This is a genomic window from Pseudomonas mucoides (genome assembly GCF_015461845.1).
GTDB classification, from domain to species: domain Bacteria; phylum Pseudomonadota; class Gammaproteobacteria; order Pseudomonadales; family Pseudomonadaceae; genus Aquipseudomonas; species Aquipseudomonas mucoides.
This window is the reverse complement of the sequence record NZ_JACOPW010000004.1, coordinates 344,131-458,248: the sequence shown is the minus strand read 5'-3', so window position 1 is coordinate 458,248 and position 114,118 is coordinate 344,131. Positions and strand designations below refer to the sequence as shown.

The 114,118-nt window shown below is 59.8% G+C and carries 104 protein-coding genes, 1 tRNA gene, 1 other RNA gene, 1 pseudogene and 1 riboswitch (2 of these 108 running past the window's edge); of the genes and pseudogenes, 59 read left to right on the top strand and 48 right to left on the bottom strand.

Going from position 1 to position 114,118, the window contains the following annotated elements:
* The 5 genes from H8F22_RS20850 to H8F22_RS20830 form a co-directional block, all read right to left on the bottom strand.
* Positions 1–518, bottom strand: the 5' portion of a protein-coding gene (locus tag H8F22_RS20850) for a ribose-phosphate pyrophosphokinase (RefSeq protein WP_003208392.1). It extends 424 nt beyond the left edge of the window; 518 of the gene's 942 nt are visible here — the first part of the coding sequence; it begins with the start codon at positions 516–518; the stop codon falls past the left edge of the window.
* 46 nt (positions 519–564) lie between these two features.
* A tRNA-Gln gene (locus tag H8F22_RS20845) sits at positions 565–639 on the bottom strand.
* A 36-nt stretch (positions 640–675) separates the two neighbouring features.
* On the bottom strand, positions 676–1,527 hold the full coding sequence (gene ispE / locus H8F22_RS20840; protein ID WP_194940637.1) for a 4-(cytidine 5'-diphospho)-2-C-methyl-D-erythritol kinase: 852 nt from the start codon (positions 1,525–1,527) through the stop codon (positions 676–678).
* Between the two features lie 2 nt (positions 1,528–1,529).
* Positions 1,530–2,147: a lipoprotein insertase outer membrane protein LolB gene (lolB, locus tag H8F22_RS20835; protein ID WP_027925950.1), complete on the bottom strand. Its 618-nt coding sequence runs from the start codon at positions 2,145–2,147 to the stop codon at positions 1,530–1,532.
* Positions 2,148–2,151: 4 nt separating this feature from the next.
* Complete coding sequence (locus H8F22_RS20830; protein WP_027925951.1) at positions 2,152–3,876, bottom strand: tetratricopeptide repeat protein; 1,725 nt, start codon at positions 3,874–3,876, stop codon at positions 2,152–2,154.
* Positions 3,877–4,058: 182 nt separating this feature from the next.
* Between H8F22_RS20830 and hemA the strand changes: the two genes are divergently transcribed.
* The 6 genes from hemA to H8F22_RS20800 all read left to right on the top strand — a co-directional run bounded on the left by hemA (position 4,059) and on the right by H8F22_RS20800 (position 9,424).
* Positions 4,059–5,348 carry a glutamyl-tRNA reductase gene (gene hemA, locus H8F22_RS20825; RefSeq protein ID WP_027925952.1) on the top strand — a complete coding sequence of 430 codons (1,290 nt, stop codon included), beginning with the start codon at positions 4,059–4,061 and terminating at the stop codon, positions 5,346–5,348.
* Positions 5,345–6,427: a peptide chain release factor 1 gene (gene prfA, locus H8F22_RS20820; protein WP_027925953.1), complete on the top strand. Its 1,083-nt coding sequence runs from the start codon at positions 5,345–5,347 to the stop codon at positions 6,425–6,427. The genes hemA and prfA overlap by 4 nt, the downstream gene beginning before the upstream one ends.
* On the top strand, positions 6,428–7,258 hold the full coding sequence (prmC, locus tag H8F22_RS20815; protein WP_194940624.1) for a peptide chain release factor N(5)-glutamine methyltransferase: 831 nt from the start codon (positions 6,428–6,430) through the stop codon (positions 7,256–7,258).
* Positions 7,252–8,007 carry a molybdopterin-synthase adenylyltransferase MoeB gene (locus H8F22_RS20810; protein ID WP_027925955.1) on the top strand — a complete coding sequence of 252 codons (756 nt, stop codon included), beginning with the start codon at positions 7,252–7,254 and terminating at the stop codon, positions 8,005–8,007. Before prmC ends, H8F22_RS20810 begins: the two co-directional genes overlap by 7 nt.
* Positions 8,000–8,791 carry a glutamate racemase gene (murI, locus tag H8F22_RS20805; RefSeq protein WP_194940623.1) on the top strand — a complete coding sequence of 264 codons (792 nt, stop codon included), beginning with the start codon at positions 8,000–8,002 and terminating at the stop codon, positions 8,789–8,791. Before H8F22_RS20810 ends, murI begins: the two co-directional genes overlap by 8 nt.
* Positions 8,792–8,905: 114 nt before the next feature.
* Positions 8,906–9,424: an acyloxyacyl hydrolase gene (locus H8F22_RS20800; protein WP_027925957.1), complete on the top strand. Its 519-nt coding sequence runs from the start codon at positions 8,906–8,908 to the stop codon at positions 9,422–9,424.
* 104 nt (positions 9,425–9,528) lie between these two features.
* Here the strand turns inward: H8F22_RS20800 and H8F22_RS20795 are convergent, their stop codons facing one another.
* From H8F22_RS20795 to H8F22_RS20740, 12 genes are all read right to left on the bottom strand, one after another.
* Positions 9,529–9,834 carry a YkgJ family cysteine cluster protein gene (locus H8F22_RS20795; RefSeq protein WP_007942663.1) on the bottom strand — a complete coding sequence of 102 codons (306 nt, stop codon included), beginning with the start codon at positions 9,832–9,834 and terminating at the stop codon, positions 9,529–9,531.
* Positions 9,835–9,887: 53 nt separating this feature from the next.
* Positions 9,888–10,391, bottom strand: a complete 504-nt coding sequence (locus H8F22_RS20790; RefSeq protein ID WP_027925958.1) for a DUF2878 domain-containing protein — start codon at positions 10,389–10,391, stop codon at positions 9,888–9,890.
* On the bottom strand, positions 10,384–11,655 hold the full coding sequence (locus H8F22_RS20785; RefSeq protein WP_027925959.1) for an SAM-dependent methyltransferase: 1,272 nt from the start codon (positions 11,653–11,655) through the stop codon (positions 10,384–10,386). Before H8F22_RS20785 ends, H8F22_RS20790 begins: the two co-directional genes overlap by 8 nt.
* Entirely contained in the window at positions 11,642–12,457 is an 816-nt protein-coding gene (locus H8F22_RS20780; RefSeq protein ID WP_194940622.1) for a DUF1365 domain-containing protein, read from the bottom strand. The genes H8F22_RS20785 and H8F22_RS20780 overlap by 14 nt, the downstream gene beginning before the upstream one ends.
* The gene (locus tag H8F22_RS20775; protein WP_027925961.1) at positions 12,454–13,701 is read right to left on the bottom strand and encodes an NAD(P)/FAD-dependent oxidoreductase; all 1,248 of its coding nucleotides are present in this window, start codon (positions 13,699–13,701) and stop codon (positions 12,454–12,456) included. The genes H8F22_RS20780 and H8F22_RS20775 overlap by 4 nt, the downstream gene beginning before the upstream one ends.
* Positions 13,698–14,480, bottom strand: coding sequence for an SDR family NAD(P)-dependent oxidoreductase (locus tag H8F22_RS20770; protein ID WP_027925962.1), 783 nt, complete (start codon positions 14,478–14,480; stop codon positions 13,698–13,700). Before H8F22_RS20770 ends, H8F22_RS20775 begins: the two co-directional genes overlap by 4 nt.
* Complete coding sequence (locus H8F22_RS20765) at positions 14,477–14,899, bottom strand: nuclear transport factor 2 family protein (RefSeq protein ID WP_027925963.1); 423 nt, start codon at positions 14,897–14,899, stop codon at positions 14,477–14,479. Before H8F22_RS20765 ends, H8F22_RS20770 begins: the two co-directional genes overlap by 4 nt.
* Entirely contained in the window at positions 14,892–16,337 is a 1,446-nt protein-coding gene (gene phrB, locus H8F22_RS20760; protein ID WP_059182165.1) for a deoxyribodipyrimidine photo-lyase, read from the bottom strand. Before phrB ends, H8F22_RS20765 begins: the two co-directional genes overlap by 8 nt.
* 20 nt (positions 16,338–16,357) lie before the next feature.
* On the bottom strand, positions 16,358–17,299 hold the full coding sequence (locus H8F22_RS20755) for a MerR family transcriptional regulator (RefSeq protein ID WP_027925965.1): 942 nt from the start codon (positions 17,297–17,299) through the stop codon (positions 16,358–16,360).
* A complete protein-coding gene (locus tag H8F22_RS20750; RefSeq protein ID WP_059182166.1) occupies positions 17,299–18,261 on the bottom strand; it encodes a YbgA family protein in 963 nt (320 codons plus the stop codon). Before H8F22_RS20750 ends, H8F22_RS20755 begins: the two co-directional genes overlap by 1 nt.
* Positions 18,262–18,412: 151 nt before the next feature.
* A complete protein-coding gene (locus tag H8F22_RS20745; RefSeq protein WP_059182167.1) occupies positions 18,413–18,628 on the bottom strand; it encodes a TIGR02450 family Trp-rich protein in 216 nt (71 codons plus the stop codon).
* The gene (locus H8F22_RS20740) at positions 18,625–19,611 is read right to left on the bottom strand and encodes an NAD(P)/FAD-dependent oxidoreductase (RefSeq protein ID WP_027925968.1); all 987 of its coding nucleotides are present in this window, start codon (positions 19,609–19,611) and stop codon (positions 18,625–18,627) included. The genes H8F22_RS20745 and H8F22_RS20740 overlap by 4 nt, the downstream gene beginning before the upstream one ends.
* 196 nt (positions 19,612–19,807) lie before the next feature.
* On the opposite strand from H8F22_RS20740, the gene H8F22_RS20735 reads away from it, so the two are divergent.
* Together H8F22_RS20735 and hemH are read left to right on the top strand one after the other, a co-directional pair.
* Positions 19,808–20,710 carry a TIGR01777 family oxidoreductase gene (locus H8F22_RS20735; protein WP_194940621.1) on the top strand — a complete coding sequence of 301 codons (903 nt, stop codon included), beginning with the start codon at positions 19,808–19,810 and terminating at the stop codon, positions 20,708–20,710.
* A gap of 13 nt (positions 20,711–20,723) precedes the next feature.
* Positions 20,724–21,749, top strand: a complete 1,026-nt coding sequence (hemH, locus tag H8F22_RS20730; RefSeq protein WP_194940620.1) for a ferrochelatase — start codon at positions 20,724–20,726, stop codon at positions 21,747–21,749.
* A 132-nt stretch (positions 21,750–21,881) separates the two neighbouring features.
* Here hemH and H8F22_RS20725 read toward each other — a convergent pair whose 3' ends face one another.
* Entirely contained in the window at positions 21,882–23,156 is a 1,275-nt protein-coding gene (locus H8F22_RS20725; RefSeq protein WP_027925971.1) for a uracil-xanthine permease family protein, read from the bottom strand.
* Between the two features lie 2 nt (positions 23,157–23,158).
* Positions 23,159–23,797 (bottom strand): uracil phosphoribosyltransferase, encoded by a 639-nt coding sequence (gene upp / locus H8F22_RS20720; RefSeq protein ID WP_027925972.1) that lies wholly within the window; start codon positions 23,795–23,797, stop codon positions 23,159–23,161.
* A 164-nt stretch (positions 23,798–23,961) separates the two neighbouring features.
* Between upp and H8F22_RS20715 the strand changes: the two genes are divergently transcribed.
* On the top strand, positions 23,962–24,519 hold the full coding sequence (locus H8F22_RS20715) for a hypoxanthine-guanine phosphoribosyltransferase (RefSeq protein ID WP_027925973.1): 558 nt from the start codon (positions 23,962–23,964) through the stop codon (positions 24,517–24,519).
* A 3-nt stretch (positions 24,520–24,522) separates the two neighbouring features.
* A complete protein-coding gene (locus H8F22_RS20710; RefSeq protein ID WP_027925974.1) occupies positions 24,523–24,996 on the top strand; it encodes a WbuC family cupin fold metalloprotein in 474 nt (157 codons plus the stop codon).
* 9 nt (positions 24,997–25,005) lie between these two features.
* Here H8F22_RS20710 and dauA read toward each other — a convergent pair whose 3' ends face one another.
* Entirely contained in the window at positions 25,006–26,727 is a 1,722-nt protein-coding gene (gene dauA, locus H8F22_RS20705; RefSeq protein WP_027925975.1) for a C4-dicarboxylic acid transporter DauA, read from the bottom strand.
* Positions 26,728–26,878: 151 nt separating this feature from the next.
* Between dauA and H8F22_RS20700 the strand changes: the two genes are divergently transcribed.
* Together H8F22_RS20700 and H8F22_RS20695 are read left to right on the top strand one after the other, a co-directional pair.
* Positions 26,879–27,364 carry a hypothetical protein gene (locus tag H8F22_RS20700; RefSeq protein WP_027925976.1) on the top strand — a complete coding sequence of 162 codons (486 nt, stop codon included), beginning with the start codon at positions 26,879–26,881 and terminating at the stop codon, positions 27,362–27,364.
* Positions 27,365–27,427: 63 nt separating this feature from the next.
* On the top strand, positions 27,428–27,715 hold the full coding sequence (locus H8F22_RS20695; RefSeq protein ID WP_194940619.1) for a PA4642 family protein: 288 nt from the start codon (positions 27,428–27,430) through the stop codon (positions 27,713–27,715).
* Between the two features lie 94 nt (positions 27,716–27,809).
* On the opposite strand, the gene mqo is transcribed toward H8F22_RS20695, so the two are convergent.
* Both mqo and H8F22_RS20685 read right to left on the bottom strand, forming a co-directional pair.
* The gene (gene mqo / locus H8F22_RS20690) at positions 27,810–29,318 is read right to left on the bottom strand and encodes a malate dehydrogenase (quinone) (RefSeq protein WP_027925978.1); all 1,509 of its coding nucleotides are present in this window, start codon (positions 29,316–29,318) and stop codon (positions 27,810–27,812) included.
* Between the two features lie 738 nt (positions 29,319–30,056).
* Positions 30,057–30,290: a hypothetical protein gene (locus tag H8F22_RS20685; protein ID WP_027925979.1), complete on the bottom strand. Its 234-nt coding sequence runs from the start codon at positions 30,288–30,290 to the stop codon at positions 30,057–30,059.
* A gap of 204 nt (positions 30,291–30,494) precedes the next feature.
* On the opposite strand from H8F22_RS20685, the gene H8F22_RS20680 reads away from it, so the two are divergent.
* Positions 30,495–31,079, top strand: a complete 585-nt coding sequence (locus H8F22_RS20680) for a YajG family lipoprotein (RefSeq protein ID WP_027925980.1) — start codon at positions 30,495–30,497, stop codon at positions 31,077–31,079.
* A gap of 178 nt (positions 31,080–31,257) precedes the next feature.
* Here the strand turns inward: H8F22_RS20680 and H8F22_RS20675 are convergent, their stop codons facing one another.
* Positions 31,258–31,464: a hypothetical protein gene (locus tag H8F22_RS20675; protein ID WP_027925981.1), complete on the bottom strand. Its 207-nt coding sequence runs from the start codon at positions 31,462–31,464 to the stop codon at positions 31,258–31,260.
* 194 nt (positions 31,465–31,658) lie between these two features.
* On the opposite strand from H8F22_RS20675, the gene H8F22_RS20670 reads away from it, so the two are divergent.
* Positions 31,659–31,937 (top strand): hypothetical protein, encoded by a 279-nt coding sequence (locus H8F22_RS20670; RefSeq protein ID WP_027925982.1) that lies wholly within the window; start codon positions 31,659–31,661, stop codon positions 31,935–31,937.
* 64 nt (positions 31,938–32,001) lie between these two features.
* Here H8F22_RS20670 and H8F22_RS20665 read toward each other — a convergent pair whose 3' ends face one another.
* Complete coding sequence (locus H8F22_RS20665; RefSeq protein WP_172825929.1) at positions 32,002–33,165, bottom strand: 1-acyl-sn-glycerol-3-phosphate acyltransferase; 1,164 nt, start codon at positions 33,163–33,165, stop codon at positions 32,002–32,004.
* 142 nt (positions 33,166–33,307) lie between these two features.
* On the opposite strand from H8F22_RS20665, the gene H8F22_RS20660 reads away from it, so the two are divergent.
* Genes H8F22_RS20660 through H8F22_RS20650 form a run of 3 tightly spaced genes read left to right on the top strand, consistent with a single transcriptional unit; the run spans position 33,308 to position 34,419 of the window.
* Positions 33,308–33,490, top strand: a complete 183-nt coding sequence (locus H8F22_RS20660) for a CPXCG motif-containing cysteine-rich protein (protein ID WP_020799766.1) — start codon at positions 33,308–33,310, stop codon at positions 33,488–33,490.
* A 9-nt stretch (positions 33,491–33,499) separates the two neighbouring features.
* The gene (locus H8F22_RS20655) at positions 33,500–33,760 is read left to right on the top strand and encodes a putative signal transducing protein (protein ID WP_027925984.1); all 261 of its coding nucleotides are present in this window, start codon (positions 33,500–33,502) and stop codon (positions 33,758–33,760) included.
* A gap of 35 nt (positions 33,761–33,795) precedes the next feature.
* Positions 33,796–34,419, top strand: a complete 624-nt coding sequence (locus H8F22_RS20650; protein ID WP_027925985.1) for an SOS response-associated peptidase — start codon at positions 33,796–33,798, stop codon at positions 34,417–34,419.
* Between the two features lie 41 nt (positions 34,420–34,460).
* On the opposite strand, the gene H8F22_RS33100 is transcribed toward H8F22_RS20650, so the two are convergent.
* A complete protein-coding gene (locus H8F22_RS33100; RefSeq protein WP_370693218.1) occupies positions 34,461–35,204 on the bottom strand; it encodes a methyl-accepting chemotaxis protein in 744 nt (247 codons plus the stop codon).
* A gap of 111 nt (positions 35,205–35,315) precedes the next feature.
* Positions 35,316–35,513: pseudogene (locus tag H8F22_RS33095) on the bottom strand (HAMP domain-containing protein); the annotation flags it as partial.
* Positions 35,514–36,815: 1,302 nt separating this feature from the next.
* Between H8F22_RS33095 and H8F22_RS20640 the strand changes: the two are divergent.
* Positions 36,816–37,631 (top strand): M48 family metallopeptidase, encoded by an 816-nt coding sequence (locus H8F22_RS20640; protein WP_194940617.1) that lies wholly within the window; start codon positions 36,816–36,818, stop codon positions 37,629–37,631.
* A 146-nt stretch (positions 37,632–37,777) separates the two neighbouring features.
* Here the strand turns inward: H8F22_RS20640 and H8F22_RS20635 are convergent, their stop codons facing one another.
* The 3 genes from H8F22_RS20635 to H8F22_RS20625 form a co-directional block, all read right to left on the bottom strand.
* Positions 37,778–38,359 carry a TMEM165/GDT1 family protein gene (locus tag H8F22_RS20635; RefSeq protein ID WP_027925988.1) on the bottom strand — a complete coding sequence of 194 codons (582 nt, stop codon included), beginning with the start codon at positions 38,357–38,359 and terminating at the stop codon, positions 37,778–37,780.
* Positions 38,360–38,451: 92 nt separating this feature from the next.
* Positions 38,452–38,576: riboswitch (yybP-ykoY riboswitch) on the bottom strand.
* Between the two features lie 40 nt (positions 38,577–38,616).
* Positions 38,617–39,615, bottom strand: coding sequence for a class I SAM-dependent methyltransferase (locus H8F22_RS20630; RefSeq protein ID WP_027925989.1), 999 nt, complete (start codon positions 39,613–39,615; stop codon positions 38,617–38,619).
* A gap of 33 nt (positions 39,616–39,648) precedes the next feature.
* Positions 39,649–40,614 (bottom strand): 2-hydroxyacid dehydrogenase, encoded by a 966-nt coding sequence (locus tag H8F22_RS20625; RefSeq protein WP_027925990.1) that lies wholly within the window; start codon positions 40,612–40,614, stop codon positions 39,649–39,651.
* Positions 40,615–40,927: 313 nt separating this feature from the next.
* On the opposite strand from H8F22_RS20625, the gene H8F22_RS20620 reads away from it, so the two are divergent.
* From H8F22_RS20620 to H8F22_RS20600, 5 genes are all read left to right on the top strand, one after another.
* Complete coding sequence (locus H8F22_RS20620) at positions 40,928–41,557, top strand: LysE family translocator (protein WP_027925991.1); 630 nt, start codon at positions 40,928–40,930, stop codon at positions 41,555–41,557.
* Between the two features lie 153 nt (positions 41,558–41,710).
* A complete protein-coding gene (locus H8F22_RS20615) occupies positions 41,711–43,393 on the top strand; it encodes a fatty acid--CoA ligase (protein WP_027925992.1) in 1,683 nt (560 codons plus the stop codon).
* A 337-nt stretch (positions 43,394–43,730) separates the two neighbouring features.
* Positions 43,731–45,632, top strand: coding sequence for a DUF1302 domain-containing protein (locus H8F22_RS20610; RefSeq protein ID WP_059182170.1), 1,902 nt, complete (start codon positions 43,731–43,733; stop codon positions 45,630–45,632).
* A 28-nt stretch (positions 45,633–45,660) separates the two neighbouring features.
* Entirely contained in the window at positions 45,661–47,025 is a 1,365-nt protein-coding gene (locus H8F22_RS20605; RefSeq protein ID WP_027925994.1) for a DUF1329 domain-containing protein, read from the top strand.
* A gap of 220 nt (positions 47,026–47,245) precedes the next feature.
* Positions 47,246–49,984 carry a LuxR C-terminal-related transcriptional regulator gene (locus H8F22_RS20600; protein ID WP_027925995.1) on the top strand — a complete coding sequence of 913 codons (2,739 nt, stop codon included), beginning with the start codon at positions 47,246–47,248 and terminating at the stop codon, positions 49,982–49,984.
* Between the two features lie 78 nt (positions 49,985–50,062).
* Here H8F22_RS20600 and H8F22_RS20595 read toward each other — a convergent pair whose 3' ends face one another.
* Entirely contained in the window at positions 50,063–58,696 is an 8,634-nt protein-coding gene (locus H8F22_RS20595; RefSeq protein WP_194940616.1) for a M10 family metallopeptidase C-terminal domain-containing protein, read from the bottom strand.
* A 211-nt stretch (positions 58,697–58,907) separates the two neighbouring features.
* On the opposite strand from H8F22_RS20595, the gene H8F22_RS20590 reads away from it, so the two are divergent.
* Complete coding sequence (locus H8F22_RS20590) at positions 58,908–59,552, top strand: MBL fold metallo-hydrolase (RefSeq protein WP_027922666.1); 645 nt, start codon at positions 58,908–58,910, stop codon at positions 59,550–59,552.
* Positions 59,553–59,655: 103 nt separating this feature from the next.
* Positions 59,656–60,360 carry an OmpA family protein gene (locus tag H8F22_RS20585; RefSeq protein WP_059182174.1) on the top strand — a complete coding sequence of 235 codons (705 nt, stop codon included), beginning with the start codon at positions 59,656–59,658 and terminating at the stop codon, positions 60,358–60,360.
* 196 nt (positions 60,361–60,556) lie between these two features.
* Here the strand turns inward: H8F22_RS20585 and H8F22_RS20580 are convergent, their stop codons facing one another.
* Positions 60,557–60,991: a YhcB family protein gene (locus tag H8F22_RS20580; RefSeq protein WP_027922668.1), complete on the bottom strand. Its 435-nt coding sequence runs from the start codon at positions 60,989–60,991 to the stop codon at positions 60,557–60,559.
* A 144-nt stretch (positions 60,992–61,135) separates the two neighbouring features.
* On the opposite strand from H8F22_RS20580, the gene H8F22_RS20575 reads away from it, so the two are divergent.
* The 3 genes from H8F22_RS20575 (at position 61,136) to zapE (ending at position 64,331) form a co-directional block, all read left to right on the top strand.
* Entirely contained in the window at positions 61,136–61,765 is a 630-nt protein-coding gene (locus H8F22_RS20575; RefSeq protein WP_027922669.1) for an alpha/beta hydrolase, read from the top strand.
* Positions 61,766–61,789: 24 nt separating this feature from the next.
* Entirely contained in the window at positions 61,790–63,145 is a 1,356-nt protein-coding gene (locus H8F22_RS20570) for a tryptophan--tRNA ligase (protein ID WP_059182176.1), read from the top strand.
* A 91-nt stretch (positions 63,146–63,236) separates the two neighbouring features.
* Positions 63,237–64,331, top strand: a complete 1,095-nt coding sequence (gene zapE, locus H8F22_RS20565) for a cell division protein ZapE (protein ID WP_027922671.1) — start codon at positions 63,237–63,239, stop codon at positions 64,329–64,331.
* 196 nt (positions 64,332–64,527) lie between these two features.
* Here the strand turns inward: zapE and H8F22_RS20560 are convergent, their stop codons facing one another.
* Positions 64,528–65,424 (bottom strand): GlxA family transcriptional regulator, encoded by an 897-nt coding sequence (locus H8F22_RS20560; RefSeq protein WP_172825971.1) that lies wholly within the window; start codon positions 65,422–65,424, stop codon positions 64,528–64,530.
* 243 nt (positions 65,425–65,667) lie between these two features.
* On the opposite strand from H8F22_RS20560, the gene H8F22_RS20555 reads away from it, so the two are divergent.
* Positions 65,668–66,804 (top strand): acyl-CoA dehydrogenase family protein, encoded by a 1,137-nt coding sequence (locus H8F22_RS20555; protein WP_059182177.1) that lies wholly within the window; start codon positions 65,668–65,670, stop codon positions 66,802–66,804.
* Positions 66,805–66,907: 103 nt separating this feature from the next.
* On the opposite strand, the gene H8F22_RS20550 is transcribed toward H8F22_RS20555, so the two are convergent.
* Positions 66,908–67,948: an NADP(H)-dependent aldo-keto reductase gene (locus H8F22_RS20550; protein WP_027922674.1), complete on the bottom strand. Its 1,041-nt coding sequence runs from the start codon at positions 67,946–67,948 to the stop codon at positions 66,908–66,910.
* A 245-nt stretch (positions 67,949–68,193) separates the two neighbouring features.
* Here H8F22_RS20550 and rplM point away from each other — a divergent pair, with 245 nt between their 5' ends.
* The 7 genes from rplM (at position 68,194) to H8F22_RS20515 (ending at position 73,083) form a co-directional block, all read left to right on the top strand.
* The gene (gene rplM, locus H8F22_RS20545; protein WP_007905295.1) at positions 68,194–68,622 is read left to right on the top strand and encodes a 50S ribosomal protein L13; all 429 of its coding nucleotides are present in this window, start codon (positions 68,194–68,196) and stop codon (positions 68,620–68,622) included.
* A 14-nt stretch (positions 68,623–68,636) separates the two neighbouring features.
* A complete protein-coding gene (gene rpsI / locus H8F22_RS20540) occupies positions 68,637–69,029 on the top strand; it encodes a 30S ribosomal protein S9 (RefSeq protein ID WP_002555064.1) in 393 nt (130 codons plus the stop codon).
* Positions 69,030–69,298: 269 nt separating this feature from the next.
* Positions 69,299–69,892, top strand: a complete 594-nt coding sequence (gene petA / locus H8F22_RS20535; protein ID WP_123435083.1) for a ubiquinol-cytochrome c reductase iron-sulfur subunit — start codon at positions 69,299–69,301, stop codon at positions 69,890–69,892.
* On the top strand, positions 69,892–71,103 hold the full coding sequence (locus tag H8F22_RS20530; RefSeq protein WP_027922676.1) for a cytochrome b: 1,212 nt from the start codon (positions 69,892–69,894) through the stop codon (positions 71,101–71,103). Before petA ends, H8F22_RS20530 begins: the two co-directional genes overlap by 1 nt.
* The gene (locus tag H8F22_RS20525; RefSeq protein ID WP_027922677.1) at positions 71,103–71,885 is read left to right on the top strand and encodes a cytochrome c1; all 783 of its coding nucleotides are present in this window, start codon (positions 71,103–71,105) and stop codon (positions 71,883–71,885) included. The genes H8F22_RS20530 and H8F22_RS20525 overlap by 1 nt, the downstream gene beginning before the upstream one ends.
* 150 nt (positions 71,886–72,035) lie before the next feature.
* Positions 72,036–72,653: a glutathione S-transferase N-terminal domain-containing protein gene (locus tag H8F22_RS20520; RefSeq protein WP_027922678.1), complete on the top strand. Its 618-nt coding sequence runs from the start codon at positions 72,036–72,038 to the stop codon at positions 72,651–72,653.
* 16 nt (positions 72,654–72,669) lie between these two features.
* Positions 72,670–73,083, top strand: coding sequence for a ClpXP protease specificity-enhancing factor (locus H8F22_RS20515; protein WP_007943725.1), 414 nt, complete (start codon positions 72,670–72,672; stop codon positions 73,081–73,083).
* A gap of 116 nt (positions 73,084–73,199) precedes the next feature.
* Here the strand turns inward: H8F22_RS20515 and H8F22_RS20510 are convergent, their stop codons facing one another.
* The 4 genes from H8F22_RS20510 to H8F22_RS20495 form a co-directional block, all read right to left on the bottom strand.
* On the bottom strand, positions 73,200–73,781 hold the full coding sequence (locus H8F22_RS20510; protein WP_027922679.1) for a BON domain-containing protein: 582 nt from the start codon (positions 73,779–73,781) through the stop codon (positions 73,200–73,202).
* Positions 73,778–74,371: a phosphoheptose isomerase gene (locus tag H8F22_RS20505; protein ID WP_008025961.1), complete on the bottom strand. Its 594-nt coding sequence runs from the start codon at positions 74,369–74,371 to the stop codon at positions 73,778–73,780. The genes H8F22_RS20510 and H8F22_RS20505 overlap by 4 nt, the downstream gene beginning before the upstream one ends.
* Positions 74,372–74,475: 104 nt before the next feature.
* On the bottom strand, positions 74,476–74,838 hold the full coding sequence (locus tag H8F22_RS20500) for a YraN family protein (RefSeq protein ID WP_194940615.1): 363 nt from the start codon (positions 74,836–74,838) through the stop codon (positions 74,476–74,478).
* Positions 74,838–76,649, bottom strand: coding sequence for a penicillin-binding protein activator (locus H8F22_RS20495; protein WP_027922681.1), 1,812 nt, complete (start codon positions 76,647–76,649; stop codon positions 74,838–74,840). The genes H8F22_RS20500 and H8F22_RS20495 overlap by 1 nt, the downstream gene beginning before the upstream one ends.
* 176 nt (positions 76,650–76,825) lie before the next feature.
* Between H8F22_RS20495 and rsmI the strand changes: the two genes are divergently transcribed.
* From rsmI to lpxC, 18 genes are all read left to right on the top strand, one after another.
* Positions 76,826–77,731, top strand: coding sequence for a 16S rRNA (cytidine(1402)-2'-O)-methyltransferase (gene rsmI / locus H8F22_RS20490; protein ID WP_170219129.1), 906 nt, complete (start codon positions 76,826–76,828; stop codon positions 77,729–77,731).
* Positions 77,732–77,806: 75 nt separating this feature from the next.
* An RNA gene (rnpB, locus tag H8F22_RS20485) (RNase P RNA component class A) lies at positions 77,807–78,160 on the top strand.
* Between the two features lie 355 nt (positions 78,161–78,515).
* Entirely contained in the window at positions 78,516–78,971 is a 456-nt protein-coding gene (gene mraZ, locus H8F22_RS20480; protein WP_008147486.1) for a division/cell wall cluster transcriptional repressor MraZ, read from the top strand.
* Complete coding sequence (gene rsmH, locus H8F22_RS20475) at positions 78,968–79,915, top strand: 16S rRNA (cytosine(1402)-N(4))-methyltransferase RsmH (RefSeq protein ID WP_027922683.1); 948 nt, start codon at positions 78,968–78,970, stop codon at positions 79,913–79,915. The genes mraZ and rsmH overlap by 4 nt, the downstream gene beginning before the upstream one ends.
* Positions 79,912–80,205: a cell division protein FtsL gene (gene ftsL, locus H8F22_RS20470; protein WP_027922684.1), complete on the top strand. Its 294-nt coding sequence runs from the start codon at positions 79,912–79,914 to the stop codon at positions 80,203–80,205. Before rsmH ends, ftsL begins: the two co-directional genes overlap by 4 nt.
* On the top strand, positions 80,205–81,944 hold the full coding sequence (locus H8F22_RS20465) for a peptidoglycan D,D-transpeptidase FtsI family protein (RefSeq protein ID WP_172825972.1): 1,740 nt from the start codon (positions 80,205–80,207) through the stop codon (positions 81,942–81,944). Before ftsL ends, H8F22_RS20465 begins: the two co-directional genes overlap by 1 nt.
* A complete protein-coding gene (locus H8F22_RS20460) occupies positions 81,944–83,407 on the top strand; it encodes a UDP-N-acetylmuramoyl-L-alanyl-D-glutamate--2,6-diaminopimelate ligase (RefSeq protein ID WP_194940614.1) in 1,464 nt (487 codons plus the stop codon). The genes H8F22_RS20465 and H8F22_RS20460 overlap by 1 nt, the downstream gene beginning before the upstream one ends.
* Complete coding sequence (locus tag H8F22_RS20455; RefSeq protein WP_194940613.1) at positions 83,400–84,767, top strand: UDP-N-acetylmuramoyl-tripeptide--D-alanyl-D-alanine ligase; 1,368 nt, start codon at positions 83,400–83,402, stop codon at positions 84,765–84,767. The genes H8F22_RS20460 and H8F22_RS20455 overlap by 8 nt, the downstream gene beginning before the upstream one ends.
* Entirely contained in the window at positions 84,767–85,849 is a 1,083-nt protein-coding gene (gene mraY / locus H8F22_RS20450; RefSeq protein WP_027922688.1) for a phospho-N-acetylmuramoyl-pentapeptide-transferase, read from the top strand. The genes H8F22_RS20455 and mraY overlap by 1 nt, the downstream gene beginning before the upstream one ends.
* Positions 85,850–85,855: 6 nt before the next feature.
* On the top strand, positions 85,856–87,202 hold the full coding sequence (gene murD, locus H8F22_RS20445; RefSeq protein WP_027922689.1) for a UDP-N-acetylmuramoyl-L-alanine--D-glutamate ligase: 1,347 nt from the start codon (positions 85,856–85,858) through the stop codon (positions 87,200–87,202).
* A complete protein-coding gene (ftsW, locus tag H8F22_RS20440) occupies positions 87,199–88,416 on the top strand; it encodes a putative lipid II flippase FtsW (RefSeq protein WP_027922690.1) in 1,218 nt (405 codons plus the stop codon). Before murD ends, ftsW begins: the two co-directional genes overlap by 4 nt.
* On the top strand, positions 88,406–89,476 hold the full coding sequence (gene murG, locus H8F22_RS20435; protein WP_027922691.1) for an undecaprenyldiphospho-muramoylpentapeptide beta-N-acetylglucosaminyltransferase: 1,071 nt from the start codon (positions 88,406–88,408) through the stop codon (positions 89,474–89,476). Before ftsW ends, murG begins: the two co-directional genes overlap by 11 nt.
* Positions 89,469–90,929 (top strand): UDP-N-acetylmuramate--L-alanine ligase, encoded by a 1,461-nt coding sequence (murC, locus tag H8F22_RS20430; protein ID WP_027922692.1) that lies wholly within the window; start codon positions 89,469–89,471, stop codon positions 90,927–90,929. Before murG ends, murC begins: the two co-directional genes overlap by 8 nt.
* Positions 90,926–91,894: a D-alanine--D-alanine ligase gene (locus H8F22_RS20425; RefSeq protein WP_194940612.1), complete on the top strand. Its 969-nt coding sequence runs from the start codon at positions 90,926–90,928 to the stop codon at positions 91,892–91,894. Before murC ends, H8F22_RS20425 begins: the two co-directional genes overlap by 4 nt.
* 4 nt (positions 91,895–91,898) lie before the next feature.
* A complete protein-coding gene (locus H8F22_RS20420) occupies positions 91,899–92,768 on the top strand; it encodes a cell division protein FtsQ/DivIB (protein ID WP_027922694.1) in 870 nt (289 codons plus the stop codon).
* 15 nt (positions 92,769–92,783) lie between these two features.
* Positions 92,784–94,043, top strand: coding sequence for a cell division protein FtsA (gene ftsA, locus H8F22_RS20415; protein ID WP_027922695.1), 1,260 nt, complete (start codon positions 92,784–92,786; stop codon positions 94,041–94,043).
* Positions 94,044–94,114: 71 nt separating this feature from the next.
* Complete coding sequence (ftsZ, locus tag H8F22_RS20410; protein ID WP_007943486.1) at positions 94,115–95,308, top strand: cell division protein FtsZ; 1,194 nt, start codon at positions 94,115–94,117, stop codon at positions 95,306–95,308.
* Between the two features lie 112 nt (positions 95,309–95,420).
* On the top strand, positions 95,421–96,332 hold the full coding sequence (lpxC, locus tag H8F22_RS20405; protein WP_008060300.1) for a UDP-3-O-acyl-N-acetylglucosamine deacetylase: 912 nt from the start codon (positions 95,421–95,423) through the stop codon (positions 96,330–96,332).
* Between the two features lie 205 nt (positions 96,333–96,537).
* Here lpxC and H8F22_RS20400 read toward each other — a convergent pair whose 3' ends face one another.
* The 6 genes from H8F22_RS20400 to H8F22_RS20375 all read right to left on the bottom strand — a co-directional run bounded on the left by H8F22_RS20400 (position 96,538) and on the right by H8F22_RS20375 (position 104,924).
* A complete protein-coding gene (locus H8F22_RS20400) occupies positions 96,538–97,986 on the bottom strand; it encodes a sensor domain-containing diguanylate cyclase (protein WP_177327597.1) in 1,449 nt (482 codons plus the stop codon).
* A gap of 257 nt (positions 97,987–98,243) precedes the next feature.
* Positions 98,244–98,462 carry a hypothetical protein gene (locus tag H8F22_RS20395; protein WP_059182184.1) on the bottom strand — a complete coding sequence of 73 codons (219 nt, stop codon included), beginning with the start codon at positions 98,460–98,462 and terminating at the stop codon, positions 98,244–98,246.
* Between the two features lie 162 nt (positions 98,463–98,624).
* Positions 98,625–99,989 (bottom strand): heavy metal sensor histidine kinase, encoded by a 1,365-nt coding sequence (locus H8F22_RS20390; RefSeq protein WP_194940611.1) that lies wholly within the window; start codon positions 99,987–99,989, stop codon positions 98,625–98,627.
* Positions 99,979–100,656 (bottom strand): heavy metal response regulator transcription factor, encoded by a 678-nt coding sequence (locus tag H8F22_RS20385; RefSeq protein WP_007943491.1) that lies wholly within the window; start codon positions 100,654–100,656, stop codon positions 99,979–99,981. The genes H8F22_RS20390 and H8F22_RS20385 overlap by 11 nt, the downstream gene beginning before the upstream one ends.
* 9 nt (positions 100,657–100,665) lie before the next feature.
* A complete protein-coding gene (locus H8F22_RS20380) occupies positions 100,666–103,767 on the bottom strand; it encodes a multidrug efflux RND transporter permease subunit (protein ID WP_027922699.1) in 3,102 nt (1,033 codons plus the stop codon).
* Positions 103,764–104,924, bottom strand: coding sequence for an efflux RND transporter periplasmic adaptor subunit (locus H8F22_RS20375; RefSeq protein ID WP_027922700.1), 1,161 nt, complete (start codon positions 104,922–104,924; stop codon positions 103,764–103,766). Before H8F22_RS20375 ends, H8F22_RS20380 begins: the two co-directional genes overlap by 4 nt.
* A gap of 263 nt (positions 104,925–105,187) precedes the next feature.
* Between H8F22_RS20375 and H8F22_RS20370 the strand changes: the two genes are divergently transcribed.
* Entirely contained in the window at positions 105,188–105,445 is a 258-nt protein-coding gene (locus tag H8F22_RS20370) for a hypothetical protein (protein ID WP_027922701.1), read from the top strand.
* Positions 105,446–105,598: 153 nt separating this feature from the next.
* Here the strand turns inward: H8F22_RS20370 and H8F22_RS20365 are convergent, their stop codons facing one another.
* The 5 genes from H8F22_RS20365 to norR form a co-directional block, all read right to left on the bottom strand.
* Positions 105,599–106,348, bottom strand: a complete 750-nt coding sequence (locus tag H8F22_RS20365) for a YkgJ family cysteine cluster protein (protein ID WP_027922702.1) — start codon at positions 106,346–106,348, stop codon at positions 105,599–105,601.
* Between the two features lie 83 nt (positions 106,349–106,431).
* On the bottom strand, positions 106,432–106,758 hold the full coding sequence (locus H8F22_RS20360) for a hypothetical protein (RefSeq protein WP_027922703.1): 327 nt from the start codon (positions 106,756–106,758) through the stop codon (positions 106,432–106,434).
* Between the two features lie 59 nt (positions 106,759–106,817).
* A complete protein-coding gene (locus H8F22_RS20355; RefSeq protein WP_027922704.1) occupies positions 106,818–107,276 on the bottom strand; it encodes a GNAT family N-acetyltransferase in 459 nt (152 codons plus the stop codon).
* A gap of 27 nt (positions 107,277–107,303) precedes the next feature.
* The gene (locus H8F22_RS20350) at positions 107,304–108,206 is read right to left on the bottom strand and encodes a chemotaxis protein CheV (protein ID WP_194940610.1); all 903 of its coding nucleotides are present in this window, start codon (positions 108,204–108,206) and stop codon (positions 107,304–107,306) included.
* 266 nt (positions 108,207–108,472) lie between these two features.
* A complete protein-coding gene (gene norR / locus H8F22_RS20345; protein WP_194940609.1) occupies positions 108,473–110,023 on the bottom strand; it encodes a nitric oxide reductase transcriptional regulator NorR in 1,551 nt (516 codons plus the stop codon).
* Positions 110,024–110,171: 148 nt separating this feature from the next.
* On the opposite strand from norR, the gene hmpA reads away from it, so the two are divergent.
* The 4 genes from hmpA to cyoB form a co-directional block, all read left to right on the top strand.
* The gene (gene hmpA, locus H8F22_RS20340) at positions 110,172–111,353 is read left to right on the top strand and encodes an NO-inducible flavohemoprotein (protein WP_059182187.1); all 1,182 of its coding nucleotides are present in this window, start codon (positions 110,172–110,174) and stop codon (positions 111,351–111,353) included.
* A gap of 206 nt (positions 111,354–111,559) precedes the next feature.
* Positions 111,560–112,069, top strand: coding sequence for a disulfide bond formation protein B (locus H8F22_RS20335; RefSeq protein ID WP_027922708.1), 510 nt, complete (start codon positions 111,560–111,562; stop codon positions 112,067–112,069).
* An 817-nt stretch (positions 112,070–112,886) separates the two neighbouring features.
* Positions 112,887–113,831, top strand: a complete 945-nt coding sequence (cyoA, locus tag H8F22_RS20330) for a ubiquinol oxidase subunit II (RefSeq protein ID WP_027922709.1) — start codon at positions 112,887–112,889, stop codon at positions 113,829–113,831.
* A gap of 3 nt (positions 113,832–113,834) precedes the next feature.
* Positions 113,835–114,118: the 5' portion of a cytochrome o ubiquinol oxidase subunit I gene (gene cyoB, locus H8F22_RS20325; RefSeq protein WP_027922710.1), read on the top strand. 1,747 nt of this gene lie beyond the right edge of the window; 284 of the gene's 2,031 nt are visible here — the first part of the coding sequence; its start codon is at positions 113,835–113,837; the stop codon falls past the right edge of the window.

Genomic DNA, 114,118 nt, shown 5'->3' with positions numbered 1-114,118 from the left:
CCACCAATGTCCGGGGACACAATCATCAGGTTTTCGAAGCGCTGATCTTCAATGTCATCCACCAATACAGGGGAGCCGTAGATGTTATCTACCGGAATATCGAAGAAACCCTGGATTTGGTCAGCATGCAGATCAACCGTGAGAACACGGTCGATGCCGACTACGGTAAGCATGTCAGCAACGACTTTCGCGCTGATAGCCACACGTGCGGAACGCGGACGGCGATCCTGACGGGCATAACCAAAGTAAGGAATAACAGCAGTGATACGAGTAGCTGAGGAGCGGCGGAAGGCATCAGCCATCACTACCAGTTCCATCAGGTTATCGTTGGTCGGAGCGCAAGTCGGCTGAATAATGAAGACATCTTTACCGCGGACGTTTTCATTGATCTCGGCTGTAATTTCGCCGTCGGAAAATTTACCGACAGAGATGTCACCGAGAGGGATATGCAGCTGACGTACGACACGTCGAGCCAGATCGGGGTTGGCGTTCCCCGTAAAGACCATCATCTTGGACACGCGCAGTACCTGAAGGCTGAGGGTAACCTGGATGAGTATAGGAAAATGGCAGGGGCGGCTGGATTCGAACCAACGCATGGCAGGATCAAAACCTGCTGCCTTACCGCTTGGCGACGCCCCTGTATCTGTTGCAACGATTACCCAGTAATCGGTTCCTTTAGAGCAGACTTTGCAGCTTGCGATGCAACATCGAAACGTTGCTTCCTTTTGCTACAAACCCTGTAAGGGTCTCTGTAAGAAGGGCCGAGACTTTATCAGCTTCAGCTTTGCTTGGGAAGCCCCCAAACACACAACTTCCAGTGCCAGTGAGTTTTGCTTCGGTAAATTTACCTAACAAATTCAATGCGTTACGTACCTCTGGATAACGCCTTGCTACTACTGGCAAGCAGTCATTACGACTGTTTCCCTTGGGAACGGGGCGCACTTTAATGGGAGGAGAGTTACGTGTCAACAGCGGATCGGAAAAAATTTCTGCTGTACTTACAGATACTTGCGGTACCAGCACGACATACCACGGTTCTTCGGGGGTTACGGGGGTCAGTTTCTCCCCTACGCCTTCGGCAAAAGCGGCGTGGCCACGCACGAAAACCGGAACGTCAGCGCCCAGCTTCAGGCCCAGCGCGGCCAGTCGATCCTCGTCCCAGCCCAATTGCCAGAGATGATTCAGACCCAGCAATGTGGTCGCGGCATTGGAGCTGCCGCCGCCGATGCCGCCGCCCATGGGCAGGACTTTTTCGATCCAGATATCAATGCCGAGTGCGCAACCGGATTGCGCCTGCAGTTGCTTCGCAGCCTTGACGATCAGATTGCTGTCGTGCGGAACGCCGTCGAATTCGGTGTGCAACTGGATCACGCCGTCGTCACGCACGGCGAAGGTGATTTCATCGCCGTAATCGAGGAACTGAAAAATCGTCTGCAACTCGTGGTAGCCGTCTTCACGGCGACCGAGGATGTGCAGCATCAGATTGAGTTTGGCCGGCGAGGGCAGCGTCAAGCGGGGAGCCGTCATGTTCACTGCCCCAGCTTGCGTGGTTGCCATTCCTTGATCACCAGCGTGACATCAAGGTCGGTGCCATGCAGCTTGATCTTTTCAGGCAGCCAGAAACCGTTTTGTTGTGTGTAACTGGTGTATTCGACCTGCCAGCCGTCTTGTTCGAGGCTGGCCAGGCGGCTGTCGGCATCCAGGTTCAGCTTGCTTTTGCTGTCTGGCGCCGGGAGCCCGCGGACCCACCAGGCCAGATTCGATACTGGCAATTTCCAGCCCAGTTGCTCTTCGAGCAGGATTTCCGGGTTCGGTGCGTCAAAGCGTCCCTGATTGGCCACTTCCAGCGAAACCTTGCCAGGTCGGCCGGTCAGGCGTGCGGCGCCGCGACCCAGCGGGCCGGACAGGCGGATATCGTAGTAATCCTGACGTTGCAGCCAGAACAACGTACCGCTGCCCGAATCCTTGGGCGCGCGGATGCCGATCTTGCCGTTGATCTGCCAGCCGTCGAGGGCGGTCAATTGCTGCTTGTGTTCACGCCATTGGGCCGGGTTGCCGTGGCCTTCGACGGATTCGCGAGCGCCGAAGCCCGCGCAACCGGCGAGCAGGGCGATAAAACTGAAAACAATGAAGTGGCGCAAAAACATAATCTTAAAGAGTCTCTGATCCGGTCAGGCGCTTGATGGTGCCGCGCAGGGTGGGGCTGTCAGGTTGTTCCTTGAGGAATTTGCCCCAGACTTGTTTGGCTTCGCGCTGTTTGCCATTGGCCCACAGCACTTCACCCAAGTGGGCGGCCACTTCCTGGTCGGGGAAGCGCTCCAGTGCCTGGCGCAGATAGCGCTCGGCTTCATCGAGGTTACCCAGGCGGAAGTTCACCCAGCCGAGGCTGTCGAGTACCGCCGGGTCTTCCGGATTGATCTGGTGAGCCTGTTCGATCAAAGCCTTGGCTTCGACATAGCGCGTGGTGCGGTCAGACAGCGTGTAGCCAAGCGCGTTGAGTGCCATGGCGTTGTCCGGGTCGCGCTTGATGATCAGGCGCAGGTCTTTTTCCATCTGCGCCAGGTCGTTGCGTTTTTCCGCTTGCATGGCGCGGGTGTACAGCAGGTTCAGATCGTCCGGGTACTGCTGCAAGGCTTTGTCCAGGACAGCCCAGGCCTTGTCGCCCTGATTATTGGCGGACAGGGTTTCGGCTTCGATCAGGTACAGCTGAATCGCGTAATCCGGCTGCTCGTCGCGCTCGGCGGCCAAGCGGCGTTGGGCTTCGGCGGTCTTGCCGTTGTTGATCAGAATGTCGGTCTGACGCAGTTGGGCCGGCAGGTAGTCGTTACCCGGCCCGACTTTGGCGTACTCGATCAGCGCACCTTGAGGATCGTTGCGCTCTTCGGCGATGCGGCCGAGGTTCAGGTGAGCCGAGTCAACGTGGCTTTCACGGGCGATCAGGTCTTCAAGCAGGCTCTTGGCCTCGTCCCAGTCCTTGGCTTCCAGGCAGACCAGTGCCAGCGAGTAGCGCAGCTCGTCGTCTTCCGGGTATTGCTGAACCAGGCTGGCAAACTCGGCTTTGGCGTCTGTTATGCGGTCCTGCTCAACCAGCATCCGCGCGTAAGTCAGGCGCAGGCGCTTGTCGTCCGGGTACTTCTTGATGCTTTTTTGCAGCAGCGGCAAGGCTTCGTCGCCACGGTTGAGCACTTGCAGCAGGCGCGCGCGCAACAGGATCGGGGCGATTTCGCCTTCGTCTGGCGGATTGTCTTCCAGCAGGGTCAGCGCACCTTTGGCGTCGCCGTCCTGTTGCATCAACAGGGCCTTGCCAAAAATCAGCTGGCTGTTTTTCGGATGGCGCTGCAACAAGCGGTCGAAACTTTTCATCAAACCGTTGCGCGTGTCCTGATCGGTATCGGCGGCGGACAGGGCAAGGAAGTCGAAATGCGTGTCGCCTTTGCCTTGCAGGACTTTTTCCATGTAGACCATGGAGTCGTCATAACGACCGGCGCGAGCCAGTTGCACGGCCGCTGCGCGTTGCGCTTCGAGGTCGTTCGGGGCGTTTTTTGCCCAGATCAGCGCGGTGTCCAGGGCGGCCTGATCGGCGCCCAGGTACTCGGCAATGCGAAATGCCCGCTCGGAGATGCCCGGATCCTGGGTGTTGATGGCCTGGGTCACGTAGTTGTCCAGCGCAATGTCGAAACGATTGCGTTGGCCAGCCAGTTCGGCACTCAACAGGCTGAAGATGGTTTCTTCGCTGAATGAGCTGTAAACCTTGGGCTTTTCAGGGGCCGGAGTGCTGTCTTCAACCGGCGACGTACCGTCCGGCGACGAGGGGGCCAAGGCCTGGCAGCCGCTGAGGAAGACAAAAGCGAGGAGCAACGCGGAAGATCTATTCATATAGGAAGAGGACGACTAACCTGCGGTCGGATCATCATGACACAAGCCTTCGGCCAAACATAACCGAGTCTCAATCGAGGCCTTTATAGAGGCAGGACATTGGGACAATAGTCAGCGGTAGTTGTTCTGTCTGTGGCGAAGTAGGACAATTGCCGGCTTCACGTCACCATCAGCGACCTTGAATGGCCTTCCTTGCACTCGGTATCAACCACAAGACTGCGTCAGTAGACGTCCGCGAGCGCGTGGCCTTTACCCCTGAGCAGCTGGTGGAGGCCTTGCAGCAGCTCTGCCGCCTCACCGACAGCCGCGAAGCTGCGATCCTCTCCACCTGCAATCGCAGTGAGCTCTATATAGAACAGGATCACCTTTCGGCGGACATCGTGTTGCGCTGGCTGGCCGATTATCACCATTTGAGCCTCGAAGAGCTGCGTGCGAGCAGTTATGTGCACGAAGATGATGCGGCAGTTCGTCACATGATGCGGGTCGCCTCCGGGCTCGATTCGCTGGTGTTGGGCGAACCGCAGATCCTCGGCCAGATGAAATCCGCTTACGCCGTGGCGCGTGAGGCCGGCACCATCGGTCCATTGCTCGGGCGTTTGTTTCAGGCGACGTTCAACGCGGCCAAGCAGGTGCGCACCGACACCGCCATCGGCGAAAACCCGGTGTCCGTGGCGTTTGCCGCGGTCAGCCTCGCCAAACAGATTTTCAGCGACCTGCAACGCAGCCAGGCCCTGTTGATTGGGGCCGGTGAAACCATCACCCTGGTCGCCCGTCATTTGCATGAATTGGGTGTGAAGCGCATCGTCGTCGCCAACCGCACCCTGGAACGGGCGAGTATTCTGGCCGAGCAGTTCGGGGCTCACGCTGTGTTGCTCTCGGACATCCCGGCCGAACTGGTGCGCAGCGACATCGTCATCAGCTCCACTGCCAGCCAGTTGCCGATCCTTGGCAAAGGCGCGGTGGAAAGTGCGCTGAAGCTGCGCAAGCACAAGCCGATCTTCATGGTGGACATCGCCGTCCCGCGCGATATCGAGCCGGAAGTCGGCGAACTCGACGACGTTTACCTGTACAGCGTCGACGATCTGCACGAAGTGGTCGCCGAGAACCTCAAAAGTCGTCAGGGCGCAGCCCAGGCGGCGGAAGAGATGGTCTCGGTCGGCGCCGAAGATTTCATGGTGCGCCTGCGCGAACTGGCGGCGGTGGATGTGCTCAAGGCCTATCGTCAGCAAAGCGAGCGCATGCGTGACGAAGAATTACAGAAGGCCCAGCGTCAGCTGGCCAACGGCACCAGCGCCGAAGACGTGCTGGTGCAACTGGCGCGCGGCCTGACCAACAAACTGTTGCATGCGCCCAGCGTGCAATTGAAAAAGCTCTCTGCCGAAGGCCGCCTCGATGCGCTGGCCATGGCTCAAGAGCTCTTTGCCCTGAATGAGGGCTCATCGGATAGCTTTTCGGATAAAAAACCGCAATGAAAGCGTCACTGCTCAATAAGCTGGACATCCTCCAGGACCGTTTCGAGGAATTGACCGCCTTGCTTGGCGATGGCGAAGTCATTTCCGATCAGAACAAATTCCGCACCTACTCCAAGGAATACGCGGAGGTCGAGCCCATCGTCGGGACCTATAAGCAGTTGCTCAAAGTGCAAGGCGACCTCGAAGGCGCCCAGGCACTGCTCAAGGACAGCGACCCGGACATGCGTGAAATGGCCGTGGAAGAAGTCCGCGAAGCCAAGGAGCAACTGATCGAACTCGAAGCCAGCCTGCAACGCATGCTGCTGCCCAAAGACCCGAACGACGGGCGCAACGTGTTCCTCGAAATTCGTGCCGGCACCGGCGGCGACGAGGCCGCAATTTTCTCCGGCGACCTGTTCCGCATGTATTCGCGTTACGCCGAGCGTCGCGGCTGGCGGGTGGAAATCCTCTCCGAGAACGAGGGCGAACACGGTGGCTATAAAGAAGTCATTGCCCGGGTCGAAGGCGACAACGTTTACGGCAAACTGAAATTCGAATCCGGCGCGCATCGCGTGCAACGGGTGCCGGCCACCGAGTCCCAGGGCCGAATCCACACCTCGGCCTGCACCGTGGCGGTGTTGCCTGAGCCGGACGAGCAGGAAGCGATCGAAATCAACCCGGCGGACCTGCGGGTCGATACCTATCGCTCCTCCGGTGCCGGTGGTCAGCACGTCAACAAGACCGACTCGGCCATCCGCATCACGCACTTGCCATCCGGCATTGTCGTGGAGTGCCAGGAAGAACGTTCCCAGCACAAGAACCGCGCCCGGGCGATGTCCTGGCTGTCGGCCAAACTCAACGATCAGCAGACCAGCGCCGCGGCCAATGCCATCGCCAGCGAGCGTAAGTTACTGGTCGGTTCCGGTGATCGTTCGGAGCGGATTCGTACCTACAACTTCGCCCAGGGCCGGGTCACCGACCACCGGGTCAACCTGACGCTGTACTCGCTCGACGAAATTCTCGCCGGCGGGGTCGATGCGGTGATCGAGCCGTTGCTGGCCGAGTACCAGGCTGATCAATTGGCGGCGATAGGTGAGTAAATGACGATCATTGCCAGTTTGTTGCGCGCCGCCGACTTGCCCGACTCGCCGACTGCGCGTCTGGATGCCGAGTTGTTGCTGGCTGCCGCGTTGGGCAAGCCGCGCAGTTTTCTCCACACCTGGCCGGAGCGCATTGTTCCCAGTGAAGCGGCGCTGACGTTTGCCAGTTACCTGCAGCGTCGTCGTGGCGGTGAGCCGGTGGCTTACATTCTGGGGCAGCAAGGGTTCTGGAAGCTGGACCTGGAAGTGGCACCGCACACGCTGATCCCGCGTCCTGACACGGAATTGCTGGTGGAAGCCGCGCTTGAGCTGTTGCCGGCGACCCCGGCCAAGGTCCTCGATCTCGGCACCGGCAGCGGCGCCATCGCCCTGGCTTTGGCCAGCGAACGTCCGGGCTGGAAGGTCACGGCGGTGGATCGCGTGCTGGAAGCTGTGGCCCTGGCCGAGCGCAACCGTCAACGCCTGCACCTCAATAACGCCACGGTGCTGAGCAGTCATTGGTTCAGCGCCCTGGCTGGCCAGCGTTTCCAACTGATCATCAGCAACCCGCCTTACATCCCGTCTTCCGATCCGCATCTGGTGGAGGGCGATGTGCGCTTCGAACCGGCCAGTGCCTTGGTGGCCGGTGTCGACGGGCTCGACGATCTGCGCTTGATCGTCGCCCAGGCGCCGGATTATCTGGACGCGGGTGGCTGGCTGATGCTCGAACACGGCTACGATCAAGCCAGTGCCGTGCGCGACTTGCTGCTGACCCGCGGCTTTGAAAACGTCCACAGCCGAATAGATCTGGGTGGACACGAACGTATCAGCCTGGGATGCCTGCCGTGCTGAATGATCAGGAATTGTTGCGCTACAGTCGGCAGATTCTGCTGCAACACGTCGACATCGACGGTCAGTTGCGACTGAAAGAAAGCCGCGTGTTGATTGTCGGCCTCGGTGGTCTCGGCTCACCGGTTGCGCTGTACCTGGCCGCGGCGGGTGTGGGTGAGTTGCACCTCGCCGACTTCGACACGGTCGACCTGACCAACCTGCAGCGCCAGATTATTCACGACACCGATAGCGTCGGCCTGAGCAAGGTTGACTCGGCGATTCGCCGTTTGACCGCCATCAATCCCGAGATTCAATTGATCGCCCACCGCACCGCGCTGGACGAAGATTCCCTCGCGGCAGCGGTTGCCGCGGTGGATCTGGTGCTGGACTGCTCCGACAATTTCTCCACCCGCGAAGCGGTCAATGCTGCCTGCGTCGCTGCCTGCAAACCGCTGGTCAGCGGCGCGGCGATTCGTCTCGAAGGGCAGTTGTCGGTGTTCGACCCGCGCCGTCCGGAAAGTCCGTGCTACCACTGCTTATACGGGCATGGCAGCGAAGCCGAACTGACGTGCAGTGAGGCCGGCGTCGTCGGTCCGTTGGTGGGACTGGTCGGAAGCCTTCAGGCACTGGAAGCCCTGAAACTGTTGGTCGGTTTCGGGGAGCCGCTGGTGGGGCGTCTGTTGCTGATCGATGCGCTGGGCTCGCGCTTCCGTGAATTACGGGTCAAGCGTGATCCGGGTTGCAGCGTCTGTGGTTCGACACATGCGTGAAGCGCCGATTGGCGTGTTCGACTCCGGCGTCGGTGGGCTCTCGGTGCTGGCCGAGATCCAGCGGTTGCTGCCTAACGAGTCACTGCTGTACGTCGCCGACTGCGGGAACATTCCCTACGGCGAGAAAACCCCGGAATTCATCCGCCAGCGCTGCAGCGTCATGGCCGATTTTTTCCAGCAGCAGGGCGCCAAAGCCCTGGTGCTGGCGTGCAACACCGCGACCGTCGCTGGCGTCGCTGACTTGCGTCGCGATTATCCGCAGTGGCCGATTGTCGGCATGGAGCCGGCGGTCAAGCCCGCCGCCGCCGCGACCCGCAGTGGCGTGGTTGGCGTGCTCGCCACCACCGGCACCTTGCAGAGTGCCAAATTCGCCGCGTTGCTCGACCGTTTCGCCACCGATGTGCGCGTCATCACTCAACCGTGTCCCGGCCTGGTAGAACTGATTGAAAACGGTGATCTGCACAGCGAGGCATTGCGCCAGTTGTTGGCCAGGTATGTCGAGCCGTTGCTCGGCGCCGGGTGCGACACCTTGATTTTGGGCTGCACGCATTATCCCTTCCTGAAGCCTTTGCTAAAGCAGATGATCCCCGATGACATCAGCCTGATCGACACGGGGGCGGCTGTTGCGCGACAACTTCAGCGTCTGTTGGCCGAGCGTGAACTGCTCGCTGACGGGCCGGCGCGTGCTACCGAGTTCTGGACGAGTGCCGATCCGGTTCATTTCAGAAATATCTTGCCGATACTGTGGAATACGGCCGGCGTTGTGAGAAGCTTCGAGCGTTAACTAAAAAGTTGGGGCCGTGCGGGTAATTGGGGTGAACTTCTGATTAAGCGTCGACTTCTATAGCGTTGAGTAACAAAAAAACCATACGAAATCGTTCGGAAAAGGATGTTTCTAGTGAAGCGACTATTCTGCTTGGCCGCGATTGCGGCCGCTTTGATGGGGCAAAGTTTTACCGCACAGGCGGCAGGCGTGGAGTTCGGGGTCGGTCAGACCACCGAATCAACCATGACCTATCGACTGGGCATGCAATTCGACTGGGATCAGAGCTGGTGGCAAAGCGACGTGGGTCGCCTGACCGGTTACTGGAGTGGCGCCTATACCTATTGGGAAGGTGACAAGAGCTCCAGCAACAACAGCCTGTCGTTCTCGCCGGTGTTCGTTTACGAATTTGCCGGGCAGTCGATCAAACCTTACCTCGAGGCGGGGATTGGTGTGGCGGTGTTCTCCCACACTGAAGTCGAAGACAACAACATTGGCCAGGCTTTCCAGTTCGAAGACCGTTTCGGCGCTGGCCTGCGTTTCACCGGCGGGCACGAAGTCGGGATTCGAGCGACGCATTATTCCAATGCGGGTATGGCCAGTCACAACGACGGCGTAGAAAGCTACTCGCTGCACTACACAATGCCGTTGTAACTTCAAAAGCATCGCGAGCAAGCCACGCTCCCACAGGTGACGCAATCTCCTGTGGAAGCATGGCTTGCCCGCGATGGCGTCAGAAGGTGCAACGCCTTTTCAGGTTACCGATACGCCGTGCTGATCCCCTGGCGTTCTTCGATGCATTCCGGTGCGCCCATCTCGAATTCCCGGCAGATCAGCGGGCGCTTTTCGTAGATGGTGCACATCATGCTGTTGCGATCCAGCGCCGCACACCAGCCGTCGTCCAGACGCAGCATGACTTCCCCGCCCCAATCATCCGTATCGATAAAACGTTCAGGCACGCCCGTGTCGGTGATCAGCATCACTTCGAGCTGACAGCAGCAAGCCGCGCAGGTCGAGCACGTGACAGCCGGCTCGGCGATTTGCGTGTGGGGAATGGTTTTCATGGTGCGCAGTGTAAGGCAGTGGGCCGCTGCTGTGTGAAAGGCCAGACGGACGCTCAGTGGCGGGTGTCTGACGTGAGTCGCTGCGCCATGAAGTGAAGTGCAGGAAACAGGGCTGCCCAAAGCAGCCCGATGCCAATCAAGGTCGGCCATTGTCCATAAGGAAACTGCACGTCCGCCAATTGTCCGCCTGCGTAATACGACAATGGCCCGCCGACGGCGCCGAGCATGCTACCGAGCCACCAGGGGTTGGCGGTCCACGCCAGGCTATGACGCAACGTCGTTGCCAGCAGTGCCCACAACAGCATCAACCACAACGGAATCAATGGCGCGACGTCGTTGAAATCGAATACGCCCAGCCAGCGCAATGAACTGTCGACAGTGGTGCCCAGCAGCACAACGCTGAGAATCAATCGACCTTCATCGGTCCAGCGACTTATCCACAGCAGATGAATCACCAGCACTGCCAGTGGCACCAGCAACCACAGGCTGCTGCCGCCGACCACGCAGGCAAACCAGCCAAGCTGAAACAATACTGCATTAGCCACGCGTTCAGGCATCGAAACGGCCCAGCAGCGGCGCGGTGATCGCAGACGGTTTGGCCAACAGCAATTGTGCCGTGCCGATGGTGCGCTCCAAAAAGCCGCCTTCGCAGTAGCACAGGTAAAACTCCCAAAGCCGCAGGAAATAATCGTCGTAGCCCAACTCGCTCAAACGGCCCTGGGCACGTCGAAAATTGTCATGCCACAGGCGCAGGGTTCGCGCGTAGTGCAAACCGAAATCCTCCATGTGCAGCAGGTTCATGTCGGTGTCGCGACTGACGATCTCGAGCATTTTCTGCACGCACGGAAGGGCACCGCCGGGGAAGATGTAGCGTTGGATGAAGTCGACGTTGCCCTTGGCCTGTTCGTAGCGTTGCTCGCGAATGGTGATGGCCTGCAGCAGCATCAAGCCGTTGCTTTTGAGCAAGTGCGCGCATTGCTTGAAGTAAGTCGGCAGAAAGCGGTGACCGACTGCTTCGATCATCTCGATCGACACCAGTTTGTCGTACTGACCGGTGAGGTCGCGGTAATCCTTGAGCAACAGTGTGACCTGGCCTTGCAGGCCGAGGGTTTCGATTCGTTGGGCGGTAAACGCGAACTGCTCTTTCGAGAGCGTGGTGGTGGTGACCTTGCAGCCGTAATGCTGCGCGGCGTAAAGCGCCATGCTGCCCCAGCCGGTGCCGATTTCCAGCAGGTGATCGTTGGGTTGCAAGGCCAGTTTCTGGCAGATCCTTTCGAGTTTGTTCAACTGCGCCTGTTCGAGGCTGTCTTCGGGGCTAAGGAATTGCGCAGCGGAATACATCATGGTCGGATCGAGAAACTGCTCGAACAGGTCATTGCCCAGGTCGTAATGGGCGGCGATGTTTTTCTGCGAGCCCTTGCGGGTGTTGCGATTGAGCCAGTGCAGTCCTTGAACGAAAGGCCGGCCGAGTTTTGCCAGGCCACCTTCCAGCGCATCCAGCACGTCGAGGTTGCTGACGAAAACGCGCACCACGGCGGTCAGGTCCGGCGAACTCCAATAACCGTGGATGAACGCTTCACCCGCGCCAATGGAACCGTTGCTCGCCACCCATCCCCATGCCGCGGCGTCGAGGATGTGAATTTCCCCAATCAGATGACTGCCGGCCGTGCCGAAGACATGCCGTTCGCCGTCCTCGATGACCACCAGTTGCCCGTGTTTAAGCGCTGCAAGTTGCCGTAGCACGCCGCGGCGCAGCAACGCTCCGGTCAAGCTGTGGGGGCCGGACAAATTGACTTTGCCCAAGAGGCTAGAGGATTTCATGACGGCGATCCTTGGAGGGAGCTATGGCGGTTTGAACGCTACCAACGGCAACCCGATGAGCAAACACCGGGGTGCGTTTAAGCAAAAGGCGCAGCGCCTGCCAGTAAATCGCCAGGCAGGTTTTCGCGGTCATCCAGGGAAACTGCCGCAGGTAACGGTGCAGGCTGCTACGGTTTAGCGTTTCGCGATGCAGGTTCAGGGTGGCGTCGAAGAGTTTCAGTTCACCCTGCCAGTCCGCCATGTGCACGCCGAGCGTGTTGGCGACAGGGCTGAAACTCATCCGATACTCGAGATCCCGCGGTAAAAATGGCGATACATCAAATGCCTTGGTCACCACGAAATGCTGATGGAAATCGAACCGGTTCTCAGGCGACCTCGCTGGCAACACATAGAGAAAACGTTCTCGCCACGGCGTGTTAGTGACTTCGCAAACAATCGCAGCCAATTGCCCATCGGCTTCATGGCAATAGAAGAAACTCACCGGATTGAACGACAGACCCCAACTGCGCACCTGTGTCAGCAGGCATATCGACCCTTGCGGGGCATGGCCGATGACTTCGCTGACTTGCTTGCGAACCGCATCAATCAGGCGCATGCCCTTGCCGGTAAAGGTTTTCAGGTAATCCGTTTCGCGAAACGAGTAGGGTACAAAGCGGCTGGTGCCGGACAGGGGCGACAAGCCGAGCACGGCGTCCTGCTCGTCGAGGTCCAGGTACAGCAGGCCGATCCGATAGCGGAAGGCGTGGTGCCTTGGGGCAAACCGCCGGTGGGCAATCCAGCCGCTGTAGAGGGCGCTGTTCACAGCACTTCTCCAAAGGAGCGGGCGACTCGCAAGGCGCTGACCACACCGTCTTCATGGAAACCGTTGGCCCAATAAGCGCCGCAAAAATGGCTGTGTTGTGTGCCATCCAGTTCATCCCAACGACCTTGCGCGGCGACGGCTGCCAGGCTGTATTGCGGATGGGCGTAGGTGAATGTGCCGAGCACTTTGTCAGGGCTGATGCCGGCGCTCTGGTTGAGGCTGACGCAAAACGTGGTATCGCTCTGCAAACCTTGGAGGATGTTCATGTCGTAGGTGACGGCGGCCAGTGTGTGACCGGCGCCTCCTAGGCGATAATTCCAGCTGGCCCAGGCCCGTTTGCCCACGGGCAGCAAGCGCGTATCAGTGTGCAGCACCACTTCGTTATCGGCGTAGGGCAGGGCACCGAGGATCGACCGTTCCGCATCGCTCGGCCTGGCCAACAGTTTCAACGCCTGATCGCTGTGGCAGGCAAACACGACTTTATCGAAGCGTTCGCTGCCAGCAACGCTGTGAATAACCACACCTGCGTCATCACGCTCGACGCGCGTCACGGGGCAGTTGAGACGAATCTTCTCGCGAAATGAGGCGGTCAGCGGTCCGACGTAGGCATTGGAACCGCCTTCAATCACACACCATTGCGGGCGATTGTTGACGGACAACAGCCCGTGATTCTTGAAAAACCGCACAAAAAACTGCAATGGGAAACCGAGCATGTCCGCCATGGACATTGACCAGATCGCCGCCCCCATGGGCACGATGTAATGCAGGATAAAGCGCTCGCCGTAGTGTCCGGCCTTCAAGTAATCATCCAGCGTGGTGTCGGCGGCGATGCGCCCTTGCGCCAGGTCGCGCTGGGCTTCTTTATTGAAGCGCAGAATATCGCGCAACATGCCCCAGAATCCGGGCGACAACAGGTTGCGGCGTTGGGCGAACAGGCTGTTCAGATTGTTGCCGTTGTACTCAAGACCGGTATCCGGGTCCGTCACCGAGAAACTCATCTCAGTCGGTTTGAAACCCACCCCGAGCTGGCCCAGCAGGCGGATGAAATTCGGGTAGGTCCGGTTGTTGAAGACAATGAAACCGGTGTCGACCGCATAGCGCTGGCCATCGACCGACACGTCGACCGTGTGGGTATGACCGCCCGCCCGGTTGCCAGCCTCGAACAGGGTGATCTCATGCCGGCGATTCAGCAGGTAGGCGCAGGTCAGTCCCGAGATGCCGCTGCCGATGATGGCGATGTTCATGGGCGATCCTGGATCGGCGCAGGGCTGCGCACCATGCGTTTGCCGATGGCCAGTTTCACCGCGTTGGGCATTTTCGACAGAGGCCACAGTGCCGCCATGAACAGGCCGGGAAACGCGATCTCCAATGGCCGGTTCTTGAGTTTGGCGAAGATGTGCCGGGCCGCTTTACCCACCGGCCAACTGAGCGGCATCGGGAAGTCATTCTTGGCCGTCAGCGGTGTCTCGACGAAGCCTGGGCTGACAATAGTGACTTCGATGCCTTCCGGCGCGAGATCAATGCGCAGCGATTCAAACAGGTAGCGCAGCCCGGCCTTCGACGCACCATAGGCTTCGGCACGCGGCAGCGGCAAGTACGTAACGGAGCTCGCGACGGCCACCAGGTGCGGCGCGGTGCCTTTGCGCAGCAATGGTAACGCCGCCTCGATGCAATAGGCGCTGGCGAGCAGATTGGTGCGCACCACGTGTTCGACAATCGATGAGTCAAATTGCTGGACGTCGATGTATTCGCAGGTGCCCGCGTTGAGAATAACGGTGTCCAGCGAGCCCCAGACTTGCGCAATCTGCTCACCGATTTCACGCACCTGCTGGCTGTTGGTCAGGTCACCCGGCACCACCAGCACTTGTCCGGGATAGCGCAAGGACAAGACCTTCAACACGGCTGTCGAGCGTGCACTGACGGCCACGTGAGCGCCGGTCTTGAGTATTTCTTCGGCCAGCGAGGCGCCAATACCGCTGCTGGCGCCGGTCAACCAGTAGCGCCGTGGAGTTGCCAGACTCATCCCATTCTCCTTTTTAGCCAGGCAATCGCCCGACCCAATACGGGTAGATGTTCGTAAATCAACGCCCCGGCATCGAAGTAATCCCGATGCCGATAAACCTTGTCGCGCCAAAGCAGGTGAGAGCAACCTTCCACTCGTATCAACTGGCCGTTGGCCAGGCGCGGGTGGCGGTAACTCATGACCCAGCGCAGATAGCCTTCGCCTTCACTGATGTGGTCGAAACCGTGAAACTCGAAATGCAGGTCACTGACATTGGTATAGAGATCGGTGAAGTAGCTGCGCAACGCCACCAGGCCTTGTACTTCATGCAGCGGGTCAGTGAATTGCACATCATGGGTGTAAAGCTGATTGAGGTGGTGCAGGTTGTCCTTGTCCAAGGCCGCAAACTGCTCGGCAAAACGCCGCAGGAAATCACTCATGGCGTCCTCCGGCCTGTTGTCGCGAAGGCAGGCTCTTGAACGCGGCCAGCGCTCGTTGTCGGGACGTGCTCAGATTGACGATCGGCGATGGATAATCCGCCACACCGAACAGTCCGCCGAGGTTGGCCGGATTGTGAACTTCCTTTTTATTGAGCCCGGCCAGTTCTGGCAGCCAGTGCTTGATGAACACGCCTTCGGTGTCGAATTTTTCCGATTGGCTCAGCGGGTTGAAAATCCGGAAGTAGGGCGCCGAATCGGTGCCGGTGGATGAGCTCCACTGCCATCCACCGTTATTCGCCGCCAGATCGCCGTCGATCAAGTGCCGCATGAAAAAGCGCTCGCCTTCGCGCCAGTCGATCAGCAGGTTCTTGGTCAGGAACATCGCCACCACCATGCGCAGCCGGTTGTGCATCCAGCCGGTCTCAAGCAATTGACGCATGGCCGCGTCGATGATCGGCAGACCGGTGCGCGCTTCTTGCCACGCCAGCAGTTCTTCTGGAGCGTTGCGCCAGGCAAGGGCTTCGGTTTCCGGGCGAAAGGCGCGATGGCGGGAGACTCGCGGGTAACCCACCAGAATATGTTTGTAGAACTCGCGCCACAGCAATTCGTTGATCCAGGTGACGGCGCCGACCTTGCCGCTTTCGAATTCGCCCTGATTGGTTTGCAGGGCGGCGTGCAGGCATTGGCGCGGGGAAATCACCCCAGCGGCGAGATAGGCCGAGAGCTGGCTGGTGCCGGGCTTGGCCGGGAAGTCCCGTTCGTCTTTGTAGTAGTCGATCTGAGCGTCGGCGAAGGTGTCGAGGCGGCGTCGGGCTTCGGCTTCACCGGCGGGCCAGAGTGTGCGCAGGCTTTCACTCGGTGTTTCGAAGCCGTCGACGCTTGAGGGAATGTTTTCGTTGTTGATCGCCAGTGGCGCCTGGACAGCCGGCGCAGCGATCAGGCTCGGCAATGACCCGCGCAATCTGTCGTAGCAGACCTTGCGGAACTGACTGAAGACCTGAAAGTAAGTGCCGGTCCTGGTGAGCACGGTGCCCGGTTTGAACAGCAATTGGTCAAGGTAGCTATGAAAGTCGATGCCATTGGCCTTCAGCGTTTGGGCCACCGCCGCATCACGACGGCTTTCATGAACACCGTACTCTTCGTTCACGTGTACGGCGTCGACCTTCAACTGCTGACACATTTCGAGCAGCACCTTCGGCGCTTCATCCCAGTGTGATGCGTTGCGGATCAGCAAGGGGATGTTCAGATCACCCAGTGCGCGATTCAGTTCACGCAAGTTTCGCAGCCAGAAATCCACTTTGCATGGCGCATCGTCGTGTTCCAGCCACTGCTGCGGGCTCAACAGGTATACCGCCACCGTAGGGCCGCGAGCCGCGGCAGCCGAGAGGGCGGTGTTGTCATGTAGGCGCAAGTCGCTGCGCAGCCAGATCAATTGCATGGTTGTGTCCGCACGATTCATTAAATTAGCCCACGCAGAACCAGGGCCTGATGCGCCGATAACGGGTCTTCCGCGAAGGACAAATCAACGATTCCGGAAGTTCTTACGGACAACTCGGCGTGGTGGATGCATACCGTTGGTCCGGCAATCATTTTTGGGCAACTGACGCCATTCAACAGTTTTGGCAACTGGGAAAGGTTCATGGCTTTGCTGGAATACAGCAGTACGCCTCGGGCTTGCAGGTGATCAACCGCCATTGCGAGCTCGCCGGCAGGTAGAGGCCAGTCGAACACCTCCACCGGGCAATCGGCGCTGCTGATCAGCCATGCGGTGAGCCACAGCTGAGGTTCCAGTGGTACATCGGAGTGATTGATCAACAGCAGGGGCGCGGCGCGCAACTGACGATTGTTATGGTAGATGCGTGCGCCGAATTTGCTGCGTAACCACGAATAAAAGAATGCCCGTTCCATCTGGGCACCAAACTGGCCCTGCCAGCGTTGGTCCAGTTCTGCCAGCAATGGCATCAGCAGTTGTTCGCACAAGGTGCGCGGTGGGTACAGCGCCATGGCTTGATTGACGGTGTCATCCAGGGTGCGTTCGTTCAGTTGCGACACCGCGTGCAGCAGCGTCTGGCGCAACACCTGCCAGTCGTTTTCAACGGGTTCGCTAAACGCTTGCGGCGTGTCCAGCAACTGCTTGACCTGGCTGACGGCCACGCCGCGATTGAGCCAGGTGAGGATCGTCTGGATGCGTTGAACGTGTTCGGCAGAGAACAGCCGATGGCCCTTGGGCGTGCGTTGCGGAACGATCAGCCCGTAGCGCCGTTCCCAGGCGCGCAGTGTCACGGCGTTGACACCGGTCTGGCGCGCCACTTCACGGATCGGCAGCCAGCCTTCGTCCAACGCTTTTTTAAAGTCGTCGCCGAGGTCTTCGCTGGCGCTGGTGTCGAGTGGGGATTTCATTAGATCGCGTTTCGCAGGCTGAGGTTTTCCGGGTGCGGTTGCAGGTAAACCTGTTGCGCAATGTAGGGATCCGGGTACTGGCGGAAGTAGTGCTTGAGCAGGGTCAATGGCACCACCAGCGGCACGATGCCTTGGCGGTACTGGCTGATGACGTGCTGCATTTCCTGTTTGTCTTCAGGGCTGGTGACTTGCTTGAGATAACCGCTGATGTGTTGCAGGACGTTGGTGTGGGTGCGCCGCGTGGCGCATTTTTTCAAGGCCTCCATCAGTTCGCGGAAGTAGCGTGGGCCGAGTTCTTCAGGATCGGTCTGGCCCATGTTGCCCAGCAGATTGCCCAGGGTTTTGTACTGCACCGGGTTATGCGCCATCAGCAGGTATTTGTAGCGCGAGTGAAACTCGGTGAGGTCGCGGCGGGTCAGGCCTTTTTGCAGTAATTGTTGCCAGGCGCTGTAGGCAAACACGCGAGTCAGAAAGTTTTCTCGCAGCACCGGGTCGTTGAGGCGGCCGTCTTCCTCTACCGGCAGGTCAGGGTGCAGTGCACAGAATGCCTCGGCATAGAGACCGCGTCCGCCGCCCTCCACTGGTACACCGTTGGCCTGATAGACCTTGACCCTTTCCAGGCCGCACGACGGGGACTTTTGCATAAAGATGTAGCCGCAAATGTCGCTTAACTGACCCGCCATTGTCTGGCCGTATTCTTTGAGTGGGCGGGTAACGTTGAGCTCGGCGTTAACGCTGCCTACCGCTTCGGGATGCAGTGGGTTGCCGACCAGGCGAATCGGTTCACGGGGGATACCGAGGCCGATGGCAACTTCCGGGCACACCGGGACAAAATCGAAATGATCAGCGAGTGTTCGACTGCACAGGCGTGATTCCTTGTGCCCGCCGTTATAGCGAACCTCGGCGCCCATCAGGCAGGCGCTGATAGCTATTTTTGGTCGGGTCGCTGGCTGGTCGCGCATCGAAGCACCTCGAATCTAAACTTGTACAGAGTTGGTTCTCTGTACAACATAATCTCCATCATAGATTCAAAGGTGTACAAGTCAAATTTTTTGTATAGGTTTTATCGTCGCCCAGGCGACTCCTGTGGGAGCGAGCTCACTCCCATCGGTTCTACTTCCAGCCCAAATGCCAGGTGTCGCTGTTCTTGAGGGTTCGCCAATCGAGGCGTTCACTGCGCTTGGTCAGCACCGCCTGCAACTCGACTTCCAGCACCGTGCCTTCCTCGTCACGGAATACCTCGGTCACCAGAAAGTGTTTTTCGCGGTGTTGCGGATGGGCTGCTGTCCACTTCGACAGCAGCAATTTATCGGGATTGATGCCGTTCACTGCAGGTGCTCATGCAGTCGGCGAGCGGCTTCCTGGCCACTGAGCCAAGCGCCTTCAACCCGCCCGGACAGGCACCAGTCGCCGCATACGTAAAGGCCCAGGTCGGCATCGGCGAGCGCGCCCCATTCGTGGCTGCTGGCGGGGCGGGCATAGAGCCAGCGGTGGGCGAGGCTGAAGCTCGGGGCGGGCATGGAATCGTGCAGCAACTCAGCGAACGCACCGTGCAGCTGCTCGATCACCGCTTCCTTGGACAGGTCGATGTGTTGGCGGCTCCAGGCGCTGGTCGCATGCAGTACCCACGTATCCATGGTGTTGTCACGCCCCGGCTTGCTGCGGTTGCGGGCCAGCCAGTCGAGTGGGCTGTCCTGCACGAAGCAGCCCTCCATGGGGGTCTCCAGCGGCGTTTCGAATGCCAGGGCGACGGCCCAGGTCGGGTCCATCTTTACCCCGGCGGCAGCCCCGGCCAGCTTCGATGCCGCAGCCAGCAATGCGGTGGCTTGAGGCGCTGGCGTGGCGATCACCACATGACTGAACGGACCGTGAGTGAAGCCTTCGGCGTCCTGCAAGTGCCAGTGCTCTTCACCGCGATAGACCTCGGTGATCCGGCAAGCAAACTGCACTTGCAGATCGCCGAGCAGGCCTCTCGTGATGGCGCTCATGCGCGGCGTGCCGACCCAGCGGGTCTGTTCGTCCGGCGACAGGTTGAGCTGGCCACCGTGGTAGGTATAGAGCTGTGGCGTCCATTCAGCGACCCAGCCGTTGGCTTGCCAACGCTGAACCTCGGTGACGAAGCGCCGGTCGCGGGCAGTGAAATATTGCGCGCCCATGTCCAGAGCACCCGCATCGCTGCGTTTGCTCGACATGCGTCCGCCACTGCCGCGGCTTTTATCGAAAAGTTGAACGACATGCCCTGCGTCAGTCAGGGCCTGAGCGGCTGAGAGCCCGGCGATGCCGGTGCCGATGATTGCGATAGGTACAGTCATAGGGGCCTCGTTTACCTTTCTGTACAGACTACGCTGTGGGTCAAACCTGTACAATATTGTTTTTTGGTATAACTTCTAGCGTTCTCGATCTGACAGCTTGGCCTATTGTTAAACACAGGACATGCCCGATACCAAAGATCCCTGCTTATAAAAATAGACTAGTGATCAGGGTTAAACGCCACGCGAGGAAGAAGTCATGCACATATTGCTGACCGGCGGTACTGGTTTGATAGGACGTCAGCTCTGCAGACACTGGTTGAGTCAGGGGCACAGCCTGACGGTCTGGAGTCGCAAGCCAGAAAAAGTCGCGAAAATCTGCGGCTCTCAAGTGAAGGGTATTGCCCGGCTGGAGGACCTCGATCAGGCACCGCTGGACGCCATTATCAATCTGGCAGGCGCACCGATTGCCGATCGGCCCTGGACGCACAAGCGCAAGGCGTTGCTCTGGAGCAGCCGCATCACCCTGACGGAAACGCTGCTGGCGTGGCTCGAAAAACGCGAGCAAAAGCCTTCGCTGTTGATGTCCGGTTCTGCGGTGGGCTGGTATGGCGATGGAGGGGAGCGTGAGCTGACCGAGGCATCGCCCCCGGTCATCGATGATTTCGCCAGCCAGTTGTGCGTCGCCTGGGAAGAAACCGCCCAGCGTGCCGAAGCCTTGGGGTTGCGTGTCGTGCTGATTCGTACCGGGTTGGTGTTGTCGGCCGAGGGCGGCTTTTTGTCGCGGCTGTTGCTGCCGTTCAAACTGGGGCTGGGCGGGCCGATCGGTAGCGGTCGGCAGTGGATGCCATGGATTCATATCAACGATCAAATCGCCCTGATTGATTTTCTTCTGCATCAGAATGACGCTAGCGGTCCTTATAATGCCTGCGCGCCAAAACCGGTGCGCAATCGCGAATTTGCCAAGACGTTGGGCAGCGTGCTGCACCGCCCGGCGTTCATGCCCATGCCAGCCCTGGCGTTGAAAGTGGGGCTTGGCGAGTTGTCGTTGTTGTTGCTGGGTGGGCAGAAGGCCCTGCCGGTTCGCGCGCTGGACGCGGGTTTCACTTTCCAGTTCACCGATTTGCGCGCGGCCCTGGACGACCTGTCCAGCCGCCTTTGAAATAGGACGTTGCATGACCGATCACGCATTGCTTCTGGTTAACCTGGGTTCACCGGCCTCCACCTCGGTGGCGGATGTGCGCAGCTACCTCAATCAATTTTTGATGGACCCGTATGTGATCGACCTGCCATGGCCGGTGCGACGCTTGCTGGTGTCGCTGATCCTGATCAAACGCCCGGAGCAGTCAGCCCACGCCTACGCGTCGATCTGGTGGGAGGAGGGCTCGCCCCTGGTGGTACTCAGCCGTCGCCTGCAACAGGCCATGACTGCCCAGTGGAGCCATGGGCCGGTAGAGCTGGCGATGCGCTACGGTGAGCCGTCGATTGAGACGAAACTGGTTCAGCTGGCCGCCCAGGGCCACAAAAAAATCACGCTCGCTCCGCTTTATCCTCAGTTCGCCGACAGCACCGTGACCACGGTGATTGAGGAAGCCAGGCGGGTAGTGCGTGAGAAGCAGCTCGACGTACAGTTTTCGGTTCTCCAGCCTTTTTACGATCAACCGGAATACCTCGACGCGTTGGTCGCCAGCGCGAAGCCTTATTTGCAGCAGGATTACGATCACCTGTTGCTGAGCTTCCACGGTTTGCCGGAGCGGCACCTGACCAAGATCGACCCTACCGGCCATCATTGCTTCAAAAGCGATCATTGCTGCCAGAACGCTTCGCCAGAAGTATTGGCGACCTGCTACCGCGCCCAATGCCTGCGTACTGCCTCCGAGTTTGCCAAACGGCTGGGGCTGCCGGATGGCAAGTGGTCGGTGTCGTTCCAGTCGCGTTTGGGCCGGGCGAAATGGATCGAACCCTACACCGAAGCGCGCCTCGATGAGCTGGCGGGAATGGGCGTGAAGAAGGTGCTAGTGATGTGCCCCGCGTTCGTTGCCGATTGCATCGAGACGCTTGAGGAAATCGGTGATCGCGGGAAGGAATTGTTCCGCGAGGCGGGGGGCGAGGAATTGGTGCTGGTACCTTGCCTCAACGATGATCCGCAGTGGGCGCGGGCGTTGAGTGCCTTGTGTGAAAGGGCGCCGTTGGCGTTGTAAGAAGACAAACTGTGGCGAGGGAGCTTGCTCCCGTTTGAGTGCGCAGCACTCACAAAATCTTCATTAACTGCGAGATTTTGGGGCCGCTTCGCGACCCAGCGGGAGCAAGCTCCCTCGCCACAGGATCAGCTGTTACAGAAGCGGCTCATCCGCCTTCTTGTGCTTCCAGCTGTCATTCCCCGGCAGCAACAGGTTCAGCGCAATCGCCACCACCGCGCACAGCGCGATGCCTTTGAGGCCGAAGTCGTCCGGGCCAGTCCCGGTGCCGACCAGCACACCACCAATCCCGAACACCAGGGTCACCGACACAATCACCAGATTGCGCGCTTCGCCCAGATCGATCTTGTGGCGAATCAGCGTGTTCATGCCCACGGCCGCAATCGAACCGAACAACAGGCAGAGAATCCCGCCCATCACCGGCACCGGAATGCTTTGCAACAGCGCGCCGAACTTGCCGATGAACGCCAGGCTGATGGCGAAGATCGCCGCCCAGGTCATGATTTTCGGGTTGTAGTTCTTGGTCAGCATCACCGCGCCCGTCACTTCGGCGTACGTGGTGTTGGGTGGACCGCCGAACAGGCCGGCTGCGGTGGTGGCAATGCCATCGCCGAGCAGGGTGCGGTGCAGGCCGGGCTTCTTCAGGTAATCGCGGCCGGTCACGCTACCGACGGCAATCACGCCGCCGATGTGCTCGATGGCCGGGGCCAACGCTACCGGAACGATGAACAGAATCGCCTGCCAGTTGAACTCCGGCGCGGTGAAGTGCGGAATCGCAAACCACGGGGCCGCGGCAATCTTCGCGGTATCCACGACGCCGAAATAGAAGGCCATGGCAAAACCGACCAGCACGCCGGAAATGATCGGCACCAGGCGGAAAATGCCTTTGCCGAATACCGCAACGATCAGGGTGGTCAGCAGCGCCGGCATCGAGATCAGCATCGCCGTCTGGTAATGAATCAGCTCAGTGCCGTCGCCGGCCTTGCCCATTGCCATGTTGGCGGCAATCGGCGCCATGGCCAGGCCGATGGAGATGATCACCGGGCCAATCACCACCGGTGGCAGCAAGCGGTCGATGAACCCGGTGCCTTTGATCTTCACGGCCAGTCCGAGAAAGGTGTAGACGAAACCGGCCGCCATCACGCCGCCCATGGTCGCGGCGAGGCCGAATTGGCCCTTGGCGAGAATGATCGGGGTGATGAAGGCAAAGCTCGACGCCAGGAACACCGGCACCTGACGCCCGGTGACGATCTGAAACAGAATCGTCCCCAGGCCCGCAGTGAACAACGCGACGTTCGGGTCGAGGCCGGTAATCAGCGGCATCAACACCAGGGCGCCGAAGGCCACGAACAGCATCTGTGCACCCGACAGCACCGTGCGCCAGAGCGGATCGTTGAACTCTTGTTGCATGCTCAAGCGTCCTTCTGCTTGGTGCCGAAGATTTTGTCACCGGCATCGCCCAGGCCCGGAATGATGTAACCGTGTTCGTTCAGTTTTTCATCAATGGAGGCGGTGTAGATGGTCACGTCGGGGTGAGCCTTCTCCACGGCGGCGATGCCTTCCGGCGCGGCGACCAGCACCATGGCGCGGATGTCGCGGCAGCCGGCCTTTTTCAGCAGGTCGATGGTGGCGACCATGGAGCTGCCGGTAGCGAGCATCGGGTCGATGATCATCGCCAGGCGCTCGTTGATTTCCGGGACCAGTTTTTCCAGGTAGGTGTGGGCCTGCAGGGTCTGTTCGTTGCGGGCTACGCCCACGGCGCTGACCTTGGCGCCCGGGATCAGGCTCAGCACGCCTTCGAGCATGCCGATACCGGCGCGCAGGATCGGGACTACAGTAATCTTCTTGCCGGCGATTTTCTCGACCGACACGGTGCCGCACCAGCCTTCAATGTCGTAGGCTTCCAGCGGCAGGTCTTTGGTGGCTTCATAGGTCAGCAGGGCGCCGACTTCCTGAGCGAGCTCACGGAAATTCTTGGTGCTGATATCTGCACGGCGCATGAGGCCAAGTTTATGACGGATCAGCGGGTGGCGGATCTCGAGGATGGGCATGGGAAAGGCTCCGGCGGCGGGCAAAAAAACCGGCCTAGATTAATCTATCCGAGGGTGTTGTCCTATAGACATACAGTACGTTAGTCCACAAACGCTTGATCTGGCCGTGCGGGATGCGTACCTTTGCCCGCTTTTCCTGTCCGCCACCCCCCTTGGAGAGCGCCATGTCCGCTGATCTCGAGCATATCCGTCAAATCATGCGAGAGGCTGACTGCCTGTACACCGAAGCTGAAGTCGAGGCGGCCATCGCCCGCGTCGGTGCACAAATCAACGATCAACTGGCGGATTCCAACCCGGTGGTGTTCTGTGTGATGAACGGCGGCCTGATTTTCTCCGGCAAGCTGCTGACGCACCTGCACTTCCCGCTGGAAGCTTCTTACCTGCACGCCACCCGCTATCGCAACGAAACCAGCGGCGGCGACCTGTTCTGGAAAGCCAAGCCGGAAGTGTCGTTCATCGATCGTGACGTGCTGATCATCGACGACATCCTCGATGAAGGTCACACCCTGGGCGCGATCATCGACTTCTGCAAACACGCCGGCGCGCGCAAAGTGCACACCGCCGTGCTGATCGACAAGGACCACGACCGCAAGGCTCGTCCGGACCTGAAAGCCGATTTCGTCGGCCTGCCGTGCATCGACCGTTACATTTTCGGTTACGGCATGGACTACAAGGGTTACTGGCGTAATGCCAACGGCATTTTTGCTGTTAAAGGGATGTAATCATTGGCCACGCCGAGCTTTCTTGATCAAACGTTATTCACCGAATTGGCCGAGAAAGCTGCGGACAATCCGCGCGGGCGCCAGCATCACAACTTTCATCGGATGGAGGAACCGTGCCATCGCATGGCCGTGGGTTTGCAGCCAAGTACGTATATTCCCCCTCATCGGCATCTGAGTGATGACAAGGCGGAAACGCTGTTGGTGCTGCGGGGGCGTCTCGGTCTGTTGATTTTTGATGAGTCTGGAGGCGTTATCCACACGCGCGTTCTGCAAGCGGCTGGCGAATCGGTGGGCGTTGATCTTCCTCACGGCGTGTTTCATGGTCTGGTCGTGCTGGAAGCCGACAGCGTGATGTTCGAGTGCAAAGCCGGCCCTTATCGGCCGGTCGGTGAAGGTGAGCTTGCTCCGTGGGCACCGCGTGAAGGCGAGCCGGGTGTGGCCGAGTATCAGGCGTGGATGCGCGCGCAGTTTGATTGAGCCGTACCCTCAATTTTCCCCGGCCAGCCAGCGTTCGCTTTTGCGACGAGCCTGTTCCAGGTTGTTCACGTAGGCCAGCTTACGCTGTTCCCGATGGATGCCCGCGCGCCTGAGCTTCAGGCGCACCCGTGGAGCGGTCGCCACCAGAATCAGGCCGATGCCGTCCGTGCGGTAATCCCTCAGGATATTGTCGAAGGCCGCCAGCGCCGTCATGTCCAGCATCGGCACGGCGCTCATCTCGACGATCACCACTTTGACCTCCGGGTTGAATTTGCGTAGCACCCCCAGGGCTTTTTCAGCCGCGCCGAAGAACAGTGGCCCGCGTATCGCATAGCAGCGAACATGCTCCGGCATGTCCTGCAGGGCCTGATGGTAGGCGGGGGGGAGTTCGGCGGTGTCGGTGAGGTCGCTCATGCGCTTGATGAATAACCCGGCGGCCAGCAGCAGGCCGACGGCGACGGCCATCACCATGTCGAACAACACCGTCAGGCTCAGGCAGGTCAGCAAGACCAGCACATCGCTGCGAGGCGCGATGCGCAAGGTATGCAGCACGTGGCGGGCCTCGCTCATGTTCCATGCCACCATTATCAGCAACGCGGCCAGTGCAGCCATCGGCAGGTAGCTGAAAAGCGGTGCGAGGACGAGTATTGCCATCAGCACCACTGCGCTGTGAATAATGGCGGCCAGTGGCGAAAAGGCTCCGCTGCGCACGTTGGTGGCACTTCGGGCAATGGCTGCTGTGGCAGTAATGCCGCCGAACAGCGGTGCGATCAGGTTGCCCAGGCCTTGGCCCAGCAGTTCTGCGTTGGGGTCGTGTTTGCTGCCGGTCATGCCATCTGTCACCACCGCACACAATAAGGATTCGATAGCGCCGAGCATGGCAATGGCGAACGCCGGCGCCATCAATTGGCGGATCAAGTCATAAGAAAGGTGCAGAGGTTGGCCGTCGGGACCGGGAAGATTCCACGGCCAATCAAAGCGTGGCAGGAACGGCGGAATGCCGGGATGGCTGACGCCCTCGACCATGTAGCTGAAACGTTCACCCAATGTCGCCACCGCCATCCCGTTGTGCTCCAGCGCCAACCCCAGGAGCGCGCCGACGGTCAGCGCTATCAGATGCCCCGGAATCCTCGGCACCCACTTTGGCCAGACAATAAGAACTGCCAGGCATGTGATGCCGATGATCCCGTCCCCTGGCCTGGCGCTGGGCAACGCCAGAATCAACACGCCCAGCTGTTCGACGTAGTGTTCTGCATGGCCGGCGGTGTTCAGGCCCAGCAAATCCTTCAATTGCAGGGTGGCAATGACAATGCCGATCCCGGCGGTAAAGCCCAGGGTGACCGGATAAGGAATGTACTGAATCAACCGCCCGGCTCGAATCAGCCCCAGGGCAATGAGGATGATACCGGCGAGCAGGGTGCAGAGCAGCAGGCCGCCCAGGCCATATTGTTGGGTGATGGGCAGCAGAATGACCACGAACGCGGCGGTCGGCCCGCTGACATTGAAACGCGAACCGCCTGTCAGGGCGATCAGGGGCGCAGCGATCAGTACCGTATACAACCCTTGCTGGGGCGGGACACCGACGGCAATCGCCAGGGCCATGGCCAGCGGGATGGCGATAATCCCTACCGTTAACCCGGCACTGATGTCGCCACGTAAGCGTCTGAGGGTATAGCCGGCGCGCCAGGTCTGACGCCAGGCCGCGAACAACGGGGGTACGGAGAACGTCATGAACACTTCCTAGAAGGCGATGCACTGTTGAACGACGGCTGAAAGCTCGTCCAGCATGGCCAGCCTGTTACTGCGAAGTATTGACCTATATCGCCAAATCACACGGTTGATCCTCATGCTAGAGTATCCGGCCTCGCCTTCGGAGCTCGTGATGAGCCTTTTGATCCGCAGCTGTGCCGCCCTGTTGTTGAGCCTCAGCCTGCCTCTGGCGGCCGCGCCGGCGCCGATGCATGCGCAGTTTTTACCGCCCGACGACCTGACCCTGCGCGACGCGGAGCCTGAGCAGCAGCAGCTGTTACAGGTCACCGAGTATTCAGTGGTGATCGGCAGTCAGCGTCAGTCCAATCAACAGCCGATTCCGGTCACGTCACCGGTGATGATCCGCCTCAAGGGCAAATCCTTGAATAAGGGCGCGAGCATCAGCCAGGTACTGGTCAACTTCGATGGCGAAAGCAAAAGCCTGAAAAAGCCGATCTACGACGACAAAAGCAAAACCCTGACGCTGTTTTACCCGATGGCGCAGTACCGTGTGGTAATCGACTTGTTGCGCAATGACACGGTGTATTGCCAGTTCCTGAGCTATGCCAACGGCCATGTCTGGGCTGATCTGCATACCGGTGCTGTTCGTCCGCGTTGAGCCTTGTGCCCGGGCAGGGGTAAACTGCCCGCCCCGTGTAATGTCTGCGAGCTGGAGTCGGCAATGCGTAAAGATAAGAAACAAGTGATTGGTGACGAGATCGGCGACGAGCAGATCAAGTTGTTCCTCGATTTCGAGCCAGTCGACGCCACTTCGCCGTCGCTGCACAAGTTGATCAAGGCTTACCGCGGCCTGCGCATCGATGACTTCGAGCGTTTTCTGACGTTTTTCGTCGAGGCTGGCCTGGACCTGGACGGTAAGGATGAGCACGGCAATGACTTCGTCGCCCTGATCAAGGATCAGCGCAACGCGGCCGACTACATCGAGATGATCGCCAAGGCCCGCGGTTAAACTGTTGCCCTGAATAACCCGGATCATCCGTTTCCGCGGCCATAAAAAAACGCCCCGCTCTCACTGAGAACGGGGCGTTTTTTATGGGGCCGAATCAAGCGTAGCTTTCGGTCTCATTACTGGCTTCAACCAGTTCCAGCGCGACGTTGTTGTGCGCATTGATCTTGCGATACAGCGCTGCGTCGGTCTCCAGAACCTTTTCCCGAGCCGGGAAGATTTCCGCCAGTTTGGCCGCCCACTCACCAGACGCTTTGGTCGGGAAGCATTTTTCGATCAGCTCAAGCATGATCGAAACCGTCACCGAAGCACCTGGGGAAGCGCCAAGCAGTGCTGCAAGGGAACCGTCCTTGGCCGCGACCAGTTCGGTACCGAACTGCAGGACGCCGCCCTTTTTCGGGTCTTTCTTGATGATCTGAACCCGTTGGCCGGCCACTTCCAGGCGCCAGTCTTCGGCTTTCGCTTCCGGGTAGAAGCGACGCAGGGATTCCAGACGCTGTTCCATCGATTGCATCACTTCGCTGACCAGGTACTTGGTCAGGTCCATGTTGTTTTTCGCCACGGCCAGCATCGGACCGATGTTGCCGGCGCGAACCGACATCGGCAGGTCCATGAAGGAACCGTGCTTGAGGAACTTGGTGGTGAACCCGGCGTAAGGTCCGAACAACAGGGACTTGCTGCCATCGACGACACGGGTGTCCAGGTGCGGCACAGACATCGGTGGCGAACCCACGGCGGCCTGGCTGTACACCTTGGCCTGGTGGTGCTTGACCACTTCCGGGTTGTCGCAACGCAGCCATTGGCCACTGATCGGGAAGCCGCCGAAGCCTTTGCTTTCTTCGATACCCGAAGCCTGCAACAGCGGCAATGCCGCGCCGCCAGCGCCGAGGAAGACGAATTTCGCGTCGACGTCACGGGTGTTGCCGCTGTTGACGTCCTTGATGCTGACAGTCCAGCCGCCGTTGTTGCGCTTCAGGCCGGTCACGCGCTTGCAGTACTTGACCTGTGCGTCGGGCGCGCTGGTCAGGTGCTTGAGCAGTTGATTGGTCAGGGCGCCGAAGTTGACGTCTGTGCCATTCATCACGCGGGTCGCAGCGACGACTTCGTCGGCCGGACGGCCCGGCATCATCAGCGGCATCCAGTCGGCCATCTTGGCTTTGTCTTCGGTGTATTCCATGTCCGCGAAGGCGTGGTGCTTGCTCAGCACCTTGAAGCGTTCCTTGAGGAAGGAAACGCCGCTGTCACCTTGCACGAAGCTCAGGTGCGGCACCGGGCTGATGAACGACTTGCAGGAGCCGAACGTGCCTTTCTTGGTCAGGTAGGACCAGAACTGCTTCGACACCTCGAACTGAGTGTTGATGTGCACGGCTTTCTTGATGTCGACGGTGCCATCAGCCGCCTGTGGCGTGTAGTTGAGCTCACACAGCCCGGCGTGACCGGTACCGGCGTTGTTCCACGGGTTGGAACTCTCCGCAGCACCGGAATCCATCAGCTCGACGACTTCCAGCTTGATCGCGGGGTCGAGCTCTTTGAGCAATACCGCCAGGGTGGCACTCATGATGCCGGCCCCAACCAGTACTACGTCGACTGCTTCGTTATGCGCCATTTAACGCGTCTCCAAAATCTGCAGCACCAAATTGTCGGCATGGCTGCCAGGCGTTCCGGGGCGTGTCAGTGAGGCCCCTGGTACTCATGGTCAGTATCGCCATGTCCGAATCTTCGCAATTTTTTGCAACTTCGACGGACGCTACCGGCCGGGTCAATGAGGTCTATGAACTCATTTGAACGCGCGACTGGCAATTCGACTTATGGTCGATACATCCGTTTGTGCAACCAAATCCGTAGCGGACAGGCTTCAGGCTCCGGTATTCGAGGAACGCTCGGTCCTGTGTCGTTGGGCTGTTTCAGACGCTAATGGTGCATGTTCAGACGCAAAACTATTCATTTGCTCGCCACACTCTTGTGAAGTTGTGAAAACCCGTTTTTTTCACGCTCTTTTGAAGACGTGAACCTCAAAAAAGGGCTGTCCCAGCCTGGCACCGTGCCCGGATGGATTGCCGTCATGGGGTACATGGCAGGCAAAACGGGCAAACAGCTCAGTGACCGAGCGTAATGACAGCTCTGCAGATTCGCGAAAAGCGGGGTTTTTGCTCAGGGAACAGCAAGCGCGCCAGCTTCACTCGATCTGTGTGGGCGGCTCTCTGTGGGCGGTGCGGGGTGTCAATACCAAGGCATTGACGATGCTGCGAGGCCCGATCAGGAGACGTCCTTATAATCGGGGGGAGATTGTATCTAAGAAACGCAGGGAAATGGACGTGTTTAATGACTTTTATTAGGCGTTCGGTCAGGTGGTCAACAGATGTTGCACCCGTGCGCGTGGCTGGCGGGTGCTCACGCGGGCGCTAGGGGGCAGAGGCTGATGCAGCCAGTTGAGGCGGATTTCTTCGATTTCGACCCAGCTATCGCCCATCGGCTGGAGGCTGCACTGCTTGAACGCCTGGCAATGACCATTGCTGTCGAGCAGGGCAAAGCAACGGTGCAACGGGCGTGGCGCGAACAATGAGATGAGGTAGCGCATGGCGAAGTACCTGATGGGGGACTGCAGTGGAGTTTGCCCACTAGCCGTTACGTGCCAGTGTATGAACGATGACAGATGTGTGACAGGAACCGCTTTCCCAAGGGTTTGTCAGACATTTCAGTATTGATTGAAGGCCACTGGTTCGCCGCAGTGGCCCACCGCTATACTGCAAGCCTGTTTGTGCCTGATTCTGGAGAGAAGCGCATGTTGCAACGCCTGTTGTTCGGTTTAATCACTGTGACCAGTTTGACCCTCGTCGGCTGCGCCCACAGCCCGCAACAACTGAACCCTGAGCCCAAGCTGACCACTCAGCTGGCGCCGGTCGGCCATGGCCAGCCAGTGGTGGTGCGCGTGGTCGACGGTCGTCCGTCGCCAACGCTGGGCACGCGCGGCGGCCTGTACCCGGAAACCAGCGCGATCACCGTGCAGGGCGCACAGATTCTGCCGAAGCTGCAGGCGCAGGCCGAAGCGGCCGTGCGGTTGCTGGGCTTTACCCCGACCAACAATGCACCGAACGCACCGCAAATCACCGTGACCCTGGCCGAGCTGAAATATCAGTCGCCTAAAGAAGGCATGTACGTGACTGAAGCGACCATCGGCGCGACCTTTCGCTCCGATGTGCAGAACGCCAATCGTCGTTACAGCGGTCGTTACGGCGCATCCCTGGACCAGCGTTTCGGCATGGCACCGAACCAGGAAACCAACACCAAGCTGGTCAGCGATGTGTTGAGCGATGCGTTGACGCGTCTGTTCAAGGATCCGACCGTGGGTCAGGTTCTCGGCGAGTAACTTTTCGCCAGAATCAAAAAAGCCCGGAGCCAGCAATGGCCCCGGGCTTTTTCATTTATGCCTACGTCACCGAACAACGGTGGGAGCCTGCTCGCGAAAGCGGAGAGTCAGTCAAAGTCGATGTCGACTGACGCGACGCCTTCGCGAGCAGGCTCGTTCCTACAAGGAATGTGTTGTGTCAGGCGGCTTCGGAGTAGAAGTCCAGCACACTCACTCCGGTCAACAAATCCGCTTCCGGCAAATCCGCATGTTGATGCCCGCCCAGCGCGCAATACACCAGCCAGTGGCGGTCCTGAACATTGAAGGCGAGGCTTCCCACAAGGTTTTGTTGTTCGTCGCTCGGGGAGATGAGGTACAGGCGATCCTGGTTTTCAGCGTGAAGCATGACGATATCCATGTCTGTTTTCGAGGTGCGGGAGACTGACGGATTCAGATGACGAAGCTGTGACTCAAGTCAGGAATCTGCCAAATGGTCAGTTATTTGTCGTAAAGCGGGTGCAGGAGGGGAGGCTTTCGGTAGAATCCGCGCCGCAGTCGTCGGTTCGGCGCCTGCCACACCTGTTTTGTTTGAGGTCCGTGATGTCACTGCATTTGATGACGCTGTTTACCGCCCATCCCGCCAAACTGGTCAATCTGCTGGCCTTGCTGCTGGCCTTCCCCGGCAGTTGGCTGCTGCACGCCACTCGTCGCCGCGAACAGCGCGCCATGGCCAGTATCGTGTCCCAGCGCCAGCGCCAGCCCAACGTCGAGCCGACCCTGGATTGGGCGACCTTGCGCATGAACCGCTTTTTCTATCGTTTCGGTTTCGCCTGCCTGGGATTGGCGTTGCTGGTGTCGTGGATCAGCACGCGGGTCTGACAGCAAAAACTGCAGCAATGAAAACGGCGCCCTAGGGCGCCGTTGTCGTATCCAGTCGGAAGCCTTACAGCGGCAACCCGGCCTTCACCCGGTACTGATTGCGCACCGGCGTCGCATATTGCAGCACCAGGAACGGACGATGTTCCTCGGGGCAGCCCTCAAGGCGCTTGTTCCATTCTTCCTGCGCCTTGGCCAGTTCGTCGGCCGCAAATACTTCAGACGCTTTGGGCACCTGCAATTGTGGGTCGGCGTCTTTCCATTGGGCGTAGGCCAGGTAATGCACCGGGAACAGGCGATAGCCACCGAGAATTTGCTTGTCCATCTCGATCGCCAATTGCTTGGTGTCTTCGAACAGCTCGGTGATCGGCGCGGCGAAGTTCACGTGGACCCGGCCCTTGTAGCCGGTGATGCCCTTGGCAATGCTCACATCGTCCTCGCCCGGCACTTTGGTGTAGCTGCCGGTGGTGGCGCGGATGAACAACTCGCGGGCCTTGGCCTGATCGCACGGGTCGTATTCATAGCTGATCGACACAGGGGTGAGGTTCAGCGACTGAATGACTTCGCCGAATGGCTCGTCCTTGCGGCTCATGTGGAACATCTTGAGGATGGCCGATTCGGTGCGGTCGTCGCCGTCCTTCGCCCGGCCTTCAGCCTGGGCGATCCAGATCGAGGCGCAATCGTTGCGGATCGAGTGATTGATGTAGGCCGACAGCAGTTGATAGGCCGCCATCTTCTCGCGGCGACCGGTGATCGAGCGGTGCACGATGAAGCTCTTGTTCAGGCGCATCAGGTCGCTGACGAACGGCTTTTGCAGCAGGTTGTCGCCAATCGCGATGCGCGGTGTCGGCAGGCCGGCGTGGTACACGGCGTAGTTGACGAAGGCCGGGTCCATCACGATGTCGCGGTGGTTGGCGATGAACAGGTAGGCGCTGCCGGACTTGAACTGCTCGACGCCGGTGTAGGTGACACCGTCTGTGGCGCGCTCGATGGTGTGGTCGACGTACATCTCGACCTTGTCCTGCAATGTGGCCACCGAATGCACGCCAGCGAACTCGCGACGCAGCCGATGAGCTATAAGAGGTTTGAGCATCCAGCCGAAAGCACCGGCAAAACGCGGGAAGCGGAAGTGGGTGAGGATATCTAGAAACGCCTTGTCGCCAAGCAGCCTGTCCAGTACCGCTGGGACTTCGCTGTCGTCGTAAGGTCGGATGGCATCGAATTCGCCCATCATGCTCTCTTGTTAGAAACGGCTAGGGTAAGTAAAGGTTTTGATCAAAAACCGGCAGGGCACGGTCTGAAAAAATAGCCAGACAAAAATAGCCCTGCAAATAGACCGGCGATTATACGCACAAGTCACCTGGGAGACCGCGATGCTGGAAAGCGCACTGTATGAATGTCCGTATTGTGGTGAAGAGGTCGAGACGACGGTGGACCTGTCCGGCGGCGATCAGACCTACATCGAGGACTGTCAGGTGTGTTGTCGGCCGATCACGTTCGTATTGCAGGTTCATGGCGAAGACTGGTTTCTGGAAGTCTTCAGCGAGAACGAATGAGGGGCGCCCATGCAGCGGATCTACGAGCCGGAAAACCTGATGGAAGGTGAATTGCTGCAAGGCATGCTCGCCAGCGAAGGCATCGAGGCGCACCTGGTGGGCCGCGACTTGCTGGGCGGCTCGGGCGAGTTGCCGATTTTCGGCCTGCTCGGGTTGTCCGTCGATAACGACCAGGCCGAATACGCCCGTGAGCTGATCACCGCGTACAATGCCGCGCTGCCGCTGCCCGGCGATGAACCGGAAAGCTTTCCCGGCACGCTGGTCTGTTAGGCTGACGTTCGTTTTATTCAGAGTCGTGTTGCCCCATGTGTGGACGTTATGCCTTGTTTCGCTGGAACCCCGCCTTCGCGGCCCTGCCCGGTTTCCCTGCCGATCAGCAGGCCCAGTGGAATATTTCCCCCAACGATTCGGTGTTGATGCTGCGTGCCGGTGCAGACGGCCAGCGTGAACTGGCCCGCGCCCGTTGGGGCCTGACACCACCATGGCTGACCGACCTGTCCCGCACCCCGGCCCATGCCCGGGCTGAAACCGTCGCCGAGCAACCGATGTTTCGCCAGGCCTTTCGCGAGCGCCGTTGCCTGCTACCAGCCAATGGTTTCTATGAATGGCGCGGCACTACGCGCAAACGCCCGTACTGGCTGACGCCGGGGGAGGGCTCTTCGTTGTTTTTTGCGGCGATCTGGGAAGCGTACCCGGTGCAGGAGCAGGTGTGGTTGAGCACGGCGGTGATCACGCAGCCGGCGGCGAGTCAGCGTCGGCCGTTGATTCTGGACGAGGCGGGGCAGGCGGCGTGGCTGGATCCGGAGACGCCGTTGCATACCTTGCAGGCCTTGCTGGCCAGCGAACCGGCGGCGTTGCGCGAGCGGGTGCTGGCGAATCTGGTGAATGATCCGAAGCTGAATGCGCCGGAGTGTTTGACCCCGGGTTGATTGATCGTTCCCACGCAGAGCCTGGGAACGATCACTGCACACTAAACCTTGAACTGGTTGATCAACCGCCGCTGCTGTTCAGCCAGCTTGGTCAGGTCCGCACTCGCCGCGCTCGATTCATCTGCCCCGCCAGCCACTTCATTGGCCACTTGCCCAATGTTGATCACGTTGCGGTTAATGTCATCCGCCACCGCGCTCTGTTCCTCGGCCGCACTGGCAATCTGCGTGTTCATGTCGTTGATCACCGACACCGCCTGAGTAATTGTCTCCAGCGCCTCGGCGGCTTTCGCCGCGTGCTGCACGCTTTCGTCGGTACGGTTCTGGCTGTCCTCCATGACTCGCACCACGTCGCGGGTGCCTTGTTGCAGTTGCTGGATCATGGTCTGGATTTCTTCGGTGGCCTTCTGGGTTTTCTGCGCCAGGTTGCGCACTTCATCGGCCACCACCGCAAAACCACGGCCCTGTTCACCGGCACGGGCCGCTTCGATGGCCGCGTTCAAGGCCAGCAGGTTGGTCTGCTCGGCGATCCCGCGAATGGCCGTGAGGATCGCGTTGATGTTTTCGCTGTCCTTGGCTAGGGTTTGCACCACACCCACAGCCTTGCCGATTTCTATTGCCAGCACGCCAATCGAATTCGAGGTGTCCCGCACGATCTGCATGCCCTGCGCCGCCGCCTGGTCGGCATGGCTGGCGGCTTGCGCGGCCTGGGTTGCATTGCGCGCCACGTCCTGGGCGGTGGCGGTCATTTCATGCACCGCCGTCGCCACCTGATCGATCTCGGCCATTTGCTTCTGCACGCCGATGTTGGTGCGGATGGCGATGTCGGCGGTGTGTTCCGACGAATCGCTGACACTCTGCACCGACGTCACGACCTGGGTGATCATCGCCTGCAACTTGGCGAGGAATGTGTTGAAGCCTTTGGCAATCGAGCCCAGTTCGTCAGCGCGATCACTGGTCAGGCGGCGCGTCAGGTCGCCTTCGCCTTTGGCAATGTCATCGAGCATCGCCACCATCTGCTTGAGTGGCCGGGCAATGCCGTGGCCCACCAGCCAGATCACCAGCAAGCCGATACCGGCGATCAACAAACCGACCATGGCCATGCCGAAGGTGTCGGATTTGCGCTGTGCATTCAGGTCACCCTGGAGTTTTTGCAGGTCGGCCATCACCGCATTCAGTGGCAATTGGAGCATCAGGGTCCAGCGCGCGTCGGTCTGGCCGATACCGAACGGCAGGTACAACTCGATCCGGTCGTGGGCCTTGTCGACGGTGTAGGTCACTTCGCCATGCTTGAGGTTGCCCATGTTGGCGATCTGCTGGCTGTCGAGGATGTCGCTGACCTTCTCGCCGAATTTGCTCGGGTCCTTGGTGTAGGCCACGATCCGGCCGTTACCGCCGATCAACGCCATTTCCCCTGCGCCGCTGTACAGTTTCTGGTTCGCGCCCAGGAGCATTTCCTGAATGAAGTTTACCGACAGGTCGGCGCCGACGATGCCCTGGAAGGCGCCGTTGAGCATGATCGGTTCAATAAAGGAGGCGAGCATGACGACTTTATCGCCGACCTTGTAAGGCGCCGGATCGATCACGCAGGATTTTTTGGTTTCCTTGGAACACAGGTAGTACTCGCTGGCGCGCACACCGGTGGACAGGGTTTTCTGGTCGTCGACGTCCACCAGCTTGTCCAGGCCGAGGGTGCCATCATCGTTGCGGAACCACCACGGCAGGAAGCGCCCGTTGCTGGCGTCGATGCCGGTCACTTTGGTGTCGACGTAGGCGGCATCGTTGTGGTCGAGAGCGTTCTTTTCCCAGCCGATATAGGTGCCGAGGATCTTCGGGTTCTTGGCCACGTTTTCCTTGATCAGACTGATCAACTGCTCGCGGCTCACATTCAGCAGCGGCTGGCCGTCGGGCCCCTGCGTGCCGATCAAGGCGTTGACCCGCACCAGCCCGCCAGCGATCAGCAGGGGTGCTTCGAGTTCACGCTGGATCTGGCTGACCTGGGTTTGCGCCAGCGACGTCAGGCGCTGTTCGATGACTTGCTCGAATTGCGCCTGGGTCCGTTGCTGGACCATGTCTTGCGTCCGGGCGCCGGAGAACAACGCGTACAGCACCAGTGCGGCGACTACGCTAAGTACGATGGCGCCAGCGAGGGCGGCCACGGAAAACTGGATCGACTTGAATTTCATGGGTGCTCCGCACGCAAGAGGACGTCTGCGCTGGTGTATCGGCAGCGGGGCGGACAGCCATGAGCGGGGGCAGGTGAAATGACTGTTTTGGACGTGCCCGTGTCGCAATCAGAAAGGTGCCGAACCTTTGTGCGGCAAGGCAGTCAGTGCTGTATGAATTTTTTGCTACTGCCGTCGTCCCGAGTCGGGTGACGGCTTTATGGGAGTGCCGTGATGAACAAGTCTCTGGTGGCGTGCGTGTTGGGGGCGGCCTTGCTGCTGAACGGCTGCGAGACCGTCAACACGACCAGTGCAGGTGAAGTCGGTGTAGTGCGCCAGCAACACATGACCACCTTGTTGTCGAGTGAACAGGTCAATCAGGCTTACGCGCAGGACTACAAGCAGACCGTGGGGGATGCGACCAACAAAAACATCCTCGACAAGACCAGTACCGAGGCCGCGCGTGTTCAAGCAATTGCCGATCGGCTCATCGCCCAGGCGCCGACGTTTCGCCCGGATGCGGCGCAATGGCAGTGGGAGGTCAACCTGATCAAAAATGATGAGCTCAACGCCAACTGCGGTCCTGGCGGCAAGATCATTGTGTACACCGGGCTGATCGAGAAACTGCAACTGACTGACGACGAGCTGGCCGCGGTGATGGGGCATGAAATCGCCCACGCCTTGCGCGAGCACGGCCGTGAAGCGTTATCCAAATCCTATGGCGTGAATCTGATGCAACAGTTGGCCATAGCGGCGGGTGCGCCGGCAGCGATTGTCGAGGTGGGGAATAACGGCGTGAACCTGTTGATGACCTTGCCCAACAGCCGCACCAATGAAAACGAAGCCGACCTGATCGGTCTGGAGCTGGCGGCACGTGCGGGTTACAACCCGAATGCGGCGATTACCCTGTGGGAAAAAATGAGCAAGGCGGACGAAGGGGCTCCACCGGAGTTTCTCAGCACTCACCCGTCGTCCAGCAGTCGGACCGCGGCGTTGCAAGGGGCGATTCCGAAGGTGATGCCGTTGTACGAGAACGCGCGTAAATCCTGATGTTTTTGCATTGCCGGTGAGGGCCTCATCGCGAGCCGGCTCACTCCTACATTGGTTTTGTGATCGACACTAACCCTATTAGGAGTGAGCCGGCTCCGGGCGGCGCTCCGATGACGAACGATATCGCGGTCTACCGACTTGCCGGGTTAAACCCAACCGCTGCTCTGCATCGCCTTGTACACCGCAACAATCGCCAGGATGAAGAACGCCGACGCCGCCAGTCGACGGATCAGGGTCAATGGCAATTTGTCCGCCGCAAAGTTACCGGCCAGCACCACCGGCACGTTGGCAATCAACATGCCCGCAGTGGTGCCGATGATGACCAGCCACAGATCCGGGTATTGCGCCGCCAGCATCACGGTGGCGACCTGGGTCTTGTCACCCATTTCCGCCAGGAAAAACGCAATCAGCGTGGTCAGGAAAGGCCCGAACTTGCGCGCGGTGCTGACGTCATCGTCCATCTTGTCCGGCACCAGGGTCCACAACGCGGTCGCGGTGAAGCTGGCGGCCAGGATCCAGTGCAATGTCGCATTCGAGAAGAAGCTGCCGAACCAGGCACCGACGGCACCGGCGGCGGCGTGGTTGGCCAGGGTCGCGGCGACGATGCCGGCGATGATTGGCCATGGCTTGCGGAAGCGGGCAGCGAGAATGAGCGCGAGCAGTTGCGTCTTGTCGCCGATTTCGGCCAAGGCAACGATTGCGGTCGGAACGAGAAGTGAATCCAGCATCATCAGGGTTTTTCCTAAGGGGCGGGTCGACACGGCTATGACACGTACAGCCTTCCCGCCCCGGGTAAGGTGTTCGTGTCATAGGTCTTGTCAAACCCTGCGTACCGTCTGATGCGGACGCTTGGGTCGCATACGCCATGGTCTGAGGACCAAGTATGTTGACGTATGCCGGACGAGCATGGCGCTCGTGGGAGACTACTCCCCTAGGACGGAGCGGATTCTGCCTAGGCAAAATCCGTTAGGCAAGCACTTATTTGTCAGCCGCGTTTGGCCCGGTAGATTCGGAAACCCTGTCCCTCGGCCTTGATTGCACACACGCCGAGGTGCTCTTCGATCAGTGGTTGGTACTTCAGGAAGCTGTTGGCGACCAGCCGCAGCTCGCCGCCGTTTTTCAGATGTTTGGCCGCTTTTCGCAGCAAGTTCTCTGTAGCGAAGTAATCGGTATGGACCCCGACATGGAACGGCGGGTTGCTCAAAATCGCACTCAAACCCATCGGTGCAGCGTCGATCCCGTCGCCGGTAATCACCTCAGCTTCCAGACCATTGGCCGCCAGGGTCAGGCGACTGCTGGCCGCGGCAAACGCATCGACGTCGAGCAAGGTCACCTGATTGTGCGGATAACGACGCTTCACCGCCGCGCCCAACACGCCAGCGCCGCAACCGAAGTCCAGCAAGTGGCCGCTCGGCAACTTGTCCAGATGCTCCAGCAGCAGTGCGCTGCCGCGATCCAGCCGACCGTGGCTGAACACGCCCGGCAGGCTGATGACTTTCAATGGCCCTTCAGCCAGTGGCAGTTCATAGGTCTGCGCCAGGCTTTCCAGCGACTTGGCTTCTGGCGCGTTGGCCACGGTGACCAACCAGAGCTGGCAATGACGGGCGCTGTCGAGTTTGCGCGGCTTGCCGAACGGGTTCAGTTGTTTGGCGGCGCCTTCGATGCCGCTGCGTTTTTCACCGACCAGATACAGTTCACGGCCGGCCAGGCGCGAGGCGAGGGCGTTGAGGATGTAATCGGTCAGGTCCTTGGACTTGGGCAAAAACACCACGGCGGTTTCAAACGCACGCTCGGGGGCGTTCACACCAAAATGGCTGCGCTCGGCGAAACGGGCGTCCAGCGCGGCCTGGTCGCCGGCGTGCCAGCACCAACCATGGGCAGCGGGCAGTCGGCCCAGCAGATCGTCGGCGGGCAAACCGGCCAACAACACCGAACCCTGGAATAACTCGGGCTGACGAAGCAGTACTTCACTGCGCGGATCCATACTCTGCTCCTTGAAAAAAAGTGCGGCAGTTTATCAACTGACGACCCGCAGCGCTGTACCGCTGAAGAAAGCCTGCGCGTTTTCGGTCAACTGCCCGACGATTCGCTGTCGTGCTTCGCGACTGCCCCAGGCGTTGTGCGGGGTGACGATCAAGCGCGGGATGTCATCGGCCAGCAAAGGATTGCCCGCCGTCGGTGGCTCTACGCTCAGTACGTCGGTGGCCGCGCCGCCCAGATGACCGTTGCGCAGGGCATCGGCCAGCGCCTGCTCATCGATCAAACCACCGCGCGCGGTATTGACCACGAAGGCGCCGGGTTTCATCGAGGCCAGTTCACGGGCGCCGATGAAGTGGCGGGTGTGTTCGTTGAGCGGGCAGTGCAGGGTGAGGGCGTCGATCTGCGGCAACAGTTGATCCAGCGGCAAACGATCCGGCCGGGCAGGGCGCCCCGGGATCTGACCCAGCAGCACGCGCATGCCGAATGCTTCGGCCAGTCGTGCGACGGCGCCGCCGAGTTCGCCATGGCCGAGTAATCCGAGGGTTTTGCCTTCCAGTTCGACGATCGGGTAATCGAGCAGACAGAACTGTTTCGCCTGCTGCCAGCGACCTTCACCCACGGCTTTTTGATAATCGGCCAAGCGCGTCGCCAGGTTAAGCAGCAACATGATCGTGTGCTGCGCCACCGACGGCGTGCCGTAACCCTGGCAGTTGCAAACGGTAACGCCATGGGCGCGGGCGGCCGCGAGATCGACGTTGTTGGTGCCGGTGGCGGTGATCAGGATCAGCTTCAGGTCGGGGCTGGCGGCGATGGCGTCGGCGTTGATCAGGATCTTGTTGCTGATGGCCACCGTGGCGCCCTTGAGGCGTTCGATCACTTGATCTGGCAGGGTCTGCGCGAACAGTTGCAAGTCGTCGAAGCAATCACGCAACGGGTTGAGGTCGAGGTCGCCAAGGTCCAGGGACGGGTGGTCGAGGAAAACGGCGCGGCGAGAGTTCGTCATCAACTGTACCTTTTGTGCATTGAACTGAAGGCGTAATCTGCCGAGCCTATCAGATGAAACAAATGGTTACGCAGTGCACCAAGTGGCGAAGTTGACGCGCTATGCGATGAAGCACCGCCCCCCCGTAGCAGCTGGCGAAGCCTGCGTTCGGCTGCGCAGCAGTCGTAAACCCGGAACATGCGGACTTTCTGTAAGAGCGCGGTGCCTGATTTCACGACGGCTGTGCAGCCGAACGCAGGCTTTGCCAGCTACTACAGGGATGTTGTCAGCCTGACATTTTTCTTTTCGACCGATCTGCCCCAAAGGAGCCCCCATGTACTGGACAGAGTTCTTGACCGTTGCCCTGATTCACTTGCTCGCCGTGGCCAGTCCCGGCCCGGACTTTGCCGTGGTGGTGCGTGAAAGCGTGACCCACGGTCGGCGCGCCGGTACCTGGACGGCGCTGGGCGTCGGCACCGCCATTTTCCTGCACGTCGGCTATTCGCTGCTGGGCATCGGCCTGATCGTGTCCCAGTCGATCGTACTGTTCAACGCGCTGAAATGGGCCGCCGCCGCGTACCTGCTGTACATCGGCTACAAGGCCCTGCGCGCGCAACCGGCCAAGGCTGTCGATGACAACTTGCACAAGGAAACCGGCGAGCGCACCGCCCGGGGCGCGTTCACCTCCGGTTTTGTGACCAACGGCCTGAACCCGAAAGCCACGCTGTTCTTCCTGTCGTTGTTCACCGTGGTGATCAACCCGCATACGCCGTTGGCGGTGCAAGCCGGTTACGGGGTCTATCTCGCGGCGGCGACGGCGCTGTGGTTTTGCCTGGTGGCGCGGCTGTTCAGCCAACAGCGTGTGCGCGCCGGTTTCGCCCGCATGGGCCACTGGTTCGACCGCACCATGGGCGTGGTGCTGATCGCCATCGGCGTGAAACTCGCGTTCACCGAGATGCATTGATAGCGGGCTGATCCTCGACATCCTGCAAATGCTGGCGCAAAGCTAGCATTTGTACGGCTCTGCAAATCATTCCTTTGGCTGATTTGGCTGACATTGAAGGGCACTAAAGTGCTTTTATTCAGCCAACACCGTGCAGCCAGAAAAGGGATTCATATGTTGCAGACTCGCGTTATCCCCCCAGCCGAAGGCGCTTACCAGTATCCGCTGCTGATCAAGCGGCTGCTGATGTCCGGCGCTCGTTATGAGAAAACCCGCGAGATCATTTACCGCGACCAGTTGCGCTACAGCTATCCGACCCTGATCGAACGGGTCGCGCGGCTGGCCAACGTGCTGACGGCCGCCGGGGTCAAGGCCGGGGATACGGTGGCGGTGATGGACTGGGACAGCCATCGCTACCTGGAATGCATGTTCGCCATCCCGATGATCGGCGCGGTGATCCACACGATCAACGTGCGCCTGTCGCCGGAACAGATCCTCTACACCATGAACCACGCCGAGGACCGCTTTGTACTGGTCAACAGCGAGTTCGTGGGGCTTTACCAGGCGATTGCCGGGCACTTGACCACGGTCGAGAAAACCCTGCTGCTGACTGATCTGCCGGAGAAAACCGCCGATCTGCCGAACCTGATCGGCGAGTACGAGCAACTGCTGGCGGCTGCCAGTGCGCAATACGACTTCCAGGACTTCGACGAAAACTCCGTCGCGACCACGTTCTACACCACCGGTACCACCGGCAACCCCAAAGGTGTGTATTTCACCCACCGGCAACTGGTCCTGCACACCATGGGCGTGTCGACCATCATGGGCTCCATCGACAGCGTGCGCCTGCTGGGCACCAGCGACGTGTACATGCCGATCACCCCGATGTTCCATGTGCATGCCTGGGGCTTGCCGTATGTGGCGACCATGCTCGGGCTCAAGCAGGTGTATCCCGGCCGCTACGACCCGGAATACCTGGTGGAGCTGTGGCACAAGGAGAAGGTCACCTTTTCCCACTGCGTACCGACCATTCTGCAAATGATCCTCAACGCCAAAGCGGCGCAAGGCACGGATTTCGGCGGCTGGAAAATCGTCATCGGCGGCAGTGCGCTCAACCGTACGCTGTACGAAGCGGCCAAGAGCAAGGGCATCCAGTTGACCGCGGCTTACGGCATGTCGGAAACCGGGCCGCTGGTGTCGTGTGCTCACCTCAATGATGAGTTGATGGCCGGCAGCGAAGACGAACGCACCACCTATCGCATCAAGGCCGGCGTGCCGGGGCCCTTGGTGGAAGCGGCGATCGTCGACACTGACGGCAATTTCCTGCCCGCCGATGGCGAGACCCAGGGCGAGCTCGTGCTGCGTGCGCCATGGCTCACCGAAGGCTATTTCAACGAACCGCAGAAGGGCGCCGAGCTCTGGGCCGGAGGCTGGCTGCATACCGGCGACGTGGCGACGCTGGATGCCATGGGCGTGATCGACATTCGAGACCGCATCAAGGACGTGATCAAGACCGGTGGCGAGTGGATCTCGTCCCTGGACCTCGAAGACTTGATCAGTCGCCACGTTTCGGTACGCGAAGTAGCAGTGGTGGGCATCGCCGATCCGCAGTGGGGCGAGCGCCCGTTCGCTCTGCTGGTGCTTCGCGAAGGGCATGAGATCGGGGCCCGGGAACTCAAGGAACACCTCAAGCCGTTCGTGGAATTGGGGCACCTGAGCAAGTGGGCCATTCCTAGCCAGATTGCCCTTGTTACTGAAATTCCCAAGACCAGCGTCGGCAAGCTCGACAAGAAGCGCATCCGCCTCGACATCACTGAATGGCAGGCCAACAACAGCGCGTTCCTCTCGACGCTTTAAGCGTCCTCCGGTGTGCCCGAAAGGGCACGCCAGCCCCACCAAGCAAGCGCTTGGCTTGTGTAATCCGAATTTTCAGCCATCCTTGCCGTGCCGACATGTGTCGGACTGGCGAAAGGACTGTTCCAGAGTGGCCGGCAGCTGCAAATCACACTTTAGAGGGATCAAGCTCTACTACCTGCTGGCTATAGTCCGCTCAAGGATTTTTAAGAACGGAGCAAACGCACAAAACGGGGCGATGCAATTTTGGAGTGACTTCGGGACGCCTTGGCTCCCCGTCACCCACAACGTTTTTAGAAGTGCTCACTGCCATAACAATAATGCACATGGAGTAGCGTCGATGACATCAGTAAACAAGTTCTGGCGCCGGGCGAAATTGCCCCTGGCGGTCAGTCTCGCCTCTTCGCTCGCCGGGCCTGCATTCGGCGTCAGTTTCAACGTTGGTGAAATCGAAGGTCAGTTCGACTCGTCGCTGTCCCTGGGTATGAGTATCTCGACCCAACAGCCGAACAAGAACCTGATCGGCGTCAACAACGGCGGGCATGGCCTGTCCCAGACCTCCGATGACGGTCACCTGAACTTCAAGAGCGGGCAAGCGTTCTCGAAGATCTTCAAGGGCATCCATGACCTTGAATTGAAATACGGCGACACCGGCGTGTTTGTCCGGGGCAAATACTGGTACGACTTCGCGCTGCAAGATACCAACCTGGAATTCAAGAACGTCGAAAACGACGGCCGCAAAGAGGGCGCCAAGTCCTCCGGCGGGCAAATCCTCGACGCCTTCATCTACCACAACTACACCGTTGCCGATGAGCCGGGCTCCGTGCGTCTGGGCAAGCAGGTCGTGAGCTGGGGTGAAAGTACATTCATCGGCGGCGGCATCAACTCGATCAACCCGATTGACGTGTCTGCGTTCCGTCGTCCCGGTGCCGAGATCAAGGAAGGCCTGATCCCGGTCAACATGTTCTATGTGTCCCAGAGCCTGACCGAAAACCTTTCGGCCGAAGCGTTCTACCAGCTGGAATGGGACCAGACCGTTGTCGACAACTGCGGCACGTTCTTCTCTCAACCAGACATCGTCGCCGACGGTTGCGACAACAACCTGCGCGTGCTGAACAAGCGCTCGACGATTCCAGCCATCGCGTTGGGCCCGTTGGCAGCCAACGGTGTCAACGTCAACGAAGAAGGTGTTCTGGTCCAGCGTGGCGGCGATCGTGATGCACGCGACAGCGGCCAGTGGGGCGCGTCCTTCAAGTACATGTTCGACCCGCTGGACACCGAGTTCGGTGCCTACTTCATGAACTACCACAGCCGTGCGCCGATCTTCAGCGCCACCGGTGCGCCACAATCGGTCTACAACGGCGTGGCGGCATTGCCAGGCGCTTTCCAGGCTCTGGGTCCGCTGCTGGTCGCGGGTAACTCGAAATACTTCATCGAATACCCTGAAGACATTCGCCTCTACGGTTTGAGCTTCTCCACCACCCTGCCTACCGGTACGGCGTGGAGCGGTGAGATCAGCTACCGTCCGAACGCACCGGTGCAGTTGAACTCCACCGACATTCTGTTCGCCGGCATTCGTCCTTTGGGCAACAACAATCCGAACAATCCGTTGACCAACGCTTCGTTGCTGTCGGCCGCTCCGGGCACCGACCTGAACGGTTATCGTCGTAAAGAGGTCACCCAGTTCCAGACCACCCTGACGCACTTCTTCGATCAAGTCATGGGCGCCAGTCGTCTCACACTGGTCGGCGAAGTGGGCGTGACCCATGTCGGTGGCCTGGAAAGCACCTCTGAGGTTCGTTATGGTCGCGATCCGGTCTACGGTCCGGGTAGTCTGCCCGCCTCGGGCGCTCTGGACACCTGTGTTGCACTCAACACCAGCACCATCAACGGGGCTGGTCCAGGCGCTGCCACCAACAACCGCAGCCGCAACTGCGACAACGACGGCTTCACCACGGCGACTTCGTGGGGCTACCGCGGTCGTGCGATCTGGGAATACAACGACGTGTTCGCCGGCGTGAACCTCAAGCCGAACGTGGCCTGGTCCCACGACGTGAACGGTTACTCGCCTGGCCCTGGCGGCAACTTCGAAGAAGGTCGTAAAGCAGTGAGCCTGGGCGTCGATGCCGAATACCAGAACACCTACACCGCAAGCCTGGCCTACACCAACTTCTTCGACGGCAAGTACACCACCGTAGATGATCGCGACTTTGTTGCACTCAGCGTCGGCGTGAACTTCTAAGCACTGTTTTTTGAGGACGAACACACATATGAAAATAACAAAGAGTCTGTTCCACGCCGGTGTCTTGGGGCTTTCGCTGCTGGCGAGCAGCGTAATGGCGGCGGTCCCTGCGGCCGAAGCCGACAAACTGGGCAAGAGCCTGACGCCGATGGGTGCCGAGATGGCGGGCAACGCCGACGGTTCGATTCCGGCCTGGAAGCCCATGCCGAAAAACGCCGGCACCGTTGACAGCAAGGGTTTCCTGTCCGACCCGTTCGCCAGTGAAAAGCCGCTGTTCACCATCACCGCGCAGAACGTCGACCAGTACAAAGAGAAACTCGCCCCGGGCCAGTACGCGATGTTCAAGCGCTACCCGGAAACCTACAAGATGCCGGTTTACCCGTCCCATCGCGGCTCCACCGTGCCGGATGACGTGTTCGCCGCCATCAAGAAAAACGCCACCGCAACGACCCTCGTGTCCGGCGGCAACGGCCTGGAAAACTTCGAAACCGCCGTACCGTTTCCGATTCCGAAAAGCGGCGTTGAAGTCATCTGGAACCACATTACCCGCTATCGCGGTGGCAGCGTGACCCGTCTGGTGACCCAGGCCACGCCACAGCCGAACGGTTCGTTCAGCCTGGTGTACTTCGAGGATCAGTTCGTTTTCCGCGACAAGATGAAGGACTACGACCCGAAAAACCCGGGCAACATCCTGTTCTACTTCAAGCAGAAAGTGACCGCGCCGGCACGTCTGGCCGGTGGTGTGCTGCTGGTGCACGAAACCCTCGACCAAGTGAAGGAACCGCGTTCGGCGTGGGTCTACAACGCCGGTCAGCGTCGCGTGCGTCGTGCACCACAAGTGTCCTATGACGGGCCGGGTACTGCGGCGGATGGCCTGCGTACCTCCGACAACCTGGACATGTTCAACGGTGCGCCGGATCGCTACGACTGGAAGCTCGAAGGCAAGAAAGAGATGTACATCGCTTCCGACAGCTACAAAATCGATTCGCCGAACCTCAAGTACACCGACATCATCAAGGCCGGTCACATCAACCAGGACCTGACCCGTTACGAGCTGCGTAGGGTCTGGCATGTGGTGGCGACCTTGAAAGAAGGCCAGCGTCACATCTACGCCAAGCGTGACTTCTACATCGACGAAGACACCTGGCAAGCCGCGGTGATCGATCACTACGACGGTCGTGGCCAGTTGTGGCGTGTGGCTGAGGCGCATGCCGAAGACTACTACGACAAACAAGTGCCGTGGTATGCCTTGGAAGTGCTCTACGACCTGCAATCGGGCCGTTACCTGGCGCTGGGTATGAAGAACGAAGAGAAGTCCGCGTATAACTTCGGCTTCACCGCCACCACCAGTGACTTCACACCGGCCGCACTGCGTCAGGACGGGGTTCGTTAACCTGTACTGAACAGAGGCCGCATCCTCGAAAACGCCCCGACTGGTTCGGGGCGTTTTTTTTTGGAGTTCACAAAGGCGGTGTGGTTGCCGGGTTGACCGACCTCTCTGCTTGTAGACTTTTTGTAGCCATTTGTAGCAATAACCTTCATTCCCTATCCGTTTACCGCTAGTCTGCGGACATCTGCAACGCCGCCATCCGCAATTCAAACAAGAGCCGGCCATGACTGATCTGTCCCCACCCCCGGGCCCCGCAAGCGTTTCCGTCGCCGCATTGGACGGGCGCTTTTTCAGGCCTCCGCTGCCCGACGGCCATGTGCTGCGGCCTCGTCTGTGCGAACGCCTGAGTGCTGGCCTCGGTGGCAGGCTGTTGCTGGTCAGCGCACCCGCCGGGTTTGGCAAGAGTTCCTTGGCGGTGGAGTTCTGTCAGGGGTTGCCACCTTCCTGGCAAAGCCTGTGGCTGGGGTTGAGTTCGCGAGATAGCGACCCGGGGCGTTTCCTTGAGCGGTTGCTCGAAGGGCTCCAGGATTACTTTCCGACACTGGGCAGCCAGGCGCTGGGACTGCTGAAAATGCGCCAGCGCCATCAGCCGTTCGCTTTTGAAGAATGGCTGGACGGGTTGCTGGACGAGCTGGCCATTCACCTGTCGCCAAGTACGCCTTTGCTGCTGGTGCTCGATGATTACCACCTTGCGCAAGGCCCGGTGCTCGATCGTTGCCTGCAATTTTTCCTCAATCATTTGCCGGATGGCTTGCTGGTCATGGTCACCAGTCGACAGCGCCCGGACTGGCACCTGGCCCGTTTGCGCCTGTCGCGCCAACTGCTCGAACTGCATGAACAGGACCTTCGCCTGACCCACGATGAAGCCCTCACGTTGCTTGATCGCCACAGCACTTCATTGCGTGGTGAGGCGCTGGAAAGCCTGATTCAACGCAGTGAAGGCTGGGTTGCGGGGCTGCGATTCTGGTTGCTGGCAGCCGCCGAGGCGGGCACAGAAGGTGCGTTGCCGCAGTCGCTGCACGGCGGGGAAGGACTGATTCGCGATTACCTGCTCGAAGAAGTCATCGATTGCCTGCCGGCCGAAGTGCAACAGTTCCTTTACGACACAGCCCCCCAGGAACGTTTTTGCAGCGAGCTCTGCGACGCGGTTCGCGAAGCTCATGACAGTGCTGAAATCCTGCGTTTCCTCCAGGCACATCAAGTGTTCCTGGTGCCACTGGACGAGCACGGCCACTGGTACCGCTATCACCATCTGTTTTCCGACCTGCTGCGCACCCGGCCCACCGCGCAGACGATAGTGCCCGCGGCCAGCCTGCATTTGCGCGCATGTCGCTGGTTCAATGCACAGGGGCTGCTCGACGAAGCGGTGGAGCAAGCGTTGCGTGCCGGGCATCTGGACGTTGCGGCGAACCTGGTGCAAAACCTCTCTGAAGAACAACTGCTCGCCGAGCAGAACGTCGGCATGTTGCTGCGCTGGAAAATGGACCTGCCCGACAGCCTGCTGATCAGCACCCCCCGATTGATCGTGCTCTATAGCTGGGCGTTGGGGCTGGCCTGTCAGCTGGACGCCGCGGAGGAACTGGCTGCCCATTTGAGCCGCTTCCTGCCGGCCCCTTCGGCCACGGCGCAGAAGTCGATGCTGGCGCAGTGGCTGGCCCTGAGCGGCATCATCGCTCGCGGGCGCGGCAACCGTGATCTGACGCTTCTTTATTGCACTGAAGCGCTGCAGAGCCTGCCGGCCAAACGCTACGGGCAACGCTTGATGTGCCTCTCGACCCTGTCCAACCTGGCCATCGCCGACGGCGATTTGTGGCGTGCGCGCAATTTGAACCGTGAGTCGCTGGAATTGGCGCAGCGTGTCGGCAATCCATTGTTTGAAGCACTGGCCCATTACGACCGCGCCCGTGTGTTGCAGGCGCGCGGGGAAATCCTGCGTTCGCTGCAAGAAGTCCGTCAGGGCCTGCAACGCTTGCAAGGGCTGTCTGCGCAACGGCTTTATGCCGTACGCGCACGGCTGACCATGTATGAAGGTTTCCTGCTGGCCATGCACCTGCAACCACAAGTCGCGCGGGTGCGCTTGCAAACCGGTTTGAGTGAAGCACGGGCCTGTCGCGATATCAGCGTATTGCTCGGCCATTGTGTGATCGCGCGGCTTGAGGGCAACAGCGGCGAGTTCGCCAAAGCCTTCGCCGAACTGGCCGAAGCCGAGCGGCTGATGCACATCTGGGACGTGCCACCGATTTATTACCTGGCGATGATCACACTGGTCAAATGCGAGCTCTGGCTGGCCCAGGGACGCACCGACCTGGCCGAAGCCTGGCTGGCGCGTCTGGGTCAGACCTACAACGGCGAACACGCGGCCGCGCCGCCGGAGTTTCATCCACAGCTGCCGCTGCATATCGAGTTACAGCAGGCCTTGCTGGAAGTCATTCAAGGGCAACCGATGCTCGCCGAAGGGCGGTTGAATGCGTTGCTTGAACATGGGCAGCAAACCGGACGGCAATTGCTTTGTGCAATGGCGCTGACACAAAAAGTGACCTTGTTGCTGACCGGCGGACGGGAGCCCGAGGCCCGCAAGGCACTGGCCCAGGCGCTGGAAGCAGCGGTTGGCGGTGTATTGCAACCCTTCGACGGGTTGCTCGCAGGACATTCGGAGTGGCTGCGCGGGCAATTGCAACTCTGTTCCCAGACCGCTTTTTCACAAAACCTTGCCGAGCATTTACCGATCGTGGCCGTTCGCCCGGTCGTGGAGTCATGTGCGGCGGCAGAACAGCTCAGCACCCGTGAACTGGCGGTACTGCGCCTGATTGCCGAAGGTTGTTCGAACCAGCAAATCAGCGATCAACTGTTCATCTCGCTGCACACGGTCAAGACCCACGCCAGCCACATCAACAGCAAGCTTGGGGTTGAACGGCGTACGCAGGCGGTGGCGCGGGCGAAGGAGATGGGGCTGTTGGTTTAGCAGGAAAAACGCAGTGCCGAGAAAACAAAACGCCCCGAACCAGTCGGGGCGTTTTGTTTGTTCAGGCGGGTAAAACCGTCACGCCACCAAGTCGTTGGCGCTAAAGGTGTTTACACCGACCAGTTGGATTTCGAAGTCGGCACCCGCGTTGCCGCTGACGTTACCCGACAGGACGTGATCAACGAATCGCAGCTGCCCGGCGCCGGTAAAATCGCCTGCACCGATGAAGGTAAAGCCGTTGAAGCCGTTGAGCTGCAGATTGGCATCGAACTGCGACAGATCGATCTTGTCGCCCTGCAAGGTGCTGAAGTCGGTAACGATGTCGCGGTTGCTACCGGTGCCCATGTCGCTGACGCTGCTGAACACGAACTTGTCAGCACCTGCGCCGCCGGTGAGGGAATCCGCACCTGCGCCGCCGTTCAAAATGTTGTTGTCAGCATTCCCGGTCAAGGTGTTGCTCAGGCTATTGCCGGTAAGGTTGAATGCGCCGTTGCTCATCAGCAGCACGTCTTCGACGTTTTGCAGATTGCTCAGGCTCAGGTCGATGGCATGGTCCTGGGCGGTCGCGTCGAAGATCACGTACAGCGCGTCTTTGCCTTCGCCGGCGTTTTCCTGGATCAGCGCCAGTTCACCGGCCTGGTCCACGGCGTAGAAATCGTCGCCCTTGCCGCCGCTCATGGTGTCCAGACCCAGACCTCCGTTGAGCTGGTTGCTGCCGTCGTTGCCGATCAGCACGTTGTTCTGGGCGTTGCCGACACCGTTGATGTTGGCGGAGCCGGTGAGGGTCAGGTTCTCCAGGTTGGCGCCGAGCACGTAGGTAACCGAGGAGCGCACGGTGTCGATTTCGCCGGCCAGGGTGCTGGTTTCCACCACCACGTCGCCGCTGTTGTCGACGATGTAGGTGTCGTTGCCCGCGCCGCCGGCCAGATAGTCGCCCCCCACGCCGCCGTCGATGATGTTGTTGCCGGCATTGCCCAGGATCACGTTGTTCGAGGCGTTGCCGGTGCCGTTGAGGTTGGCCGAGCCGAGCAGCGTCAGGTATTCGAGGTTGGTTCCCAGGGTGTAGTCGATCGAGGCGGCGACGGTGTCGATTTCCGAGGTCGAAGTGCCGCGCTCGATCACCACGTCAGCGACGTTGTCGACGTAGTAGGTGTCGTTGCCGGCGCCGCCGTCCAGGGTGTCGGCGCCGGTGCCGCCGTCGAGCACGTTGTTGTCGGCGTTGCCGGTCAAGGTGTTGTTCAGGCTGTTGCCGGTAAGGTTGAATGCGCCGTTGCTCATCAGCAGCACGTCTTCGACGTTTTGCAGATTGTTCAGGCTCAGGTCGATGGCATGGTTCTGGGCGGTCGCGTCGAAGATCACGTACAGCGAGTCTCTGCCTTCGCCGGCGTTTTCCTGGATCAGCGCCAGTTCACCGGCCTGGTCCACGGCGTAGAAATCGTCGCCCTTGCCGCCGCTCATGGTGTCCAGACCCAGTCCGCCATTGAGCTGGTTGCTGCCGTCGTTGCCGATCAGCACGTTGTTCTGGGCGTTGCCGACACCGTTGATGTTGCCGGAGCCGGTGAGGGTCAGGTTTTCCAGGTTGGCGCCGAGCACGTAGGTGACCGAGGAGCGCACGGTGTCGATTTCGCCGGCCAGGGTACTGGTTTCCACCACGACGTCGCCGCTGTTGTCGACGATGTAGGTGTCGTTGCCCGCACCGCCCGTCAGGGTGTCGGCACCGGTGCCGCCGTCGAGCACGTTGTTGTCGGCGTTGCCGGTCAAGGTGTTGTTCAGGCTGTTGCCGGTGAGGTTGAATGCGCCGTTGCTCAGCAGCAGCACGTCTTCGACGTTTTGCAGATTGCTCAGGCTCAGGTCGATGGCGTGATCCTGGGCGGTCGCGTCGAAGATCACGTACAGCGCGTCTCTGCCTTCGCCGGCGTTTTCCTGGATCAGCGCCAGTTCACCGGCCTGGTCCACGGCGTAGAAATCGTCGCCCTTGCCGCCGCTCATGGTGTCCAGACCCAGGCCGCCATTGAGCTGGTTGCTGCCGTCGTTGCCGATCAGCACGTTGTTCTGGGCGTTGCCGACACCGTTGATGTTGGCGGAGCCGGTGAGGGTCAGGTTTTCCAGGTTGGCGCCGAGCACGTAGGTGACCGAGGAGCGCACGGTGTCGATTTCGCCGGCCAGGGTGCTGGTTTCCACCACCACGTCGCCGCTGTTGTCGACGATGTAGGTGTCGTTGCCCGCGCCGCCGGCCAGATAGTCGCCCCCCACGCCGCCGTCGATGATGTTGTTGCCGGCATTGCCCAGGATCACGTTGTTCGAAGCGTTGCCGGTGCCGTTGAGGTTGGCCGAGCCCAGCAGCGTCAGGTATTCGAGGTTGGTCCCCAGGGTGTAGTCGATCGAGGCGGCGACGGTGTCGATCTCCGAGGTCGAAGTGCCGCGCTCGATCACCACGTCAGCGACGTTGTCGACGTAGTAGGTGTCGTTGCCGGCGCCACCGTCCAGGGTGTCGGCGCCGGTGCCGCCGTCGAGCACGTTGTTGTCGGCGTTGCCGGTCAAGGTGTTGTTCAGGCTGTTGCCGGTGAGGTTGAATGCGCCGTTGCTCAGCAGCAGCACGTCTTCGACGTTTTGCAGATTGCTCAGGCTCAGGTCGATGGCGTGATCCTGGGCGGTCGCGTCGAAGATCACGTACAGCGAGTCTCTGCCTTCGCCGGCGTTTTCCTGGATCAGCGCCAGTTCACCGGCCTGGTCCACGGCGTAGAAATCGTCGCCCTTGCCGCCGCTCATGGTGTCCAGACCCAGGCCGCCATTGAGCTGGTTGCTGCCGTCGTTGCCGATCAACACGTTGTTCTGGGCGTTGCCGACACCGTTGATGTTGGCGGAGCCGGTGAGGGTCAGGTTTTCCAGGTTGGCGCCGAGCACGTAGGTGACCGAGGAGCGCACGGTATCGATTTCGCCGGCCAGGGTGCTGGTTTCCACCACGACGTCGCCGCTGTTGTCGACGATGTAGGTGTCGTTGCCCGCGCCGCCGGCCAGATAGTCGCCCCCCACGCCGCCGTCGATGATGTTGTTGCCGGCATTGCCCAGGATCACGTTGTTCGAAGCGTTGCCGGTGCCGTTGAGGTTGGCCGAGCCCAGCAGCGTCAGGTATTCGAGGTTGGCGCCCAGGGTGTAATCGATCGACGCGGCGACGGTGTCGATTTCCGAGGTCGAAGTGCCGCGCTCGATCACCACGTCAGCGGCGTTGTCGACGTAGTAGGTGTCGTTGCCGGCGCCGCCGTCCAGGGTGTCGGCGCCGGTGCCGCCGTCGAGCACGTTGTTGTCGGCGTTGCCGGTCAAGGTGTTGTTCAGGCTGTTGCCGGTGAGGTTGAATGCGCCGGTGCCCAGCAGCAGAATATTCTCGACGTTCTGCAGATTGCTCACGCCCAGGTTGATGGCGTTGCCTTGGTCTGCGTTGTAGACCACGTACAGCGAGTCATTGCCTTCCCCGGCGTTTTCCTGAATCCGCGCCAGTTCGCCGACCTGGTCGAGCGCGTAGGCATCGTTGCCTTTGCCGCCGCTCATGGTGTCCAGACCCAGACCTCCGTTGAGCTGGTTGTCGCCATCGTTGCCGATCAGCACGTTGTTCTGGGCGTTGCCGACACCGTTGATGTTGTCGGTGCCGGTGAGGGTCAGGTTTTCCAGGTTGGCGCCGAGCACGTAGGTGACCGAGGAGCGCACGGTGTCGATTTCGCCGGCCAGGGTGCTGGTTTCCAACACCACGTCGCCGCTGTTGTCGACGATGTAGGTGTCGTTGCCCGCGCCGCCCGTCAGGGTGTCGGCGCCGGTGCCGCCGTCGAGCACGTTGTTGTCGGCGTTGCCGGTCAGGGTGTTGTTCAGGCTGTTGCCGGTGAGGTTGAATGCGCCGTTGCTCAGCAGCAGCACGTCTTCGACGTTTTGCAGATTGCTCAGGCTCAGGTCGATGGCATGGTCCTGGGCGGTCGCGTCGAAGATCACGTACAGCGCGTCTTTGCCTTCGCCGGCGTTTTCCTGGATCAGCGCCAGTTCACCGGCCTGGTCCACGGCGTAGAAATCGTCGCCCTTGCCGCCGCTCATGGTGTCCAGACCCAGGCCGCCATTGAGCTGGTTGCTGCCGTCGTTGCCGATCAACACGTTGTTCTGGGCGTTGCCGACACCGTTGATGTTGGCGGAGCCGGTGAGGGTCAGGTTTTCCAGGTTGGCGCCGAGCACGTAGGTGACCGAGGAGCGCACGGTGTCGATTTCGCTGACCAGGGTGCTGGTTTCCACCACCACGTCGCCGCTGTTGTCGACGATGTAGGTGTCGTTGCCCGCGCCGCCGGCCAGATAGTCGCCCCCCACGCCGCCGTCGATGATGTTGTTGCCGGCATTGCCCAGGATCACGTTGTTCGAAGCGTTGCCGGTGCCGTTGAGGTTGGCCGAGCCCAGCAGCGTCAGGTATTCGAGGTTGGCGCCCAGGGTGTAATCGATCGACGCGGCGACGGTGTCGATTTCAGAGATCGAAGTGCCGCGCTCGATCACCACGTCAGCGGCGTTGTCGACGTAGTAGGTGTCGTTGCCGGCGCCGCCGTCCAGGGTGTCGGCGCCGGTGCCGCCGTCGAGCACGTTGTTGTCGGCGTTGCCGGTCAAGGTGTTGTTCAGGCTGTTGCCGGTGAGGTTGAATGCGCCGGTGCCCAGCAGCAGAATATTCTCGACGTTCTGCAGATTGCTCACGCCCAGGTTGATGGCGTTGCCTTGGTCTGCGTTGTAGACCACGTACAGCGAGTCATTGCCTTCCCCGGCGTTTTCCTGAATCCGCGTCAGTTCGCCGACCTGGTCGAGCGCGTAGGCATCGTTGCCCTTGCCACCGCTCATGGTGTCCAGACCCAGACCGCCGTTGAGCTGGTTGTCGCCATCGTTGCCGATCAACACGTTGTTCCGGGCGTTGCCGATAGCATTGATGTTGTCGGTGCCAGTCAGGGTCAGGTTTTCCAGGTTGGCACTCAGGGTGTAAGTGACCGAGGCGAAAACGCTGTCGATTTCGAAATTCACTTCACTGGTTTCGCTGATGACATCGCCGACGTTGTCGACGATATAGGTGTCGTCGCCGCGACCGCCCGCCATGAAGTCGGCACCCACGCCACCGTCCAGGATGTTGTCTTCGTTGTTGCCGGTGATACGGTTGTTCAGGGCGTTGCCTGTACCGTTGATGTCACCGACGCCCAGCAGGTTCAGGTTTTCAACGTTGGCACCCAGGGTGTAGCTGAGCGTGGCGTTGACGGTATCGATTTCCGAGGTTGAAGTGCCGCGCTCGATCACCACGTCACCGACGTTGTCGACGTAGTAGGTGTCGTTGCCGGCGCCGCCGTCCAGGGTGTCGGCGCCGGTGCCGCCGTCGAGCACGTTGTTGTCGGCGTTGCCGGTCAGGGCGTTGTTCAGGCTGTTGCCCGTCAGGTTGAATGACCCGCTGCCCTGCACAATGATGTTTTCGACGTTCTGCAGATTACCGAGCAGGTCGACATAGCTGCTGAACAGCCTCGGGTCGCCGGCGTTGTAGCCAATGTAGAGCGTGTCGATCCCCTCGTTCGCATTTTCCTGAACACGGGCCAGTTCTCCCACCTGGTCGATACCGTAGTCATCGTTACCCTTGCCACCGATCAGTGTGTCCAGTCCGGCGCCACCGTTGAGCTGATTGTCGCCATCATTGCCAATCAGCACGTTGTTCTGGGTGTTGCCGACGCCGTTGATGTTGGCGGTGCCGGTGAGGGTGAGGTTTTCCAGGTTGGCGCCGAGCACATAGGTGACCGAGGAGCGCACGGTGTCGATTTCGCCGGCGACAGTACTGGTTTCACTGACGACGTCGCCAATGTTATCGACGACATAGGTGTCGTTGCCTGTGCCGCCTGCCATGAAGTCGGCGCCCAGGCCGCCGTCTATCAGGTTGTCGCCACTGTTGCCGATCATGCCGTTGTTCAAGGCGTTGCCGGTCACGCTGAATGCGCCGCTGCCCTGGATCAGGACGTCCTCGACGTTCTGCAGATTGCTCAAGCCGAGGTCGACCACATAATCCTGTGCGGTCGCGTTGTAGGTGACGTACAGCGAGTCTCTGCCTTCTCCGGCGTTTTCCTGAACCAGCGCCAGTTCACCGGACTGATCCAGGATGTAACCGTCATCACCCTTGCCGCCGATCATCGTGTCCAGACCGCCGCCACCGCTCAACTGGTTGTCGGCATCGTTGCCCGTCAGCACGTTGTTCTGGCTGTTGCCGAACGCGTTGATGGGGCCGGTGTTCGTGCCGACGAGCGTCAGGTTTTCCAGGTTTGCACCCAGCGTGAATGTCACGGAGGAGCGCACAGTGTCGATTTCACTGACCAGGGTACTGGTTTCCACCACCACGTCGCCGACATTGTCGACCAGGTAAGTGTCGTTACCCGTCCCTCCCGCCAGGTAGTCGCCGCCGGCGCCACCATCGAGGATGTTGTCGCCGGCATTCCCGGTGATCACGTTGTTCAGGATGTTGCCGGTGCCGTTGAGATTGGCCGAGCCCAGCAGGGTCAGGTATTCGACATTGGCGCCCAGGGTGTAGTCGATAGAGGCGGCGACTGCGTCGATTTCCGAGGTGGACGCGCCCCGTTCGATGACCACGTCACCGACGTTGTCGACGTAGTAGCTGTCGTTGCCAGCCCCGCCGTCCATGATGTCGGCACCGGCCATGCCGTTGAGAATGTTCGCGCCCGCGTTACCGGTCAGGAGGTTGTTCAGATCGTTACCGGTAAGGTCGACCTGGGCAGTACCTACCAGTTGGCCGTTCTCGATATTGGCGCCCAGCGCATACCCGATGGAGCTCTGGACCAGGTCGATGCCTTCGTTGGCGGCTTCGACCACCGAATCCGCAACGTCGTCCACGACATAGGTGTCGTTACCGAGTCCGCCGATCATCGTGTCGGCGCCAGCGCCCCCATCAAGGGTGTCGTTGCCCAGTCCACCGTCAAGCGTGTTGGACGAGCCGTTGCCGGTCAGGGCGTTGTTCAGGTCGTTGCCGACCGCCGAAAAGGCGCCGGTGCCCAACAGCAATACGTTCTCGACGTTCTGCAGATTGCTCACGCGCAGATCGACAAGATTGTCCTGGGCGGTTGCGTTGTAGATGACATGCAGGGTGTCGCTGCCTTCATTGGCGTTTTCCACGACCAGCGTCAATTCGCCCGCTTGATCCACCGCATAGGCATCGTTGCCCTTGCCACCGATCATGGTGTCCAGCCCTAAGCCACCATTCAACTGGTTGTCGCCATCATTGCCTGTGAGCACGTTGTTCTGTGCGTTACCAATGGCGTTGACGCTGGCATTGCCGGTCAGGATGAGGTTTTCCAGGTTCGCGCCCAGCATGAACGTCGCCGACGAGCGAACGGTGTCGATTTCGCTGACCAGAGTGCTGGTCTCGATGACGACGTCGTTCACATTGTCGACGATGTAGGTGTCGTTGCCAGCGCCACCAATCAGGGTGTCAGCGCCGGCATCGCCATCAAGAACGTTGTTGCCGGCGTTACCCGTGATCACGTTGTTCGAAGCGTTGCCGGTCCCGTTGAGGTTGCCGCTAGTGAGCAACGTGAGGTTTTCCACGTTGGGGCTGAAGGTGAGGTTGTAGCTGACCGTCGAAATTACCGAGTCGATTTCCGTGGCGGACGTACCGGTTTCAACGACCACATCATTTTTATTGTCGACGTAGTAAGTATCGTTACCCGCGCCACCGTACATGGTATCCGCGCCTTCGCGGCCATCCAGGACGTTGTCCAGGGCATTGCCTTTCAAAATATCGTTGAACGTCGAGCCAATAGCGTTTTCGATCTTCGTACCGTAAGCAATCGCAAGACCGCTGTTGAAGATGTAAGTGGTCCCGCTGGTGCTGTTCTCAAAGTAGACACCGATGGAACTGAACGCGCCCTCGTTCAAGTCGAGGTTGACCGAATTCAGCTGGTTGCTGGCGTCAATCGTATCGGTACCGCCGGAGTCCCAGATGGTTTCGAATACCTTCTGGTAGCTCTCCCAACGATAAACGTTGTCACCGGATTGCCACTGGGTATTGGCCCCATACAGTGCCTGGATCGCGAGAATGTCCAGAAGCATCGGCGTTGTAGGCTGATACGAGTAGTTATTGTTGTAGCTCATCACGGTGAAGCGGACATCGTCCAGCGACGGGTCCAGGATCGTGGTGTTCAGCGAGTTGGGCGAGAAGGGGTGTTTAAGTCCGATGGCATGACCGATCTCGTGGATATAGGTCATGTAATCGTAGGAGCCATTGATCGGGAACTCATTGGCTGGGTCGCCGATCCAGACATCCCCGCCCTTGGGCGTATTGGACGGTGTGTAGGCCCAGGCAGCGGCCTGATCCTTCATCAGCGCATAGCCGCCAAAGCGCAGGTCTCCGACGTTCGAGATATCGTCGGTGGTCTGGGTGAATTTGATATTGGCGACCGCACTCCAAGAGCTCAGCGCTCTGATAATGCCGCCACGCTGGTCCTGCGACAGCTCATACATTGCCAGGTATTCATTGTCGGCACTGTAGTTGGTAGCAAAGTAGGAATTGCTGCCCGAGATGAAGCTGTAGCTCAGGTTCGTCGACCCTCCAACGGTCCAGCTCGAACCTAGCCAGTAAGTTCCGGAGAGCAGACTGTCTACGGGTTTGACGCCAGTCAACGAAGAATAAAAGCTTAAGGTGGAACCAGTCGGAGTGGGCATGCGAAATTCCTGAGTGCGCTGCGGCCCTTCCTGGATGCGGCCGCTACAAAAGTACAATTCTGCACCAGAATCGGTACAGTTGACATCATCTGGCCACTACTTTTCTGTTGCTGACGTCAAGTAATTGGCCTGGAGAACTGTATCGGCGAGTGGCGTAGAATCCTGAAGCCATGTTCAATGCCTTCTGTCCAATACAGGCCATCGATTTCCCATGACCGTTACAAACCCCGCCCTGATCCGCGAAACCTTCCCCGTCGGCCCGTTGCAGTGCAACTGCACCATCATCGGCGACCCGATCACTAAAAAGGCGATCGTGGTCGACCCGGGCGGCAATCATGAATTGATTCTGGCGCGCCTCGATGCCTTGGGCTTGAAGGTGGTCAGCATCATCCATACCCACGCGCACCTGGATCACTTCCTGGCCTCCGGTCAGCTCAAGGAGAAAACCGGCGCGACGTTGCACCTGCACAAAGAAGATCAGTTTCTCTGGGACAACCTGGAAATGCAGTGCCAGATGTTCGGAGTGCCTTATACGCCGGTTCCGTCGCCGGATCGCTGGTTGGCCGATGACGAAGAACTGGCTTGCGGTTGCGGTGTGGCGATCCACACACCGGGGCATACGCCAGGTTCCATGAGCTTCTGGTTTTCAGAGGCTAAGCTGCTGATTGCCGGTGATACGCTGTTTCGACGCGGGGTAGGGCGCACGGATTTGTGGGGCGGCGATCAGGCGACCATCGTGCGGTCGATCAAGCAGCGGCTGTATACCCTCGACGAAGAAGCGACCGTGGTCACCGGGCATGGTCCGGACACGCGTCTGGGCGATGAAATGCGCGAGAACCCGTTCGTGCGGGCCTGATTTGTAACACAGGGAATTTTTGACCGGCGCGACGATCCAACGCCCGCAAAGGTCCAATGCTTAAGTCCGTTGCACCACAGAATGCAAAAAGTAGGAGCTCTTAATGTTCACCATGCGTCCTTTGATTATTGTCGCTACCGCAGTGGCCTTGCTGTCGGGCTGTGCTTCGCCCAACCCTTACAATGGCCAGCCTCAGGGGCAGGCTGATACTGGCTCCGAAGGCATGAGCAAAACCGCTAAATACGGCGGCCTCGGTGCCTTGGCGGGTGCCTTGGCCGGTGCCGCGATCAACCACGATAACCGTGGCAAGGGCGCGCTGATCGGCGCTGCGGTGGTGGGTGCTTCCGCCGCCGGTTACGGTTACTACGCCGACCAGCAAGAGAAAAAACTGCGCGCCAGCATGGCCAACACCGGGGTTGAAGTGCAGCGCCAGGGCGATCAGATCAAACTGATCATGCCGGGCAACATCACGTTCGCCACCGATTCGGCGAACATCGCCCCAAGCTTCTATCAGCCGTTGAACAACCTGGCGGGCTCGCTCAAGGAGTTCAACCAGAACCAGATCGAGATCGTCGGCTACACCGACAGCACCGGCGCGCGTCAGCACAACATGGACCTGTCCCAGCGTCGTGCACAGAGCGTGGCGACTTACCTGACGTCGCAAGGCGTGAGCGGTGCCAATCTCTCGGCTCGCGGTGCCGGCCCGGATAATCCGATTGCCAGCAACGGTGATGCCAATGGTCGGGCACAGAACCGTCGCGTTGAAGTCAACTTGAAAGCGATTCCGGGTCAGCAGTATCCTCAGTAATAACCGTTTTACCTTTACCAACCTGACTGAACCCCAGGCGTAAAAAAAGAGCCCGCCCGATCCTCAACAGATCGGGCGGGCTTTTTTGTGTGATTTGTTCCGACGATGAGGCCAGTGCTGACAACCCAAACATCAGCAACAAAAAAGCCCCCGGACAATCACTCGTCCGAGGGCTTTTGTATTGCGCTAAACCTGATTACTTCTTCAGGCCGTAATGCTCATCAAGCATGCCCGGCGCGTTCGGGGATTTTGGTGCGTAATCGCGAGGCGGCTCCTGGTTGCGCGGCGGCGTCAGGCGTTCACGCGGGGCCGTTGCCGCATCGGCGTGCAAGGAGGCCAGCAAGCGCTGGCGAGTTTGCTCGTCCAGGGCCAGGCGGTTGGCGCCCTCGGCGAGGTGATCCTGCACTTCCTGATAGCTCTGAGTCAGCTTCTTGACCAGGGTGGCCGTGCTGTTGAAGTGGGTTACCACCTCATTCTGATAATTGTCGAAACGTTCCTGAATGTCATCCAGCTGACGTTGCGTGCTGCTCGGCGCGGCATTTGGCACCAGGCGAGCGATCAGGAATCCAATGGCGACACCCACAACCAGGGCAAGAGTCGGTAACAACCAAACTAAGAGCGAGTGTTCCACGAGTCCTTCCTCTATAAACGGCTTTGCTTTACGTTAACGGCTCGAACCTGCGCTGTATACCGCGATTCACTCGCAATAGATTGGCACAGACAAATTGCTAGACGAGTCGACCCGATTCGAGGTCACGGAGTTCCTTCCTTGCTTATGCGCGAAACCCCTGTAGTGATTGATGGCCCGGTGGGTCAACTGGAAGCCCTTTACCTCGATAATGAGCAGCCACGCGGCATTGCGCTGATCTGCCATCCGAACCCGGTGCAGGGCGGCACCATGCTCAACAAAGTGGTGTCGACCCTGCAGCGCACCGCGCGTGATGCCGGTTTGATTACCTTGCGGTTCAACTACCGTGGCGTCGGTGCCAGCGAAGGCGCCCACGACATGGGCACCGGCGAAGTCGACGATGCCGAGGCGGTGGCCGAATGGCTGCGGGCCAAACATCCAGATTTGCCACTGACCCTGTTCGGTTTCTCCTTCGGCGGTTTTGTTGCCGCCAGTCTCGGCGGACGCCTGGAAGCCAAGGGCGAACAGCTGAAACATGTGTTCATGGTAGCGCCCGCTGTCATGCGCCTGGGCGATCAGGATCAACTGCCGCAACACGGCGAATTGACCCTGATCCAGCCGGAAACCGACGAAGTGATTGACCCGCAAGTCGTCTACGATTGGTCCGCGAAACTCGAGCGTCCCCATGAGCTGCTGAAAGTGGCAGAATGCGGACACTTTTTTCATGGCAAGCTGACCGATCTCAAGGATCTGATCCTGCCGCGTCTTTCGAATTGATTGCAGTCTGACAAGCGATTACCCATGACGACTCGTACCCGTATCCTCACCGGCATCACCACCACCGGCACGCCACACCTGGGCAACTACGCCGGCGCCATCCGCCCGGCGATCGTCGCCAGCCGTGACAGCAATGCCGATTCGTTCTACTTCCTGGCCGACTACCACGCCCTGATCAAATGCGATGACCCGCTGCGCATCCAGCGCTCGCGTCTGGAAATCGCCGCGACCTGGCTGGCCGGTGGCCTGGATGTGGACCGCGTGACGTTCTATCGCCAGTCCGACATCCCGGAAATCCCCGAGCTGACCTGGCTGCTGACCTGCGTCGCCGCCAAGGGCCTGCTCAACCGCGCCCACGCCTACAAGGCTTCGGTGGACAAGAACGTCGAGACCGGCGAAGACCCGGATGCAGGCATTACCATGGGCTTGTACAGCTATCCGGTGCTGATGGCCGCGGACATCCTGATGTTCAACGCGCACAAGGTGCCGGTCGGTCGCGATCAGATCCAGCACGTGGAAATGGCCCGCGACATCGGTCAGCGCTTCAACCATTTGTTCGGTCAGGGCAAAGAATTCTTCACCATGCCTGAAGCGCTGATTGAAGAAAGTGTTGCCACGCTGCCAGGCCTCGACGGTCGCAAAATGTCGAAGAGCTACGACAACACCATCCCGTTGTTCAGCAGCGCCAAAGAGATGAAGGACGCGATTTCGCGGATCGTCACCGATTCGCGCGCGCCGGGCGAAGCCAAAGACCCGGACAATTCGCACCTGTTCACACTGTTCCAGGCATTTGCCACCCCGGCGCAGTCCGACGAGTTCCGCCGCGAACTGTTGCAGGGCCTGGGTTGGGGCGAAGCGAAGAATCGTCTGTTCCAGTTGCTGGACAGCGAACTGGGCGAGTCCCGCGAGCGTTATCACCAGTTGATCGAACGCCCGGCGGACCTGGAAGACATGCTGCAAGTCGGCGCCAAAAAGGCCCGTGCCGTGGCGACACCGTTCCTCCACGAACTGCGTGAAGCGGTCGGCCTGCGTTCTTTCGTGGCGCAGACTCAAGTCGCGGCCACTACCAAGAAAAAAGCCGCGAAAGCAGCACGTTTTGTCAGCTTCCGTGAAGACGACGGCAGTTTCCGCTTCCGTCTGCTGGCGGCCGATGGCGAGCAACTGCTGTTGTCGCGCAACTTTGCCGACGGCAAAACCGCCGGGCAAGTGACCAAGCAACTGCAAGCGGGCCAGCCTCTGGACCTGCGCAGCGAAGACCTGAGCTTCAGTGTCTGGCTGGAAGGCGAGTGTGTGGCAGACAGCCCGGCATTCGCCGACAGCACCGCGCGTGACGGCGCCATCGACGCCCTGCGCGTTGCGTTGACGCCGGTTCAGGAATAAAACAGCGGCTCGACCCGACCAAGGGCCGATTGCCATTCCCCCGGGCCGTCGCTACAGTGACGGCCCGTTTTTGTTGCCTTGCTAACGAATTATGACGCCCCTAGAACGATATCAAGCTGATCTGAAGCGCCCGGAATTCTTCCATGACGCCGCGCAGGAAACTGCTGTGCGCCATTTGCAGCGCCTGTACGACGATCTGGTCGCGGCCTCGCAGAGCAAGCCGGGCCTGTTTGGCAAACTGTTTGGCAAGAAAGAGCAGGCGCCGGTCAAGGGCCTGTACTTCTGGGGCGGCGTGGGTCGCGGCAAGACTTACCTGGTCGACACCTTCTTCGAAGCGCTGCCGTTCAAGGAAAAGACCCGGACTCACTTCCACCGCTTCATGAAGCGCGTGCACGAGGAGATGAAGACCCTCGGTGGCGAGAAAAACCCGCTGACCATCATCGCCAAGCGTTTCTCCGACGAGTCGCGCGTGATCTGCTTCGATGAGTTTTTCGTCTCCGACATCACCGACGCCATGATTCTTGGCACGCTGATGGAAGAGCTGTTCAAGAACGGCGTGACCTTGGTCGCGACCTCGAACATCGTGCCGGACGGCCTGTACAAGGACGGCCTGCAACGCGCGCGCTTCCTACCGGCCATCGCGCTGATCAAGCAGAACACCGACATCGTAAACGTCGACAGCGGCGTCGATTACCGTCTGCGTCATCTTGAACAAGCGGAACTGTTCCACTTTCCGTTGGACGAAGCCGCTCAGGAAAGCCTGCGCAAGAGCTTCCGCGCACTGACGCCGGAATGCACCGCCGCGGTCGAAAATGACGTGCTGATGATCGAGAATCGCGCCATCCGCGCGGTACGTACGTGTGATGACGTGGCCTGGTTCGACTTCCGCGAACTGTGCGACGGCCCACGCAGCCAGAACGATTACATCGAACTGGGCAAGATCTTCCACGCCGTGCTGCTCAGCGGTGTCGAGCAGATGAGCGTCACCACGGATGACATCGCCCGTCGCTTTATCAACATGGTCGATGAGTTCTATGACCGTAACGTCAAGCTGATCATTTCAGCCGAAGTCGAGCTCAAAGACCTCTACACCGGCGGTCGCCTGAACTTCGAGTTCCAGCGCACGCTCAGCCGTCTGCTGGAAATGCAGTCGCACGAATTCCTGTCCCGGGCGCACAAGCCGTAGGACGATTCGGACACAAAAAAAGGGCCTGCATTTGCAGGCCCTTTTTTATGCCTTGAGCAGACCTTGAATCCAGCGCGGACCCTGTGGGAGCGAGCTTGCTCGCGATGGCGGTTTCACATTCAACATTGATGTCGACTGACACACCGCAATCGCGAGCAAGCTCGCTCCCACATTGGATATGTGTTGGATTTGAGTATTACGCCGCCTGCTGAAACTGCTGCCGATACTGGTTCGGCGACAGTTCCGTGTGCTGGCGGAACAGCCGCGCGAAGAAGCTTGCATCATCGTAACCGACCTCATAACTGATGGTCTTGATGCTCTTGCGGCTGCCGGACAGCAGCCCCTTGGCGGTTTCGATGCGCAGGCGTTGCAGGTAATGCAGCGGCTTGTCGCCGGTCGCGGTCTGGAAGCGGCGCATGAAGTTGCGGATGCTCATGCCGTGTTCGCGGGCGACGTCTTCGAAGCGGAATTTGTCGGCGAAGTGCTCTTCGAGCCAGTGCTGGATCTGCAGGATGATCACGTCCTGATGCAGCTTCTGGCCGCCAAAACCAATCCGTCCCGGGGAATAGCTGCGCTGGACTTCGTAGAGGATATCCCGCGCCACGGCCTGCGATACGTTGGCGCCGCAGAAGCGCTCGATCAGGTAGATGTAGAGATCGCAGGCCGAGGTGGTACCGCCGGCGCAATACAGGTTGTCGGCGTCGGTCAGGTGCTTGTCCTGATTCAGCTGAACCTGCGGGTAGCGCTCGGCGAACGCGTTGAAGAAGCGCCAGTACGTGGTCGCTTCCTTGCCATTGAGCAGGCCGGCCTCGGCGAGCCAGAACACCCCTGTGGCTTCGCCGCACAGCACCGCACCGCGGGCATGTTGCTCGCGCAGCCACGGGAAGACCTGCGGATAACGTTTGCAGAGCGTCTCGAAGTCGTCCCAGAAGGCGGGGAGGATGATGATGTCGGCGTTTTCCAGGCCGCCGTCTACCGGGATGATCACGTCGCTGAAGCTATTCACTGGCTTGCCGTCGGGGCTGACCAACCGGGTTTCAAATGCCGGTGTCAGGCCCTGGCCCAGCTGTTTTCCATAGCGTAGGCTGGCCAGATGGAAGAAATCTTTGGCTTGCAGGAGGGTGGAAGCGAAAACCCGGTCGATCGCCAGGATGCTGACGCGCCGCAGGGGCGTGGAGACGTGCTTAGACATAATTCAACTTTATTTTTATAAGGGAAAGTGGTCATCAAACGGCTGGATCGTCTTATTTTTTGTCTGATGTGTCCAGTGTCCTGTGTCGGAGGTGAGGCTTAGTCTCTGAAGGGCCATTCCTCTAACAATAACGACAGGTGCCGCATGATCCCCAGAACCTTGTTCAGTTCCGAGCACGAACTTTTCCGCGACAGCGTGCGTACATTCCTCGAAAAAGAGGCCGTTCCGTTCCATGCACAGTGGGAAAAACAAGGCTATATCGACCGAAAACTCTGGAACAAGGCCGGGGAGGCGGGGATGTTGTGTTCGCATCTGCCGGAGGAATACGGCGGGTTGGGCGCGGACTTTTTGTACAGCGCGGTGGTGATCGAAGAGGTCGGGCGCCTAGGGCTGACCGGGATCGGTTTCTCCCTGCATTCGGACATTGTGGCGCCTTACATCCTGCATTACGGCAGTGAGGCGTTGAAGCACAAATACCTGCCGAAACTGGTGTCCGGCGAGATGGTCACGGCGATCGCCATGACCGAGCCGGGGGCCGGTTCCGACCTGCAAGGGGTGAAGACCACGGCGGTGCTGGATGGCGACGAGTACATCATCAACGGTTCGAAAACCTTCATCACCAACGGCTTTCTGGCGGACCTGGTAATTGTCGTGGCCAAGACCGATCCGAAGGCCGGCGCCAAGGGCACTAGTCTGTTTCTGGTCGAGGCCGGCACCCCCGGCTTCGACAAGGGCAAGCGCCTGGAAAAGGTCGGGATGAAGGCGCAGGACACGTCGGAATTGTTCTTTCAGGACGTTCGGGTGCCCAAGGAAAACCTGTTGGGGCAGGCCGGGATGGGCTTCGCTTACCTGATGCAGGAATTGCCGCAAGAACGCCTCACCGTGGCCATCGGCGGGCTGGCGTCGGCTGAGGCTGCGTTGCAATGGACGCTGGACTACACCCGCGAACGCAAGGCGTTCGGCAAGGCGATTGCCGATTTCCAGAACACGCGCTTCAAGCTGGCGGAGATGGCCACCGAAATTCAGATTGGCCGAGTCTTCGTCGATCGCTGTCTGGAGTTGCACCTGCAAGGCAAGCTGGACGTGCCGACGGCGGCGATGGCCAAGTATTGGGGCACGGACCTGCAATGCAAGGTACTCGATGAGTGCGTGCAGTTGCATGGCGGCTACGGCTTTATGTGGGAATACCCGATTGCCCGGGCGTGGGCGGATGCGCGGGTGCAGCGGATTTATGCGGGGACCAATGAAATCATGAAGGAGATTATTGCGCGTTCGCTTTGATCTGCATTGACTGAACTGGCGCCATCGCGGGCAAGCCTCGCTCCCACAGGAATAACCGAACCTGTGTGAGCGGGGCTTGCCCGCGATTGGTTTTAAGGATCAATCAAGGTGCAGGGTTCGGGTGATCCTTGTGAATCGCCTCAATCCCCTCCAGCACTTCATCCGACAGTTTCAAATCGAAGCTGGCGATGTTGCTCTCCAGTTGCTCCATCGTCGTCGCGCCAATGATGTTGCTGGTGACGAACGGTTGCTGGGTCACGAATGCCAATGCCATTTGCGCCGGGTCCAGGCCGTGTTCACGGGCCAGTGCCACGTAACGGCTGCACGCTGCTTCCGATTGTGGGTTGAAATAGCGGCTGAAGCGACTGTAGAGGCTCAGGCGGCCTTTTGGTGGGCGAGCGCCACCTTCGTACTTGCCCGACAGGAAACCGAACGCCAGCGGCGAATAAGCGAGCAAGCCGCATTGTTCGCGAATGGCAATTTCTGCCAGGCCGACTTCGAAGCTGCGGTTGAGCAGGTTGTACGGGTTCTGGATCGACACGGCGCGCGGCCAGCCACGGGCTTCGGCCAGGGCGAGGAAGCGCATGGTGCCCCATGGTGTTTCATTGGACAGGCCGATGTGGCGGATCTTGCCGGCCTTGACCTGCTCGTCCAGCGCTTCGAGGGTGTCTTCCAGCGGCGTGAGGTTGGCTTCGCTCTTGTGCTTGTAGCCCAGCTGTCCGAAAAAATTGGTGCTGCGTTCCGGCCAGTGCAGTTGATAGAGGTCGATGTAGTCGGTTTGCAGGCGTTTCAGGCTCGCGTCCACGGCTTCGGTGATGTGCTGGCGGTTGTGGCGCAGGTTTTTATCACGGATGTAATCGATGGTATTGCCGGGGCCGGCGATCTTGCTGGCGAGGATCCAGTCGGCGCGATCGCCGCGACTTTTGAAGTAATTGCCGATGTAGCGCTCGGTGGTGGCGTAGGTTTCGGCCTTGGGTGGCACCGGGTACATCTCGGCAGTGTCGATGAAATTGATCCCGGCACTTTTGGCCCGTTCAATCTGCGCGAAGGCTTCAGCCTCGCTGTTTTGCTCGCCCCAGGTCATGGTTCCGAGGCAGATGGCGCTCACATTCAGATTGGTTCTGCCTAGCTGGCGATAGTCCATCGGGTACTCCTTGGGCAAAACAATCATAAAAGCAGGTTGAATTATTTTTCGCAATCTGCATAATTGCGCACCTCTTTCTGCAGTGGAAGTGATGCGCCGCCGCCGAAGAATCTTGCCGTTGAACGGACGCGCCGACCCGAGCCCCCGAAAGCGTCTGTATCCGGCTGCCTTTGACTTGTCAAAGTACGCACTATTCAGTAAGATCCGCCGTCTAATTTACAGGGCGGCCCCTGAGGCTATAAAGAATGAAAACTTTTACTGCTAAACCGGAAACAGTACAGCGCGACTGGTTTGTCGTCGACGCTGCAGGTCAGACCCTGGGTCGTCTGGCCACCGAAATCGCGAGCCGTCTGCGTGGCAAGCATAAAGCTGAGTACACTCCTCACGTTGACACCGGCGATTACATCGTCGTTATCAATGCCGAGCAGATTCGTGTAACCGGTGCTAAAACCACCGACAAAATCTACTACTCCCACTCCGGTTTCCCGGGCGGCATCAAGTCGATCAACTTCGAAAAGCTGATCGCTAAAGCCCCTGAGCGCGTGATCGAGACCGCGGTCAAAGGCATGCTGCCTAAGAACCCGCTGGGTCGCGACATGTATCGTAAGCTGAAAGTCTATGCGGGCGCTGTACACCCTCATACTGCTCAGCAGCCCCAAGAACTGAAGTTTTAACGGAATAGTTCATTATGTCGGCGACTCAAAATTACGGCACTGGCCGTCGCAAGACCGCAACCGCACGCGTTTTCCTGCGTCCGGGTACTGGTAACATCTCCATCAACAACCGTTCGCTGGATAATTTCTTCGGCCGCGAAACTGCCCGCATGGTAGTTCGTCAGCCGCTGGAATTGACTGAGACTGTCGAGAAGTTCGACATCTACGTCACCGTGATCGGCGGTGGTGTAAGTGGTCAAGCTGGCGCAATCCGCCACGGTATCACTCGCGCACTGATGCAGTACGACGAAACCCTGCGTGGCGCTCTGCGCAAAGCTGGCTTCGTTACTCGCGATGCTCGTGAAGTTGAACGTAAGAAAGTCGGTCTGCGTAAAGCGCGTAAGCGTCCGCAGTACTCGAAGCGTTAATTCGCTTTCACGTTCAAAAAAGAACGCCCAGTCTCCTCACGGAGCTGGGCGTTTTTTTATGCGTGCGATTTATCAAAGAATTGCGCTGTGACAACTTGCCACAGCCGTAGAGCCCCTATACTGCAAGGCTTGGCAGTGGAGCCCTTGGGTAATTACCTTGTCAGAATTGGGGCTTTTCATTACCATTCGGCAAAATTTTTATAAGTACATAGATTTACTTAGTAGATGCCTGATTTAACAGGCCACAAAAGCTGATGGGAGAGGACTGAATGAGCAATGACGGCGTGAATGCAGGCCGGCGTCGCTTCTTGGTAGCAGCCACATCCGTGGTGGGTGCTGCAGGAGCGGTGGGGGCTGCGGTCCCGTTCGTGGGGTCATGGTTTCCCAGTGCCAAGGCGAAAGCCGCGGGTGCACCGGTGAAAGTGAATGTCAGCAAAATCGAGCCAGGCCAGCAGATGATTGCTGAGTGGCGCGGCCAGCCGGTATTCATTGTCCGCCGTACTCCGGAAATCCTGGGGAATCTGAAAAAGATCGAGGGCCAGCTGTCTGACCCAGACTCCAAGAACTCGACACAACCGACTTATGTCGACCCGGAAACGCGTTCGATCAAGCCAGAAGTACTGCTGCTGATCGGTATCTGCACACACCTGGGTTGCTCGCCGACCTTCCGTCCCGAAGTGGCACCTGCTGATCTGGGCAAGGACTGGGTAGGCGGTTATTTCTGCCCGTGCCACGGTTCCCACTACGATCTGGCTGGCCGCGTCTACAAGTCGCAACCTGCGCCTTTGAACCTGCCAGTTCCCCCGCATTCCTATGAGACCGACGACATCATTGTCATCGGCGTCGATACGGAGAAAGCGTGATGAGCAAGTTCATGGATTGGGTTGATGCGCGCTTTCCCGCGACCAAAATGTGGGAAGACCATCTCAGCAAGTACTACGCCCCGAAGAACTTCAACTTCTTCTATTTCTTTGGCTCCCTGGCACTGCTCGTTCTGGTTAACCAGATCGTCACCGGTGTCTGGCTGACCATGAGCTACACCCCGTCGGCAGAAGAGGCGTTTGCTTCCGTCGAATACATCATGCGCGACGTCGAGTACGGCTCGATCCTGCGTCTGCTGCACTCCACTGGCGCCTCGGCGTTCTTTATCGTGGTTTATCTGCACATGTTCCGTGGCCTGCTCTACGGTTCGTACCAGAAGCCGCGTGAGCTGGTGTGGGTCTTCGGCATGCTGATCTACCTGGCGCTGATGGCTGAAGCCTTCATGGGTTACCTGCTGCCGTGGGGCCAGATGTCCTACTGGGGTGCCCAGGTGATCATCTCGCTGTTCGGTGCGATCCCGGTCATCGGTAACGACCTGACCCAGTGGATCCGTGGTGACTACCTGATTTCCGGTATTACCCTGAACCGCTTCTTCGCCCTGCACGTTGTTGCGTTGCCGATCGTGATCCTCGGTCTGGTGGTGCTGCACGTTCTGGCGTTGCACGAAGTCGGTTCGAACAATCCGGACGGCGTCGACATCAAGAAACACAAGGACGAAAACGGCGTACCGCTGGACGGCATTGCCTTCCACCCGTACTACACCGTGAAAGATATCGTCGGCGTGGTGGTGTTCCTGTTCATCTTCTGCTCGATCGTGTTCTTCTTCCCGGAAATGGGTGGTTACTTCCTCGAGAAACCGAACTTCGAAGTGGCGAACGCCTTCAAGACCCCAGAGCACATCGCTCCGGTCTGGTACTTCACTCCGTTCTACGCGATTTTGCGGGCCATCCCGGACAAGCTCATGGGTGTTATTGCCATGGGTGCGTCGATCGCCATGCTGTTCGTCCTGCCGTGGCTGGACCGTAGCCCCGTCAAGTCGATGCGCTACAAAGGCTGGCTGAGCAGGATCTGGCTGTGGGTGTTCTGCATTTCGTTCGTGATCCTTGGCGTGCTGGGCGTGTTGGCCCCGACTCCTGAGCGGACGTTGCTGTCGCAGGTCTGTACCTTCCTGTACTTCGCCTACTTCATTCTGATGCCGTTCTACACCAGGCTCGAGAAGACCAAACCGGTTCCGGAAAGGGTGACTGGCTGATGAAAAAGTTATTTTTTGCGCTGATTTTTGCTGCTTTGCCTGTCCTGTCCTTCGCGGCTGAACATGGTGGTCCTGAGCTGGAAAAGGTCGACATCGACGTTTCCGACAAGGCTGCCATGCAAGATGGTGCACGTACCTTTGCCAACTATTGCATGGGCTGCCACAGCGCCAAGTTCCAGCGCTACGAGCGCGTTGCGGATGACCTGGGCATTCCCCATGAGCTGATGCTCTCGAACCTGGTATTCACCGGCGCCAAGATTGGCGACCACATGAGCATCGGCATGCAGCCGGCAGACGCCAAGGCCTGGTTCGGCGCGGCTCCGCCTGATCTGACGCTGGTGGCTCGTGTTCGCGGTACTGACTGGCTCTATGGCTACCTGAAGTCGTTCTACGAAGATCCGTCGCGTCCATGGGGCGTGAACAACAAGGTTTTCCCGAACGTCGGTATGCCTAACGTCCTGGCGGGCCTGCAAGGTCGTCAGATCATCGGTTGCAAGCAGGTTCAGATCGTCGAAGACGGCAAGAAGCAGTTTGACCCGCTGACCGGTACGCCTTTGACGCATGAAGCCTGTGATCAAATGACCATCGTGCCGAAAACGGGTGCCCTGACCGAAGAGCAGTTCGATGAGAAGGTCAAGAATCTGGTAACCTTCCTGGCTTACTCGGCTAACCCGGTTAAGTTGCAACATCAGCGCATTGGTACTTACGTCTTGCTGTACCTGGCGTTCTTCTTTGTGTTCGCTTATCTGCTCAAGCGCGAATACTGGAAAGATGTGCACTGATAAAGATTCAAGCAGTTGCTGTTAATCGCGCGCGCCCAAGGGCGCCTCTGAAGGTGTAACGAGTCTGGTGATCCAGGCGTTACGGGAGGCGTCCTCTGGGCGCGCTCGTTTTTCCGCTTTCGATAATTTCAACAAGCGAGGAGGACCGCCATGGGCGTGACCAATCGGTTGGCCTGTTACTCCGACCCCGCCGACCACTATTCCCACCGAGTGCGTATCGTACTTGCAGAGAAGGGTGTCAGCGCCGAGATCATTTACGTGGAAGCTGGTCGCCAGCCGCCTAAACTGATTGAGGTGAACCCTTACGGAAGCCTGCCCACCCTGGTCGATCGTGACCTGGCGTTGTGGGAGTCGACCGTGGTGATGGAATATCTGGATGAGCGTTACCCGCACCCGCCCTTGCTGCCGGTTTATCCTGTGGCGCGTGCAAACAGCCGTCTGCTGATTCATCGTATTCAGCGCGACTGGTGTGGCCTGGTGGATCTGATCCTGGATTCGAAGACCAAGGAAGCAGCCCGCGTCGTCGCTCGTAAAGAGCTGCGCGAGAGCCTGACGGGCGTGTCGCCGCTGTTCGCCGACAAGCCGTTTTTCCTCAGTGAGGAACAAAGTCTGGTGGACTGCTGCCTATTACCAATACTCTGGCGCTTGCCGATTTTGGGTATTGAACTGCCGCGGCCTGCCAAGCCGCTGCTTGATTATATGGAGCGCTCGTTTGCGCGTGAGGCTTTCCAGGCAAGTCTGTCTGGTGTCGAACGCGATATGCGCTAAGGCTTAAGGAGCCGCTATGAACTCCAGTCGACCTTATCTGGTCCGCGCGCTCTACGAGTGGATTGTGGACAACGATTGCACCCCGCACATGCTGGTCAATTCGGAATACCCATCGGTGCAGGTGCCTCAGGGCTTTGCCAGTGACGGTCAAATCGTCTTGAACGTGTCGCCACAAGCCGTGCGGCATTTGCACATGGACAACGAGGCGGTCAGCTTCGAAGGGCGCTTCGGCGGTGTGCCACACACCCTGTACGTGCCTATCGCCTCGATCCTGGGGATTTACGCCCGGGAGAACGGTCAGGGCATGGTGTTCGATCTGGAATCGCCTATGGAAGACGAAGAAGAGATTGAGCCGGATGATGATATTCCGCCACCCGACAGCGAGCCGCCGCGTCCCAGCGGTCGACCCAGTTTGAAAGTGGTGAAGTAATAAAAAAGGCGATCCGGATGGATCGCCTTTTTTATTACTTCCGTAGGAGCCGAGCTGGCTCGCGATGGCGATTCAAAGACGCCATCGCCGGCAAGCCGTGCTCCTACAGGTGGGAATCAGTCGATGTACTCAAACAGCTTCACAATCTTCTGCACGCCGGAAACGCCTTGTACCAGATTGGTCGCTTGAGCAGCTTCCTGTTTGGTCAGCAGGCCTAGCAAGTAGACGATGCCGTTTTCGGTCACCACCTTGATGCGCGAGCCGGGGATGTTGGCGTCTGCGAGCATCTGGGTCTTGATCTTGGTGGTCAGCCAGGCGTCGTTCTGGCGTGCCAGCAGCGAGGAGGGCGGCAGGATCTGCAATTCGTTGTGCACGGTTTTTACCCGCTGCACAGCGGCTGCGGCCTGCTCGGCCTTGGCCTTGAGGTCTTCGCGAGGCGTCTGCCCGGCGAGCAGCACCACACCATTGAAGCTGGTAACGACAATGTGCGAATCCTTGTCCAGGGCCGGGTCGGCCTTGGCCACGTTGACGCCGACTTTGGTATCGATCAGGGAGTCGTCGATCTTGCTGCCGAAGGTGCGTGTGCCACGGTCATCTTCAATCGGCGCTTCACGGCTGGCGTTAACCACCGAGGTGCAGCCGCTGATGCCGATCAGGCACAGGGTCAAGGCCATCAGGCCTAGGCGATTAGGGGTCATTCTTCACTCCCGAACAGTTGGCTGTCGATCAGATCGCAAAGGCAATGGATCGCCAGCAGGTGGACTTCCTGAATACGTGCGGTGACATTGGCCGGTACGCGAATCTCGACATCCTCGGGCAATAGCAGTGACGCCATGCCGCCGCCATCGCGACCGGTCAATGCTACGACAATCATTTCGCGATCATGTGCGGCCTGGATCGCCTGAATTATGTTTGCCGAGTTGCCGCTGGTGGAAATCGCCAGCAATACATCGCCTGGCTGGCCGAGGGCGCGGATCTGTTTGGAGAAGATTTCGTTGTAGCTGTAGTCGTTGGCAATCGAGGTGATCGTCGAGCTGTCGGTGGTCAGCGCGATGGCTGGCAGGCTCGGGCGCTCACGTTCGAAGCGGTTGAGCAGCTCTGACGAAAAGTGCTGGGCGTCGCCAGCGGAGCCGCCGTTGCCGCAGGAAAGCATTTTGCCCTCATTGAGCAGGGCGTTGACCATCACTTGGCTGGCTTGCTCGATGTGCGGTGCAAGTACGTCCATCGCCATTTGCTTGGTGTCGATACTGGCCTGAAAAAGCTGGCGAATTCGGGATTGCATGTCCATCTGTGTGACCTTAATTAGCGCGGCTACTCGGCACATGAATGTGCAGCCCGCAAAGCAAAGAGCAAAAGTGTTGGGTGTAGGTGTCCGGTTCGGGGCGCAAGCGATCAGCTGTCGAAGGCATTCTGAATCCAGTTCAACTGATCAAGATTGCTGTCGATGGCAACCACGTCGAAGCGGCAAGGGGAATTGGCCCAACGCGACTCGCGCTGAAGAAAATACTGCGCGGCGAAAATCAGTTTCTGCCGTTTGCGCTCATCGATGCTATCGAGCGCGCCACCCCATTGGGTATTTTTTCTGTAGCGGACTTCAACGAATACTACTGTATCGCCATCAAGCATGACCAGATCAAGCTCGCCGCGTTTACACAACCAGTTCTGCGCCAGCAGGCGCAGACCGTGTTGTTGAAGATGCTCGAGCGCATGGAGCTCGGCATCTTGACCGCTTTGCTGGCGTGACCTGTCAGGCATCAGTTCGGGGTGTCAGGCAGGCGTTGAACCTGGCCGTTGACGAACTGGGCCCAAGGCAACTGGCGCACGACGCGTTGGTTCTGGGTCATGCCCAGGCTGCCCGACTGGCCCGAGATGCGGCTGTCCGGCAAGGCCTTGAGTTGCCCCAGGCGTGGCGCCAGACGGTAGGCATCGACGCCCATGGCATACAGGCGACCGAGGCTGCCGCCGGCTTGTGGCCATTGTGCTGTCACTTGTTTGCGCAGTGGATCATTGGCATCCAGCAACCACGGGGTTTCGCAGAAGCGAATACCGTTCATGTCGTTGTACTGATTGACGTCACCGCTGGCACTGAACACGTGGGAGGTGGCGTAAACCGGCACATCGCCTGCGTACTGGAAGTTCAGGGTCGGTTTGATCTGCTGGGCCTGTTGCGGAGTGGCGGCCAGGAAGATGAACTCGATGTCCTGGCGACGTGAAGGCTGGGCAGCGACCTGCGAGCCTACGGTGCTTTGCAGGCTTTTCGCGCGGCCTTCGCTCTGGCGCAGCTGGAACATGTCAGCAATCTGCTGGGCCAGTTGAACCGGTTGGTCGACGCGTTCGGTGGCGACGATGCTGCCACCGTTGGCCTGCCAGTCCTGGCTGAAGGCGCGGAGTACACGATCGCCCCATTCGCCTTTTGGCACCATGATCGCGGCGCGATGCAGGCCATCGGCACGAGCGCGGCGAGACACTTCGCGGGCTTCGTCTTCAGCCGCCAGGCCAAATTGGAACAGTTGGGCCGGGCCTTGTTCGCCTTCGCTGTAGTTCAGTGCCAAGGTTGTGATTGGCAGTTGCGGACGCGAGCTAAGCTGTTTGACCAGCGGCTTCTCCAGCGGGCCAACCACCAGTTGCACGCCATCGGCCTGGGCCTTGCGGTAGAACTCGTCCATCGACGTCAGCTTCGAGCTGTCATAGAACTCGATGGCCGGTGGCTTCTGCCCGGCTTGTTGTGCCTGGTAGTGAGCCGCCATGAAACCTTCGCGCAATGCTTTGCCGACCGAGGCCAGCGGGCCGTCCTGTGGCAGTAGCAGGGCGATCTTGCTCAGGGGCTGGCTGGCCAGTTCCTTGAGGTTGGTCAGTGCCTGCGGCAGATGAACGGCGGCAGGGTGTTTAGGGTTTTGCGCGCGCCAGTTATCAATCGCGGCTTGCTGTTGTTCCAGCGTACCGGCCGATTTCACGGCCAGCGCCAGGCCCATCCAGCCACCGAGGTCGTCGGAGGTGGTGGGTTGCAGCTGCTCGGTAGGCAGTGAGGCGATCAGGGTCCAGATCGCTTCGTGGTTTTTGCTGGCTGCTTCACCGCTCAACATCGGCGCGATGAAAATACGCTCCCGTGCGGCGGCGAGCGTCTGGCCATCGGCTTCAAGGGCGCGAGCGTGAACAGTACCCGTGCGAACCTGTTGCTCGACGGGCAATTCACTCAGGTGTTGCAGGCTCGGATGGCTCAAGGCAGTCAGTGCCGCTTTGGGCTGGTTGCGCACCATCGCCAGTTCCGCCGCCAGCGTGCTGGCGAAGACTTGTGGGCCAGGCTTGAGTTGCTCGACCGGAACCAACTGCAGGATTTGCGCGGACTGGCCGGCATTCCCTTGTCGGTAGGCTGCGTCCGCTGCGCTCAAGCGCAACAGGGCGGCTTTTTCCGGATCCTTGCTTTGATTCGCCTGCTCGAGCAGTTGCTCGATACTGGCATCCGGGGTCCGTGGAAGTTCGCCAAGGCTGGAGGAGGGCGAGCTGGCGCAAGCCGCCAGCAAGGCAGCGAGGCAGAGGGCAGTGAACAGCCGCAGGCAAGCGATCATGTAGTGTTCCTGATACTCGATCAAATTAGCGTGGAATTGTACCCAAGCACTGGCCGGGGCGCGATGTTACTGGCGTGAATCGATCAATTTAGCTCGTGTAAATGTTGCAGCACTGCACAAATGGCGGAAAAACCCGTCAAGGGCCAGACGTATCGCAAGCGCCGCTACGCGCTACAATGTCGCCTTTTACCGATCATGAGGTGTGCGCTTTGACTGCTCCAGGTGCTTTGAATTCCGCTGCTGGCTCGCTTTATGTGGTGGCGACGCCCATCGGCAACCTGGACGACATCAGTGCGCGTGCGCTGAAGATCCTGCGCGACGTCGCGTTGATTGCTGCCGAAGACACGCGTCACTCCCAGCGTTTGATGCAGCATTTCGGTATCCCGACACCGTTGGCCGCCTGTCACGAACACAACGAGCGGGATGAAGGTAGCCGCTTTATCACCCGCCTGCTGGCCGGTGACGATGTAGCGCTGATCTCCGACGCCGGCACGCCGCTGATTTCCGATCCCGGTTATCACCTGGTGCGTCAGGCCCGTGCTGCGGGGATCAATGTGGTGCCGGTGCCGGGAGCTTGCGCCTTGATCGCGGCGCTGTCGGCAGCGGGTTTGCCATCCGACCGGTTCATTTTTGAGGGTTTCCTGCCGGCCAAGGCTGTCGGTCGTCGCGCTCGTCTTGAACTGGTAAAGGAAGAACCACGCACGCTGATTTTCTACGAAGCCCCGCACCGCATCCTTGAATGCCTGCAAGACATGGAGCTGGTGTTCGGTGGTGAGCGTCAGGCGTTGCTGGCTCGGGAAATCACCAAAACCTTTGAAACCCTTAAAGGCCTGCCATTGGCCGAGTTGCGCGAGTTCGTCGAGTCGGACAGCAATCAGCAGCGCGGTGAGTGTGTGGTGCTGGTGGCTGGCTGGGCTGCGCCTGAGACCGAGGACGCCGTCAGCAGCGAAGCGATGCGCATCCTCAATTTGTTGTTAGAGGAAATGCCGCTCAAGCGTGCAGCGGCATTGGCGGCGCAAATCACCGGCGAGCGCAAGAATGTGCTGTATCAGGTCGCACTGGATAAACAGAAGGGCGAGTAAAACCCGACGTGCAGGAGGGGCCAAAGGCGTTTAGCGCTTGTTCTTCGGCCGCTCTGCCGTTAACCTTCGCGGCGGAGAGTCGATCGGACAGTCGCTGCCCTCTATGAGAATTAGGGGGGGGAGGAAAGTCCGGGCTCCATAGGGCGAAGTGCCAGGTAATGCCTGGGAGGCGTGAGCCTACGGAAAGTGCCACAGAAAATAACCGCCTAAGCGCTTCGGCGCCGGTAAGGGTGAAAAGGTGCGGTAAGAGCGCACCGCACGTCTGGCAACAGTTCGTGGCTAGGTAAACCCCACTTGGAGCAAGACCAAATAGGGTCCCAAGGCGTGGCCCGCGCTGGGACCGGGTAGGTTGCTAAAGATGTCCAGTGATGGCCATCGTAGACGAATGACTGTTCAAGACAGAACCCGGCTTACAGATCGACTCTCCACCTTTTTCCCCTCCCTGTTTGAATCGTTGAACAGGGCGCCAGTGATGGCAGTTTCCCTCCGTTCAGAATCATCAGCAGAAGCACTTTCGTAATACCAAAAAAATCTTACTCTTAACAAACTACTTTAACTTTCGAACGCAGCCATCCGTGCTGATTCAAGTTATTGGGTCGAATGACACGTCAGATTCCCGTAACACCTCCTTCTGTGCTCCTAAATCTCAGTTCTGTAAGGGTTTTCCTTTAATCCGCGCCTTGACGGTGCGGTGGCCGCATTCCTATAGTGTGCGCAAGTGGCGGAAAGTGGCATGAAGTGGGTTTTTTGAACGTAAAACGCTAAAATTTGGAGAAACGCTGACGTGTTTCGCGGAGCTAACGCTATCAGTCTCGATGCAAAGGGCCGTCTCGCCATGCCGAGCCGGTACCGTGACGAGCTCGTTTCGCGTAGTTCCGGTCAGTTAATCGTCACAATCGATGCCGTTGATCCATGTTTGTGTGTTTACCCCCTCGATGAGTGGGAAATTATCGAAACCAAACTGCGCGCACTGCCTTCGCTTCGCGAAGAGAACCGCCGCCTGCAACGTTTACTGATTGGTAATGCCGTCGACCTCGAGCTCGATGGCAGTGGTCGTTTTCTGGTTCCACCGCGTCTTCGTGAATATGCCAAGTTGGATAAGCGCGCGATGTTGGTAGGCCAACTGAACAAGTTCCAATTGTGGGACGAGGATGCCTGGGATGCGGTTTCTGCCGCTGACCTGGCTGCTATTCAACAACCGGGCGCCATGCCTGATGAACTGCGTGATTTGATCCTGTGACTATTGATAGCGGCTTTAACCACATCACCGTACTGCTTGACGAAGCCGTCGAGGCTCTCGCCGTACGTCCTGATGGCTGCTATCTGGACGGTACGTTCGGGCGCGGCGGTCACAGCCGGCTGATCTTGAGTCAGCTGGGGCCTGATGGCCGGTTGCTCGGATTTGACAAGGATCCTCAAGCCATTGCCACCGGGCAGACGCTAGCGGCCGAAGACGGCCGCTTTGTCGTTGTGCAGCGCAGCTTTGCCGAGCTCGGTTCGGAAGTCGCCGACCGCGGTCTGGCCGGCAAGGTCAGCGGCGTTTTGCTCGACCTCGGCGTGTCTTCGCCGCAGCTCGACGACCCTGAGCGCGGCTTCAGTTTCCTCAATGACGGCCCGCTGGACATGCGCATGGACCCGTCCCGCGGGATCAGCGCTGCCGAGTTCGTCAACACCGCGCCGGTCGAAGAAATCGCTCGTGTGTTCAAAGAGTACGGCGAAGAACGTTTCTCCGGTCGTATGGCCCGTGCCGTCGCCGAGCGCCGCGACATCAAGCCGTTCGAGCGCACCGCCGACCTGGCCGAAGTCCTGAAAGTCGCCAACCCGGCGTGGGAAAAGGGCAAGAACCCGGCGACCCGTGCGTTCCAGGGCCTGCGCATTCACGTCAATAACGAATTGGGCGATCTGGAAGCCGGCCTCGAAGCGGCGCTGGAATGCCTGGAAGTCGGCGGCCGCCTGGTCGTCATCAGCTTCCACTCGCTGGAAGACCGCATCGTCAAACTGTTCATGCGCAAACTGGTTAAAGGTGAAGCCGACAACCTGCCGCGCAATCTGCCGGTGCGTCACGTCGCCTTCGAACCGATCATCAAAATCCATGGCAAAGCGCAGTCCGCCTCCGAGGCCGAACTCAAAGCCAACCCACGTTCCCGTAGCGCCGTCATGCGCGTCGCGGAGAAGCTGCGGTGAGCAAGCTTTTCGCCAAGCCACTGCCCGGCGGAAGCTTTTTCATGCTGCTGCTGTTTGTGGCCGTGCTTGTTTCGGCGATCGGCGTGTCGTACAGCGCTCACTGGAACCGTCAGCTGTTGAACTCGCTGTACAACGAGCTGAGCGTGCGCGACAAGGCGCAGGCCGAGTGGGGCCGCCTGATTCTCGAGCAGAGCACCTGGACCGCCCACAGCCGTATCGAAGTGCTGGCCACCGAACAACTGAAGATGCGCATTCCTGGCGCCGCTGAAGTGCAGATGGTGACGCCATGATGAAACTCGAAGGGGCAATGTTCCCATGGCGTTTTCGCGTGGTGCTGGGGCTGCTCGGCATCATGGTTGCGGCGATCTCCTGGCGCATCATCGACCTGCAAGTCATCGACCGTGCCTTTCTTAAAGGTCAGGGCGATGCGCGTAGTGTTCGTCATATTCCTATCCCGGCTCACCGTGGTCTGATCACCGACCGTAACGGCGAGCCTTTGGCCGTGAGTACGCCGGTCACCACGCTGTGGGCCAACGCCAAGGAAATGCAAACGGCCAAGGAAAAATGGCCGGCACTGGCGGCAGCGCTGGGTCAGGACCCGAAAGCCCTGGCTGAACGTCTCGAAGCCCAGGCCAACAAAGAATTCATCTATCTGGTGCGTGGGCTGACCCCCGAGCAGGGCCAGTCAGTGCTCGACCTGAAAGTACCGGGCGTCTACGGCATTGAAGAGTTCCGGCGTTTCTACCCGGCCGGTGAAGTGACCGCGCACATGGTCGGATTTACCGACATCGATGACCACGGTCGTGAAGGCGTCGAACTGGCTTATGACGAATGGCTCGCCGGGGTCGCCGGCAAGCGTCAGGTCATCAAGGACCGGCGCGGAAGGCTGATCAAGGATGTCCAGGTCACCAAAAACGCCAAGGCCGGCAAGCCCTTGGCGTTGTCCATTGACCTGCGCCTGCAATACCTGGCCAACCGCGAACTGCGTAACGCGATCATCGAGAACGGCGCCAAGGCTGGCAGCCTGGTGATCATGGACGTGAAGACCGGCGAGATCCTTGCCATGGTCAACCAGCCGACCTACAACCCGAACAACCGTCGCAACCTGCAACCGGCGATGATGCGTAACCGCGCGATGATCGACGTGTTCGAACCGGGTTCGACCATGAAAGCGATCTCGATGAGCGCCGCCATCGAGACCGGCCGCTGGAAACCGAGCGATACCGTCGAGGTGTACCCAGGCTCCTTGCAGATCGGCAAGTACACCATCAAGGACGTCTCGAAGACCGAAGGCCCGGTGCTCGACCTGACCGGGATTCTGATCAATTCCAGTAACGTCGGCATGAGTAAGGTCGCGTTCGATATCGGCGGCGAAACGATTTTCCGTCTGGCGCAAAAAGTCGGCCTCGGCCAGGACACCGGCCTCGGCTTCCCGGGCGAGCGCGTCGGCAACCTGCCGAACTACCGCGAATGGCGCAAGGCTGAAACCGCCACGCTGTCCTATGGCTACGGTATTTCCGTGACGGCGATCCAGCTGGTGCACGCCTTCTCGGCGCTGGCCAACAACGGTCGTCTCGCGCCGCTGACCCTGATCAAAACCGACAAGGCGCCGCAGACCACGCAAGTGCTGCCGGAAGCCGTCGCAAAAACCATGCAAGGCATGCTGACCCAGGTCATCGAAGCGCCGCGCGGTGTGTTCCGTGCGCAGGTGCCGGCGTATCACGTGGCCGGCAAGTCGGGTACTGCACGTAAAACGTCGGTGGGCACCAAGGGCTACGCCGAGAACTCTTACCGCTCGCTGTTCGCCGGCTTCGGCCCGATGAGCGATCCGCGTTACGCCATCGTCGTGGTGATCGACGAACCGACCAAGGCCGGTTACTTCGGTGGTCTGGTCTCGGCGCCGGTGTTCAGCAAAGTGATGTCCGGGACGCTGCGCCTGATGAACATCACGCCGGACAACCTGCCGCCGACACAAACCGCGAACGCGACTCCCGTTGTTCCGCTGAAAGCCAATGGAGGGCGCGGCTGATGTCTCTAAGTCTGAATAAAATTTTCGCCCACGCTGGCCGCGATCTATTGATCCGCGAATTGGCGCTCGACAGCCGCAACGTGCGCGCTGGCGACTTGTTTCTCGCTGTTCCTGGCGGGCGTTTCGACGGTCGTGCGCACATCGCCGACGCGCTGCAACGCGGCGCTGCCGCGGTGGCGTATGAAGTCGAAGGCTCGACCGTATTGCCGATCACCGACGTGCCGATGATTCCGGTCAAAGGCCTGGCCGCACAGCTGTCGGACATCGCCGGGCGCTTTTATGGCGACCCGAGCCGTCATTTGAACCTGGTGGGTGTGACCGGCACCAACGGCAAAACCAGCGTGACCCAATTGGTAGCCCAGGCGCTTGATCTGCTTGGCCAACATTGCGGCATCGTCGGCACGTTGGGCTGCGGTTTCCACGGCGCGCTGGAAAGCGGCCTGCACACCACGCCGAATCCAATCGCCGTGCAAGCGACCCTGGCCGACCTGAAAAAGGCCGGCGCCAAAGCGGTCGCCATGGAAGTCTCGTCCCACGGGCTGGATCAGGGCCGCGTCACGGCGCTGGCGTTTGATGTGGCGGTGATGACCAACCTGTCCCGCGATCACCTTGATTACCACGGCACCATGCAGGCCTATGGCGAAGCCAAGGCCAGGCTGTTTGCCTGGAATGATTTGAAGTGCCGGGTGGTGAACCTCGACGACGACTTCGGCCGGCAACTGGCCGCCGAAAAGCGTGAGTCGCGTTTGATCACCTACAGCCTCGAAGACAGCAGCGCCTACCTGTATTGCCGTGAAGCGCAATTTGATGACGAAGGTGTGCGCGCCACGTTGGTGACGCCGCAGGGCGAGCACCATTTGCGCAGCACCTTGCTCGGTCGCTTCAACCTGAGCAACGTGCTGGCCGCCGTCGGCGCGTTGCTCGGTCTGGATTATGCGCTGGACGAAATTCTCAACGTCCTGCCGAAGCTCGAAGGCCCGGCCGGTCGCATGCAGCGCCTCGGTGGCGGTACTCAGCCATTGGTGGTGGTCGATTACGCCCACACCCCGGATGCGCTGGAAAAAGTCCTGATGGCCCTGCGTCCACACGCCAAGGGTCGCTTGCTGTGCCTGTTCGGTTGCGGCGGTGATCGTGATCGCGGCAAGCGTCCGCTGATGGCCGAAGTGGTCGAGCGTCTGGCCGACGGCGTACTGGTCACCGATGACAACCCTCGCACCGAAGACCCGTCAGTAATCTTCGATGACATCCGCGCCGGCTTCACGGCTGTGGATAAAGTGACGTTCGTGGCCGGTCGTGGCCAGGCGATTGCCCAATTGATCGCCAGCGCTTCGGCGGATGACGTGATTGTCCTGGCCGGCAAAGGTCACGAGGACTATCAGGAAATCAACGGCGAGCGTCACGATTTTTCCGATCTGGTCGAGGCCGATCATGCCCTGACCGCGTGGGAGGTGGCCCATGCTTAAAGCCTTGAAACTGAGCGAGCTGACCGGGGCATTGAATGGCCAACTGCTCAATGCGGATGCCACATTTGATGGCGTCAGCATCGACAGTCGTGCGATCAAGCCCGGCCAACTGTTTGTTGCCCTGACCGGCCCGCGTTTCGACGGTCATGACTACCTGAACGACGTGGCCGACAAAGGTGCCGTAGCGGCGCTGGTCGAGCGTGAAGTCGCTGACAGCGCGTTGCCACAACTGCTGGTCAAGGACACTCGTCAAGCGCTCGGTCAACTGGGCGCATTGAACCGTGCCGCGTTCACCCACCCGGTTGCAGCCGTCACCGGTTCCAGCGGCAAGACCACGGTCAAGGAGATGCTTGCGAGCATCCTGCGCACGCGCGGTCCGGTACTGGCGACCCGTGGCAACCTGAACAACGACCTCGGCGTGCCGCTGACCTTGCTCGAACTCGCGCCGGAACACACCGCCGCCGTGATCGAACTCGGTGCTTCGCGCCTTGGCGAAATTGCCTACACCGTGGGCATGACCAAACCCCACGTGGCCATCCTCAACAACGCCGGGACTGCCCACGTTGGCGAGTTTGGCGGGCCGGAAAAAATCGTTGAAGCCAAAGGCGAAATTATCGAAGGGCTTGAGGCCGATGGCATCGCCGTTCTTAATCTCGACGACAAGGCTTTTGAAATCTGGAAGACCCGCGCTGCCGGTCGCAAAGTGCTGACGTTCGCCCTGAGCAACCTCAGCGCCGACTTCTATGCCAGCGACCTGGACCGCGACGCTCGTGGTTGCCCGGCGTTCAACCTGCACACGCCTGACGGTGTGGAGCGTGTTCAATTGAACCTGCTCGGCACGCATAACGTCGCCAACGCCATGGCCGCTGCCGCAGCCGCTCATGCCTTGGGCGTGTCGCTGTTCGGCATTGCCACCGGCCTGGCCGCCGTGCAACCGGTCAAGGGCCGCTCTGTCGCGCAATTGGCCACCAACGGCATGCGCGTGATTGATGACACGTACAACGCAAACCCGACCTCCATGTGCGCTGCCGTTGATATACTCGCCGGCTTTTCCGGTCGCACCGTTCTGGTGCTCGGGGATATCGGCGAGTTGGGCGATTGGGCGGAGCAGGGGCACCGCGATGTGGGCGAATACGCCCGCGGCAAAGTATCTGCGCTGTATGCCGTCGGACCCATGATGGTTCACGCCGTAAACGCTTTCGGTCCACAGGCCTTTCACTTCAGCACTCAGGCTGAACTGATCAAGGCGCTGGGCGCCGAGCAAGACACCAATACCACCATTTTGATCAAGGGTTCGCGCAGCGCTGCGATGGAAAACATCGTCGCCGCTTTGTGCGGGTCCAGTCTGGAGAAACATTAATGCTGCTGCTGCTAGCGGAGTATCTGCAACAGTTCTACAAAGGCTTCGCGGTCTTCCAGTACCTGACCCTGCGCGGGATTCTCGGTGTGCTGACCGCGCTGGTCTTGTCGCTGTGCTATGGCCCGTGGATGATCCGCACCCTGCAGAACCGTCAGATCGGCCAATCCGTTCGCAACGACGGTCCACAGTCGCACTTGTCCAAGTCGGGTACGCCGACCATGGGCGGTGCGTTGATTCTGTCGTCCATCGGCGTCAGCACCCTGCTCTGGGCTGATCTGAGCAACCGTTATGTCTGGACCGTGCTGCTGGTGACGTTGCTGTTCGGTGCCATCGGCTGGGTCGACGATTACCGCAAAGTGATCGAGAAGAACTCCCGTGGCTTGCCGAGTCGCTGGAAGTACTTCTGGCAGTCGGTGTTCGGTCTGGGCGCTGCGGTCTTCCTTTATATGACCGCGGCCACCCCGGTAGAAACCACCCTGATTTTGCCGATGCTCAAGGATTACAGCATTCCGCTGGGCGCAGGCTTCATCGTCCTGACCTACTTCGTGATCGTTGGCTCGAGCAACGCGGTCAACCTGACTGACGGCCTCGATGGCCTGGCGATCATGCCGACCGTGATGGTCGGCGGCGGTCTGGGGATCTTCTGCTACCTGTCGGGTAACGTGAAATTCGCTGAATACCTGCTGATTCCTTATGTACCGGGCGCGGGTGAACTGATCGTGTTCTGCGGTGCGCTGATCGGGGCGGGCCTCGGGTTCCTCTGGTTCAACACCTATCCGGCTCAAGTGTTCATGGGCGACGTCGGCGCACTGGCGCTGGGCGCCGCGCTGGGCACCATCGCGGTGATCGTCCGTCAGGAAATCGTCCTGTTCATCATGGGCGGTGTGTTCGTGATGGAGACCCTGTCGGTGGTCATCCAGGTTGCTTCTTTCAAGATGACCGGTCGCCGCGTGTTCCGCATGGCACCGATTCACCACCACTTTGAACTCAAGGGCTGGCCTGAGCCACGCGTGATCGTCCGTTTCTGGATCATCACCGTGATTCTCGTGCTGGTCGGCCTTGCCACCCTGAAGCTGAGGTAGAAACTCGTGTCTCTGATCGCTTCTGACCACTTCCGCATCGTTGTCGGCCTCGGCAAGAGCGGCATGTCCCTGGTTCGCTTCCTGGCGAACCGGGGCACGTCGTTTGCTGTGGCCGATACGCGGGAAAATCCACCGGAACTGGCCACGCTCAAGCGTGACTATCCGCACGTGGAAGTGCGTTGTGGCGAGCTGGACGTCGAGTTCCTGTGCCGTGCCGACGAGCTCTACGTGAGCCCCGGCCTGGCGCTGGCGACCCCGGCCCTGCAGGCTGCCGCCGCCCGTGGCGTGAAATTGTCCGGTGACATCGAGCTGTTCGCGCGTAACGCGAAGGCGCCGATTGTCGCCATCAGCGGTTCCAATGCGAAAAGCACCGTCACCACTCTGGTTGGCGAGATGGCCGTCGCGGCGGGCAAGCGTGTGGCGGTCGGCGGCAACCTCGGTACGCCAGCGCTGGACCTGCTTGACGATGACATCGAGCTGTACGTGATGGAGCTGTCGAGCTTCCAGCTGGAAACCACCGATCAACTGAACGCCGAAGTGGCGACCGTGCTCAACGTCAGCGAAGACCACATGGACCGTTACAGCGGTCTGCCGGCCTATCACCTGGCCAAGCACCGGATTTTCCGTGGCGCCAGACAGTTTGTGGTCAACCGTCAGGACGCCCTGAGCCGTCCGCTGATGGGCGAGGGCCAGCCGTGCTGGACCTTCGGTTTGAGCAAACCTGATTTCAAGGCGTTCGGTATCCGCGAAGAAGACGGCGAGAAGTACCTGGCCTTCGAATTCCAGAACCTGATGCCGGTGCGCGAGTTGAAAATTCGTGGCGCCCACAACCAGTCCAACGCCCTGGCGGCATTGGCCCTGGGCCATGCCGTCGGTCTGCCATTCGACGCCATGCTCACGGCCCTGCGCAGCTTTGCCGGCCTCGAGCATCGCTGCCAGTGGGTGCGTGATCTGGACGGCGTCAGCTACTACAACGATTCCAAAGCCACCAACGTGGGGGCCGCGCTGGCGGCCATCGAAGGTTTGGGCGCGGACATCGACGGCAAGATCGTGCTGATCGCCGGTGGCGACGGCAAGGGTGCCGAGTTCAATGACCTGCGTGATCCGGTGGCTGCCAACTGCCGCGCTGTGATCCTGATGGGCCGTGACTCAGACAAGATCGGCCAGGCCATCGGCGATGCCGTGCCGCTGATTCGTGTCGGTTCGCTGGTCGAAGCCGTGGAGCAATGCCGCGCGGCAGCCCACCCCGGTGACGTGGTGCTGCTGTCACCGGCCTGCGCCAGTTTCGACATGTTCAAGAACTACGAAGACCGTGGTCATCAGTTCGTCCAAGCCGTGGAGGAACTGGCATGAGCCTGAGAAACATCATCAAGCCTTATCCGTCGCCGATCATCACCGGGCGCGGGGTCGACCTCGACTTCCCGATGCTCGCCGGTTGCCTGGCCTTGATCGGCCTGGGGCTGGTCATGATTGCATCGGCCTCGACCGAAGTTGCCGCAGTGCAATCGGGCAGTGCCCTGTATTACATGATTCGCCACCTTATCTACATTGTTCTGGGCCTGGGTGCCTGCGTCATCACCATGATGATCCCGATCGCCACCTGGCAACGCCTGGGCTGGCTGATGCTGCTGGGTGCATTCGGTTTGCTGGTGATGGTGATCATTCCCGGGATCGGCCGTGAAGTGAACGGTTCGATGCGCTGGATCGGTTTCAGCTTCTTCAACGTTCAGCCGTCCGAGATCGCCAAGGTGTTCGTGGTGATCTACCTCGCCGGCTATCTGGTGCGTCGCCAGAAAGAAGTGCGCGAAAGCTGGATGGGTTTCTTCAAGCCATTCATCGTGTTGCTGCCAATGGCCGGCCTGCTGCTGATGGAACCGGACTTCGGTGCCACCGTCGTGATGATGGGGGCGGCGGCGGCGATGCTGTTCCTGGGCGGCGTCGGGCTGTTCCGGTTTTCCTTGATGGTGGTCCTGGCCGTTGCGGCGGTGGTGCTGTTGATTCAAGTGCAGCCGTATCGAATGGCGCGTCTGACCAACTTTGCCGACCCGTGGGCCGACCAGTTTGGTGCCGGCTATCAGTTGTCCCAGGCATTGATCGCGTTTGGTCGCGGCGAATGGCTGGGCGTTGGCCTGGGCAACAGCGTACAGAAACAGTTCTACCTGCCAGAAGCCCACACCGACTTCGTGTTCTCGGTGCTGGCTGAAGAGCTGGGGGCCGTGGGCTCGTTGTGCACCGTGGCGCTGTTCGTCTTTGTCTGTATTCGTGGCATGTACATCGGTTATTGGGCCGAGAAGGCCAAGCAGTTCTTCGCTGCCTACATTGCTTACGGTCTGTCGTTCCTGTGGATTGGTCAGTTCCTGATCAACATCGGCGTGAACGTCGGCCTGCTGCCGACCAAAGGCCTGACCCTGCCGTTCCTCAGTTACGGCGGCAGTTCGTTGGTGATTTGCGGTGCCTGTCTCGGCTTGTTGCTGCGCATCGAGTGGGAGAGTCGAACCCACCTGGGCAGTGAGGAGATGGAGTTCCATGAAAGTGACTTCGCCGAGGAGCCACCCCATGGGCGCTAACGTATTGATCATGGCGGGCGGCACCGGGGGGCACGTTTTCCCGGCACTGGCCTGCGCTCGCGAATTCCAGGCCCGCGGTTACACCGTGCATTGGCTCGGGACGCCGCGCGGCATCGAGAACGACCTGGTGCCGATGGCCGGGATCGAACTGCACCGGATCAACGCCAGTGGCTTGCGCGGCAAGGGCAAATTGTCCCTGCTCAAGGCACCGTTCATGTTGCTTAAATCCGTCTGGCAGGCGCGGGCGATCATTCGTCAGCTGCGGCCAGTGTGTGTGGTCGGCTTCGGTGGTTACGTGACCGGCCCTGGTGGAGTTGCCGCCAAACTGGCCGGTGTGCCGGTGATCGTTCACGAACAGAACGCCGTGGCCGGTACCGCCAATCGGTTGCTGGTGCCGTTGGCCGCCCGAGTCTGTGAAGCGTTCCCCGACACCTTTACCCTGTCGGACAGCCGTCGGACCACCGGTAACCCGGTGCGCACCGAGCTGTTCCTCGAAACGGCGCGACCAGCCCTGGCCGGTCGCAAGGCGCGTTTGCTGATCCTGGGTGGAAGCCTGGGCGCAGAACCGTTGAACAAATTGCTGCCTGAAGCCTTGTCGCAAGTCGCCCCCGACCTGCGTCCGGAAGTGTTTCATCAGGCCGGTAAAAACCACGATGAAGTGACTGCAGAGCGCTATCGCGCGGCTGGCGTCGAGGCGCAAGTGCAGCCTTTCATCAAAGACATGGCCCAAGCCTATGGCTGGGCCGACCTGGTGGTGTGCCGCGCAGGCGCGCTGACCATCAGTGAACTGGCCGCCGCCGGTCTGCCCTCGATGCTGGTGCCTTTGCCCCACGCGATCGACGATCACCAGACCCGCAACGCCGATTATTTGGCCCGTGAAGGCGCTGCCTTCCTGATGCCGCAAAGAACGACTGGCGCAGCGGATCTTGCCGCTCGCCTGACAGAGGTCCTGATGCAACCACAACGACTCAACGATATGGCTAACGCGGCACGCCGCCTGGCCAAACCCGATGCCACCCGTAACGTGGTCGATACCTGCCTGGAGGTGGCTCATGGTTGAGAATCAGAAAGCCATGCCGCAACCGGAAATGCGCCGCATCCGTAAAATCCACTTCGTGGGCATCGGCGGAGTGGGCATGTGCGGGATCGCCGAAGTGTTGTTGAACCTGGGCTATGAAGTGTCCGGTTCCGACCTGAAAGCCTCGCCGGTTACCGAGCGCCTGGAATCTTTCGGCGCGCATATCTTTATCGGCCACCGCGCCGAAAACGCCGCGGCTGCCGATGTGCTGGTGGTGTCGAGTGCCGTCAACACCTCCAACCCGGAAGTCGCGACTGCGTTGGAACGCCGTATCCCGGTGGTGCCGCGCGCCGAGATGCTGGCCGAGCTGATGCGTTACCGCCACGGTATCGCCGTCGCCGGTACCCACGGCAAAACCACCACCACCAGCCTGATCGCTTCGGTGTTCGCGGCCGGTGGCCTGGACCCGACGTTCGTCATCGGTGGCCGCCTGAATGCCGCGGGCACCAATGCCCAGCTCGGCACCAGCCGTTACCTGATCGCCGAAGCCGACGAAAGCGACGCCAGTTTCCTGCACTTGCAGCCGCTGGTGGCCGTGGTCACCAATATCGACGCCGACCACATGGCGACCTACGACGGTGACTTCAACAAACTGAAGAAAACCTTCGTCGAGTTCCTCCACAACCTGCCGTTCTACGGTTTGGCCGTGGTGTGCCTGGACGATCCGGTGGTGCGTGAAATTCTCCCGCTGGTCAAGCGCCCGACTGTCACCTACGGCTTCGGCGATGACTGCGACGTGCGCGCGATCAATGTGCGTCAGCAGGGCATGCAGACCTTCTTCACCGTGCTGCGCCCTGAACGCGAGCCGCTGGATGTCTCGGTGAACATGCCGGGCAACCACAACGTATTGAACGCGCTGGCGACCATCTGCATCGCCTCTGACGAGGGCGTCAGCGATGAAGCCATCGTCCAGGGCCTGTCCGGGTTCCAGGGTGTCGGCCGACGCTTCCAGGTCTACGGCGAACTGCCGGTCGAAGGCGGCAACGTGATGCTGGTCGACGACTACGGTCACCACCCGACCGAAGTTGCCGCCGTGATCAAGGCCGTACGCGGTGGATGGCCGGAGCGCCGCCTGGTGATGGTTTACCAGCCGCACCGTTACAGCCGCACCCGCGACCTGTACGACGATTTCGTCAATGTACTGGCCGACGCCAACGTCCTGCTGCTGATGGAAGTGTATCCGGCCGGCGAAGAGCCGATCCCGGGCGCTGACAGCCGCAAGTTGTGCAACAGCATCCGTCAGCGCGGTCAGCTGGACCCGATCTACATCGAGCGTGGTGTCGACCTCGCGCCGCTGGTCAAGCCGCTGCTGCGTGCCGGCGACATCCTGTTGTGCCAGGGCGCCGGTGATATCGGCGGTCTCGCACCAAAACTGTTGAACAGTCCGTTGTTCGCGGGTGCCGTTGCTGCACCTGCCGTGGGGAAGTTGAAATGACTGCTGCTTACGCCAATCTCGTCTCCACCATCGCGCCGAAAGACTTCGGCCGCGTCGCCGTGCTGTTCGGCGGCAAGAGTGCCGAGCGTGAGGTTTCGCTGAAGTCCGGTAACGCGGTCCTCGCTGCACTGCAAAGTGCTGGTGTGGATGCGTTCGGCCTCGACGTCGGCGATGACCTGTTGCAGCGTTTGCTCAACGAAAAAATCGACCGCGCCTTCATCATTCTTCACGGTCGTGGCGGTGAAGACGGCAGCATGCAGGGCCTGCTCGAATGCCTGGGCATTCCGTACACCGGCAGCGGCATTCTGGCTTCGGCACTGGCCATGGACAAACTGCGCACCAAGCAGGTCTGGCACAGCCTGGGTATTCCGACGCCGCGCCATGCCGTGTTGAGCAGCGAGGCCGATTGTATTTCGGCAGCGACGGAACTGGGCTTCCCTTTGATCGTCAAACCGGCGCATGAAGGTTCAAGTATCGGTATGGCCAAAGTGAGTTCTGCGTCCGAGTTGATCGACGCCTGGAAAGCGGCCAGTACCTACGATTCGCAAGTGTTGGTCGAGCAATGGATTCACGGTCCGGAGTTCACCATCGCCACCCTGCGTGACCAGGTGTTGCCTCCGATTGCCCTGGGCACGACGCACAGCTTCTACGACTACGACGCCAAGTACATCGCCAACGACACCCAGTACCGCATTCCATGCGGGCTCGACAGTACCAAGGAAAAGGAACTCATGGACCTCACGGCGAAAGCCTGCGAGGCGCTGGGTATCGCCGGTTGGGGCAGGGCAGACGTGATGCAGGACGCTGACGGGCAGTTCTGGTTCCTGGAAGTGAACACCGCGCCGGGCATGACCGATCACAGCCTGGTGCCGATGGCGGCCCGTGCCGCCGGTCTGGATTTCCAGCAACTGGTTCTGGCGATTTTGGCCGCCAGCATTGCCGGCAATAACGAGCCGCGAGGGTAAGACCATGCAAGGCGCGCAGCTAAGACATCAGCCACCCCCAGCACCCGGCCGCAAGCCGGTGCCACGGGGTGCCAGCCGAATGGTGGCCAAAGAGCCGATGTCGATGCGCCTGCCGAAAGCCAATTTTGGTTTTCTCAAAGCGTTGTTCTGGCCAGTGCTGTTGGTTGCACTGGGGTTTGGCACTTACGAAGGCGCACAGCGTTTGCTGCCGTACGCCGACCGGCCGATCACCAAGATCAACGTGCAGGGTGACTTGAGTTACATCAGCCAGCAAGCCGTGCAGCAGCGGATCGCCCCGTACGTGGCGTCGAGCTTCTTCACCATCGACCTGGAAAGCATGCGCACCGAGCTTGAGACGATGCCATGGATTGCCCACGCCGAAGTGCGTCGGGTGTGGCCGGATCAGGTGGTGATCCGCCTGGAAGAACAACTGCCGGTGGCCCGTTGGGGCGATGAGTCGCTGTTGAACAACCAGGGCCAGGCGTTCACCCCGCGTGAACTGGCGAACTACGAACATTTGCCGCAGCTGTTCGGCCCACAACGGGCTCAACAGCAGGTCATGCAGCAATACCAGGTGCTGAGCCAGATGCTCAGGCCGCTGGGCTTCTCGATTGCACGCCTGGAGTTGCGTGAACGCGGCAGCTGGTTCCTGACCACCGGCGCCGGCAGTGCCGGCCCGGGGATCGAACTGCTGCTGGGGCGCGGCAACCTGGTGGAGAAGATGCGCCGTTTCATTGCCATCTATGACAAGACGCTCAAAGAACAGATTACGAACATTGCGCGCATCGATCTGCGCTACGCCAACGGCCTCGCTGTTGGCTGGCGGGAACCTGTAGCGCCCACGACAGCCCAACCCGCTGTCGCGAAGAATTAAGAAGAGGCAGGACCCATGGCAAACGTGCAAAGCGGCAAAATGATCGTCGGTCTCGATATCGGCACCTCCAAGGTGGTGGCGCTGGTCGGCGAGGTTTCGGACGACGGCACGCTGGAAATCGTCGGGATCGGTACTCATCCGTCCCGTGGCCTGAAGAAAGGCGTGGTGGTGAACATCGAGTCCACCGTTCAGTCGATCCAGCGCGCCATCGAAGAAGCGCAGCTGATGGCCGGTTGCCGCATTCACTCGGCGTTTGTCGGCGTGGCCGGCAATCACATCCGCAGCCTGAACTCCCACGGCATCGTGGCGATTCGTGATCGCGAAGTCAGCTCGGCCGACCTTGAGCGCGTTCTCGACGCTGCCCAGGCTGTGGCGATCCCGGCTGACCAGCGCGTGCTGCACACCCTGCCGCAGGATTACGTGATCGATAACCAGGAAGGCGTTCGCGAGCCACTGGGCATGTCAGGCGTGCGTCTGGAAGCCAAGGTCCATGTGGTCACCTGCGCCGTCAACGCCGCACAGAACATTGAAAAATGCGTGCGTCGCTGCGGTCTGGAAATCGACGACATCATTCTTGAGCAACTGGCCTCGGCCTACTCGGTGCTGACCGACGACGAGAAAGAGCTGGGCGTGTGCCTGGTGGACATCGGCGGCGGCACCACCGACATCGCCATCTTCACCGAAGGCGCAATCCGCCACACTGCGGTGATCCCGATTGCGGGTGATCAGGTGACCAACGACATCGCCATGGCGTTGCGCACCCCGACCCAGTACGCCGAAGAAATCAAGATTCGCTACGCCTGCGCCCTGGCCAAGCTGGCCGGTGCCGGTGAAACCATCAAGGTCCCAAGCGTTGGCGACCGTCCTCCACGCGAGCTGTCCCGTCAGGCCCTGGCCGAAGTGGTCGAGCCGCGTTACGACGAGCTGTTCACGCTGATCCAGGCTGAACTGCGTCGCAGCGGCTACGAAGACCTGATCCCGGCCGGCATCGTGCTGACCGGCGGTACGTCGAAGATGGAAGGCGCCACCGAACTGGCTGAAGAGATTTTCCACATGCCGGTCCGCCTGGGCGTGCCGCATGGCGTCAAGGGCCTGGACGACGTGGTCCGCAACCCGATTTATTCCACCGGCGTTGGCCTGTTGATGTACGGCCTGCAAAAGCAGTCCGACGGGATTTCGTTCTCGGGCATCAGCAGCCGTGACAGCTACAGCAATGAAGAACCGAAAGCCGCCTTGCTCGATCGCATCAAGAGCTGGGTACAAGGCAACTTCTAAAGATTTATCGCAGCACCGTTGTAGATACAGGCAGTAGGCGAAAAAACTAGAGAACGTAAAGGAGAGGGAAAATGTTCGAACTCGTAGACAACATCCCCGCAAGCCCGGTTATTAAAGTTATCGGTGTTGGCGGAGGCGGCGGCAACGCTGTCAACCACATGGTCAAGAGCAACATTGAAGGCGTTGAATTCATCTGCGCCAACACTGATGCCCAGGCGCTGAAATCCATCGGCGCGCGGACCATCCTGCAACTGGGTACCGGTGTGACCAAAGGTCTGGGCGCCGGCGCCAACCCTGAAGTAGGTCGTCAGGCCGCTCTCGAAGACCGTGAGCGCATTGCCGAAGTCCTGCAGGGCACCAACATGGTGTTCATCACCACTGGCATGGGCGGCGGTACCGGTACCGGTGCGGCGCCAATCATTGCCGAAGTGGCCAAGGAAATGGGGATCCTCACCGTTGCGGTGGTGACTCGTCCGTTCCCGTTCGAAGGCCGCAAGCGCATGCAGATCGCGGACGAAGGCATCCGTCTGCTGTCCGAAAGCGTCGACTCGTTGATCACCATTCCCAACGAGAAACTGCTGACCATCCTTGGCAAGGACGCAAGCCTGCTGTCCGCATTCGCCAAGGCTGACGATGTACTGGCCGGTGCCGTTCGCGGTATCTCCGACATCATCAAGCGTCCGGGCATGATCAACGTCGACTTCGCCGACGTCCGTACCGTGATGAGCGAAATGGGCATGGCGATGATGGGCACTGGCTGCGCCAGCGGTCCGAACCGTGCACGCGAGGCCACCGAAGCGGCCATCCGCAACCCGTTGCTCGAAGACGTGAACCTGCAAGGTGCACGCGGCATCCTGGTGAACATCACCGCCGGTCCTGACCTGTCCCTGGGTGAGTACTCCGACGTGGGTAGCATCATCGAAGCCTTCGCTTCCGAGCACGCCATGGTCAAGGTCGGTACCGTTATCGATCCGGACATGCGCGACGAGCTGCACGTGACTGTGGTTGCTACCGGTCTGGGCGCGAAAATCGAGAAGCCTGTGAAGGTCATCGACAACACCGTTCACACCTCGATGGCCTCCCAGCCGCAACAATCGGCGCCCGCTCGTCAGGAACAGCCAGCGGTGAACTACCGTGACCTGGACCGTCCGACCGTCATGCGCAACCAGGCTCAGGCCGGTGCTGCGACTGCCGCGAAGATGAATCCGCAAGATGATCTGGACTACCTGGACATCCCGGCTTTCCTGCGTCGTCAGGCTGATTGATGGAATGTATCAGGGCTATGAAGTTGATTGGTGTTCAGCAAAGGTCTGGTCTGCTATCATCGCCAGCCTTTGTTGATACCAGTTCGCAATTTGCGCTGAAGCGGCCCAAGCCATGATTAAACAACGCACACTGAAAAATATTATCCGTGCCACAGGTGTAGGCCTGCACTCCGGGGAGAAGGTATACCTGACCCTCAAGCCCGCGCCTATCGACACCGGCATCGTGTTTTGTCGTGCTGACCTCGATCCTGTGGTGCAGATTCCTGCTCGCGCAGAAAACGTTGGCGAAACCACTATGTCGACCACACTGGTTAACGGTGACGTCAAAGTGGACACGGTGGAGCACTTGCTCTCGGCCATGGCTGGCCTGGGCATCGATAACGCCTACGTCGAGCTCTCCGCGTCCGAAGTACCGATCATGGATGGTAGCGCTGGACCTTTCGTATTCCTGATTCAGTCGGCCGGCCTGGAAGAACAGGACGCAGCCAAGAAGTTCATCCGGATCCTGCGGGAAGTGACAGTGGAAGATGGCGACAAGCGCGCCACTTTCGTCCCTTTCGAAGGTTTCAAGGTGAGCTTCGAGATCGATTTCGATCACCCGGTTTTCCGTGACCGCACACAAAGTGCAAGCGTGGATTTTTCCAGCACTTCGTTCGTAAAAGAAGTCAGCCGCGCCCGTACCTTTGGTTTCATGAGTGATATCGAGTACCTGCGCAAGCACAACCTCGCACTCGGCGGCAGTGTTGAAAACGCTATTGTGGTCGACGCGGATGGCGTACTGAACGAAGACGGTCTTCGCTATGAAGACGAATTCGTGAAGCACAAGATCCTCGATGCAATTGGTGACCTCTACCTGCTGGGCAATAGCCTGATTGGTGAGTTCAAGGGCTTCAAGTCCGGACATGCATTGAACAACCAGCTGCTGCGCAAGTTGATTGAGCAGACAGATGCTTGGGAAGTCGTGACTTTCGAAGACGCCAGCACTGCACCGATCTCTTACATGCGTCCCGTCGCGGCCGTGTAAGCAAAAAACCTCTCTAGTTTTTAAAGGCTGCCTTCGGGTGGCCTTTTTTTATGCCCCTGGGAAAATCGTGCGATGTTCGTTCCGGCCTCATCGCGGGCAAGCCCGGCTCCCACAGGTTATTTGGAGAGCCACAGATTTAGGTCCGACGCATTACTTGTGGGAGCCGGGCTTGCCCGCGATGAGGCCCTGCGCTGCAACGCAGGACTCACTGCGCAGTCACCACCCGATTGCGCCCACCTTCCTTGGCCTGATACAGCGCTTTGTCCGCCATAAACAGCAACTGCTCCAGACTGATTTCCTTTTCCGTCGTCCAGGTACTGATCCCGATACTGACAGTGATCGGTGTTTCCGCCCCCGCCACCAATGGCATCTGCTCCACTGCCACGCGGATTTTTTCGGCAATCTGCCGGGCCCCTGCGTTGTCCGTTTCCGCCAGGATCACCGAGAACTCCTCACCGCCATACCGCGCCACCAGGTCCCCGGGCCGCCGTACATTGGCGCAGATCACCTTGGCCACGGCCCGCAACGCATCATCGCCACCCTGATGGCCATGGCGATCGTTGAACGCCTTGAAGTGGTCTGCATCAACCATCAGCACCGACAGCGGCTTACCCGAGCGTTGAGCGCGAAACCACTCATGGCGCAGGGTCTGATCCAGGGTTCGGCGGTTGGCGACACCGGTCAGGGCATCGGTGGCGGCCAAAAGCGCCAACTCCTGTTCGGCGTGATGGCGCAGGCGTAGCTCGCGGCACAGCAACCAGGTCAGCCAGAGCAGGCCGATGCACAGCACGCCGGTGGCACCGCTGATGACAATCGCGGTGCGCTTCCAGGTGGCGAACACTTCGTTGCCGGAGAGCGCGACGATGACCGTCAACGGCAGGTTGCCGACCCTGGAAAAGGTGTACAGGCGTTGTAGATGATCGACGCTCGACACGCTGTCGAAGCTGCCCGCGCCCTCACGCAGGATGCGCATGACATTGGGCCTGCCGGCGAAGTTCTTGCCGATGGGGTCGTTGATCAGATGAGGTTTTTGTGCGAGCAGAATGCCGTCGTCATTGATGATGCTCAGGGTGCTGTCGTTGCCGATGTCCAGGCTGTTGAATAATTGTTCGAAGTACGCGAGGCGCATCGATGCCACGGCGACGCCGAGAAACTCGCCAGTGGACGAGGAGATGCGTCGACTGAAGCTGATCCGCCATTCCTCGCTGTCGTCGCAGTCGCAGCGGGGCTTGAATGGCCGGCTGATGAACATGCCGGTGTCACTGTTAAACGCATGGGCGAGGAAATAGTCGCGGTCCGCAAAGTTGCCGGGCTTGGGATCGATCAGCGATGAGTCGGCGAGGACGTCCCCGTGCTTGTCCAACAACAAAATATCGCCCTTGAAGCGCGCGGTGGTGGAGCGATCGAACAGCACCAGATGGCGAATCTGCGGCGAAACCTGTTTCAGGTCTTCGCGCTGCGACGCGGCAATCAGGCCTTGCAGGGTCAAGTCGTAGAGCTCGACGGTGCGCAGCACGTCTGCGTCGATCAACTGCGCAATGGTGGTCGCGCCGCGGGTGGCGGCCTGCTGGGCGTTGGCGTGTTCGCGGATCAGCAGAAACGCGACGATGCTGAGAATCGCGATCACCGTCAGCAGGCTGCCAAGCATCACCATGAGCTCAGGTCGTCCGGTCTTGCCTGATAGGTGTTGGGGGGGGCTCACTGGCATGGGGCGTTTGTCTGCTTGAAGAGCATAAAAAAGGCCAGCAAAACGCGCTGGCCTTTACTTATTCAAGCTTAGAAGACATTGAGCGGGAACGCACTTGCGCCAATCCCCAATGAAAAAAAGCCGCTGATAGCAGCGGCTTTGAAGACAACTTTTCAAAGGGAAGAGCCGATGAAAAGTGTCGAGGGAAACAGGTGTTCGATGAGTCAGCTGTCTTTCTCAACCCGTTGCTGGGTGGCGGAAGTGGACGCTTGAGGGGTTTGCGCGGCGTCTTGAGCCTTGGCCGTCATTTCGCTCTGATCGTAGGCGGCGGCGCGTGCAGCATTTTGCGCGACGAACGTCTGCGACTCTTCCGCGATTGCGAACGGAGACAGAAACAATGAGGACAAAACGAAAGCGCTGGCAATACCCGTAATGTTGGACATCTTTTAAACCTTCTTGCTTGGCAAGTGCTGTTTGGTGCGGGCAAAGATAAGGATCTTGGCCGATGGGAAACAGAGCCAATCGAAGAAAGGACTGTTGCGCCAGAAGCAACAGTTTGCCAGTGATCATTCCCAAGCTCTGCGTGGGAATGATCATGGGTGGGGTCAGACGGGGAGGTGAATACCGAAGGTATTCATGCCGTGGTCGCTGCGCACAAACACATCGCCGCCATGCATCAGCGCAATCGCCTTGACGATCGCCAGCCCCAATCCGTGATTGTTGCCACTGTTGCTGCGCGACGCATCTACCCGATAAAACCGTTCAAACAACCGTGGCAGATGCTCACTGGCAATCGGCGATCCAGGGTTGGCCACACCAATGCTCACTTGATGTTCCTCAACCTCGATCCGTACCTGAATCACTTGCCCGGGCTCAGTGTGCTGCACCGCGTTGCTCAGTAAATTGATCAACGCCCGGCGCAGATGCGCGATCTCGATCCGCACCTGCGCATCGCCGCTGACCTGCACCTGAACCTGTGCATCCTCAAGAATGAAATCCAGATACTCCAGCGTTGTCGCCACTTCAACGGCGAGGGAAGTGGACGTCAGTTTGGTGGCCTTGCTGCCCTGGTCCGCGCTGGCGAGAAACAGCATGTCGTTGATGATCGAGCGCAGCCGTTCCAGTTCTTCGAGGTTCGATTGCAGCACTTCAAAATAGTGTTCGGCCGAGCGCCCGCGCGTCAGCGCGACCTGGGTCTGGCCGATCAGGTTGGTCAGCGGCGAGCGCAATTCATGGGCGACGTCGGCGTTGAACGACTCCAGCCGCGAATAGGCCTGCTCAACCCGCTCCAGTGTGGAGTTGAACGAGTTGACGAATTGATTCAACTCCGGCGGCAGCGACGACAGGCGCAAGCGTCCGGAACGCAGCGGCGGCGCCAGGCGCTGGGCTTCCTGGGACAGTTTGATCAAGGGTTTAAGGCCGATGCGCGCCACCCAATACCCTAACGCGGACGCCAGCAACACGCCGACAATCGCCAGGCTGATCAGCGCGATCAGCAGGTGATGCTGAGTCTCGAAAAATGTTTCGGTGTCGATGCCGATCATGAAGCGCAGCGGTGGGCGTTGATCCTTGGCCGGGAACTGGCTCACCAGCACTTTCAGCGGATAAGGATGATCCGGCAACTGCAAGTCGCGCATGCCCAGCGGCCCTTCGGCGAAGGCGCGAATCTGCGGCGTCGGGTTGCCATATTCGTACGTCGGATCGCCGCTGATAATCCAGAAACTGATGCGCTTGTCTTCCTCGCCAAGCAGCTTGAGCTTGTTGTTGATCTTCACCCAATGCTCGGGCGTGCCGTAACGGCCAACCGTGGATTCGAGCACGCTGTAGCGCGCATCCAGCTCGGCTTCGGGCAACAGACCCAGGCCCTTGTCGACCTGCTGATACAACGCCCAGCCGATCAACAAAAACACCAACAGCGCCACCAACGTGAACATCCCGCTCAGGCGCAGTGCGATGGAGTTACTGGACACCACGGCTCTCCAGCACATAACCCATGCCACGAATCGTGTGCAGCAGCTTCTCGTCGAACGGCCCGTCGAGCTTGGCCCGCAGACGCTTGATCGCGACCTCGACGACGTTGGCGTCGCTGTCGAAATTGATGTCCCAGACCATCTCGGCAATCGCCGTTTTCGAGAGGATTTCGCCTTGCCGACGAGCCAGCACACTCAGCAGCGAGAACTCTTTGGCGGTCAGGTCCAGGCGTGTGCCGGCGCGGGTCGCTTTGCGGCTGATCAAATCTATCCACAGGTCAGCGATACTCACTTGTACCGGTTCGTGACCGCCGCTGCGCCGGGTCAGCGCTTGCAGGCGCGCCACCAGTTCAAGGAAGGAAAACGGCTTGCCGAGGTAATCGTCAGCGCCGTCGCGCAAGCCTTTGATGCGATCTTCGACGCGCTCGCGGGCGGTGAGCATGATCACCGGAGTTTGCTTGCGCGCACGCAAGGCGCGCAGCACGCCGAAGCCGTCGAGGCCCGGCAGCATGACGTCGAGGACGATCACCGCGTAGTCACTTTCCAGCGCCAGGTGCAGGCCTTCAACGCCGTCCCGCGCCACATCCACGGTGTACCCCTGTTCCGTCAGGCCGCGGTGCAAATAGTCCGCGGTTTTTTCTTCGTCTTCGATAATCAGAACGCGCATGACCCCGCCTCAGTCTGTGGTCGCCAACGCCGGTACCGGCGAAGGTTTGGGCCCGTGAAATAGCCGCTCAAGCCACAAGTATATGACCGGAGTGGTGAACAGCGTCAGCGCCTGGCTCACCAGCAAGCCGCCAACCACCGCGATACCCAGGGGCTGGCGCAGTTCGGCGCCGGTGCCGTAGCCGAGCATCAGTGGCAGCGCACCGAGCAAGGCGGCGAGGGTGGTCATGATGATCGGTCGGAACCGCGTGATACAGGCCTGGAAAATCGCCTCTTCCGGCGGCAAGCCACGGTTGCGCTGGGCGTCCAGCGCGAAGTCGATCATCAGGATGCCGTTCTTCTTCACGATACCGATCAGCAGCACCAGCCCGATCAGCGCCATGATCGAAAAGTCCTGGCCGCAGATCCACAGCATGATCACCGCCCCCAGCCCCGCCGACGGCAGCGTCGAGATGATGGTCAGCGGATGCACGAAGCTCTCGTAAAGCACGCCGAGAATGATGTACACCGCCACCAGCGCCGCCAGAATCAGCCACGGCTGGCTGGCCAGCGAACTCTGGAATGCCTGGGCCGCGCCCTGGAAATTGCCGCTCATGGCCGCCGGCATGCCGATGTCGGCCTTGGCCTGGTTGAGCATGATCACCGCATCGCCCAACGCCACGCCTGGCGCGAGGTTGAACGACAAGTTGGCGGCCGGGAACATGCCGTCGTGGGCGATGGACAACGGACCGACCGTGGGTGCGTCAAATTTGGCCAGCGCCGACAGTGGCACCATTTCCCCACTCAGCGGCGAGCGCAGGTAGAAGTAGTTGAGGCTTTCGGCTTTGCCGCGTTGCTGGGTGTCCAGTTCCAGAATCACGTTGTACTGGTTGATCTGGGTCTGGAATTCATTGACCTGTCGCTGACCGAACGCATCGTACAGCGCTTCGTCGACGTCACTGGCGGTCAGGCCGAAACGCGCCGCGGCGCTGCGGTCGATGCTGATGTGGGTGATGCTGCCGCCCAGTTGCAGGTCATTGGAAATATCGCGGAACGCCGGGTTGCGGCGCAGTTTTTCCGTGAGGCGCTGGGTCCAGGTGCTGAGGGTCGCGCCGTCGTTGCTCTTGAGCACGTATTGGTACTGGGCGCGGCTCGGGCCGGAGCTGAGGTTGATGTCCTGGCCGGCGCGCAGGTACAGCACGATGCCGGGGACTTTCATCAGTTGTGGGCGAATCCGGTCGATGAACTGGCTGGCGGAGACGTCGCGGTCGCCGCGTTTTTTCAGGGAAATCCAGAAGCGCCCGTTGGCGATGGTCTGGTTACTGCCCGACACCCCGACCGAGTGGGAAAACGCCGCAACCGCCGGATCCGCCGCGACGATCTCGGCCATCGCCAGGTGTTTTTTCACCATGTCGCCGTAGGAAATGTCGGCGGCTGCTTCGGTGGTGCCGAGGACAAAACCGGTGTCCTGCACCGGGAAGAAGCCCTTCGGAATGAAGATGTAACCGACGACGGCCAGGCACAGGGAAAGACCAAACACCCCGATCATCAATTTCTGATGGGCGAGGGCGCGGCGCAGCAGTTTTTCATAGCCGCCCACCAAGCGTTCGCCGAACGTCGGTTTGCTGTGGGCGTGGTGCACCGGCGCACGCATGAACAGCGCGGCCAGCGTCGGCGCCAGGGTCAGCGACACCACCACCGAAATCATGATCGTCGACGTCGCGGTCAGGGCGAATTCCTTGAACAGCCGCCCGACCACGCCGCCCATGAACAGCAGCGGAATGAACGCCGCCACCAGCGAGAAACTGATCGAGACCACGGTAAAACCAATCTCGCCCGCGCCCTTGATCGCCGCTTCGCGCATGCCCTCGCCAGCCTCAAGGTGACGGTGAATGTTCTCGACCACCACAATCGCATCGTCGACCACAAACCCCACGGCCACCACAATCGCCACCAGGGTCAGGTTGTTCAGGCTGAAGCCCATGATGTACATCAGGGCGAAACTCGCGATCAGGGAAACGCCCAACACTGCAGACACAATCAGCGTCGCCGACCATTGGCGCAGGAACAGCGCCATCACCGCCACCACCAACATGATCGCGATCAGCAAGGTGATTTCCACTTCATGCAAGGACGCGCGGATGGTCTGGGTGCGGTCGACCAGTACCTCGACCTGCACCGAGGCGGGGAGCATGGCTTCCAGCGCCGGCAACGCGGCTTGAATGCGATCCACGGTCTCGACGATGTTCGCGCCCGGTTGCCGGGAAATCACCAGGTTCACCCCCGGCTTGTCACCGGCCCAGGCTTGCACGTAGGCATTTTCCGACCCGTTGACGACTTTGGCGACATCCCGCAGGTGAACCGGAGCGCCGTCCTTGTAGGAGACGATGAGTTGGCTATATTCCTCGGGGTGAAACAACTGGTCGTTGGTCGACAGCGTGGAAATGCTCGACTCGCCGTACAACGCACCTTTGGCCAGGTTGAGGCTGGTGTTCTGGATCGCCAGACGTATGTCGGCCAAGGTCAGGCCGATAGCGGCGAGTTTGTCCGCCGAGGCTTGAACGCGAATCGCCGGACGTTGCTGACCGGTGATGTTGATCTGGCCTACGCCTTCAATCTGGCTGATCTGGCGGGACAGCAGGGTTTCCACCAGGTCACTGAGCTCGGTGCCGGGCATTTGCGTGGAGTTGACGCTGAGGATCAGCACCGGGCTGTCGGCGGGGTTGACCTTGCGCCAGGTCGGCAGTGTTGGCATGTCCTTGGGCAGTTTGCCGGCGGCGGTGTTGATCGCGGCCTGGACTTCCTGGGCGGCGGTGTCGATGCTTTTTTCGAGGGTGAATTGCAGGGTCAGGTTGGTCGAGCCCAAGGCGCTGCTCGACGTCATTTGGGTCACGCCGGGAATGGCGCTGAATTGCACTTCAAGCGGCGTGGCCACCGACGACGCCATGGTCTCCGGGCTGGCGCCGGGCAATTGCGCGGCCACCTGAATGGTCGGGAATTCGGCTTCCGGCAGCGGCGCAATCGGCAGGCGCGGGAAGGCAATGGCGCCGAGCAGCACCAGCGCAAAGGTCAGCAGGATGGTGGCGACCGGGTGATCGATGCACCAGGCCGAGACCGAGCCGTGGCCCTTCATGGCTTCGGCTCCGTTTGCACCACTTGTGGCGGATCGCTCATGACCTGCACGGTCGACCCCGGTTTGAGTCGCGACTGGCCATCACTGACCAGCACATCGCCCGGTTTCACGCCTTTGATGATGTCCTGACTGCTGCCTTGGGCAACCACCTGCACGGTCACGGTTTCCACTTTGTCGCCGTTGACCCGGTACACGAAGTGTTGATCGGGACCGCGTTGTACGACGGTGGGCGGTACCACCAACGCATCTTTCTCCAAGGCCGTCTGAATTTTTACCGTCACCAGCAGGCCCGGCCAGAGTTTCTGCCCGGGGTTGTTGAATTCGGCCTTGGCGCGGATGGTGCCGGTGTTGGCGTTGATCTGGTTATCGATCAGGGTCAAGTGACCTTCGCCCAGCAAATTGCCGGTTTCACCGTCGGTGTCGGCGCCAATGTAGGCTTTCACTTGTGCGCGTTGCGGGTCGCCGATCAGCCCTTGCAGGGTCGGCAACATTTGCTGCGGCAGGGAGAACTCAACGGCGATGGGGTCGATCTGCGTCACCGTGAACAGGCCCTGGGCGTCGGTCATGCGCAGGAAGTTGCCTTCATCCACTGTACGAATACCGACGCGCCCGGTGACCGGCGAGTGAATCTGTGTGTAGGAGAGCTGCACCTGAGCGGCGTCGATTGAAGCCTGGTTGCCCTGGGCGGTGGCCTTGAGCTGATTGACCAGCGCTTGTTGCTGGTCGTAGGTCTGTTTGGACACGCCGTCATCAACGCTCAGTAATTTGTAACGCTTGAGGTTGACCAGTGCCACTTGCAACTGCGCCTGGTTTTCTCCCAGTTGAGCGCGGGCCTGATCGAGGCTGGCACGGATCGAGCGGTCATCGATGGTGGCCAACAGGTCACCTTTGTTCACCAATTGGCCTTCCTTGACCATGATTTTGGTGAGAATGCCGTCGATCTGCGGGCGCACCACCACACTGTGCAAGGACAACACCGACCCGATACCGCTGACATAACGCGGCACATCTTTCTCAACGACGTTGACCACGCGCACCGGGATGGCGGTCGGGGCGGTGAGCTTGGCGGTGGCCGGTTTGACGAGGTACCAGGTGCCCAGCGCTGCCAAGGCCATTAGCAGACCTGCGATCAAGGCGGGTTTTTTCTGAATTCGCATGCGAGTGGGGCGCCGGGCTGAGAGGTTGGGGTATTTTCAGGTTTATACCCTTCTTTATAACCCTGTCAGCCCGTCAGGAAGGTGACTGCTAACTGACGGGGCTGTCAGTTTGGGATTTTCAAATTTGCGGCGATGGGCCCGCCAGCACAAAACCCGACGGACTCACGCGCGGTGTGAAGCTTGCGGCTCTCGACACAGGTATACTGCCGCCTTTCGCGGCTCGCTGACCGGGCCCGACTCTATGTGCATCACCCGGAGCTTTCATGACTTCCCCGACACAACCGCCGGTTGCCGACGCTTTGAGCGACGACCAGGCAGACCTGCCAGACAGCGTCGACTCCAGCGCAGACAGCGAAACCAAAACCGCGATCCCGGCGTTCAAGTTCCCGTTCAAACCAGGTGATCTGGCTGCCGCGAAGAACGCCAGTCAGCCCTGGTACAAGAATGGCGCGAAGAATGGTCATACCAAGACGCCTGGGGCGGCGCCTCCGGGTACGCGTCGTTCGATGGGCAAGCGCTAGGATTTGACTTGAGCGGTGCCTGATCTGCCGTCATCGCGAGCAGGCTCACTCCTACAGTTAACGTCACAGGTCACAGATTCTGTGTACGACGAAGAATCACTGTGGGGGCGAGCTTGCTCGCGATGGGCCATACCCGGCGACATCAATCCTGAATCAAGCCGCCCGCAACGAAATAAACGCATAGTTCACCGGTGCTTCAGTCACCAGTTGCGCACCCGCCGCCTGCACCTGCCCGGCAATGTCATCCCCCGACACATGAAACAGCCACTCACCCTCCGGCGCCGCCAGTGGTTGCGCTGACACTTGATCAATAACCGTGGCAAACGCGTTCATGTCCGGCAGATAAGCGGTAAACCCATCGCCCTTCAGCGCTGTCGTGCGAATCCCCAGCAACGCGCAAATCGCGTCCTTGGCCTGAATATCATCGCGATCCGCCTGGCGAGAACGCTGGATCAACTCCACCAGCTCCTGATCCACCACCTGACCGCCGATGATCAAATCCGGGCCCTGTTCCCATGACTCGGGCGGACAATCCTTGATCGCTGTGTTCAGCAGGATGTGCGGGTTGATTTCTGCCGGGTAGATACGGCACACCAGCGGTCGGCGCTCGTAGATGCGGCACAGGTTGTCTTCGTCAAGATTCCGGCAGCGACCGACGTTATAGGCGGCGAAGGTGATCGCCACGTACGCCTCGGACGCGCCGCTTCGAACCAGCACCGAACGGCGTTCGGCGTGTTCGCGTTGCTGCACCGGCAAGCCCAGGCCGTTACCCAGAAAACCCTCGACCAGCACGATCACTTGACCGCCATCGGCCGCCCACATGCGGGCTTCCGCCAGGGTCAGGGGAACGTGGTGGTCGGTGCAGCACTTGCCGCAACCTACGCAGGAAAACGTTGTGTTCATTGATCGCCGGGCCGCATGTGAGGGCAAGAAACGGCGACAGAATGTCACCGCACTGCTCAGCGATGAAGCAAGTTATGCGCCATTCACTGGGACTTGGCGGTCGGGTGAACGGAGTCCCACTCGGTCACATAGGCGGTTTTTGTCTTCTTGTTGTAGAGGCACAGCTCGGTGCCTTGCTGGCCTTTCATGTGTTTTTGCGGGTATTGGCCTTGCAGCAGGAGGGCGGTGTAGTCGACCCGGTCATCGAATTGCGCAGGGTTGCCGACGGGCTTGGCGTTTTTCAGGCCGCTGGCTTTGGTGCAACTGGTGAGGACGGCTTTGTCGTAGGCGGCCCAGGCGTCGGGGCTGGAGGCGTGGGCCTGGGAGGCGAGGGCGGTGAGGCAGAGGAAGGTCAGGGTGGCGGCTTTCATTGGTCGGGCATCCATTGGGTTTGTATGGCCGAGTATGCCTTAAGGTCTGATGATGCGGGTCAGACGGGAACCGGCTCCCGGCGGACCACATACATCCCGGCGCTTTCGTACAATCGCTGCGCCCGAAGGTTGTCTTCCAACACCTTCAAATCGACAAACCCTTCCCGACGTTGCTGAAACACGTGAAACGCCTGCAGCAACAAGGCGCGGCCCAGCCCGAGGCGTTGCGCCCGCGGGTGGACCACCAGGTTCTTGATGTAGGCGCTGGTCCAGCACTGGCATACACCGACGATGCCGTCGGCATCCAGCGCAATGAAACACAGGGCTGGATCGTATTCGGGATCGGTTTCAAACCGCTGCTGCCACACCTCCAGTATCGGGACGCGGCCGCCACCGTCCTGGTAACCCTGTTCCATCAAGTGATGAACGGCGACTGCCAATTCAGGGCGGTATTGGCTGAGGACGATGCCTTCAGGCCAGGTGATCACCGGCACAGCCTCGGCGAGGTTGCGCCGCATCAAATAGCAAAAGTGCTCGGCCACCTCTTAATGACCTTGTTCAGCGACAGCCCGGGCCGCCTCGATCAGGCATTTGGTCAGTTCGGGCGAAGAGAACTTGGTCAGCACCGCGTTGGCCCCGGCCAGACGCGCTTTCTCACTGTTCATCGCGCTGTCCAGCGATGTGTGCAGCAGCACATAAAGGTGCGAGAAGTCCGGCGTCTCGCGCAGGGTGCGGGTGAACGCGTAGCCGTCCATCTCCGACATTTCGATGTCCGAGACGATCAGGTTGATCTGCTGCGCCGTGCCTTGCAGGTCCAGCAGGCAGTCGATGGCTTCCTTGGCGCTGCGGGCGGTGTGGCATTGCAGGCCGAGGTTGCGCAGGGTATGCACGGATTGTTGCAGGGCGACCTGGCTGTCATCGACCACCAGAATGCGTGCGCTGCCCAGTACTTCAGCGTCTTCCATGCTCAGTTCGGTGGGGGCCGTTTCGATCTGTGCCGGGGCGATGCCGTGGATGACTTTTTCGATGTCCAGCACTTGCACCAGCGTGCCGTCGACCGAGGTCACGCCGGTGATGTACGAGCGCACGCCGCCGGAACCAAAGGGTGGCGGGCGGATGTCGGTGGTGAGGCAGTGGACGATCTTGCTCACGGCCTGAACATGCAGGCCCTGCTTGGAGCGACTGACGTCGGTGACGATCAGGCAGCCACCGTTCGGGTCTTCCAGCGGGCGTTCGCCGATGGCACGGCTCAGGTCGATTACTGACAACGAAGCGCCGCGCAGGGTGGCGATGCCTTTAACGTGAGGATGCGACTCCGGCAGCCGGGTCAGCGGCGGGCAGGGGATGATTTCGCTGACTTTGAGCAGGTTGATCGCCATCAGCTTGCCGCTGCGCAAGGTAAACAGCAAAAGCGAAAGTGAATCTGCGCGGGCTTTGGTGGTGGACATAAAAACCTTCTGTGGAAAAAGGTGATGGGCGAGTAAAAAGTCGCCAAAAACTATTGATGCCGGGTTATCGACTTGTTGGGGGCAGGCTTTAGGCTAAATACCCATTCCCGGCCCAACGGCGAACCCTGTGGCGAGGGAGCTTGCTCCCGCTGGAGTGCGAAGCACTCCCGATCAGGTGATGTGTGTTATCAGACTATCCGCATTTTCAGGTTTTGCGGCTGCTTCGCAGCCGAGCGGGAGCAAGCTCCCTCGCCACAGTGGGGGGGTTATTTCATCCCTAGGCGCTTGGCCATCCTCCCGAGGTTCGCCCGATCCAGGCCCAACTCGCGCGCCGCGCTTGCCCAGTTGTCGTGGTGCCGTTCCAGGCAAGCGCTGATCAATTGGCGCTGATAATTTTCGGTAGCCTCTCGCAAATCCCCCGACACCAATGCCATTGGGGCCGCCGCCGGTTGCTCGGCGACCACTTCGATGCGGCCATTGGGCAAATCCAGATCCGCCGCACTCAGGCTGAGAATCTTCGGTCGATCCTTGCAATTACCCAGCGCTTTAAGCGCGCTGCGACCAATCAAATGCTCCAGCTCCCGCACATTCCCCGGCCAGTTGTAGGCCAGCAAGGCCGCCTGGGCGTCGCTGTTCAAACGCAGGCTGTTGAGGCCCATGCGTGAACGATTTTGCTCCAGGAAGAAGCCGCTGAGCAGCAATACATCCCGCCCGCGATCGCGCAGTGCCGGGACTAACAACGGGTAAACGCTCAAGCGATGGTAGAAGTCGGCACGGTAGCGACCGTTGCGCACTTCTTCGGCCAGGTCACGGTTGGTCGCCGCGATCAGGCGCACGTCCACTGTGTGTTCCTTGTCCGAGCCGAGGCGCTGCAACTGGCCGCTTTGGAGGACGCGCAACAGCTTGGCCTGCACCGTCAGTGAGAGTTCACCGACCTCATCGAGAAACAGCGTGCCGCCATTGGCCAGTTCGAACTTGCCGCGACGATCATTCATCGCGCCGGTGAACGCGCCGCGCACATGGCCGAACAATTCGCTTTCGACCAAGGTGTCGGGCAGTGCCGCACAGTTGAGGCTGATGATCGGTTTGTCGGCGCGGGCAGAGGCGGCGTGAATCGCCTGCGCGACCAGTTCCTTGCCGACCCCGGTTTCGCCGGTGATCAGCACGGTCAGGTCGCTGCCACCCACCAGGTTGATCTCTTCCACCAAGCGTTTGTGGGACTTGCTCTGGCCGATCAACTCGCGGTTCTGCTGACCGCTGGCCTGACGGTAAACCTCGGCGCGCTGGTGCTCGTCTTCGACGCGGTTGGCCAGGCGCTCAATGCGCTCGGCAGCGTTGACTGTGGCCGCAGCGAGGCTGGCAAAGGCTTGCAGGGCATCCAGTTCGATCGGTTCGAATTGCTCCGGGTCGAGGGCGTCGAGGGTCAGCAAACCCCATGGGCGCTCGTCGATGAACAGCGGGCAACCCATGCAGTCATGGACTTCCAGATGATCGTCGAGACCCTCGACCAGTCCGTCGTAAGGGTCGGGCAAGTCGCTGTCGGCCGCAAAACGGGTCGGGCCGTGGCTGCTCAGCAAAGCCTCGAATCGCGGGTGCTCGCTGATTTTGAAGCGCCGGCCCAGGGTGTCCGTGCTCAAGCCATCGACGGCCAGCGGCACCAACCATTCGCCATCAAGGCGCAGCAGGGCCGCGGCATCGCAGGGGAGCAGGGCGCGCATGGCTTCGAGCAAGCGTCGATAACGCTCGCCTTCGGGCAGTTCGCGGGACAGGTCGGAGACCAGGGGCAGCAGGGCGGTGAGCAGGGATTTTGCAGTCATAGTGACTCCGTGTAGTCGACATGACTATAAAACAGTGTGTGTCGATATGACTACGATGTTCTTAAACTATTGATTTATATGGTTTTATTACTTGGCACGGAAACTGATAAGTCTAAGGAAATACACATCAAGCTCCGGAGTCGTCCTTATGCTGAGCGTTCAAGACCGTGCCATCGTCAAATCCACTGTACCGTTGCTGGAAAGCGGCGGCGAAGCGCTGATTACTCACTTCTACCGCATGATGCTCTCCGAATACCCGGAAGTCCGCCCGCTGTTCAACCAGGCCCACCAGGCCAGCGGTGATCAGCCGCGTGCGTTGGCCAACGGTGTCTTGATGTACGCACGGCACATCGACCAGCTCGACCAGTTGGGCGACCTGGTGGCCAAGATCATCAACAAGCACGTGGCCCTGCAAATCCTGCCGGAACACTATCCGATTGTCGGCACCTGCCTGCTGCGTGCCATCGCCGAAGTGCTGGGCGAAGAAATCGCCACCCCTGAAGTCATCGCGGCCTGGGGCGCTGCTTATGGGCAACTCGCCGAGATTCTGATCGGTGCCGAAACCAGCATCTACGATCAGAAGGAACAGGCGCCCGGCGGCTGGCGCGGGGCGCGGGAATTCATCGTCACGGCCAAGGTTGAAGAAAGCGCGGAAATCACCTCGTTCTACTTCGAACCTGCCGACAAAGGCCCGATTCTTGAGGCAGAGCCTGGCCAGTACATCGGCATGAAACTGATCCTCGACGGCGAAGAGATCCGTCGCAACTACTCACTGTCGGCGCTGGCAAACAAGGGCGAGTACCGCATCAGCGTCAAGCGTGAAACCGGTGGGCGGGCGTCCAACCATTTGCACGATCAGTTGCATGTCGGGGCGAGCATCCAGTTGTTCCCGCCATCAGGTGAATTCACCCTGACGGCCAGCGACAAACCGCTGGTGCTGATCAGCGGCGGTGTCGGCATTACTCCGACACTGGCGATGCTCGAAGCCGCGCTGGCCACCGAGCGCCCGGTGCATTTTATCCACTGCGCGCGTAACGGCAGCGTGCATGCCTTTCGCGACTGGATCGATGGGTTGGCTGAGCGTCATCCGCAACTCAAGCGCTTCTATTGCTACGCCGAGGATGACGGTGTGAGTCCGGCGGCGGACAAGGTCGGGTTGTTGAGCCGCGAGCAGTTGGGCGAGTGGTTGCCCGAGCAGCGTGACCTGGATGCTTATTTCCTGGGGCCTAAGGGGTTCATGGCGGCGATCAAGCGCCACCTCAAGGCGTTGGGGGTTCCGGAGAAGCAGAGCCGTTATGAGTTCTTTGGGCCGGCTTCGGCGTTGGAGTAACTGTATGTGGCGACTCGGGAGACCGAGTCGCCTTCTTCGCGAGCAGGCCGCACCACGGTCTCAATTCTTGATGACAGTCAGAAAAGTTAATCCCTTCTTAACCGGCCTATCGTTTATTCCCCCCAATCCACCGGCACGCGCCAGGCTCTCAAACCTCCGAGCCTGCGTGTAGACTGGCGGCAACTGCTATCTAAAAGGGAAACGCGATGAGCGAGGAAACAATGCGATTGGGGCGCGAACGGCGCTATCTGGTGTTACTGGGCATCATCTGCCTGGCGCTGATCGGCGGCGCGCTGTACATGCAAATTGTGTTGGGCGAGGCGCCATGCCCGCTGTGCATTCTCCAGCGCTATGCGTTGTTGTTTATCGCGGTGTTTGCCTTCATCGGCGCGGCCACGCGTACCCGTCGCAGCATTACCGTGTTCGAGACGCTGGTGGTCATCAGTGCCCTGGCAGGCACAGCGGTGGCCGGGCATCACGTCTACACCCAGTTCTACCCTGCGGTCAGTTGCGGCATCGATGTGCTGCAGCCGATTGTCGATGGTCTGCCGCTGGCGAAGATCTTCCCGCTGGGCTTCCAGGTGGATGGCTTCTGCTCCACGCCGTACCCGCCGATCCTCGGTCTGTCGCTGGCGCAATGGGCGCTGTTAGCGTTCGTGCTGATCGTGATTCTGGTGCCGTTGCTCACTTCGCGTAACCGTAAAGCGCTGCGCTGAGGCGGTTCGCCGCACTGCTGCGTCATCCATAAAAACGCCCCGGCCCTCGTTGAGGGGGCCGGGGCGTTTTGCATTTTCAGAGGCCAGGTAAAAAGACCTTGATGCGCGACAAGCAACGGTGCGGCACGTGTGCGACATGTTGTCACAGCGCGAGTGTCGCAAGGCATTTCAAGGGGCTGAATTGGCATGGGGGCGGGCAACAAAATTGGTCTGTTGCCGCGGCACATCATCTGACCCCGGAAATGCTGGAACAGGCAGTTTTAACAGGGTCTGGCAAATTGCCAAAGCCCTTGTCACATAGGGGGTTGAGCAGGGTAGGGGGAGGGCGCAGTCACCCCGAAGCTGTCTGAACTGCGCTCGGTAGACCTACTATTTTTAGTGTTTTTGTTGAGAATCAATTTCGATACCATGCCGGACTTTTGCGAAATCCGTTAATGATTGTTGCTGGAATGGATAAAAATTATTTCGGGATGAGACATGGTTTATGAATCGTTACATATCTACAATCGCCCGCACTGAATTCCCGGCACTGCTCATCATGAGCAGAAAGTAGGGCGTCGAGAGGCTTGAACGCCTCATGCGACTCCCAGGTGTCGGAGCCTTCCAACTATCCGCACCAAATGGAATTGGTCTGTAACAAGGCCTTTGACCACGAATTCGAATAAGAACTTACCGCTGTCCCAGGATTTGTCGAGCAGCGTCTGACGCGCGACGGGCGGCCCTTATTCAATCCAAGAAAAATGCCAACCCTTGGCAGGGTGAAGTGTTGGCGATCAAAACCCAACTGCATTGCGCAAGCTGCTTTAGAGGTCGTGAGATGAGTAAAAACAGGTACCCCAGACTACTAGGCTTATTGCCGCTGATTGGCACATTGTTGCTGTCAGGCTGCAACATGACCTTGCTCGATCCCAAGGGCCAGGTTGGCCTGGACGAGCGAAACCTGATCATCACCGCAACGCTGCTGATGCTTCTTGTCGTGGTACCGGTCATCGTCATGACCTTCCTGTTCGCCTGGAAATATCGCGCCTCCAACACCGACGCCGTCTACACGCCGAAGTGGTCGCACTCCACCAAGATTGAAATCGCGGTGTGGGCTATTCCAGTGCTGATCATCATTGCCCTGGGTTATGTCACCTACAAGTCGACCCACGCTCTGGACCCGTACAAACCACTGGAATCCGACGTCAAGCCGATCACCATTCAAGTGGTATCGATGGACTGGAAGTGGCTGTTCATCTATCCGGAACAAGGGATTGCCACGGTCAACAAGATCGTCTTCCCGGCCAACACGCCGATCAATTTCCAGATCACTTCCGACACCGTGATGAACTCGTTCTTCATTCCGGGCCTGGGCGGTCAGATCTACGCGATGGCGGGCATGCAGACCAAGCTGCACCTGATCGCCAACCAGAACGCTGAATTCGACGGGATCTCCGCCAACTACAGCGGCGCGGGTTTCACCGGCATGAAGTTCAAAGCAATCGCCACCTCTCAGGCGGACTTCGATGCCTGGGTCAGTGATGTCAAGAAGGCACCTAAACAGCTTGAAAAAGCTGAATACGAAGCCCTTTCCAAACCAAGCCAGAACAATCCAGTAGCGCTCTACTCCTCGTTCACGCCGAACCTGTTCCAGACCATCGTCGACAAGTACGAAGGCATGAAACCAGGTCCGAAAGTGGACCACGAGAAGAAAGAGAAAGAAGTGGCCCAGATGGAAGGGATGGACATGAGTTCGCATTCAGCTGCCGGGGCAGAGGAGTAAACGATGTTTGGTAAATTAAGTTGGGAAGCGGTCCCGTTCCACGAACCGATCGTGATGGTGACCATCGCCATGATCGCGCTCGGCGGTCTGGGCGTGTTCGCTGCAATCACCTATTTCAAGAAGTGGACCTACCTGTGGTCCGAATGGCTGACTTCGGTCGACCACAAGAAAATCGGCGTGATGTACATCATCGTCGCCATGGTCATGCTGCTGCGCGGTTTTGCCGACGCCATCATGATGCGTACCCAGTTGGCCCTGTCCACCGAAGGCTCGCCGGGCTACCTGCC

Excerpts from the sequence above, each read along its gene's own strand:
- H8F22_RS20425 (WP_194940612.1), top strand. The coding sequence starts at position 90,926 with ATGACTGCTGCTTACGCCAATCTCGTCTCCACCATCGCGCCGAAAGAC.
- ftsW (WP_027922690.1), top strand. The coding sequence starts at position 87,199 with ATGAGCCTGAGAAACATCATCAAGCCTTATCCGTCGCCGATCATCACC.
- H8F22_RS20770 (WP_027925962.1), bottom strand. The coding sequence starts at position 14,480 with ATGAGTCTGGCAACTCCACGGCGCTACTGGTTGACCGGCGCCAGCAGC.
- H8F22_RS20500 (WP_194940615.1), bottom strand. The coding sequence starts at position 74,838 with ATGCCTGACAGGTCACGCCAGCAAAGCGGTCAAGATGCCGAGCTCCAT.
- H8F22_RS20510 (WP_027922679.1), bottom strand. The coding sequence starts at position 73,781 with ATGACCCCTAATCGCCTAGGCCTGATGGCCTTGACCCTGTGCCTGATC.
- cyoA (WP_027922709.1), top strand. The coding sequence starts at position 112,887 with ATGAGTAAAAACAGGTACCCCAGACTACTAGGCTTATTGCCGCTGATT.
- H8F22_RS20350 (WP_194940610.1), bottom strand. The coding sequence starts at position 108,206 with ATGTCCACCACCAAAGCCCGCGCAGATTCACTTTCGCTTTTGCTGTTT.
- H8F22_RS20395 (WP_059182184.1), bottom strand. The coding sequence starts at position 98,462 with ATGTCCAACATTACGGGTATTGCCAGCGCTTTCGTTTTGTCCTCATTG.
- H8F22_RS20495 (WP_027922681.1), bottom strand. The coding sequence starts at position 76,649 with ATGATCGCTTGCCTGCGGCTGTTCACTGCCCTCTGCCTCGCTGCCTTG.
- H8F22_RS20465 (WP_172825972.1), top strand. The coding sequence starts at position 80,205 with ATGAAACTCGAAGGGGCAATGTTCCCATGGCGTTTTCGCGTGGTGCTG.
- H8F22_RS20615 (WP_027925992.1), top strand. The coding sequence starts at position 41,711 with ATGTTGCAGACTCGCGTTATCCCCCCAGCCGAAGGCGCTTACCAGTAT.
- prmC (WP_194940624.1), top strand. The coding sequence starts at position 6,428 with ATGACGATCATTGCCAGTTTGTTGCGCGCCGCCGACTTGCCCGACTCG.
- hemA (WP_027925952.1), top strand. The coding sequence starts at position 4,059 with ATGGCCTTCCTTGCACTCGGTATCAACCACAAGACTGCGTCAGTAGAC.
- H8F22_RS20370 (WP_027922701.1), top strand. The coding sequence starts at position 105,188 with ATGACTTCCCCGACACAACCGCCGGTTGCCGACGCTTTGAGCGACGAC.
- H8F22_RS20420 (WP_027922694.1), top strand. The coding sequence starts at position 91,899 with ATGCAAGGCGCGCAGCTAAGACATCAGCCACCCCCAGCACCCGGCCGC.
- H8F22_RS20635 (WP_027925988.1), bottom strand. The coding sequence starts at position 38,359 with ATGCTGGATTCACTTCTCGTTCCGACCGCAATCGTTGCCTTGGCCGAA.
- H8F22_RS20755 (WP_027925965.1), bottom strand. The coding sequence starts at position 17,299 with ATGAAATCCCCACTCGACACCAGCGCCAGCGAAGACCTCGGCGACGAC.
- H8F22_RS20785 (WP_027925959.1), bottom strand. The coding sequence starts at position 11,655 with ATGAAATCCTCTAGCCTCTTGGGCAAAGTCAATTTGTCCGGCCCCCAC.
- H8F22_RS20525 (WP_027922677.1), top strand. The coding sequence starts at position 71,103 with ATGAAAAAGTTATTTTTTGCGCTGATTTTTGCTGCTTTGCCTGTCCTG.
- H8F22_RS20365 (WP_027922702.1), bottom strand. The coding sequence starts at position 106,348 with ATGAACACAACGTTTTCCTGCGTAGGTTGCGGCAAGTGCTGCACCGAC.
- hmpA (WP_059182187.1), top strand. The coding sequence starts at position 110,172 with ATGCTGAGCGTTCAAGACCGTGCCATCGTCAAATCCACTGTACCGTTG.
- H8F22_RS20360 (WP_027922703.1), bottom strand. The coding sequence starts at position 106,758 with ATGAAAGCCGCCACCCTGACCTTCCTCTGCCTCACCGCCCTCGCCTCC.
- petA (WP_123435083.1), top strand. The coding sequence starts at position 69,299 with ATGAGCAATGACGGCGTGAATGCAGGCCGGCGTCGCTTCTTGGTAGCA.
- prfA (WP_027925953.1), top strand. The coding sequence starts at position 5,345 with ATGAAAGCGTCACTGCTCAATAAGCTGGACATCCTCCAGGACCGTTTC.
- H8F22_RS20630 (WP_027925989.1), bottom strand. The coding sequence starts at position 39,615 with ATGGATCCGCGCAGTGAAGTACTGCTTCGTCAGCCCGAGTTATTCCAG.
- H8F22_RS20505 (WP_008025961.1), bottom strand. The coding sequence starts at position 74,371 with ATGGACATGCAATCCCGAATTCGCCAGCTTTTTCAGGCCAGTATCGAC.
- rpsI (WP_002555064.1), top strand. The coding sequence starts at position 68,637 with ATGTCGGCGACTCAAAATTACGGCACTGGCCGTCGCAAGACCGCAACC.
- H8F22_RS20665 (WP_172825929.1), bottom strand. The coding sequence starts at position 33,165 with ATGGGCGAATTCGATGCCATCCGACCTTACGACGACAGCGAAGTCCCA.
- dauA (WP_027925975.1), bottom strand. The coding sequence starts at position 26,727 with ATGACGTTCTCCGTACCCCCGTTGTTCGCGGCCTGGCGTCAGACCTGG.
- H8F22_RS33100 (WP_370693218.1), bottom strand. The coding sequence starts at position 35,204 with ATGGCCGAGATCGATCAGGTGGCGACGGCGGTGCATGAAATGACCGCC.
- phrB (WP_059182165.1), bottom strand. The coding sequence starts at position 16,337 with ATGCAATTGATCTGGCTGCGCAGCGACTTGCGCCTACATGACAACACC.
- ftsZ (WP_007943486.1), top strand. The coding sequence starts at position 94,115 with ATGTTCGAACTCGTAGACAACATCCCCGCAAGCCCGGTTATTAAAGTT.
- H8F22_RS20610 (WP_059182170.1), top strand. The coding sequence starts at position 43,731 with ATGACATCAGTAAACAAGTTCTGGCGCCGGGCGAAATTGCCCCTGGCG.
- murG (WP_027922691.1), top strand. The coding sequence starts at position 88,406 with ATGGGCGCTAACGTATTGATCATGGCGGGCGGCACCGGGGGGCACGTT.
- H8F22_RS20555 (WP_059182177.1), top strand. The coding sequence starts at position 65,668 with ATGATCCCCAGAACCTTGTTCAGTTCCGAGCACGAACTTTTCCGCGAC.
- zapE (WP_027922671.1), top strand. The coding sequence starts at position 63,237 with ATGACGCCCCTAGAACGATATCAAGCTGATCTGAAGCGCCCGGAATTC.
- H8F22_RS20375 (WP_027922700.1), bottom strand. The coding sequence starts at position 104,924 with ATGCGAATTCAGAAAAAACCCGCCTTGATCGCAGGTCTGCTAATGGCC.
- H8F22_RS20605 (WP_027925994.1), top strand. The coding sequence starts at position 45,661 with ATGAAAATAACAAAGAGTCTGTTCCACGCCGGTGTCTTGGGGCTTTCG.
- murI (WP_194940623.1), top strand. The coding sequence starts at position 8,000 with ATGCGTGAAGCGCCGATTGGCGTGTTCGACTCCGGCGTCGGTGGGCTC.
- H8F22_RS20625 (WP_027925990.1), bottom strand. The coding sequence starts at position 40,614 with ATGACGAACTCTCGCCGCGCCGTTTTCCTCGACCACCCGTCCCTGGAC.
- norR (WP_194940609.1), bottom strand. The coding sequence starts at position 110,023 with ATGACTGCAAAATCCCTGCTCACCGCCCTGCTGCCCCTGGTCTCCGAC.
- H8F22_RS20585 (WP_059182174.1), top strand. The coding sequence starts at position 59,656 with ATGTTCACCATGCGTCCTTTGATTATTGTCGCTACCGCAGTGGCCTTG.
- H8F22_RS20830 (WP_027925951.1), bottom strand. The coding sequence starts at position 3,876 with ATGAATAGATCTTCCGCGTTGCTCCTCGCTTTTGTCTTCCTCAGCGGC.
- H8F22_RS20335 (WP_027922708.1), top strand. The coding sequence starts at position 111,560 with ATGAGCGAGGAAACAATGCGATTGGGGCGCGAACGGCGCTATCTGGTG.
- murC (WP_027922692.1), top strand. The coding sequence starts at position 89,469 with ATGGTTGAGAATCAGAAAGCCATGCCGCAACCGGAAATGCGCCGCATC.
- H8F22_RS20640 (WP_194940617.1), top strand. The coding sequence starts at position 36,816 with ATGAACAAGTCTCTGGTGGCGTGCGTGTTGGGGGCGGCCTTGCTGCTG.
- H8F22_RS20670 (WP_027925982.1), top strand. The coding sequence starts at position 31,659 with ATGTCACTGCATTTGATGACGCTGTTTACCGCCCATCCCGCCAAACTG.
- H8F22_RS20570 (WP_059182176.1), top strand. The coding sequence starts at position 61,790 with ATGACGACTCGTACCCGTATCCTCACCGGCATCACCACCACCGGCACG.
- H8F22_RS20550 (WP_027922674.1), bottom strand. The coding sequence starts at position 67,948 with ATGGACTATCGCCAGCTAGGCAGAACCAATCTGAATGTGAGCGCCATC.
- H8F22_RS20735 (WP_194940621.1), top strand. The coding sequence starts at position 19,808 with ATGCACATATTGCTGACCGGCGGTACTGGTTTGATAGGACGTCAGCTC.
- ispE (WP_194940637.1), bottom strand. The coding sequence starts at position 1,527 with ATGACGGCTCCCCGCTTGACGCTGCCCTCGCCGGCCAAACTCAATCTG.
- H8F22_RS20675 (WP_027925981.1), bottom strand. The coding sequence starts at position 31,464 with ATGCTTCACGCTGAAAACCAGGATCGCCTGTACCTCATCTCCCCGAGC.
- H8F22_RS20685 (WP_027925979.1), bottom strand. The coding sequence starts at position 30,290 with ATGCGCTACCTCATCTCATTGTTCGCGCCACGCCCGTTGCACCGTTGC.
- H8F22_RS20520 (WP_027922678.1), top strand. The coding sequence starts at position 72,036 with ATGGGCGTGACCAATCGGTTGGCCTGTTACTCCGACCCCGCCGACCAC.
- ftsA (WP_027922695.1), top strand. The coding sequence starts at position 92,784 with ATGGCAAACGTGCAAAGCGGCAAAATGATCGTCGGTCTCGATATCGGC.
- H8F22_RS20700 (WP_027925976.1), top strand. The coding sequence starts at position 26,879 with ATGAGCCTTTTGATCCGCAGCTGTGCCGCCCTGTTGTTGAGCCTCAGC.
- rplM (WP_007905295.1), top strand. The coding sequence starts at position 68,194 with ATGAAAACTTTTACTGCTAAACCGGAAACAGTACAGCGCGACTGGTTT.
- H8F22_RS20400 (WP_177327597.1), bottom strand. The coding sequence starts at position 97,986 with ATGGTGATGCTTGGCAGCCTGCTGACGGTGATCGCGATTCTCAGCATC.
- mraY (WP_027922688.1), top strand. The coding sequence starts at position 84,767 with ATGCTGCTGCTGCTAGCGGAGTATCTGCAACAGTTCTACAAAGGCTTC.
- H8F22_RS20600 (WP_027925995.1), top strand. The coding sequence starts at position 47,246 with ATGACTGATCTGTCCCCACCCCCGGGCCCCGCAAGCGTTTCCGTCGCC.
- H8F22_RS20765 (WP_027925963.1), bottom strand. The coding sequence starts at position 14,899 with ATGAGTGATTTCCTGCGGCGTTTTGCCGAGCAGTTTGCGGCCTTGGAC.
- H8F22_RS20655 (WP_027925984.1), top strand. The coding sequence starts at position 33,500 with ATGCAGCGGATCTACGAGCCGGAAAACCTGATGGAAGGTGAATTGCTG.
- mqo (WP_027925978.1), bottom strand. The coding sequence starts at position 29,318 with ATGGCGCATAACGAAGCAGTCGACGTAGTACTGGTTGGGGCCGGCATC.
- H8F22_RS20790 (WP_027925958.1), bottom strand. The coding sequence starts at position 10,391 with ATGCCTGAACGCGTGGCTAATGCAGTATTGTTTCAGCTTGGCTGGTTT.
- H8F22_RS20750 (WP_059182166.1), bottom strand. The coding sequence starts at position 18,261 with ATGCGCGACCAGCCAGCGACCCGACCAAAAATAGCTATCAGCGCCTGC.
- H8F22_RS20660 (WP_020799766.1), top strand. The coding sequence starts at position 33,308 with ATGCTGGAAAGCGCACTGTATGAATGTCCGTATTGTGGTGAAGAGGTC.
- upp (WP_027925972.1), bottom strand. The coding sequence starts at position 23,797 with ATGCCCATCCTCGAGATCCGCCACCCGCTGATCCGTCATAAACTTGGC.
- H8F22_RS20380 (WP_027922699.1), bottom strand. The coding sequence starts at position 103,767 with ATGAAGGGCCACGGCTCGGTCTCGGCCTGGTGCATCGATCACCCGGTC.
- H8F22_RS20595 (WP_194940616.1), bottom strand. The coding sequence starts at position 58,696 with ATGCCCACTCCGACTGGTTCCACCTTAAGCTTTTATTCTTCGTTGACT.
- lolB (WP_027925950.1), bottom strand. The coding sequence starts at position 2,147 with ATGTTTTTGCGCCACTTCATTGTTTTCAGTTTTATCGCCCTGCTCGCC.
- H8F22_RS20650 (WP_027925985.1), top strand. The coding sequence starts at position 33,796 with ATGTGTGGACGTTATGCCTTGTTTCGCTGGAACCCCGCCTTCGCGGCC.
- H8F22_RS20590 (WP_027922666.1), top strand. The coding sequence starts at position 58,908 with ATGACCGTTACAAACCCCGCCCTGATCCGCGAAACCTTCCCCGTCGGC.
- H8F22_RS20715 (WP_027925973.1), top strand. The coding sequence starts at position 23,962 with ATGTCCGCTGATCTCGAGCATATCCGTCAAATCATGCGAGAGGCTGAC.
- H8F22_RS20455 (WP_194940613.1), top strand. The coding sequence starts at position 83,400 with ATGCTTAAAGCCTTGAAACTGAGCGAGCTGACCGGGGCATTGAATGGC.
- H8F22_RS20695 (WP_194940619.1), top strand. The coding sequence starts at position 27,428 with ATGCGTAAAGATAAGAAACAAGTGATTGGTGACGAGATCGGCGACGAG.
- H8F22_RS20385 (WP_007943491.1), bottom strand. The coding sequence starts at position 100,656 with ATGCGCGTTCTGATTATCGAAGACGAAGAAAAAACCGCGGACTATTTG.
- H8F22_RS20355 (WP_027922704.1), bottom strand. The coding sequence starts at position 107,276 with ATGCGGCGCAACCTCGCCGAGGCTGTGCCGGTGATCACCTGGCCTGAA.
- H8F22_RS20740 (WP_027925968.1), bottom strand. The coding sequence starts at position 19,611 with ATGACTGTACCTATCGCAATCATCGGCACCGGCATCGCCGGGCTCTCA.
- H8F22_RS20530 (WP_027922676.1), top strand. The coding sequence starts at position 69,892 with ATGAGCAAGTTCATGGATTGGGTTGATGCGCGCTTTCCCGCGACCAAA.
- hemH (WP_194940620.1), top strand. The coding sequence starts at position 20,724 with ATGACCGATCACGCATTGCTTCTGGTTAACCTGGGTTCACCGGCCTCC.
- rsmI (WP_170219129.1), top strand. The coding sequence starts at position 76,826 with ATGTCGCCTTTTACCGATCATGAGGTGTGCGCTTTGACTGCTCCAGGT.
- H8F22_RS20680 (WP_027925980.1), top strand. The coding sequence starts at position 30,495 with ATGTTGCAACGCCTGTTGTTCGGTTTAATCACTGTGACCAGTTTGACC.
- H8F22_RS20795 (WP_007942663.1), bottom strand. The coding sequence starts at position 9,834 with ATGAAAACCATTCCCCACACGCAAATCGCCGAGCCGGCTGTCACGTGC.
- H8F22_RS20575 (WP_027922669.1), top strand. The coding sequence starts at position 61,136 with ATGCGCGAAACCCCTGTAGTGATTGATGGCCCGGTGGGTCAACTGGAA.
- H8F22_RS20620 (WP_027925991.1), top strand. The coding sequence starts at position 40,928 with ATGTACTGGACAGAGTTCTTGACCGTTGCCCTGATTCACTTGCTCGCC.
- H8F22_RS20460 (WP_194940614.1), top strand. The coding sequence starts at position 81,944 with ATGTCTCTAAGTCTGAATAAAATTTTCGCCCACGCTGGCCGCGATCTA.
- H8F22_RS20515 (WP_007943725.1), top strand. The coding sequence starts at position 72,670 with ATGAACTCCAGTCGACCTTATCTGGTCCGCGCGCTCTACGAGTGGATT.
- H8F22_RS20775 (WP_027925961.1), bottom strand. The coding sequence starts at position 13,701 with ATGAACATCGCCATCATCGGCAGCGGCATCTCGGGACTGACCTGCGCC.
- lpxC (WP_008060300.1), top strand. The coding sequence starts at position 95,421 with ATGATTAAACAACGCACACTGAAAAATATTATCCGTGCCACAGGTGTA.
- H8F22_RS20725 (WP_027925971.1), bottom strand. The coding sequence starts at position 23,156 with ATGCAACAAGAGTTCAACGATCCGCTCTGGCGCACGGTGCTGTCGGGT.